Origin of the sequence: Photobacterium pectinilyticum (genome assembly GCF_024357955.1) — a bacterium.
In the GTDB taxonomy this organism is placed as follows: Bacteria; Pseudomonadota; Gammaproteobacteria; order Enterobacterales; family Vibrionaceae; genus Photobacterium; species Photobacterium pectinilyticum.
In genome coordinates this window covers 1-86,561 of sequence record NZ_JANEYT010000016.1, presented here as the reverse complement: position 1 = coordinate 86,561, position 86,561 = coordinate 1, and the positions used below count along the sequence as shown (strand labels likewise).

Sequence of the window (86,561 nt, the reverse complement as noted above, 5' to 3'; positions counted from 1 at the left end):
GTGGTAACTGATCAGATCGCACAATTTGGACTGAGTTCCCTTCCCTGAGAGATCTACTATTAGGAACAGCTATTTAGCGTAATAACCGAATCTAAAGTAGACCGTAAAACTAAATGAATCCGAGATATCCGACCCATATGGAAGCAATGTCATATATTTTTTATTGGAGTTTGAAGTTCTCAGGGTTATCGAGCTGCCCATTTTTAATCATCGACCACAGCTCCACGCCAGCAAGTGTAGTCTTTGCTCTTTGTCCCGAAGTAAGAACTAAAATCAGATAACACCTTCCCATATACAGACGCCCTATAAGGTAACACCGATCAGCTAAGCCATTGATCAGTTTTATGATGGCTTTAGGGATATCCAAGATGAGTTAATGTGGTGTGTAATCGCATCGCACGGCTCAACACCCAAGAAGTTAAGGGCAATGCGAGAACGAGCGAAACGTTATACCAATCTGGATAAGTCGTTGATCAAGTATTTGCACTGGAAAAATCGTTGTTATCAAGGCAGATATTGCAGTAACTAGTGGCTCTAATTACAAAATATCTAACGCAGAGAACAGTGATTTTAACCTGCAAGACTGATCAAATATGTATGTAGGTTGGTATTATATATTGCCTGAACGAAAAAACGGCCCAAATCAAGGACCGTTCGTATCAGTAAAACCCGCTATGTGGTTCACTCCAAACATCTTAATTGATAGGAGTTAGCCTTTCGGCGGTTTTTTATTTAGGCTTTCTGAGCGAAATTAAATGTCTTTAACATCAAACTCTGCAATAGGGCTTACGTCAGCACTGTAATCAACCGTTTCGATGCCAAAACCAAATAGCTTCAAGAACTCATCTTTGTATTGCTGGTAGTCAGCAACATCAAATAGGTTCTCATTGGTTACGGTAGGCCATAGGTCACGACAGTGCTTTTGAATATCTTCACGTAGTTCCCAGTCATCTAGGCGTAAACGGTTTTCACTGTCAACTTCGGCAGCGCTACCGTCAGCCTTGAATAAGCGCTGGGTGAACATACGGTGGATCTGCTCCATACAACCTTCATGAACACCTTCTTCACGCATCTTTTTAAAGACCATAGCGATGTATAGAGGCATGACCGGGATTGCAGAGCTCGCCTGAGTCACGACGCTCTTAAGCACGGCAACATTAGCAGCCCCCCCCTTCGCTGATAGCTTATCGTTAAGCTCAGAAGCCGCACGGTCAAGGTCCATTTTCGCCTTGCCCAGAGCACCGTGCCAGTAAATAGGCCAAGTGATCTCTGTACCGATGTAGCTATAGGCCACCGTTTTGCAGCCATCAGCCAAGACACCAGCGTCAGACAGTGCATTGATCCATAGCTCCCAGTCCTGGCCGCCCATCACAGTAACAGTATCTTCAATCTCCTGCTCTGTCGCAGGCTCAATGCTTGCTTCAATCAATACGTCTTTATTTGTATCAACAGCTGTCGCCGTATAGGTTTCACCCATCGGCTTCAGGGTAGAGCGAACCACTTCACCTGAATCAGGCATTTTACGCACAGGAGAAGCCAGTGAATAAACAACCATATCAATCTGACCCAGATCTTCTTTAATCAGATCAATCACTTTCTGTTTTGCTTCGTGAGAGAAAGCATCACCATTCAAGCTCTTGGAGTACAGACCTTCTTCTTTAGCAAACTTATCGAATGCGGCAGAGTTGTACCAGCCTGCTGTACCCGGTTTCTTTTCAGTTCCCGGTTTTTCGAAGAACACACCAATTGTTGCAGCACCGCCACCGAATGCAGCCGCAATACGTGAAGACAAACCGTAGCCGCTTGATGAACCTACAACTAGCACACGCTTAGGGGCATCGGCAATTGGGCCCTGCGCCTTAGTGTATGCAATCTGCTCTTTGACGTTTTCCTCACAACCCACTGGGTGAGTCGTTGTACAAATAAATCCACGAATTCTAGGTTTGATGATCATTTTCAACTTCCCTTACACAATTGACAGTAGGATAAAAGGTAAATGACAAAATCGCATTAAATTTATGAGCGAAAACGCTAAATTCGACAGTGGTTGGAGGTGTTACGCGCGGAAAGTCACAAAAAATAATAAAAAAAGTGCCACGCGATTGCGTGGCACATGGGAGACACCAGGTTTATTGTTCACAAGGCCTGAGCCTTAGGCTGCTTTCCCCGGTTGTAAGCCGCCTTTTTTAAAGTGTGCGGCAGAGAAGTGATCCACCTGAATCGCTTTCTGTCTTAGCTGATCGGCATTTTGCATTTTTTCTACTTCTGCTTCTGTGACGATCCCCGCATCGAGGGCAATTTGTAACTTCTCTGTTAATGAAACCTTGCGTGGGATCTCACCGGCTTTAACCGCCTTAGCAATTTTACGCTCAAGATCTTTCACCCCGTACATGGCAATAAATGCCCGCTCCATCAGTCCAACCGGATCATCTTCGTGTTTACCGACATAACAAAGGTGAGTCAGACGGTCACGCTGCTTACCTGGACGCATCAACAGCTCGGCGATCTTCACTGCAAGCTCATCCTTCGGAGCGGCATAATGAATACCTAGCGGGAACAGTAAAGTACGCAGTAGGCGGCCAACCCCTTTACGCGGGAAATTCGCCAACACCTCATCAAAGGCCACGCCACATTGGTGCAGACAATGCTGCAAGCCATAGTGTACAAAAGGTAAATCCTGCTGCTGACGACCTTCATCTTCATAACGCTTAAGCACTGCAGAGGCCAGATACAAGTGGCTCAATATATCCCCCAAACGTGCAGATACCATTTCGCGTCGCTTCAACTCACCGCCCAAGCTCAGCATGGCAAAGTCAGCCGCGACTGCCAATGCCCGGCTCATTCTAGATAGCTGTTTATAGTACTTAGCGGTTTCACCACTGACCGGCGAGTTGTTGAAACGTGAACCACTAAAGGCATTAAGCAGTGATTTACTCACATTACCAACAGCAAAACCAATGTGGCTGGACAACAGTTTATCGAAATCCTTGGCCCCTTCCCTGCTGTCAGGGTTAGCCGCCGCTTCCATTTCACTAAGTACATATGGATGACATCGGGTCGCCCCCTGACCAAAGATCATCAGGTTGCGGGTCAAGATGTTGGCCCCTTCGACAGTGATAGCAACCGGCATACCAAAATAGTGGTGGCCAATATAGTTCATTGGCCCAAGTTGAATTGCGCGGCCAGCGTGCACATCCATCGAATCATTAAGGATGGTACGGGCCATCTCCGTCATATGGTACTTCGCTATCGCAGTGACGATTCCCGGCGTTTCCCCCATATCCAGCGACGTCGTTGTCAGGGTTCTGGACGCCTCTAACATATAGGTAAAGCCACCAATGCGCCCCATCGCCTGCGCGACACCTTCAAAGTTACCAATCGACATGCCGAACTGCTTACGGACATAAGCGTAGGCACCTGTCGTTCTCGCCGTCAGGTGTCCGACCGCGGTACCAAGTGCTGGCAATGATATTCCTCGGCCAGCCGACAGGCATTCCACCAGCATACGCCAACCTCGGCCGACATAATCCTGACCACCAATAACCCAATCCATAGGAATAAAGACATCACTGCCTCGGGTTGGGCCATTCATAAAGGCAAGGTTTAGTGGATCATGGCGCTCACCGATTTCGACACCCGGGTGATCAGACGGGATCAGGGCACAGGTAATACCTAGCTCTTTCTTCTCGCCAATAAGTCCGTCAGGATCTTGTAATTTAAAGGCTAAGCCAAGTACGGTGGCAACAGGTGCAAGCGTAATATAGCGCTTATTCCAACTAACACGGATACCCAAGACTTGCTCGCCTTGGTACTCGTCGTAACACACCACCCCCTGATCGGGAATACCACCAGCATCAGAGCCCGCTTCCGGTCCGGTAAGTGCGAAACACGGCACATCTTCGCCGTGCGCCAAGCGTGGCAGCCAGTAATCTTTCTGCTCTTGGGTACCATAGTGGGTCAGCAGCTCACCTGGGCCCAATGAGTTAGGAACCATCACCGAAACGGCCGCACTCAAGCTCTTGGTTGCAATGCGGGTTACAATGGTCGAGTTAGCATGAGCTGAAAAATCCAAGCCACCGTATTCCTTACCAATAATCAGCGAGAAGAATTTTTCTTTGCGCAGATACTCCCACACTTCAGGTGGCAGATCTTTATCTTCCTGGACAATCTGATAGTCGTTCAACATATCCAACAATGGCTCTAGCTTATTGTCGATGAACGCCTGCTCCTCAGCACTCAATATCGGCTGCGGGTAAGTCAGCAAGGTATTCCAGTTTGGATTCCCGCCAAACAACTCACCATCCCACCAAACGCTGCCAGCCTCCATGGCCTCTCGTTCAGTATCGGAAAGTGGTGGCAACACTTTTTTAAACATCTTGAATGCGGGATCACTGAGATAGCGTTTTCTTAGCTTGGTTAACGTACTCATGTTTCAGGTCCTTTTGTCACTTTTATCGTTATTGGTATTACATACTGTTATCGTGTTCCTGTTTGCTGTTCGCCAATCAGCGAAAGCGATTGTTCTATAGGAGCTGCAACGCCTGCCGCCAAGTAAGGCACCAAACGCTCAATCAAATCTTCAGGTTTAACCTTACGGGAAAAGTCATTCTCGGCGATCTCGCACAACGCCGTTGACGATGCCATGGTGAAAACGGATGCCCCGAGAGTAAAATGCAGACGCCAGAATAAGGTTTCGGGATCCAAAGAAGGGTTAGCTCTGCACACTGCGGTAGTAAATAAAGTTAGAATTTGCTCGTACCGGGTCATGATGAACCAACGCAAATGGCCTTGAACATCAGTATATCCCCTGCCGATCAATGACATAAACACAGTGGCCCCGTTGGTGCGGTGATCATTGAGAACTAACAACGGTTCTTTGATACAACGGAAAACATCTTCCATTGAGAAATCATCGCGAGTCAGCAGCGCTTCCAGTTCTGACTGCAAGCGAGGCATGAAGGCATCGAGGTAACGGCCCAGTACCGCCCTGACCAAGGTTTTCTTATCGCCATAGTGATAATTGACAGACGCCAGATTAACCCCAGCTTTGCTGGTGATAGTTCGCAGTGACGTGTCTTTGAAGCCATGTTCGGCAAAGAGTAGCTCGGCGGCATCTAAGATACGTGCCTTGGTTTCTCCCTTTCCTGCCATATTCATTCACCTGTATTAAACACTCGTTTAAACTTTACATCTAAGAAACATTTTTAACAAGTCGCAAATATACACCATGTTGTAACACGTTGATATTTTCGATGTTTAATGTGCAAGTCGTGAAGGTGATCAATCTTTTGCGTTATAGCGCACCAGCAAGGTACTGGGCTAATAGTGTCTTACCTGTGTCTCATGCAAAAGGGTTGAGATCTAAGCAAATAAAAAAAATCTGAGAAAGTGGAAAATTTTTGGAACAAAGTGCACATTCACGGGTCCTAATTAATGCCACTGCTTTTTCTTAGAAGACATTCTTCGAAACCCATCCCCCCCCATGGAGATGGGTTTTCTTTATTTGGTCATATTCTTTTTGTTTTTGCTTATCCCTCTCGATTTAAAATCAAACAGTTATAAAAAAATGACTCCTTTTTTCTGTTTTTTATGAACCAAAATGAAAACCGCCAGTCCTATATAGTGACATTTAGATTAAAGACTTATCAACATTGCTGGCCGCAAATTGCATTTACTCTTTAATCTACTAATGCCACTGCTGCTAAACTCCTAATTGTATATAGAGCTTTTGCCCACTGACTTTCAGTGGGCTTTTTTTTATCGACAGCTTACCCGCGTTACCCGGGCGCTCATGCTCATACCGCGCCAATAACATATCACCACAGCCCACAGCCCACAGCCCACAGCCCACAGCCCACAGCCCACAGCCCACAGCCCACAGCCCATTTTTTCACCATTGCAAAAATTTTTAAATTTTTTGAACCAATTGAATTTCGGCTAGTCATATATAGTGTCATTCATATTAAAAGCGCGTTTCTTAGTTAACCATTAACTCTTTAATTACGCGGTTTTAATTTAAAATGCCACTGCTGCTAAACTCCTAATTGTGTATATGGATTTTCGCCCACTGACTTTCAGTGGGCTTTTTTTTACCTAAATATGCAGACAATTCATCATTAGTCCCTGCCCGTAGACAATTTGCTGATTTTATCGTCATTACCAATTTTTTTTTAACTTGTGGGAACCAATTGAATTTAGTTCAGTCATATATAGTGACATTCATATTAAAGGCGCTTTTCTCAGTTAATCATAAGAATTTGCGGTTTTAATTTAAGATGCCACTGCTGCTAAACTCCTAATTGTATATAGAGCTTTCGCCCACTGAACTTCAGTGGGCATTTTTTTATCTGAAGAAAATTTAATTTTTTTTGAACTATTCGATTTTCAACCAGTCTTACTTTACATGATTCAGATTAAAGATGCGGTTCATACAGGTTTATCCTTCCCTTCTTTAATTATGATGCCACTGCTGCTTAACTCCTAATTGTGTATAGGTTTTTGCCCACTGACTTTCAGTGGTTTTTTTTTGTGCAAAGCAACAATCCACCCAACTCATACAACCTGTAAATCGATCAAACAACATCAGGTGTTGGTTTTTTGCCTTGCTGATCGCTAAATTTCCTGTGAACAAATAATACCAACCTGGATAAGTAGTTGATCAAGTATTTGCACTGAAAAAATATTTATGTAGGTTGGTATAAGAAGCCTCATAGCTCAGGAGGGGCTGAAAGTAGACTGTCATGGGCAAGTTCAATAGATAGCCATTGACACGTTTTCTCCGCATTAATCACTTTACTATTGCGGTCAAGAGAGGCTGTAAACACCGGCAAAGGCAAACCCGCTAACTGCGCCATTTTGCTGTAGTACTCTTCTCGGGTCGGATGTTGTGATGAGGCAAGATGCAGCACCTGATGTGGCGACCATTGATGAACCAATTGGGATATCGCCGCAATACAATCATCCAGGTGGATGAGGTTTACCCGGTCCTGTCCATTTTCTATACCTTGACGCCCCGATAAAAAACGAACAGGGTGCCTATTTGGCCCGATAAGCCCAGCCAAACGTAACACCACCACTTCACGCCCCCACTCCGCCAACAAATACTGCTCTATCTCAAGGTGGGCTTTCCCTGACAGCGTATTAGGGCATGGCTCAGTCACCTCCTCAACCACTCCCTCGCAAGCACCGTAAACCGCAGTTGTACTAATGAACAACACCTTCTGGCAACCAAGCGCTCTGGCTGTCTCCGAAAGTTGCTTAATTTTAGCTATCAGATCATCAGCTGCTCCCTCGTTACGACCGGGCGGAACATTTATGACTAACAAATCGGTATTAAAGAACTGCTTTATTTGCGGCGAAAGAATGGCAGGCTCATTCAGCGATTGGGGGAGAGATAGAGCTACACCTCGAATACCACTTTCGGCCAAGGTTTTTGCCTTCTCAGGATCTTGCTTGCTACCCCATGTTTCTACCCCTGACGACACAAAGTGCTTCGCCAATGGCAAACCCAGCCAACCACAACCACAAATGCTTATCTTGTTTATTTTTCTGTGTTTCATAGACCTCACCGATCACATAACTCTGAAAGCCGGTTTCATTTTACTGCTTATTCTTTCACCTTGATTTATTTCATCCTGTAAATTAATTCCTGAAGATTGAAAATTAGCTACATAAAAAGCAGATATCAGCCCTAAAAGTCGTAATTTTGGCTAAAAAAAATTTCAGTTTTGAAAGAAAAAATTCGATCCCTGTCAAACTATAATAAAAAGAGAAAGCGATATTCATGGATTTACTAGGAGCAGATCCATGAAAAGTAGTATAGTTTCATCAAAATGGCTTTAAGCACTTTATGCGATAAGAAAGCCAATAACGAAATTCAGTAACGAGCGGTAACCGCCATGAATACTCTAGAGAAAATTCAAAAGAATCTTGATAACTTCAGTAAATCAGAGCGTAAAGTCGCTGAAGTAATCCTTGCATCGCCACAGACAGCCATTCACTCAAGCATCGCAACACTGGCTAAAATGGCGGACGTCAGTGAGCCTACAGTAAACCGCTTCTGTCGTCGCTTAGATACTAAGGGCTTTCCAGATTTTAAACTGCACCTTGCCCAGAGCCTAGCCAACGGTACGCCTTATGTGAACCGCAACGTCGAAGAAGATGACGGGCCGGATGCGTACACGTCGAAAATCTTCGAATCGACCATGGCATGCCTTGATGTAGCGAAAAATAGTCTTGACCCAATGCAGGTCAATCGTTCTGTTGATCTGTTGACCCAAGCAAAAAAAATCTCCTTCTTTGGCCTTGGTGCATCGGCATCTGTCGCTCACGATGCTCAAAATAAGTTCTTCCGCTTCAATATTCCGGTTGTATGCTTTGATGACATTGTGATGCAGCGCATGAGCGTGATTAATTGTAGCGACGGTGATGTGGTGGTGATGATTTCCCACACAGGACGTACCAAAAGCTTAGTCGACGTTGCTCGTATGGCACGCGAGAACGGCGCCACGGTGATCGGCATTACAGCAAAAGATTCACCATTGGATCGCGAGTGTTCCATCTCTATCTGCTTAGACGTACCAGAAGATACTGATGTCTACATGCCAATGGCGAGCCGTGTGGTGCAGATGACCGTAATCGACGTGCTTGCAACTGGCTTTACCTTACGCCGAGGTGCAGGTTTTCGCGAAAATCTAAAGCGGGTTAAAGAGTCACTAAAGGACTCTCGCTTCACCAAAGAAGGGACTATCTAACCTGCTTGTGATTTTAAGCCATTTACAGGCGGCATAATAAAATCACTTAAGCGTACAGGCGCGGCTTTGGCTGCGCCTTTTTAGTATTTGCCCTTTCGAATAGCCGCTCTCAGCCGACTTCCGTCAACTACACTTAATCCAACCGGCCCACCGCTACTATAAGCGGCGTTGCACATTAAAACCCTGCAATATTTCTACACCATGATGAAGAAATACGCAAAACTTGTCCTACAATATGTTTTTTCCTTACAGTTTGTTGATAAAGAGCAGCGTCTTTCTCCCTCTATGTGTAGTAATATTTCACACAATTCAGTGAAGCAGATTTCTACAAGCAATCGTTTCATTGGCAAACAATGATACAGATGGAGTTTCCGATGTCTGAAAGGCTAAGACGTACTAAAATCGTTACTACTTTGGGTCCTGCAACCGATCGCGACAACAATCTAGAAAAGATTATTGCTGCTGGTGCAAATGTTGTACGAATGAATTTCTCTCACGGCAGCCCAGAGGATCACATCCAGCGCACCAAGGCTGTACGTGAAATCGCCGCTAAACTAGGCAAGCATGTTGCAATCCTAGGTGACCTCCAAGGCCCGAAAATCCGTGTATCGACTTTCAAAGATGGCAAGATTCAACTAGCGATCGGCGACAAATTCACCCTAGACAGCGATCTAGCAAAAGGTGAAGGTGATCAACATGCTGTCGGTCTTGACTACAAAGAACTACCAAAAGACGTTGAGACTGGTGATGTCCTACTGCTGGACGATGGTCGTGTTCAACTCAAAGTCACGGCTGTTAATGGCAACAAGGTTCACACCGAAGTCACTGTTGCTGGCCCACTGTCAAACAACAAAGGTATCAACAAGAAAGGCGGTGGCCTTTCTGCTGAAGCACTAACAGACAAAGACAAAGCCGACATCATTACCGCTGCTCAAATGGGCGTGGATTACCTTGCTGTTTCTTTCCCACGTAACGGCGAAGACATGAAATATGCTCGTCGTCTGGCAATGGATGCAGGGTTAGAGGCTAAGCTAGTCTCTAAAGTCGAGCGAGCTGAGGCGGTAGCAACGACAGAAGCCATGGACGATATCATTATGGCTTCAGATGCCGTTATGGTTGCCCGTGGTGACCTAGGTGTTGAAATCGGTGATCCAGAGCTAGTCGGCGTTCAGAAAAAGCTTATCCGTCGTGCTCGTAGCCTAAACCGTACCGTGATCACGGCAACCCAGATGATGGAAACCATGATCACCAGCCCTATGCCGACACGTGCAGAAGTCATGGACGTGGCAAATGCTGTGCTTGATGGTACTGACGCTGTAATGCTTTCTGCTGAAACAGCTGCAGGTAGCTTCCCAGTAGAAACGGTTACTGCGATGGCTAATGTTTGTCTGGGTGCAGAAAAAGAGCCGAGCATCAACGTGTCTAACCACCGCTTGGCGCGTACTTTCGAGTCACCTGAAGAAACCATTGCAATGTCTACCATGTATGCAGCAAACCACATGGAAGGCGTAAAAGCGATGATCGCGATGACCGAGTCTGGCCGTACGCCACTGATGATGTCTCGTATTTCGTCTGGCAAACCTATCTTTGCCATGTCACGCAACGAGAGCACCCTAAATCGTGCTGCGTTATTTCGCGGAGTTACGCCAGTTTACTTCAACCGCGATAGCGATGCTGGCCTGGACGCCGCGAAGCACGCTATTGAAACCCTGAAAGAAAAGGGTTTTCTTTCTACTGGTGACTTGGTCATCGTCACTCAGGGTGATGTCATGGACACGGTAGGCAGCACCAACAACATGCGAATCCTAAGCGTAGAGTAATCTACAGCCTGAATACATAAAGCGTGACGGTGTTCGCCATCACGCTTTTTTCTATACCTTTATCAATGATATCCACACTTACGGATAGGTTTTATCAACCCTCACCCCGTTAGCGAAGTAGAGGATCCTCACTTTATCCTTTGGCTGGAATAGCATAGTGCTATCGACATCTTGAATAACATCAATCAAGGTTCCGTCATCTGCTTTAATCAGTAACTCAACGAACCGGTACTGGACTACCTGCTGAGTTGTCTGGCGCTGATGAGCAATACCCGCCCCCGCCACAACACCAACCGCAGTCGCAACTTCTCGCCCCGTCCCGTCTCCAAACTGATTGCCGATCAAGCCGCCAATAACCCCTCCCAGCAGGGTTTCCCAACCATTACGCTGAGATTCAATCACATCTTGGTGAGTTATATAGCGAACGCTGTCGACATCACCAAAGACCACTTTGTTAACCGTTCTCGCCTGATTTCTGTTGTACGGCGCCGCAGAAAGTGCCAAAGGTAAAATTAACAATAACACTAACCATTTTCTCATCATATAATCCTCTTTCCCGGCAACCATCAGCTCTATCCCCAAGTAACGATAAAGTACTTAGAGATATATCAGCTACATTTAGTGTAATTATGGCAATTTATCTTCCGGAGCTTGATCCGGTCAATACTGATTTTCCCGCCCCAGAAACGGCACTGGCAGACCCCAATGGTCTGCTTGCCTTTGGCGGTGATCTGCGTCCTGAACGCCTTGTCAGCGCTTACCGCCAAGGGATTTTCCCATGGTTTTCCGAAGGTGAGCCCTTACTATGGTGGAGTCCGGCTCCTAGGGCCGTATTCCTGCCAGATCAATTCCAGCCGAGTAAGAGCTTACGGAAATACTACCGAAAATCTGGCTACCAAGTCACATTGAACCACGCCTGTCACGATATTATCGAACTCTGTGCCAGCACCCGCAAAGCAGAGGAAACTTGGATCACCGCCGAAATGATCCAAGCTTATCAGCATCTGCACGATCTTGGGTATTGTCACTCCGTAGAAGTGTGGCAGCAAGGTCAACTTGTTGGTGGGCTATATGGTATCAGTATCGGCGGCATGTTCTGCGGCGAATCCATGTTTTCCCTGGCCGACAATGCGTCCAAAATCGCGCTATGGCTGTTTTGCGAACACTTCAATGCCCATGGTGGCCAACTGATTGATTGCCAAATAATGAATGACCACCTTGCCTCGCTGGGAGCCGCCGAAATGGAGCGAAACCTGTTCACCCATTTTCTCCACCAGCAAAGAGATGCCATACTCAATGAAACCTGTTACCAACGTCAGGAGTTAATCTACTCACCGTCATGACCAGTATTAACAAGCTCCCTCTACGCATTGGTTTGACGCCGGAATCGCAGTGCAGCTACCTTCCCGGCCAAGATGAGCAACTAGGCGTGGTGATGGATCAACACTGGCTGTCACCGCCAGGCTATGCCCTTTTGCTGGCCTCAGGCTACCGCCGCAGCGGCAGTGCTGTCTATAAGCCAATGTGCCAACTGTGTAGCGCCTGCGTACCGCTGCGAGTAGATTGTGCCGCTTTTCGCCCATCGAAAAGCCAAAAACGTCAACTCAACCAAATGACTAAACTACAATGGGAATTCAAGACTGAGCTGGATCCAGGCTGGTACCCGCTGTACGAACGCTATATTACCGAGCGTCATGCCGATGGCAGTATGTACCCACCCAATAAAGCGCAATTTTTTGAATTTTGTACTGCCCCCTGGATGGATACCTTATTCCTCCATGTTTATGAGGAAGAAAAGCTGATAGCCATTGCGGTCACCGATGTGTTCGACGATGCCATGAGCGCTGTGTACAGCTTTTTTGACCCTGATAGCACGTGGTCGCTTGGCACGCTTTGTGTCCTGTATCAAATCCAGTATTGCCAACGCTCTGGTCGTCGCTGGCTTTACCCCGGGTACCAGATCGATCAGTGCAAAGCCATGAACTATAAAACTCGTTTCAAGCCATACGAAAAGCTGACTGCTGAGGGATGGCAACATTTTGATGAAAACTAAGCTGCATTTTTCACCGCTACCTGAGCTAAATACGATAAAATACGTATTAATGCGTTAGAGTAGCTGACAAAGTACACCCGCAGATGTAAAATTGCGGCCTAAACTTTACACTCAAACAGTTTCAAGGCATTATCCAGCCCGATCAGATGAATGGCTGGTAGCCTAAGAGGATTCAATGGCAAAAGAAGACGTAATTGAAATGCAAGGTACTGTACTTGATACACTACCTAACACCATGTTCCGCGTAGAGCTTGAGAACGGTCACGTTGTTACCGCTCACATTTCTGGCAAAATGCGTAAAAACTACATCCGTATTCTTACTGGTGACAAGGTAACTGTGGAATTGACTCCATACGACCTAACCAAAGGCCGCATCGTCTTCCGCGCCCGTTAATCTTAAAATAAGATTACAGAATACAAATAAAACCCGGCCTATTGCCGGGTTTTATTTTTCTAGGCTCTCGCAAACCAGCTTCCGTCCACTCGCTAGCAGTAAATTTGAAAACAAGGTTTATACCAACCTACATAAATATTTGATCAACGACTTATCCAGATTGGTATTACCATACAGATTCGATAAATAATCCTCATCGATGCCGCAAAATTATTTTATTTGCCTCGTTCCGCATTCAGTTGTCTAATCCCCCTGCACCCAAAGGCCATAAGCGAACGAGGTGTATGCGAGGGAACCGCCCTCACCTTACTCTGTCATACCGTGAAATCTGTCAGCAGCACGGCCGTTTAGGAATGACAATGAAACCTATCGCAATGCATGATGCACTGGTGCAACTAAGCCTAGTGGACGTTTGTGACATCGCAGCCACCATTCACCCCAAAGACCGACCGCTTAACACACCGCCACACCTTGGCCGTCGTAAAAAGCGTATGTCACAAAGGCGAACGCAAAAGACGCTATCTAGCTGCGTTTAGACCAACTTAGTTCACCGATGATGTTGCTGAGGCCCATAGCATTTCCTGCACTTCGCACATCTGCCTGATGAGTTTTAACTAACCTGGTGCATACAGTCCTGAGGCTGGGCCTTGCCACAGCTATCAAAAAACTGTCTGTGCCCAATCACTGTTCGAGGACAAATTAATGAGTGATTGGCCTATCCAAAATGCGCGTGACGTTTACAACATCCCTTACTGGGGACAAGGCTACTTTGACATCAACCCTCAGGGTGAGGTGGTTGTCAGACCCGATAGCCAAAACCCATTCAATACGATAGCCCTTTCCCTGTTGGCTGATCAGTTAATTGCCAAGGGCGCGTCTTTGCCGGTGCTGGTGCGATTTCCCGATATTCTCCACCACCGGGTCGATACCCTTTGTACGGTATTCAACCAGGCGATCGACCACTACCAATACCAAGGCGAGTATTTGGCGGTCTACCCAATCAAGGTTAACCAGCAAGAAGCCGTTGTCAGTGAGATCCTGGCTAGCCAATATGCCAAGCAGCAGCGTCAGCTAGGTTTGGAAGCCGGTAGTAAGCCAGAGCTAATGGCAGTACTTGCCATGGCCCAACAAGCCAGCTCAGTGATTGTTTGCAACGGTTACAAAGACAGAGAGTATATCCGCTTAGCGCTTATCGGCGAAAAACTCGGCCATGACGTTTATATCGTGCTGGAAAAGCTGTCCGAGCTTAAAACCGTGATGCAAGAAGCGATTGAGCTTGGTGTCAGGCCACGCCTCGGTCTGCGTGCTCGCCTTGCTTCTCAGGGCAAAGGTAAGTGGCAAGCCAGTGGCGGTGAGAAATCCAAGTTCGGGCTGTCAGCCTCACAAGTACTATCGGTAGTCAATCAGTTACGTGATAACGATATGCTCGATTGTTTGCAGCTGTTGCACTTCCACCTCGGCTCACAAATCGCCAACATTCGTGATGTGCGAAGTGCTGTAGGTGAAGCGGGACGCGTCTATGCCGAGCTGAAAAAACTCGGTGCAGGGATCACCACTGTCGATGTGGGCGGTGGTCTGGCTATCGACTATGAAGGTACCCGCAGCCAGAGCAGCTGTTCGATGAACTACAGCCTACGCGAGTATGCTAACAATATTGTCTACACCCTGGGCGATATCTGTAAAGAGTACAGTATCCCTATGCCGAGAATTATCTCGGAGTCCGGCCGTAATCTAACCGCTCACCATGCGGTACTGATCACTGACGTCATCGGGGTAGAAAGGTATAAACAAGAGCAGGTCAATCCGCCAGAGGCTGCAGCACCGCAGATCCTACACAATATGTGGCACTCTTGGCGGGAGCTAATGACTCTTACCGATGCCCGCTCTCTGATTGAGATTTACCATGACAACCAGAGCGATTTGGCGGAAGTACATACTCAGTTTGCCCTAGGCATACTCAGCTTTACCGAGCGAGCTTGGGCGGAGCAAATTAGCCTGCGGCTATGCTACGAGCTGGAAAAAATGCTGTCAGCAAAAAACCGGGCCCACCGCCCGCTGCTGGATGAACTGCATGAGCGCCTTGCTGACAAATTTTTTGTCAACTTTTCGCTGTTCCAGTCATTGCCTGATGCATGGGGGATTGACCAAATTTTCCCTATCCTGCCGCTGAGCAATCTCGACAAGGAGCCTGAACGCCGCGCGGTGATCTTGGACATCACCTGCGACTCCGACGGTGCTATTGAGCAATACGTCGAAGGACAGGGGATCGAAAAAACGTTGGCGGTGCCAGCTTGGAGCGATGAATCGCCATATCGTATGGGGTTCTTCCTCGTCGGCGCTTATCAGGAGATTTTGGGAGATTTGCATAACCTGTTTGGTGATACCGATACGGCGATAGTCCGCGCCCAACAAGAAGGCGGTTATGAGATTGAGCGAATTGATCATGGCGACAGCGTTAAAGATGTCCTACGCAGTGTCCATCTCGACTCTGCCAACTTCTTGGCACAATACGAGCAGATGGTCAAACAACATCTGCCTGAAAGCGAGCATCGCACTATTTTGGCCGAACTTGAAGAAGGGCTAAACGGCTACACCTACCTGGAAGATGTCCAAAGCCAGCGTTAATACGTTAACCAGCAGATTATAAACATAACTGGCCACCAGCCCACGGGTGGCCGTTTACCGACTCTAGGAGCCAACTATGGCCACGCTTGCCACTCATCCTGATTATTCGCTAACGGCGAATGCTTTCGGCTTTCTGCGCCAGCCGCTAGAATTCAACCCACTCGCGACCGATGCCGATGTCATCATTACTGGTGTCCCGTTCGATATGGCGACCACAGGGCGCTCAGGCAGTCGCATGGGACCTAGTGCCATTCGCCAAGTATCCACTCATCTTGCCTGGGAAGGAAAACGCTGGCCATGGACATTCGAGCTAAAAAACAAACTCAGTATTGCTGATTGTGGCGATTTGGTGTTTGACTGCGGAGATGCAGCCCAGATGTGCGAGCGCCTTGAGCACCATGCGACGTCACTGCTTGAAGCAGGCAAAACGCTACTGACATTCGGCGGCGATCATTTTGTCACCTTGCCGCTATTGCGCGCCCACGGCAAGAAATTCGGCAAGATGGCCCTGATCCATTTTGATGCCCATACCGATACCTATGATATGGGCAGCCAATTTGACCATGGTACCATGTTCTACCATGCACCAAACGAAGGCTTGATTGACCCAGAGCACTCTGTTCAGATTGGGATCCGTACCGATTACAACAACAAACTTGGTTTCAGTGTATTGGATGCCGGCACGGCCAACGACTGGTCGGTCGAGCAGATTGTCGAAAAAATCAAACTGACCGTGGGTGACATGCCGGTTTACCTCACCTTCGATATCGACTGCTTAGATCCTGCCTTTGCCCCAGGCACGGGTACCCCAGTCTGTGGCGGGCTGACATCAGATAAGGCACTGAAAATCATCCGCAGTTTGCAGGGTATAAATCTGGTCGGTATGGACGTCGTTGAAGTTGCACCTGCCTACGATCATGCTGATATGACGGCATTGGCCGCAGCGACCATTGCAACGGATTTGTTGCATTTGTACGCGAGTGGAAAATAGTACCTAAGACCAACTCTTCCTGAGGTCAAATAAAAAAATAACCGCCAGCAGGCGGTTATTTTATATCAGAGCAAAATATGCTGTGATTTAGTGGGCAGGTTCGAGATCGCTACTGAACTGGAAGTCCAATTCATCGTTAACGATATTGACGCGCACCGAACCACCATTGACCAAGCTACCAAATAACAACTCGTTTGCCATTGGCTTCTTCAGGTTATCCTGAATCACGCGGGCCATTGGGCGCGCGCCCATTGCCTTGTCATACCCTTTATTGGCCAACCACTCACGGGCTTTCGAGGACACTTCCATCGATACACCGCGGGCATCCAACTGGGCCTGCAGTTCGACAATGAATTTATCGACCACCAGAGAAATCACATCTTTCTCAAGGTGGTTAAACCAAATAATGCCATCTAGGCGGTTACGGAATTCAGGTGTGAAGACGCGTTTGATTTCGCCCATAGCATCAAGGCTGTGATCCTGCTGGATCAAACCAATTGACTTGCGGACCGTCTCGGTAACACCGGCATTGGTAGTCATCACCAAAATCACATTGCGGAAATCCGCCTTGCGACCGTTATTATCCGTTAGCGTACCGTTATCCATCACCTGGAGTAGCAAGTTAAAGACATCCGGGTGGGCTTTCTCGATCTCATCCAGAAGTACAACCGAATGTGGATTTTTGATCACGGCATCAGTTAACAAACCGCCCTGATCGTAGCCCACATAGCCCGGAGGCGCACCAATCAAACGGCTCACCGTATGACGCTCCATGTACTCGGACATATCAAAGCGAAGCAGTTCAATACCCAGCGTACGAGCTAGCTGTACCGTCACCTCTGTCTTACCTACGCCCGTTGGACCGGCAAACAGGAATGAACCCACAGGTTTATTCTCGGCACCCAGCCCTGCACGGCTTAGCTTAATGGCCTCGGTAAGGACATCGATCGCCGGATCCTGACCGAACACCAGCATCTTGAGCTTGTTATCCAACTTCTGCAGCACATCACGATCACTGGAAGAAACCGACTTTTCAGGGATACGTGCCATCTTGGCAATCATCGCCTCGATATCGCTGACATTAACGGTTTTCTTACGACGGCTGGCCGGTGCCAAACGGCAGCGGGCACCCGCTTCATCGATCACGTCAATAGCTTTATCTGGCAGGTGACGCTCATTGATATACTTAGCCGACAACTCGACAGCCGCACGGATAGCTTTGTTGGTGAAACGCACTTCATGGTGTGCTTCATACTTCGGCTTCAAGCCCATCAAGATCTTGGTAGTATCGTCGAGCGATGGCTCGATAATATCAATTTTCTGGAAGCGACGTGACAAGGCACGCTCTTTCTCGAAAATGTTACTGTATTCCTGATACGTCGTTGAACCCATGCAACGCAACTTACCGTTGCTCAACAAAGGCTTAATCAAGTTAGCCGCATCGACCTGGCCACCGGATGCCGCACCCGCACCAATAATGGTGTGGATCTCATCAATGAACAGAATAGCCTGATCTTCCTTCTCAAGCTGCTTCAGGATTGCTTTGAAACGCTTCTCGAAATCACCACGGTACTTGGTACCGGCCAATAGTGAACCGATATCCAGAGAATAAATCACACAATCTTTGATGACATCAGGTACTTGGCCTTCAACAATACGCCATGCCAGACCTTCAGCAATCGCGGTCTTACCTACACCGGCTTCACCGACCAATAATGGATTATTCTTACGGCGGCGGCACAACACCTGTACCGTTCGCTCAAGCTCAGTATCACGGCCAATTAGTGGGTCAACCCCACCAGCACGGGCAAGTTGGTTAAGGTTAGTGGCAAAATTCTCGAGTTTATCTTCAGAGCCCTGCTCTGCGCGAGTTTCTTCACCCCCGACTTCTGGACCATTGATATCGTCGTTGTCACTGTCTTTAACAGTGCCATGTGAAATAAAATTAACGACATCCAGACGGCTAATATCACTCTTCTTGAGCAAGTAAGCCGCATGTGATTCCTGCTCGCTGAAAATAGCGACCAGTACGTTTGCACCAGTCACTTCGCTGCGACCAGAAGATTGAACGTGAAATACTGCGCGCTGTAATACACGCTGGAAGCTGAGTGTAGGCTGAGTTTCCCTGCTTTCATCATCCACTGGGATCAATGGCGTCGTTTGTTCAATAAACGAATCAAGCTCTTTGCGCAGCGTATCCAAATTAGCTCGGCAGGCCAGCAAGGCCTCTTGGGCTGCTGGATTTTCCAATAATGCCAACAGCAGATGTTCAACCGTCATAAACTCATGACGTTTCTCTCTAGCTCGCGCAAAAGCAGCATTCAAGCTCGCTTCAAGTTCTTTGTTTAGCATAAGGCACCTCCCCTAAATACCACTCGATGATGGCGTGCCGGAAAAAGACTAAGCCTTTTCCTTCGTACACAGTAGCGGATGTTCATGCTCCCTCGCATACATCATCACCTGGGCCACCTTCGTTTCGGCAACCTCGGCGGTGAAGGTTCCACACACCGCTTTCCCCTCGTAATGTACAGTTAGCATCAACTGTGTTGATTTCTCCAGATCCATGGAGAAGAACTTCTGTAACACTTCTATCACAAAATCCATCGGTGTGTAATCATCATTATTTAAAATTACTTTATACATCGATGGTGGTTTGGCCTGGACTTCCTCTTCCTCCAATACATCAGAGTCAGGAATTATCCACTCGTATAACTTACTCATAAACTTAACTTACCAATACAGTAGGAATAGTCTACCAAGAAACAATGAGTTACTACTCAATAGTGTTTTCATGGTTTACTCGACTAACTTTTCCCTACCTCTATATTCAGACTAATGCACACATTGTATTCCAGCAAATCAGAGATGACTATGACTAAGCCGACAATCCGAGCTAATAGCCGTCGTTTTGAGTCAAACTGGGAGATACAGCCACAAAGCTACAAGTTGCATAAGATCCGCACCAGAAAAGCAAGAAAATACAGTAAAACGCCAAAAACTTAATGTAGCATCATATTTTAACAAAATGTTATGCAACTAGCTTGACTGCCCACTTTCTTTTACTAAAGTGTAACTTGTAGTAGATATCAACTGCATCAAATTAGCATTAGTATGCAAGTCGTGATAAAAAGGAGTTAGCAGACTAATGCAAAATGGAACTTGAATGCACAGAAGGAAGTAAGCATGGCAACAGGTACAGTTAAATGGTTTAATAACGCTAAGGGATTTGGTTTTATCTGCCCTGAGACAGGCGAAGGCGATATTTTCGCCCATTATTCAACTATTCAGATGGATGGTTACCGTACACTAAAAGCAGGCCAGCAGGTCAACTATACAGTTGAAACTGGTCCAAAAGGGTTCCATGCCAAGGAAATCGTTCCTTTTGAAGGTGAAGCTGTTAAATAGTCACTTTCATCTTTACGATTCTTTCTGAAGGCGAGCAGCTGCTCGTCTTTTATTACCTTCTGCCTTTTCACTGTAAAACGCGATATTAGCCTTGCAAATATCCCTCTTCCCCCTCAAATCAAACTGCATAATTTATGCATAATCCACCATTAAAAACCAACAGGCCATTTTAACATAACCACTACAAAGTGTTCTTGTCGTCTCACTTTCTAGCATTAAACAGGCACAAAAAAGCCCAGCACTTGGCTGAGCTTTTTCTTACTTTATCGCATTAATGACACAGAATTACATCTGCTCAATCATATCATCAGCAAACTCGGAACACTTACGCAGTGTTGCACCTTCCATTTGGCGCTCAAAATCATAAGTCACAGTCTTGTTGCTGATTGCCGCTTCCATCGAGCTGATGATCAAATCTGCCGCTTCAGTCCAGCCTAAGTGGCGAAGCATCATCTCAGCCGATAGGATCAATGAGCCAGGGTTCACTTTGTCTTGGCCTGCATACTTAGGTGCCGTACCGTGTGTTGCTTCAAACAGCGCCACACCATCACCGATGTTTGCACCTGGTGCAATACCAATACCACCAACCTGTGCAGCTAGTGCATCAGACACATAGTCACCGTTCAGGTTCATTGTCGCAATCACATCATACTCTGCAGGGCGTAGCAGGATTTGCTGTAGGAATGCATCAGCAATGCTGTCTTTAATGATGATTTCTTTACCCGTATTCGGGTTTTTCAGTGTCATCCATGGGCCACCGTCTAGCAGCTCAGCACCGTATTCCTTCGCTGCCACTTCGTAACCCCAATCTTTGAAGGCACCTTCGGTGAACTTCATGATGTTACCTTTGTGGACCAACGTTAGCGAGTCACGGTCGTTGTCGATAGTGTACTGGATGGCAGCACGAACAAGTCGCTTAGTACCTTCTTCAGATACAGGCTTAATACCGACACCACATTGCTGTGGGAAACGGATTTTCGTGGCGCCCATTTCATCTTGCAAGAACTTGATGACTTTATCAGCTTCTGCAGTACCCGCCTGGAACTCAACACCTGCGTAGATATCTTCTGAGTTTTCACGGTAAATAACCATGTCTGTCAGTTCAGGCTGCTTGAGTGGGCTTGGTACACCCTCGAAATAGCGCACTGGACGAGCACAGATGTACAGGTCTAGCTCTTGACGAAGCGCAACGTTAAGTGAACGGATACCGCCACCAACAGGGGTTGTCAACGGGCCTTTGATTGCAACTTTGTAGTCGCGGATATAATCAAGGGTTTCTTGCGGTAACCAAGCATCTTCACCGTATACTTGCGTTGATTTTTCACCGGTGTAGATTTCCATCCAGGCAATCTTGCGGTCACCGCCGTACGCTTTATCGATAGCGGCATCAACGACTTTAATCATAGCAGGGCTTACATCAACCCCAATACCGTCACCTTCAATGTAAGGAATGACAGGGTTGTTAGGAACGACCAGTTTACCTTCAGAATCCAGAGTGATTTTCTGACCTTCAGCTGGTACAACTACTTTACTATCCATTTAAATCTCCTAGCGTCCATTTGTTATCTTTTTGTAAGATGCGCGCAAATCATACTCGAATTTTTATCAATACGCCACTCATGGAATTTTTCGAGTATAATAGGCATGTCAATTTTCTTTTCCCTTGTACAACTCGCTATTTATGAAGCCAAATACCTCTTCACGTCAACCCAAGCGTACCAATAATGAGCGCAGAGCATCAAGAATGCGCAATAAACCAAGACGTCCACGCGGTCCCACAAAGATCATTTTATTTAACAAACCTTTTAACGTTCTCACCCAGTTTACCGGTGAGCCTGGAGATAAAACTCTGTCGGATTTTGTTCCGGTCAAAGACGTCTATCCCGCAGGTAGACTGGATAAAGACAGTGAAGGGTTGTTAGTGCTGACTAACGACGGCGTGTTGCAAGCGCAGTTGACCCAACCTAAATCCAAGCAACCAAAAACCTACTGGGTTCAGGTTGAAGGAGCCCCTAGCGAGGAAGAACTCGAACAGCTGCGCCGGGGTGTTACCTTAAAAGATGGCCCGACTCTACCGGCTGGCGTCGAAGTCATCGACAGTCCCGAGGTTTGGGAGCGTGTTCCGCCAATCCGCGAACGCAAAAACATACCGACCACTTGGTTAGCGATTACCCTCAAAGAAGGTCGTAATCGGCAAGTACGTAGAATGACCGCCCATCTGGGCTATCCGACCCTGCGCCTTATTCGTTATCAGATGGCAGATTGGACAGTCAACGACCTCGCCCCGGGCGAGTGGAAAGAAGTCCAAATAAGCACCTCTTGATCCGGTTTACTGGCAGTATCTCGCTGCTGGTAAACACTTCACATTTTGACGCTGCATTTTTACGAATTTAACATTAAAAACACTACACTTTTGTCTCGCCCTCATCTATCATTGCCACCACAAGCAAACGTTTGCGCAAATAAAGAAATGAAGTCGATAAAATTATTAAAGTGTGATTCCGCTCTCGGTCTGTTTCGGCCTGTAGCTTTCTGTTAGAATCGCGACCTTAACTTTTATTAACGACTGAAGAGTAAAATGTCAGATAACAGCCAGAAAAAAGTCATTGTCGGCATGTCCGGCGGTGTAGATTCCTCGGTATCCGCGTACCTTCTTCTTCAACAGGGTTACCAAGTTGAAGGCCTGTTTATGAAAAACTGGGAAGAAGACGACAACGATGAGTACTGCTCTGCAGCCGAAGATCTCGCTGACGCACAAGCTGTATGTGACAAACTGGGTATCCACCTGCACACCATCAACTTTGCGGCCGAGTACTGGGACAATGTCTTCGAGTACTTCCTAGCAGAGTACAAAGCAGGCCGTACACCAAACCCAGACATTCTTTGTAACAAAGAAATTAAATTCAAAGCATTTTTGGACTTCGCTGACGAAGTGCTGGAAGCCGATTACATTGCTATGGGTCACTATACTCGTCGCAGCTTCCCAACCGCTGAAGGTGAACTGCCAAAAATGCTACGCGGTGTCGACAATAACAAAGATCAGAGCTACTTCCTGTACACCTTGAGCCACGAGCAAATTAGCCGCAGCCTATTCCCTGTCGGTGAACTGGAAAAACCAGAAGTTCGCCGCATTGCAGAAGAGCAGGATCTGATCACCGCAAAGAAAAAAGATTCAACAGGTATCTGTTTTATTGGTGAACGTAAGTTCACGGACTTTTTGAGCAAATACCTACCTGCACAGCCAGGTAATATTGAAACAGCCGACGAAGGCAAAGTGATTGGCGAACACCAGGGTCTGATGTACCACACCCTAGGCCAGCGTAAAGGTCTATTGATCGGCGGCCAAAAAGGTGGCGGTGGTAATGAAGAGCCATGGTTCGTTGTCGACAAAGATGTAGAACGTAACGTTCTGATTGTTGGGCAAGGTAAAGATCACCCTCGCTTGAAGTCAGACGGCTTGGTTGCCGCTCAGCTACATTGGGTTGACCGCCAGCCTATTCGCGAACCGTTCAAGTGCACGGTTAAAACACGCTACCGTCAGCAAGATATCCCTTGTACTGTCATCCCCGTTGATGATGAAACTATCAAGGTCATCTTCGACGAGCCGCAAATTGCGGTAACGCCAGGACAGTCTGCCGTATTCTATAGCGGTGAAATCTGTCTAGGCGGCGGTATTATTGAGAAGCGTATCTAAGGGAGTTGAGGCACGTGGCACACACTGTATATGACCGTACCATTGCTTTTGCCGGTATTTGCCAGGCAGTAAAACTGGTTCAAAAAATTGCCCGAGACGGCCATTGTGACCATGACGTACTGGAAGCCAGCCTAAGAAGTATCATGGCAACCAACCCGTCGAACACCATTGAGATCTTTGGCAACGAAGCCAATTTGAAAGTCGGTCTAGAAGCGTTGGCAGCCGAGATTGATAACACGCCTTCGGGTAATGAAATGACTCGCTACTTAGTCAGTGTTATGGCGCTGGAGCGTAAGCTGGACAGCCGCCGAGACAGCATGGCGCAACTGGGTGATCGTATCAGTACGGCTCAACGCCAGACGGATCATTTCGAATTGCTGGAAGACCAAATGATCAGTAATTTGGCAAGCATTTACTTGGATATCATTAGCCCGCTAGGCCCTCGAATCCAAGTAACAGGCACACCCGCCCAGCTTCAGCAACAGAGTGTGCAGCACAAGGTGCGTGCCCTACTCCTCGCCGCGATTCGCTCCGCGGTACTATGGCGCCAAGTAGGCGGCAAACGCCGCCATTTGATCTTCGGACGCAAACAGATGGTCGAGCAGGCAAAAATCCTACTCGCCCGCTGCTAATAAATATTTAGTGCCAGCGTTGCTGGCACTTTTTCATCCCCTTGCTATGTCTTAGCAAGGGCGGAAGTTACACTTGTTTAAATCTTAATTGATTCAGGAGAGAGCAACATGGAACTGTCAGCATTGACTGCTGTTTCCCCAGTAGATGGCCGTTACGGAAGTAAAACGATTTCACTTCGCAGCATTTTCAGTGAATATGGTCTGCTAAAGTACCGCACAATCGTTGAGATCCGCTGGTTACAGAAACTTGCCGCTACTGATGCTATCGTGGAAGTACCTGCGTTTAGTGCTGAAGCCAATGCGTTCCTAGATCGCGTTGCTGCTGAGTTCAGCGAAGAAGACGCTATGCGTATCAAGACCATTGAGCGCACAACTAACCACGATGTAAAAGCTGTTGAATACTTCCTGAAAGAAAAAGTCGCTGAAGTACCAGAGCTACACGCAGTGAATGAATTCATTCACTTTGCATGTACCTCTGAAGATATCAACAACACGTCTCACGCCCTTATGCTACACGAAGCGCGCGAGCAAGTTATCCTGCCTGAAATTCGCAACGTTATCGATGCGATCAAAGGCCTTGCCAACGAATACCGTGAAGTACCACTTCTTTCTCGTACCCACGGCCAGCCAGCTTCTCCATCAACAATGGGTAAAGAAATGGCTAACGTTGCATACCGTATGGAACGCCAATACAAGCAGATTGCTAACGTTGAAATTCTAGCGAAAATCAACGGTGCTGTAGGTAACTACAACGCCCACATCTCTGCTTACCCTGAAGTTGACTGGCACCAGTTCAGCGAAGAGTTCATCACTGAATCTCTTGGCGTAACGTGGAACCCGTACACAACTCAGATTGAGCCGCACGATTACATCGCAGAACTATTCGATGCTATCGCTCGCTTCAACACTATCCTACTGGACTTCGATCGTGACGTTTGGGGCTACATCGCACTAGGCCACTTCAAGCAGAAGACTATTGCGGGCGAGATCGGCTCTTCTACAATGCCGCATAAAGTTAACCCAATCGACTTCGAAAACTCAGAAGGTAACCTTGGCCTAGCGAACGCTATCTTCAGCCACCTAGCACAGAAACTACCTGTTTCTCGCTGGCAGCGTGACCTGACTGACTCGACTGTTCTACGTAACTTGGGTGTAGGTTGTGGTTATGCAATCATTGCATACACATCAACGCTAAAAGGTATCAGCAAACTAGAAGTTAACCAAGCTGCACTAGAAGCTGAACTAGACCGAAACTGGGAAGTACTGGCTGAGCCTGTACAAACAGTAATGCGTCGCTACGGTATCGAAAAACCTTACGAGAAGCTAAAAGAGCTAACTCGCGGCAAGCGTGTTGACGGCGAAGGCATGCGCAGCTTCATCGACGGTCTGGAACTACCAGAGCACGAGAAAGCACGCCTGAAAGAAATGACGCCAGCGAACTACATCGGTGACGCAGTTAAACTAACTGACCAGCTTTAATCGCAACGTTATTTACCGCTTAATACAAGGCCAGCATTTGCTGGCCTTTTTGTTATACCAATCTGGATAAGTAGTTGATCAAGTATTTATGTAGGCTGGTATTAGTTATCTATTCAAGCTTTTTTCACGAACTTCGCCGTTACCATCATTTCGCCAGCACCGTCGACCTTGCAATCCAGTTGGTGATCCTTGCCTTCGACGATCCGACGAATAACGGCCTTAGTACCAATCTTCATCACCATCGAGCTGCCTTTGACTTTGAGATCTTTGGCTAGCGTGACTTTATCCCCTTCTTCCAGCAACGTGCCGTTGGCATCTTTTACGGTCAATGTGTCCTCTTCACTAGAAGCTTCCGACGGGTTCCATTCGTGTGAACACTCGGGACAAATAAGGTGATTTTGATCGGGGTAGACGTATTCAGAATTGCACATAGGGCAAGGAGGAAGAGACATAAATTACTACTATTATCAATGAGTCCGCCGTACATGGTAATGACTCTCTCCGTTTTACGCGAGCACATTTTTTCTGTTTTTGGGTGAGATCGCGAGAGCAGCTTTAAGACGGTCCATTCAGTAACAAGGGTCACCGGTATCAGTTCCGGCTCGCAAATAAGCCGAAGCCAAGACATAATTATGAGTATAATCCCAACACAATAGTCAGCCTATAAAAGCAACCATATGTATCAACTCACCTTCTCTTTCGAAGAGTTTCTTGCAGAGTTCTGGCAAAAGAAACCAACCATCATCAAAGGTGGCTTCAAAGATTTTATCGACCCTATCAGCCCAGATGAGCTGGCAGGCCTTGCTATGGAAGAAGAAGTAGACTCCCGCTATGTCGCCAAGCATGGCGACAAGTGGGATGTAAAACACGGCCCTCTTTCCTTCGATAACGTACCGGAAGATAACTGGTCATTCATCGTCCAAGCGGCTAACCATTGGCACGAAGGTGCCGCTCGTCTAATCACACCATTTCGTCAAATGCCCAATTGGCTGTTCGATGACTTGATGATCAGTTACTCAACTTCAGGTGGCGGTGTTGGCGCTCACATCGACCAATATGATGTCTTTATCGTTCAAGGATCGGGGAAACGCCACTGGCGGGTCGGCCCGAAAAAAGACGATTATGAAGAGGAATTTGGTCATCCGGCACTTCGCCAGATCAAAAGCTTCGATCCTATCATTGACGATATCCTTGAGCCGGGTGATATTCTTTACATTCCACCCGGGTTCCCGCATGACGGCTACGCTATCGATACCTCGATGAGCTTCTCTATTGGCTTCCGCTCGCCGAAGAAACAGGAATTGCTCAGCAGCTTTGCTGACTTTGTGATTGCTAACGAGGTGGGTGATGTCCACTACCACAACCCAGAACTACCAGCTCGCAAGACACCCGGGGCTATTTTGTCCAGCGAGTTTGCCGATATGGAAGCCATGATGCGTAGCCTGCTGGATCACCCAGACATGATGAAAAAGTGGATGGGTGAACACTTGAGCCAAAGCCGACACGAATTAGATGTGATTGCCGCCGAGCCACCATGGCAACAGGCCGAGATCTACCAGTTCCTCGAAAATGGTGAAACCCTCAAGCGGCTGGGAGGTCTTCGTGCCTTCTACTATCCAGAAAAGCCCCACCAGCTGTATATCAACGGTGAAACCTACGAACTACCAGAAGAATGTGGCACTGCCGCTAGCTATCTGTGTGATGCTGAAGATATCAGCCAAGACGTGCTGGGCAAGCTCATTGATCACCCCGCTTTTGTCGCCTTGCTGACACAGCTGGTTAATCATGGTTACTGGTACCCAAATGAGTAAGATCTAACCTTTTGAAATAAAAACACCGGGTGATTATCCGGTGTTTTTATTTGTCTAAGCGCGCACGGCTGACATCAAGTGCTTAATTATACCAATCTGGCTAAGTCGTTGAGCAAGTATTTATGTAGGTTGGTATTAGACCTTAAACTGACTAGCTAGAGCTTGTTGGTGCTGGGACAGCTCAGCCAACCGTTCGCCTATCCCTGCCGACTTTTCAGCCTCATCAAGAATACTTTCACTTAAGCCGCGTATATTCGAGACGTTGCGATTAACCTCGGCAGAAACCGACTGTTGTTCTTGAGCAGCGTGCATGATCTGTTCGTTCATCGACTGGATAGAGATCACCGCCTCGGTGATCTGCCCCAGACTCACAACGGCTTGCCCCACTTGAGAGGATGTCTCCCCAGCCAGTTGATTACCTTCTTCAATCGCTGCAACCACATCGCGCGTTCCCTGCTGCAGTATTTCAATAACAGTGCGGATCTGTCCGACCGAATCATGGGTACGACTGGCTAACTGTCGCACTTCATCGGCGACAACCGCAAAACCACGACCTTGTTCTCCGGCACGGGCAGCTTCAATCGCCGCGTTCAATGCCAGTAAATTGGTCTGTTCAGATATCCCCTCTATAACCTGGAGGATCTGGTTAATGTCTTCGCTGTTAGTTTCCAGTTCCTTGGCTACAGGGACGGCATTTTCCATTCTAACCACCAAGTTATCCATCGAGGTGGCAGATTGCTTGATCACCTGATGGCCATCGCGTACTGCGCTTTCAGCCTGCCCAGCCGCAACCACTGCCGTTTCGGTATACCCCACCACCTGTTCAGCGGTCTGGGCCATTTCCTCTGAGGCTGTTGCCACCATATCCACTTCACGGAACTGAGCTTGGCTACCATCTCGAGTGTGGTTAGCCACCTGTGCCGCTTCTTTTGACGTGGTACCAACATCATTAACGGCAACAACAACATCGCCGATTGTCGCCTGAAGTTTATCCAGGAAGCGGTTGAACCACAGTGCAAGCTGGCCAACCTCGTCATTCTGTTCGACATGTAGACGCTGAGTCAGATCCCCTTCCCCAGTCGCTATATCTTCAAGTCGCTCAGCGACATGGCGAATGGGCGCGACCAAACGAGAAGCCCCAAATACCACTAACAGTAAACCAGCAATAGCAACCACCAAACTAGTCACCAGCTGTACCCATGTCGACTGCTCACGCTGCTGTGAAATATCCGAGTCCAATAGGATAGCTTCGGCCAGCACCCGTTCAACAGGTAACTGGATAACTATCCCCCAGCTAATCTGCCCCAACCTTACCGGCGTGTAGGCATACAGCCACTGCTGATCGGCAGTCCAAAGTATTTGCTCTTTACTGCTCTGCAACCACTGTGTCAATTCACCAGGCAACCCGTCGGATTGATTAACCTTGAAACCTATTCGACTTTGGCCCTGATCCCAAGCGACAATAGTATTGTCCTGGCTGATCAGGCTGACATGACCGATACCGTCAAACAAAGCTTGATCAACGGCTTGCACCAAGGGTTGTAACGGTGCTAGTCGGATATCAATCCCCATCACACCAACAACTTCACCATTCACATCTAATGGAACAGTTATCGTACTCACCACTGGCGCTTGCTGGCCAAATATTGCCAACTGGGGGTTGGATACACACAGTCCAGTGGAGCTCTCGAGGCATTGCGACCAAACAGCTTGGCTAGAAAACAATTGCTGTTCAGAGAATATAAATTGCTCGGCTTCGCCTAATGGTGACTTAGCCCAGTACGGTGAAAAACGTCCCTGCTCATTGGCACCAACGTATTCGGCATTCACATAGTTGCGGTCTTCATCGTCGAGTGCATCGGGATTGAACACCACAAATGCGCCATGAATATTATCGAACTCATTGACGGTTCGACGAAGAAGTTCACTTATTGAACCACGCAACTCAGAGCTGTTAGTGTAGTTTTCTTCAGCATTGAGTTTTAGAAACAGTACACTTTGCGCCAGCATCTCGGCGCGGTATGCGGCTTCATCAAGATACTGCTGAACCGTGGTGCTTTGCTTTTCAGCTTGAGCCTGCACCACAAGTTGTGATTTTGTCCTGAGGGTAGAAAACACCTGCTGGCTGACGAGCTGCTGGTTCTGGGAGGCAAAATAAAAAGAGAGGCCTGTTAATACCGTTACTGTTGCCAGTAACCCTAGCCCGGCCATCAGGGCTATTTTCCATTTAACGGATAATGACCGCATACAACAATCCTTGTTCTACTGCTATTTCACTATCCCCAAGCAACTTTATTACCATCAATGGAAAAAATGATTGGAGATAACTCATTATTACATTTTACTTATAATAACATCAATGATTTAACAGTTTGTTTTAATTTGATTTCTTAGAGTTATCACGCAAGATTAGACATAAAAAAGGCGCGGCTTTTACACCGCGCCCAAAGCCTGTCACAGGCTTGAATTATTGAACGTTTAGACAAGAAACCGCGTGAACTTCATCGCCAGTCAATGTTGGCTTCTTATTGGCACACTCCACAGTTGCAACAGGGCAACGAGTTCGGAATACGCAGCCTGATGGCGGGTTCATCGGCGAAGGTAAATCCCCTTCCAGCAACTCAATGTGCTTGGCCCGCTCCAAATCCGGATCAGGAATAGGCACTGCTGACATCAGCGCTTTGGTATAAGGATGCTTTGGCTCACTAAATAATGCATCGGATTCACCCATCTCAACCGCATTGCCGAGATACATCACCAACACTCGATCAGAAATGTGCTTAACCACCGACAAATCGTGAGCGATAAAAATTAGGCTCAGGCCCATTTCTTGCTGCAATGATTTCAGCAAATTCACCACCTGCGCCTGAATTGATACATCTAGCGCTGAAACAGGCTCATCACAAATGATCATTTTAGGTTTGAGGATCAAAGCACGGGCAATACCGATGCGCTGACACTGGCCCCCTGAAAATTCATGTGGGTAACGATTAATCACGTTCGGCAGAAGACCCACTTTGGACATCATCGCTTTAACTTGAGCTTTAATATCTTCAGCAGAAAGCTCTGGGAAATAAGCTTTCAAAGGCTCGGCAATGATCTCACCTACCGTCATACGTGGGTTCAATGATGCCAGCGGATCCTGGAAAATCATCTGGATATCTTTACGCTTTTCACGCATCGCTTTGTGATCAAGCTTAGTCAGATCCTGACCGAGCCAAACCACCTTTCCATCTGTCGCTTCTACCAAACCGATCACAGCACGGGCAAAAGTCGATTTACCGCAACCTGACTCACCAACGACCCCCAGTGTTTCACCTTCATATAGGCGGATATCAACACCATCAACCGCTTTTAGGCTCAATGGCTTTGTCCATGGCCACGCTGATTTCTGAGCAATGCTGAAGTGAACCTTCAGATCATGAATATCGAGTAATACTTTCTTTTGAGCTTCCATTACCACGTCCCCACATCAGAAAAACACGCGCGTAAGCGACCTTCAGTAAATGCCTTCAATTGAGGCGCTTCTTGCGAACAGCGGCTAGATACACGGTGGCATCGTTCCTGATAAGGACAGCCGACAGGCAGGCGCAGTAAGTTAGGCGGGTTACCCGGAATCGTTGGAAGCTCTTCACCGTCGGTATCTAAACGTGGGATCGCTCTGAGCAGCCCCTCGGTATACGGATGCGATGGCTTGTAGAATATCTCATTGATTTTGCCGTATTCCATAGTACGGCCAGCGTACATCACCAGTACCTTGTCACAACTACCGGCTACCACACCAAGATCGTGAGTGATCATGATGATCGCCGTGTTGAAATCAGTTTTCAGCTCGTTTAACAACTCCATGATCTGTGCCTGTACAGTCACATCCAGTGCTGTCGTCGGCTCATCGGCAATCAGCAACTTAGGGCTGCACAGCAACGCCATTGCAATCATCACACGCTGACGCATACCGCCAGAGAACTCGTGTGGGTACATAGTAATACGCTTACGTGCTTCCGGGATTTTTACCGCATCCAACATGCGAACACTTTCTTCGAACGCTTCGGATTTCCCCATGCCTTTGTGCAGCATCAGTACTTCCATCAGCTGATCACTTACTTTCATGTAGGGGTTCAGAGAGGTCATCGGATCCTGGAAAATCATCGCGATTTGTTCGGCACGGATCCGGTTCAGTTCTTTTTCCGGCAGGTTAAGAATTTCTCGGCCTTCAAACTTGGCGCTACCGCCAATAATGCCGTTTTTGGCCAACAGGCCCATGATGGCGAAAACCGTCTGGCTCTTACCTGAGCCGGATTCACCAACAATGCCCAGGGTCTCACCCTGGTTGAGCGAAAAGTTTAGATCGTTAACCGCGGTGACAATACCGTCTTGAGTTTTGAATTCTACGCGTAGATCTTTGACATCTAATAAGCTCATAGTACTTCCTTATAATCTATCTACCTTTGGCCTGCCCACCGTTCCAGCTATTGCAGACCAAAGGTCTTCTTGTTATCTGTCTTTTGGATCCAGTGCGTCACGCAAACCGTCACCCACATAGTTAAAGCAGAACAGCGTCACTACCATAAAGGCCGCTGGGAACATCAATTGCCAGATAGCCACTTCCATGGTCTGGGAGCCTTCTTGCAGCAGAGCACCCCAACTGGTCATCGGCTCCTGAACACCCAAGCCTAGGAAACTAAGGAACGACTCGGTCAGGATCATAGACGGCACTAGCAAGGTTGAGTAAACCGCTACAATACCCAGTACATTCGGTACGATATGGCGGGTAATGATACGCCACTGACTAACGCCAGATACGCGCGCGGCTTCAATGAACTCTTTACTGCGCAATGACAGAGTTTGGCCACGAACGATACGTGCCATATCGAGCCATGAAATTGCACCAATCGCCACAAAGATCAGCATGATGTTACGACCAAAGAAAGTCACCAGTACGATCACGAAGAACATGAACGGGATCGAGTAGAGAATTTCCAGAATACGCATCATCACCCGGTCGGTACGGCCACCAATAAAACCCGAGGTTGCCCCGTAAAGAGTACCGATCAGGACCGCAACCAATGCGCCCATGATCCCCACCATCAGTGAGATCCGCCCCCCGACCAACGTACGGGTAAACAGATCACGACCTAAACTGTCAGTGCCAAAGAAGTGGCCTTCGGCACCGAAGCTTGGCGCGGAATGCAGTGCGTACCAGTCGGTATCATCAAATGCATAGTTACTAAACATCGGGCCAAAAATAACCGCCAAGGTGATCAAAGACAGAATCGTCAAGCTCACCATCGCCGCTTTATTTCGCATAAAACGGATACGGGCATCTTGCCACAAACTACGGCCTTCAATTTCCAATTGCTCGGAAAAGTTTTCAACCGCTTCTACATTTTCTTTTTTTGTCAGCATCATCGGTTGAGCCCCTTAGTAACGGATTTTTGGATCAATGTACGCCAGAACAATGTCGACAATGGCGTTGAAGATAATGGTCAAAGAACCAATCAGAATAGTGATACCCAATACTAGAGAGTAGTCACGGTTGAAAGCGGCGTTGACAAACAACTTACCTATCCCCGGCAGGCCGAAGATGGTTTCGATAACAACCGAGCCGGTGATGATACCGACGAAAGCTGGCCCCATATAAGAAACCACCGGCAGCAAAGCTGGCTTCAGAGCATGCTTGATGATGATGTAGCCGTAACCCAAACCTTTCGCTCGTGCGGTACGAATAAAGTTACTGTTAAGGGTTTCAATCATGCTGCCACGGGTAATACGGGCAAAAGTAGCCACGTACAACAAAGACATGCCCATCATTGGCAACAGCATGTATTTCATGCCACCGTCGTTCCAGCCACCAGCAGGTAGCCAGCCTAAATTGATAGAGAAGATATAGATCAGTACCGGGGCGAGAATAAACGACGGCATTACCACCCCGGCCATGGCCGTCGACATTATGCAGTAATCTATCCAACTGTTTTGCTTCAACGCGGCAATGGTGCCGACGGTGACCCCCATCACCAATGCAAAGATAAACGCAAAGAAGCCGATTTTTGCCGAAACAGGCAAGGCTTTGGAAACCAGCTCATTCACGGTGAAATCTTTATATTTAAAGGATGGGCCAAAATCACCTTGCACGATGTTGCCAAGGTACGTGGTGTATTGCTCAAATACAGGTTTATCTAGGCCATACTTGGCCTCGATGTTAGCCATCACTTCTGGAGGAAGTGGACGCTCGCTGGAAAATGGATTGCCTGGTGCAAAGCGCATCAGGAAAAAGGATATTGTAATTAGTACCAACAGGGTTGGTATTGCTTCAAAAATCCGTTTTGCGATGAATTTAATCATAAACTCCACCGTTCTTTTTAGTCTGTGACAGTAAAAATCTACTGGCTTGAAATGCCAGAAAGGGCACTGCTCTCATCCAGAGAGCAGCGCTTATTATCATGCTTCTTGCTGGTTATTATTCAGCAATGATGTACATATCTTTGGAAAACAGCTTGTCTTCTGCGTTGTTTGCAGGGTAGCCACCCACTTGTGGGTTAACCAGACGCGCTTTCACATATTGGTAGATAGGTGCAATTGGCATATCTTCGGCTAGCAGCTGCTCAGCCTGGATGTATAGCTGCTCACGCTCGGCATCTGAAGTAGAGTCCAGCGCTTTCGCCATGATCGCATCGTATGCCTTGCTGTTGTAACGAGGGTCATTTGAGCTGTTGTTGCTCTGCATTAAAGACAGGAAGCTTGATGCTTCATTGTAATCACCACACCAGCCAGCACGCGTTACGTCAAAGTCACCCTGACGACGAGTATCTAGGTAAGTCTTCCACTCCTGGTTTTCCAAGTTAGCGGTAACATCTAGATTCTTTTTCCACATAGAAGCAATCGCAACTGCAATCTTCTTGTGGTTTTCCGATGTGTTATAAAGCAGATTGAAATTCAGAGGGTTACCTGGACCGAAACCGGCTTCTTCTAGCAGCTCTTTCGCTTTCGCGTTACGCTCTTTCTGAGTCATTTGACCGTACTCAGGCGTCACTGGGTTGAAGTTAGCTGTAATTTCAGGTGTTAGGAAATAGCCCGACTTCTGGCCTTGGCCAAGCAGCGCTTTGGTCACGATGTCACGGTCAATAGCGTAAGACAGGGCTTTACGGACACGTACGTCGTCAAAAGGCGCTTTTTGGTTATTAAAGCCGTAGTAGTAAGAACACAGGTTACCGGAGATAGACACTGAATCAGCGTGCTGCTTCTCAAGGCGACGGAAGTGCTCGTTCGGTAGTTCGTTGGTGATATCAATCTCGCCTGCTAGGAAGCGGTTCATTTCAGCAACTTGGTTTTCGATTGGTAGGAACGTAACCTTGTTGATAACGGTTTTGTCGTTATCCCAGTAGTTTTCGTTGCGAGTTAATACGATACGCTCGTTGACAACCCAATTGTCTAGCGTGTAAGCACCGTTACCCACGAAGTTTTCTGGTTTGGTCCAGTTATCGCCAAATTTTTCAACAACCTTGCGGTTTACTGGCTTAACGGTGGTGTGACCCATCATCTTAACGAAGTACGGTACAGCCTGCTCAAGTTCGATAACCAGAGTGTTGTCATCTGTCGCCGAAACACCTAGCGTGTTCTTGTCTGCTTTACCCGCGATAATTTCATCTGCATTCTTCATGGTGGTCATTTCTAGATACCATGAGTATGGAGACGCTGTCGCTGGATCAACAGCACGCTTGAAGCTGTACACGAAGTCGTGTGCAGTCACAGGGTCGCCGTTTGACCATTTAGCATCTTTGCGTAGGTGAAATGTGAAAGTGCGGTTGTCTGTTGTTTCCCAAGATTCTGCAACACCTGGAACCGTGTTACCGTTTTCATCTTGGTTAACCAAACCTTCAAGCAGGTCGCGGATGACGTGTGACTCAGGCACACCTTCAGTTTTATGTGGGTCAAGGGAAGCAACTTCAGTGCCATTACCACGAACCAATTCTTGCTTGGCAGCAAGCTTTACCCCTTCAGGTACATCAGCAGCAAGTGTGGAAAAAGAAGTGGCTGCTACAGCCATACCAGCACCCAGAAGAATCGCCTGGGTAATTTTATTCTTATACATGCATTAGCTCCAATACATCGTTAAATACGTCCTTGCGTTCTCCAGTCGGTGCCATCTCACAATATTTGCATCATTAATCCTAAACAATACAAAGCAAACCGAAGAATTGGTCAAAACATTATCAGGCATTGAAGTAATTTGCCACATTTTGATTACAAAAACAGACATAATTCTTAATGGGGGCCGAATAACCAGTACAAGCAACTAGTTGACAGTTTTGTTGCAGCCGGATGTGTCACAAAACCCAATATATAGAGAAAAATCCGCCAAATACGCCAAAAAAAAGTAATAATTGAATAATTAATTGTAGGGATGAATAAATATATAGCAGAAACGTCTTAAAGGATTTACACCAACGCAATAAGTCAACAACATTTACGCAAAATCATGACATCTAGCTATAAAAAAAGCGCCTTTCGGCGCTTACTATTTATTCTCGCTATCCATGTTGATATTTGGGGGGACTTCATTTATTGATTGTTCTTTACCCTCAACCGTGGAATTGCGATCGTTGCTTATAGCTTCATCGAACAAACCATCGTGGTTGATATCTTCCATCATTTGCTTGATTCGACGATTAGACATTCTTTTGTGCTTCATGGAACCCTCCGCTGTTAACCACAGCAATTTTGACCCATAAATAATGTAATTTATGCCTTTGAAATACGCTGCCGCTGTTAGGTTATGTACTTCTGGCACAGCATAACTATGGCACAGGATCCGCATTTTTTCCTTCCTCTCTCCACAACAGCACCGCCGATATAATAACCAAACCGTATATAAAAAAACCTCAATAGATTAAGTTGTCACATACCTGAACTTTTCAACTTTGACACATTTATCTCACCACTGATTAACGCTACTATCGTTTTGTAGGGTAAATCTTTGGTTTAACCTACATTCCGTTCCCGTTCCGTTATCATTGAGAGTCAGAAAGTATGAGACCAGCTGGTTGTTTTTCGCGTCCAAGTCCTTCCCGCGTTCGCCACGGCTATGTGCCACCATCGCGCAAGCCAAAAGCAGAATAGCGTATCAACTAAACCTTGATAGACAAGTCTTCAAGCCCCTTAATGAGGGGCTTTTTTCGTTAACGCGGTATAACCGGAAACGGTTGATTTTGATCTGGTGTGGCAAGCGTCTCGGTTTCAGCCTGCAGGAGCTATTCCAGCTTTATAAGTCTGACGCACAGAAACCCTCTCAGGTACTACATATGTTCAAAACCATAATCACGCCAACAGAAGCTTAAACAGCAACAAGCCGATATCAACCGCTTGATGATGGAATTCAATGCAGCAAAAAGAAAATGCGACCCAACACCTGAAACAATTTGAGTAATTTTCCTCCTGATACCAATCTGGATAAGTCGTTGATCAAATATTTATGTAGGTTGGTATTCTACAGACTTGGCACTTCCCCTTCTTTCCATCTCCCAAAGACAAAAAGGCCCGGCACATGGCCGGGCAAAAAATAAATAAGACAATGAACGTTGAGAGGATTACCAGTAGACGCGGGCACCGATTGCGTAGAAGCTTTCGCTATCAACAGATTGTGCTTCAATCTGATTGTCGCTGTTTTTGTTGTTGTAGCCCAAAGTAGTACCATCACCATAGCCGTACTCGAAGTAGATTCGTGACCAGCTATTGAAGTGGTAGTCGGTACCGATGTAGAACAGCTTGCCGTCACCATCAACATTCAATGCTTTTGATTCTTGTTCTACATACTCGAAACCAGCGTATGCAGTTGCATTTTCAGCCCAGCTATAAGTGCCTGCAAGGCTGTAGCCATCTTCATCTATAGTGTCACCATTTGCTTTGTTCTTCAGCTCAGCGTTGTAGTAGGTGAAACCGACAAGTGCAGCACCGAATGTGTATTCAACTGTACCTTCAAAATAAGTATTTTCTAAATCAGCTGTAATAGCCTTAGAAACTTCGTAATCAGGTGTAATCTCAATAGTTTGAGTACCTACTTTGAATGCTTTATCACGATTCACACCACCACCAACGTGGAAGTTGAAACCACCATAACTAGAGGCAACGTAAAGCTCAGCTAGCTCTTGATTAGAGTCATCTTCCGATAGACCGTAGTTAGCTGCAACAATGAAATTTTCACCTTCATAGTTATATTTGATCAGCGAGTCATGGAGAGCGCCTGAAAGGGTTGAGTAACGTAGAGCAGTACCACCGAAGAAATATGAATAATCCGCGCCATAGATGTCATCCGAAACTAGCCATTGGCGACCAAAAGCGATCTTACCATAATCAGTGTCTACACCGACGAAATGTAAACGGTTGTTCAGTTCACCACCATTCCCTTGAAGACCGAACTCAACCTGACCGAAAATATCTACCGAATCTGTAACTGCATACTGTGCCTGTACACCTGCACGTGAAGAGCCAGCATTCAAAGTAACATCATCATCCTCTGATTTTTCAAGCTGGGTACGAAGTTGGCCGTAAAAATCGACAAGAGCTTCATCGGTTTTTAGGATTTCCACGGCGGATGCCGAGTGAGCGAAAAGTACTGCTGGGATTGCTACTGCTAGAAGTGTTTTTTTCATTATTACTTACCTGTAATGATTTTATATTTTTGCTTAGGCTCATCCAGAGCCGAAATGAAACATATCAACAACAAAAAAAATCATCAACAGAGCAAAAAACTGACATAAAAAAATATCACAGCACTTTGCATCACACAAAAAACATAAAACAAAAACATAAATAACCACAAAAAACCTAAATAACCTCATTAATATTCACTTTTCACCATGAGCCGTTCAGGATTTATTCAGCAACCAGGAGTCTAAATTACCATAATTATCAATAACTAAACCGAATAAGAACGTTACAAAAAAACCGAAAACGGTATAAGAAAAACAACCAACAGGTTACTTTTTGAACGCAACAAGAAACAAAACCGCAACAAGTGATACATTTTCCACGAGCCACAGCAAAAAAATACAATAAGAAACTTAGCTCACAGAAAAGGGAAATGATCTCTATCATTTCCCTTTTTAAGGTGGACGTAATTGAAAGGTAGTTTAAGCGGCTAGTGCAACGGAAGGCTAATTATCCAAATTTGGTGCTGTTCTTGGTGATATGCACCTTGCTCAATAATTTTATTTAAATACGCCATACGATGGTGCCCTTCCAGTAAATTGTATGGGGCTTTAAGCGACTTACCGTTTGTCATCGGTATATCTCGATCATAGCGAAGCACAATGGGAGCTTGTGGCCAAGTACCGGTTTCCTGCATCTGCTGCACCAACCAACTGCGCTGAAATATTGGGTTGGTCATGCGGCGCGATAATTTATCAACAACGTCTTGGTGAGGCGTATGAATTTGTGACTGAATTTGCTCACTGGTCCAAGACTCAAGTTCAAATCGCATTGACTGAAAATCCAACCAACCCCAGTTACAAAGTACCCCTTTCCAATGCCTAAAAAGCCACTGTTTTAGCACATCTTCAGGAAAATTAGGCAGGGCCTGACTGGCTTTTGGCAGCCACTCCTCCCAAGACTCACAGTGGCGGCCGCCAAAACCATCGGGTTCTAGTTCATAGAGTAGTCGATCGCTCCTGATCATAAGCATACTCCTCTGTTGCTTGATATTGCCTTAGACCGATTCCAATCGGCCACCATAACCATTCACTTTTAATGGTTATTTATACCCTTAAGTTCAAAGTAGCACAGAGCTTGGTGAAAAAATAGATGAATAATAAAGAAAGATTATGCGGGCTTGAGGCTTGAGGCTTGAGGCTTGAGGCTTGAGGCTTGAGGCTTGAGGCTTGAGGCTTGAGGCTTGAGGCTTGAGGCTTGAGGCTTGAGGCTTGAGGCTTGAGGCTTGAGCATATTGGCACCTGCATGATACAGGTGCCAGTATTACATAACTATTTTTGTTGCCAGCGATCGGCTGCGCTGGTATCAGTCTCGCGGGCATCTACCCAACGAGAATCGTCAGGTGTTTGCTCTTTCTTCCAGAACGGTGCGCGGGTTTTGAGGAAATCCATAATAAACTCGCAGGCTTCGAATGCCGCACCACGGTGGGCACTGGTCACGCCAACAAACACTATCTGATCGCCCAATGCTAGATCACCAACACGGTGGATCACGCGCGTCTTCAGCAACGGCCAACGTTCGCCAGCTTGCTCTACGATGGCAGCCAAGGACTTTTCAGTCATTCCTGGATAATGCTCCAGTGATAGACCGGTGACAGCATCACCTTGATTGAAATCACGCACTTTACCGACAAACGTGACTACCGCGCCGGCATCTGTCCCTTGGGATAATTGCTCATATTCATCAGCTACGGAGAAATCGTCAAACTGAACAGAAATCATGACTAGCCCCCGGTCACTGGTGGGAAAAAGGCCACTTCATCGCCATCTTTAATTTCGCTATTCAGAGAACTGATTGTCTGGTTAATCGCTACCAACAGCTTGCCCTGCTCCAACGCTAACGGCCACTTGTCACCTTTTGCGACCAGATGCTGACGCAACGCTTCAGCGGTAGCAAATTCAGCGGAGACTTCCAGACGATCAACACCAACAAGCTCTTTAACTTGTGCGAAAAATAATACGTTAATCATGATTCCACCTTGAAATGTCCAGATTTGCCGCCCGTTTTTTCCAGCAGACGTACTTGCCCTATCACCATATCTTTTTGGACAGCCTTACACATGTCATAAATGGTCAATGCCGCAACAGAGGCTGCGGTCAGCGCTTCCATTTCTACACCCGTTTTACCCGCCAGTTTACAACAAGACTCAATACGAACCATGTTTTCTGCTTCAATTGCTTCAAGCTGAACTTCAACTTTCGACAGCAGCAGTGGATGACACAGCGGGATCAAATCCCATGTCTTTTTAGCAGCCTGAATACCGGCAATACGAGCGGTGGCAAATACATCACCTTTGTGGTGCTGGCCAGAGACGATCAGCTCAAGAGTTTCCGGTGCCATATGCACAAATGCTTCGGCACGCGCTTCTCGGACCGAATCACTTTTTGCTGACACGTCAACCATGTTTGCTTCACCTGAAGCATTAATATGCGTAAATTGGTTCATCCGTCTGTCCCAAAAAAGAAAATTTGAAAAGGTGGCGATCAGCCACCAATAGAAGCAAGGTTTGGTGTCATGCCAGTATTGCCATCATCAAGAAAGTGACTGACCGCTTTTTCTGCCAAACCACCTTGGATACGGGCGATCAGCTCATCACGTTGTTCATCACGCTGAAGCAGATCGCGCAACTCCACACCATGATCACCAAACAGGCACAGGTGCAGTTTACCCAATGCAGAAACACGCAGGCGATTACAGCTCTTACAGAAATCTTTCTCGTAAGGCATGATCAGACCAATTTCACCCTTGTAATCAGGATGACAGAATACTTGTGCCGGACCGTCATTATTACTTTTCAGCTTAAGCACCCAGCCATTGGCAATCAGGTAATTGCGAATACTGACACCGGAGACATGATGATTATTGAACAAGTCGTCCATTTCACCAGTTTGCATCAGTTCGATGAAGCGCAGCTGGATTGGCCGAGTCTTGATCCAATCAAGGAACTGCGGCAGCTGCTGGGAATTAAGATCTTTTAACAATACGGTGTTGACCTTGACTTGTTCAAAGCCAGCATCAAACGCCGCATCAATGCCTTCCATGACCTGATTAAACATGTTCTCACCGGTGATCTGGTAGAACATTTTAGGATCAAGGCTATCAACACTCACGTTGATATGGGTCAGACCGGCTTCACGCCACTCATGAACATGTTTGGCCATACGGTAGCCATTGGTCGTCGTAGCGACTTTACGTATACCTGGTTGTTGGGCAACCGTGCGGATGATATCGGTAAAGTCACGGCGCAAGCTTGGCTCACCGCCAGTAATGCGTACTTTTGACGTGCCACACTCAGCAAACGCGCCTGTCACACGCTGAATCTCATCCAGCGTCAGGAAGGATGGCCTTCTCTTCTGTTGAGGGTGATAGCCATCAGGCAGGCAATAGGTACATTTAAAGTTACAGACGTCTGTAACCGACAAACGCAAGTAATAGAACTTGCGATGGTGATTATCTTCAAATTGTTTCGCCACGGAACACCTTTCCAAGTACGGGAGGCCGATTCATTTCTTTATCGACCCTGGTGACAACTAGTCACTGGCTTGAGTCACATATCCCCCACAATGAGGCACTTAGTGAAAAAAGCTCGGAGCATGGCAATTGTACCGCACAGGATAAAACCAAAATGCGCACAACAGCGTATAAGTTATAAAAATATCAGAGGAATAGCCATACAGGCAAACTCTCGTTTTTTTTCGTGCTGCATTCTACCTTTCAGCCGATTTCACGACAATACTACTAAAGGTAATACCCGTAAATTTTCTGACTATAAAGTGAGGACATTATGTCCAATATTATTGAATCAGCGACAATCGATGATATTGCCCTCTACTTACAACGTGAAGAAGGGCTCGATTCGACCCATGCCCATGAGCAAGCCAAGCTTGTGATCAGTGGCTTTATTGACATGCAGGAGAAAGGATTAATCAAAGGCTGGTACTTTGATGAGCAGAGCCACTTAGAGTTACTACCAAGCGATAACGCGATGAAAATAATTGCGAATCAAAAATAATTCGCAAAATGCAAATGCCTTATTGGTATTTTTTTGCATTTTAAAAAGATAAATAGAGTCAAACGCGCTGAAAACCTATTTTAAGCGGTATGTAATTTTGGTATCCCATTTGCAATGTCTATTTCATCAGACAATCAGCAACCGGATTAGACTATGAAAACTTACATACCGCTACTATTCCAAAAACGCCACGTCTTACCCGGTGGACGCATCCCTCTTCGTATTGCTCCCGGGCCACAAATGGCAGCATTCAAAGCCGCAATGCATGAAGGTAATAGCTTTGGTGTTTGTATGTTTGACCAAGATGAGCATGGCCACCATTTCTTTCAAATTGGTACCCGTGTCACTGTTGAAGACTTTGATATTTCACCCAATAACGGTTGTTTAATCGTTACTGTGGCAGGACACGAAAATTTCACGATAGATCATATGGAAGAAAATGACGAAGGCTTTTTCTGTGGTGATTGCCAGTTCATTCCGCCTTGGCCTGAAACCGAAGTTCGTCAAGATCAGCAAATCCTTGCTGAAAAGCTCAAACAAATGTTCAATAAACACCCGGAACTTGGTGACCTTCACCACAACAAGCAGTTTAATAATCTGAGCTGGCTGTGTCAGCGCTGGCTAGAACTGCTTCCTGTTCCAGCCAGTGAAAAGCAAATGCTGCTCAGTGCGCCTAGTTGTTCAGACACTTATGATTACCTGATCAGCATAATGAAACAACCACATTAACCGTTTTTACCGCTTCAACTGCCTACTAACCTATTGGCCCTCAACATGCTTGAGGGCGTTTCTTCACCCTCTCTACGCCCACATTCCGTGACATATATACCATCATAGGCACATAGTTTGTATTCATTACAACTAACGCGATACACTTCGAAGTATCTATTTAGCTCACATTTTTCAGCCGATGATACATCCCAGTACAGTGAAAAATATTACAGACGCCAAAATTGTCGCCATTGGTGGCGGCCACGGCCTTGGCCGTATACTCTCTGCCCTCTCCGAATTTGGCGAGAATGTAACCGGAATTGTAACGACAACCGACAACGGTGGCTCAACCGGTCGGATCCGTGCTTGCCAAGGCGGTATAGCTTGGGGAGACACCCGGAACTGTGTCAATCAGCTCATTACTGAACCATCTGTCGGGTCGATGATTTTCGAATACCGCTTTCGTGGCAATGGCGAGTTGAACGGCCATAACTTGGGTAACCTAATGCTTAAAGCACTGGACAACCTCTCAGTTCGTCCACTTGAAGCCATCAACTTGATCCGTGATATGCTCCAGGTCAAAACCCATATCGTACCGATGACCGAGCACCCAGCCGATTTGTCTGCAATGACAACAAACGGAGAGATCATCTGTGGGGAAACCAGTGTTGACGAATTGGCTAATGTGCCGCAGCGGCTTTATATCGAACCGGCAGTACCAGCGACCAAGGAAGCCGTTATCGCCATACAGCAAGCTGATATTATTTTTCTTGGCCCCGGCAGCTTTCTAACCAGTGTTATGCCGCCACTGCTGCTCAAGGAAATTGAGCAAGCCCTAAAAAAGAGTCAAGCACGAATTGTGTTCGTGACCAACTTGGATAAAGAAAAAGGTCCTGCAGGGATGATGAGTCTAACGCAGATGCTCACTTGGTGTGAGCGCTCCATGGGAGGGCGACAGATTGATACCGTGCTTGCTGACACACAATGCGAAGAGCTGGATGAAAAATACAACCAGCATATTACCTCACTTGCATCAAACAACCACCAATGGCGACATGACAGGGAAAAATTAAAACAAGCAATTCACAGGATTGTCATGGCTGGCTAGGCGCTTATACTCAATCGCCATACCTTCTACCATCTGCCTAAATTCAGGCAGGTGGTCTAGAATCCATTGATCTTGTCCTTGTCGGACACGGGATTCACATTCCTGTGCCATATCAGCGAGATCATCAGCGCCAAAGCTGGCAGCGCTACTCTTGATCGCATGGCTGATCTCTCGTACCTGTTTTATTGACGGTTGCTCTGAAAGCTGACGCTGGTACTGTTCCAATTCATCGCTAAATACATTGAGGAGTAATGTCAGAGTTTCCTGCCCGACCTCATCTTCCATACGCTTGATGGTCTCAGCATTAATTGTCGTTGTCATGTATTTCTCTCCCTACAACTAACCTTGTGCTTCCTGCCAGGTCTGTAATTTACGGTAAATTGTTGACGGGCTAACTTCCAACAAACCCGCAGCACGTGGAATATTGCCATCACAAGCATCAATAGCAGCCTGAATTGCGCGCTTTTCAACAATCCATAGTGGCTCAACCTGCGACTTATCTGTTATTGGTGTTACGCTGGACTCTTGTGAAGGAAACTCTCCCACCGGATTTCCAGCAACAACAGGTTGATGTGATGCAATTTTAACGCCACCTTGGTTAATTGGTGGAGGTACCATCTCCAATGAGACTTCTTGACCAGAATTTAGCACAACAATATTTCGAATAACGTTTTGCAGCTCACGAACGTTACCTTGCCAATGGTATTGCTCGAACAGGGCTTTCACTTCCGGTGAAAAGCGAGTGAAATCTTTACCCTCTTCAACAGACATCAATGCCAATAAGGCATGGGCTATCTCTAACACATCACCACCTCGCTCACGCAATGGCGGCAAAGTCACTGGAATGACATGCAGACGATAATAGAGGTCTTCACGGAAACGCCCTTCCTGGACTTCCAACCATGGATTACGGTTGGTCGCACACACAAATCGGACATCGACCGTACTGGTTTTGGAAGAGCCGACCTTTTGATACGTCCCGGTTTGGATAAACCTGAGCAGTTTGCTTTGCAAATCCAAATCCATTTCGCAAAGCTCATCGAGAAATAGCGTGCCTTTATTAGCAAGCTCAACCGCCCCCTGCCGCTCGGTCGATGCGCCAGTAAAGGCTCCCTTCACGTGGCCGAACAATTCACTTTCGATCAGCTCTTTCGGAATAGCTGCACAGTTAAGTGCAACAAAGGGTTTATTATTTCTCGGACTGGCGGCATGAACCGCCTCAGCACACACTTCCTTACCGGTACCGCTCTCGCCAGTAATAAACACCGTCGCTTTACTTGATGCTGCCGATTCAATAACACGGTAAACCGCCTGCATAGGTAAACTATTACCAATAAAGCCTTGGTACTGGGCACCAGACTGTTTTGAGTCAGACTGAGTCGTTTCGCCTTTTGCTTTTCTATCTTCGTCTTTCAAAGCATTATTGACGGTAACCCTAAGACGATCAGCCTCACAAGGCTTGATGAGAAAGTCTTTTGCCCCATAGCGCATGGCCTCGACCGCGACATCAATCGAGCCGTGTGCCGTCATAATCACCACGGGGATACTCGGATTATCCTGTTTAACGACCTCAAGTACTTCCATGCCTGCCATATCGGGCAAGCGCAAGTCGAGTAGGATAAGATCTGGCGTGACCTCTTTGACGAACTCTAGTGCCTCAGTCCCCGTACCAACGATAGTCACGGAGACACCCAAAGGATTGAGATATGACTTATATAACGCTGCAACTGATGCTGTATCTTCAACCATCAGAATACAGCGTTGATGTGATCTGCTTTCCATTGCCCCTCCAAGTCCTATCAATCTTTACTAATTGTAAACAAAAGAAAAAAAACGATGAGACTTTTTCTTTTGTTATTACTCAAATATAGCTAACACAAAGATTTTAGCATTATGAATCGCATATTGCTTTGCAAAATGCGAATTACATCCACAAATAATTACTATATACGGCTAATTTTGCTGTTAAGCCCTTAAAAAAGTGCAATCAAAGAGGACTATAAAAAGTTGGCACGCATACTGCTTTAATAAATATGACTCTTCCTGAGAGTCAACCTAGCCAACTGACGTTGTTTGTGGAATTATTTCACTAAAACAATGACGCCAACCGAACTCATTATCGGTTGGCTTTTTTTTGCCTATTTTTTACTGCCCCTGTTCTCTCGAAAGCTAGCTATTGGCAATAAATTGCTCTCTATAGGTGTGAATTTTATCCCTCAGCTCAGCTGCTTTTTCAAACTCCAGGTTCTGGGCTGCATCGTACATCTCTTTTTCCAGCTTAAGAATTTCCGTTTCCAACTCCTGAGGCGACATAGTGGAATACGTCCCCTTCTTCTCGGCAACCTTGTGAAGTTGGGCGGCGCGATTGGCTCTGTTACCCTTACCTGGCGCCCCCAGTTCCATAATGTCAGACACTTTCGTCTCGAGTGCCTTAGGGACAATGCCATTTTTGTCGTTATGGGCTCTCTGCTTATCACGGCGACGATTTGTTTCGCCAATCGCCCGCTCCATCGAACCGGTAATCCGGTCGGCGTACAAAATAGCCCTGCCCTCTATGTGACGGGCGGCGCGACCAATGGTCTGGATCAATGAACGCTCCGATCGCAAGAAGCCTTCCTTATCAGCATCTAGGATCGCTACCAGCGACACTTCCGGCATGTCCAAGCCCTCACGCAACAAGTTGATCCCCACCAGAACATCGAATTCGCCCAACCGTAGGTCGCGAATAATTTCCACCCGTTCAACCGTATCGACATCTGAGTGCAAATAGCGCACCCTGACACCGTGCTCGCTTAGGTATTCGGTCAGATCTTCCGCCATTCTTTTGGTCAAGGTTGTCACCAGCACCCGCTCTTGCTTAGCTTCACGGATCCTAATCTCTGACAAAAGATCATCGACTTGGGTTGCTACCGGACGTACCTCGATCTCCGGATCCAGCAAGCCTGTTGGCCTCACAACCTGCTCTGCAATATCTTCTCCGGACTTTTCGATTTCGTACTTACCCGGGGTCGCTGAAATATACAACGTCTGGGGTGCCAAAGATTCAAACTCTTCGAATTTCAATGGCCGATTATCCAATGCTGAAGGAAGACGGAATCCATATTCCACCAAGTTTTCCTTCCGCGAGCGATCTCCACGGTACATCGCACCAATTTGCGAAACCGTGACATGGGATTCGTCGATGATCAATAAGCCATCAGATGGCAAGTAATCAAATAGGGTCGGTGGCGGCTCACCCTCAGCTCGGCCACTGAGATAACGGGAATAGTTTTCGATCCCTGAGCAAAAACCCAGCTCCATCATCATTTCAATATCAAACTGGGTTCGTTGGCTAATACGTTGCTCTTCAACCAATTTATTATTTTCTAGTAGCTGCTTTTTACGACTCTCCAGCTCAACTTTGATCCCTTCAATGGCTTCAAGTACCTTTTCTCGAGGGGTCACATAATGGGTTTTCGGATATATAGTACAGCGCGGTAAATCACGATTTAACAGCGTCCCCGTAAGGGGATCGAAAACACTAATGCACTCGACTTCATCATCAAACAGCTCAAGGCGAATGGCATCTTTTTCAGATTCCGCAGGGAAGATATCAATCACCTCCCCTCGCACCCTAAATGTTCCTCGTTCAAACGCCATATCATTGCGCTTATATTGCAACTCAGCAAGCCGGCGCAATATGTCTCGCTGATCGAGCATATCGCCACGGCGAACGTGCAACATCATTTTCAGGTAGGAGTCAGGATCACCCAGGCCATAGATAGCCGATACTGACGCAATGATGATGACATCGCGTCTTTCCATCATCGCCTTCGTCGCAGAGAGCCTCATTTGCTCGATATGTGCATTCACCGACGCATCTTTTTCAATAAAGGTATCCGTCGTTGGTACGTATGCTTCAGGTTGATAGTAATCATAATAAGAAACAAAATACTCGACCGCGTTTTCCGGGAAAAACTCCTTCATCTCACCATACAATTGCGCAGCCAAGGTCTTGTTCGGCGCCAAGATCATTGTAGGACGACCAGTCTCAGCAATAACATTGGCTACGGTGAAAGTTTTACCTGTACCCGTGGCCCCCAACAGGGTCTGATGGGCCAACCCGGCATCCAATCCTTCAAGTAACTGATTAATAGCCGTAGGCTGATCACCAGAAGGAGAGTAGCGGGAGGTGAGTGTAAAGGTTTTTGAGCTAGACTTATCCATCATGATTCCATACTGGCTATATGATCAGTGAACATAACATTGTGCAGCAGCTAACGAACATGTCAATAACTAGTAACTGCACCCTTTATGCCACTCATTGATACCGATAATGTTGACGCCGATGTCTTAAAACCTTCTTTGAAAGTAAAGAAATCATCCACGCCTCTGATTATGGACCTTAAGGTAAAGTGGTACATCAAAACTCACTGTTTGATAAGGGCGGCCAACTGGCCCCATAACACACTAATTCCCCCCAGTGGGCATTACCACCTGAGTTATTCTATCTGTCCAAATAAGCAATGCTTTCTCTTGACGGTAGTCGTTTAACCTCGTATTATCACCGCCCACGCGACAATCCTCGTCTGTTAACCCTTCAGTCAGTTTGAATTTCTTTTCTGTCTTCAAAACTGTATTTGTGAAAATTTCCCACAACTTATCCAAGATTTGATTTATATCAATTCACAACAAAATTGCATCGACATTTAAACTAAAGCAATCACTCTAACTTTTTATACCAGCACATTATTCCCCTCTATCCCTCCCCCTATAACAGTGGTTTATTGCATATTCGATCTTGCTCGCATTTTAACCGCAACGGCATCAAGATGAACTCAACCCCAAGTTCCCAAGGATCAATTAACACACTTATCCACAGTTTCCGTGGATAACTAAGCTAACCCCTTGTGCTGACTGGGCTGGTGGAAATCAAGCCCTTTTTAGACAACAAAATGACTAATGCATGAAATTTCTGCGAACAAAACATTAAGTGCACAAAAATCAACCAGCAATGAACTCAAGGCCATTTCATACCCATTCTGGCCAACCATTCAAGCACCCAAAAATGAACGTGCATCACCTTCAGCGACTTCAAGCCGCGAGGTTATAAAATCATCCACCAAAATGTTAATAACACATAATCTTGCATTAACTTTGCAGCAATGAATGGTGAAAAGGTCGTCGAAGTGGAAAAACCCTGCTTCTGGGGAGTTGTTATAGGTGCGACAAAGGAAGATAATATAAAGATCTTTTGCAAATAGTATTATGCGGTATGACTGAATACCTACTCCTTCTCGTAGGTACAGTGTTGGTCAACAACTTTGTACTGGTTAAATTTTTAGGACTTTGTCCCTTCATGGGGGTTTCCAAAAAACTGGAAACAGCCATTGGGATGGGCCTGGCCACGACTTTTGTACTCACACTCGCTTCAGTGTGTGCTTACTTAGTCGAAACCTATATTCTTGTACCTCTGGGGATCCAATACCTCAGAACGCTGAGCTTTATCCTTGTGATTGCGGTCGTCGTACAGTTCACAGAAATGGTGGTTCACAAAACAAGTCCAACCCTTTACCGCCTCCTTGGCATCTTCCTACCACTGATTACATCAAACTGTGCCGTTTTGGGTGTTGCTCTGCTCAACATCAACGAACGACACAACTTTATTGAATCAGTTGTGTATGGTTTTGGTGCTGCAGCTGGTTTCTCTCTGGTACTGATTCTGTTCGCTTCAATGCGTGAGCGAATTGCTGCCGCAGATGTACCCGCTCCATTTAAAGGAGCTTCAATTGCCATGATCACTGCAGGCTTGATGTCACTTGCCTTTATGGGCTTTACTGGATTGGTGAAACTGTAACATGAGTGGATTAATCATTGCTGTGATTGCCATTGCAGCCCTGGCAGCTATTTTCGGCCTTGTTTTAGGCTTTGCCTCGATCCGGTTCAAAGTCGAAGCCGATCCTATCGTCGAGCAAATTGATGCGATTTTACCGCAGACACAATGCGGCCAGTGTGGCTATCCAGGCTGTCGCCCTTATGCAGAAGCCATCGCCAACGGTGATGCCATTAATAAATGCCCGCCAGGTGGCCAGCAAGCCATCGAGAAGCTAGCAGACTTGATGGGGGTTGAAGTTCAAGAATCAGCCCATGATGCTGAGAGAAGTATCAAGAAAGTGGCCTTCATTCACGAAGACATGTGTATTGGCTGTACCAAATGCATTCAGGCTTGCCCGGTCGATGCTATTGTCGGTGGCACCAAAGCACTTCATACCGTCATTAAAGATGAATGTACCGGCTGTGACCTTTGTGTTGCGCCTTGCCCAACTGACTGTATTGAAATGGTGCCGCTAGAAACAACGACAGAAAACTGGAAGTGGGATTTAAACCAGATCCCAGTTATAAACATTCCAGTAGATAACACTGAAAGTACGGTGAAGTAGCATGCTGTCTATTATTGAACAAATTAAGCAGGGTCAGCTGTGGGACTTCCCAGGCGGTATTCACCCATCCGAAAATAAAACACTATCGAACCGTACTGCAATTACACCAGCTGGCATCCCAGACGAGCTGGTGTTACCGCTCAAGCAGCACATCGGGACCAAAGGCGAGATCCTCGTCAGTGTCGGCGACAAAGTACTAAAAGGCCAGCCACTGACCAAAAGTGACATGAGTATGTGTGTACCTATTCATGCCCCGACATCTGGTACCGTGACGGCGATTGAACAAAGAACCACAGCTCACCCTTCTGGCCTTAGCGATTTAAGTGTTGTCATCAAGAGCGATGGCGAAGATCTGTGGGGATCACAACATAAGATTGCCGATTACGAATCACTTGAACCTGCAGAGCTGATCGATGCGATCCGCCTAAGCGGGATAGCTGGTCTTGGTGGTGCAGGTTTCCCTACCGGACGTAAACTGCAGGGTAGTTTAGGGCTGGCCGATATTCTGATCATTAATGCAGCCGAGTGTGAACCGTACATTACTGCCGATGACCGCTTGATGCAGGACTATGCCGCTGAAGTGGTCGAAGGGATACGGATCCTACGCCATATCGTGAAGCCAAAGCTCACCTTGATCGGTATTGAAGATAACAAACCGGATGCGATCAAAGCGCTTGAAAAGTGTGTCACTCCAGAAGACAACATTATTATCCGAGTGATCCCGACCAAATACCCTTCTGGTAGCTCCAAGCAACTGGTTAAAATACTTACCGGCCGCGAAGTACCGAGTCAATCGCGTTCATCTGCTGTCGGTGTTGTGGTGCAAAACGTCGGGACGGCCTTTGCCGTCAAGCGTGCTATCATTGACGGCGAGCCATTGATCGAGCGTGTCGTTACCCTAACCGGTGAAGCATTCAAACAGCGTGGCAATGTATTCGCACGGCTCGGTACACCTATCGCCTTCCTGCTCGACAGCTATGGTTACAAGCCTGATAGAAAATACCCCCGTGTAATTATCGGTGGCTCTTTGATGGGTTTCACCCTACCCCATGCCCATGTGCCGATCACCAAGATCACTAACTGTATCTTGACACCTAAACGTCGCGAACTGCCACTTCATACTCACGAAATGGCCTGTATCCGCTGTAGCGCCTGTGCTGATGCTTGTCCGACATCACTGTTGCCACAACAGTTGCAATGGTATGCCAAAGATAAAGACTACGACAAATGTGAAGAGTACAACCTGTTCGACTGTATCGAATGCGGTGCCTGTGCCTATGTTTGTCCGAGCGAAATCCCACTGGTTAACTACTACCGTAAGGCTAAAGCTGAGATTTGGGCTAACCAGCAAGAAGCGGCAAATGCCGAACGTGCTAAACAGCGCTTTGAAGCCAAACAAGCCCGATTCGAACGCGATAAAGCCGCCCGCGAAAACCGCTTCAAGAAAGCAGCTGAAGACAGACGCAAAGATATGGCCGCAAAAGGCGGTGATGATGCCGTTGCAGCCGCTATCGCCCGGGTTAAGGCCAAACAAGCTGCAGCCACACCTGACAATGCAACTCAAAAGCCTGCCGTTGCTGCTGCTATTGCCCGCGCTAAAGCCAAGCAAGCAGAGGCTGCCAATTCAGATAAAGTAGCACCTAAGATTAACAGTGCCGTACCTGACAACAGTGACATGGCGAAGTTACGAGAAGAGCGTAAACGCCAAGCCCGCGAACGCAAGGCGGCTAAACAAGCAACATCAGAAGATACACCTGAAAACGTGTCAGATACTGCTTCCAACCAATCTGCCGACAGCAAAAAAGATGCGGTTGCTGCAGCAATTGCCCGCGCCAAAGCCCGTAAAGCGGCCCAAGCCACGGAAAGTGAGCCGGAACAAGCTGATACTCCAGCCACTGATGCCGATCCGAAGAAAGCCGCTGTAGCCGCCGCAATAGCCCGTGCCAAAGCCCGTAAGGCTGCCCCACAGGCGCAAGCCGAATCGGCTGAAGAAGCGAAACCTGAGAACGCTGAACCAGCACAAGCCGAGGTCGATACGAAGAAAGCCGCTGTCGCTGCTGCCGTTGCCCGTGCCAAAGCGCGCAAGGCTGCCCAACAGGCACAAGCTGAATCGGCTGAAGAAGCGAAACCTGAGGACGCTGAACCAGCACAAGCCGAGGTCGATCCGAAGAAAGCCGCTGTCGCTGCTGCCGTTGCCCGTGCCAAAGCGCGTAAGGCTGCCCAACAGGCGCAAGCTGAATCGGCTGAAGAAGCGAAAGCTGAGAACGCTGAATCAGCACAAGCCGAGGTCGATCCGAAGAAAGCCGCTGTCGCTGCTGCCGTTGCCCGTGCCAAAGCGCGTAAGGCTGCCGAACAGGCGAAACCTGAGGACGCTGAACCAGCACAAGCCGAGGTCGATCCGAAGAAAGCTGCTGTCGCTGCTGCCGTTGCCCGTGCCAAAGCACGTAAGGCTGCCCAACAGGCGCAAGCCGAATCTGTCGAGGACGCGAAAACGGCCGAACCAGCAGAAGCCGAAATCGATCCCAAGAAAGCCGCTGTCGCTGCTGCCGTTGCACGTGCAAAAGCGCGCAAAGCCGCAAAAGAAGCACAAGAAAAAAATGAGGAAAACTAACTGTGGCTTTTAATATTGCAAGCTCTCCCCATGCCCACAGTCGCCGAAGCACCAGTAGCTTGATGCGCACTGTTATCCTTTGTACAACATTGGGCGTTGCAGCCCAATGGTACTTTTTTGGCTGGGGCGTACTGCTCCAAGTCGTATTAGCTGCGACGCTGTGTGTCACAACCGAAGCGGTCATTTTAAAATTACGCCAACGCCCGTTAATGCCTTATCTACGAGATAATAGCGCACTATTGACTGGCGTCTTAATTGGCCTTTCCATTCCGCCTTTAGCCCCTTGGTGGATAAGCGTGATCGGCTGCTTGTTTGCGATTGTTATCGCCAAACACCTTTATGGCGGGTTAGGGCAAAACCTGTTCAACCCGGCGATGGTTGCCTATGTTGTTCTGCTTATTTCGTTCCCATTGCAAATGACCACCTGGCTGCCGCCACAGTCATTAGCTGCCGAGCCGGTCACTTTAGTTGATAGTGCAAACGCGATCCTAACAGGCTTCACTCCAGATGGATTCAGTGTCCACCAGCTTCGCATGTCAGTAGACGGCGTAACGATGGCGACACCGCTCGATACCCTGAAAACGTCGCTGACCACAGGTCACACTGCAACAGAGATCCTGTCCGGTCCCGTCTTTGGCCTGATTGGTGGTATCGGTTGGGAGTGGGTAAACCTTGGCTTCTTGCTCGGTGGCCTAATCATGCTGAAAATGCGCGTGATCCAATGGCATATCCCGGTAGGGATGCTGGGTGCCCTATTTATTATCAGCACCTTGGCATTTATGATCAGCCCAGATAATACGGCTTCACCGCTATTTCACTTATTTTCTGGGGCAACCATGCTCGGTGCCTTCTTCATCGCAACCGATCCGGTTTCTGCTTCGACCACAGTCAAAGGCCGTTTGATCTTTGGGGCCTTGATTGGTGTGCTGATCTTTTTGATCCGAACCTTCGGTGGCTTCCCTGACGGGGTAGCATTCAGTGTCCTGCTTGCCAATATGTGCGTACCACTGATTGACTACTACACCCGCCCACGTACGTTTGGCCACTAAGGAAGCAACCATGATCAATGCAATGAAGAAAAATGGTGGCACCCTGGCTATTTTCGCCATTTTGGCCACCAGCTTAGTCTCGATAACCAATATGCTCACTGCTGGGAAAATCGAGCAACAACAGCAACAAGAGCTACTCAAAGTACTCAACCAGGTTATCCCGGCAGAAAGCCATGATAATGAGCTATACAAAAGCTGTACCCTGATCACCAGCGAACAGTACTTGGGTACCGACAGCCCAATGCCTGCGTATATTGCAGAGAAAGACGGTAAGAAAGTTGGTATGGCTATCGAGGCAATTGCACCTGATGGCTACAGTGGTGCCATTAGGCTTATCGTCGGGCTCAATCTTGAGAGTACCGTGACCGGCGTTCGGATCCTAAGCCATAATGAAACCCCGGGGCTTGGTGATAAAATCGAAACCCGTATCAGCGACTGGATTTACAGCTTTACTGGCAAGCGTCTAAACGGTGAGAAAGATACACGCTGGGCCGTACGTAAAGATGGGGGTGAGTTTGATCAATTTACCGGGGCGACCATAACCCCGCGTGCCGTCGTGGGCGCAGTGAAAAACGTCTCGCTGTATTACCAGACCAACCAGCAACGCCTTTTCGAACAGTCACTGAACTGCCAGGGTGAGTGAAAATGATGAATAAAGAACTGATGAAAAATGGCTTGTGGAACAATAACCCGGCAATTGTCCAGTTATTAGGCCTCTGCCCACTTCTTGCCGTTTCAGCCACGGTCACCAATGCCCTCGGACTTGGGTTGGCAACGACTGCAGTGCTGGTAGGTTCAAACTTGATAGTCTCTTTGGTTAGACAATGGGTACCGTCGGAAATCCGTATTCCAGTTTTTGTGATGATTATTGCCTCACTGGTAACCTGCGTACAGTTGCTAATGAACGCCTTTACCTATGGCTTGTATCAATCTCTGGGGATCTTCATCCCACTGATCGTGACCAACTGTATTATCATCGGCCGTGCTGAAGCCTTCGCATCAAAAAATGATCCTATTCCAGCCCTACTGGACGGATTATGGATGGGCTTCGGTATGACAGCTGCCTTGGTCGTATTGGGCGCGATGCGAGAAATTCTGGGTAACGGCACACTGTTTGACGGTGCAGACCGCCTACTCGGCGATTGGGCCGCCTCATTGCGTATCGAAGTATTCAGCTTTGACAGTAGCTTCTTGCTTGCCATCCTACCGCCTGGTGCTTTCATCGGTGTAGGCTTTATGATTGCTCTGAAAAATGTTATTGATAACAAGCGTGAACAGAAAGCCGCCAAAGCGCAGAACAAACCTGTTATTGAGCGCGCCCGTGTCACGACGACGAATTAAAATAATCTTTAACTGCTGGTGAAGGATCACCAGTAGAACAATGTTGGCTTTATCGCTGGAAGTAAGTATGAACAATCAAAAGCGCGTCGAAATTCTGGAACGATTACGTGCGGAGAATCCCCACCCAGAAACCGAACTTAACTGGAGCTCCCCTTTCGAATTGCTGATTGCAGTATTGCTTTCTGCCCAAGCAACCGATGTCAGTGTCAATAAAGCCACTGACAAGCTCTACCCTGTCGCCAATACCCCACAAGCCATATTTGATCTTGGTGTTAACGGTGTCAAAGAGTACATCAAAACCATCGGTTTATTTAATTCCAAAGCAGAGAATGTCATTAAGACCTGTAGGATCTTGCTTGATAAACACGGTGGCGAAATACCCGAAAATCGTGAAGCGCTGGAAGCTTTGCCGGGGGTTGGCCGTAAAACAGCGAATGTGGTACTCAATACCGCCTTTGGCTGGCCAACCATCGCTGTCGATACTCATATCTTCCGCGTATCAAACCGTACCAAATTTGCGATGGGGAAAAATGTCGATCAGGTAGAAGAGAAACTACTGAAAGTCGTTCCGAAAGAGTTCAAAGTAGATGTCCACCACTGGCTGATCCTGCATGGACGTTACACCTGCGTGGCACGAAAACCTCGCTGCGGTAGCTGCATTATTGAAGATCTTTGTGAATACGGTAGCAAAACAGAAATTTAACGGCTAAATATGCCAGTATTATCACGCCCGCTTAAGCGGGCGTGAGTTTTTCAAGCCAATCTAGTTTGTCTCTTGAGCTAGCACCACAGCACATTAGGCGTTATCGGTGTTATACCAACCTACATAAATATTTGATCAACGACTTATCCAGATTGGTATTACTCAACTTTGCCGAAATATTCAGTGACCGTTGCGACGAAAGACTCATCATTACTGGTTGGATCGTTAAATTCAATGGAGTAATAAGGCATGATGCTATCTTTTAGCTTCTCAGCAATTTGCATCTCTAGATTATCTACGCTGACTGTACTGACAACCTCATAGCTCTCGGCACGGTTAAGCTCCATCTCTTCAGCCTGTTCTTTGGTTATGCGCTGTGATTTTATTTCAGCCGATAACTCTTTATTAATTTGGTCAGCACTGCTGTCTACTACCACGTCATTCTGAGCAAACGCACAGCCAGCACCGAACAGCATAATCCATAGAATGTTTTTCATAGCCACCACCTTACTTAGTTATTATTCCCCAATAAATCTAGCTTGTTGGGAGTAAGTTGATGTATACAAATTTAAGACTGCACATTTTTGCCAGCAATTCAGCGCATTAAAAGTGGCGCTAAATAATAGTACGGCCAAGGGAAATGACAACCCGGCGGTTTTTATTACGGCCAATTGGCGTGCTGTTGTCTGCAACAGGGCGTCGCTCACCGTAGGCTTCCACCTGAATTCGGTCTTCCGGAAGGCCCATCGCCATAAAATAGTCCTCTAAACGCTCAGCACGGCGCTCAGACAAGGATTGATTTGCCGTTTTTCCACCTTGGCCATCGGTATAGGCCGCAACCAAAACCAAATCAACATCATCACTATAGCGTACAAAATCTGAAATCTGGGCTAGGCGCTGCTGCGACGCTTTGTTGAGTTGATCGCTACCCTGATCATAGTGAAGTACCGTAAACGCGATATCTTCAAAGCTGTACGGCAACAAATTATTCAGGCACTGGCTGAACTGATTGTACGCAGGACGGAAGGTTACCGCTGACAAAGCCACATCAATACGTTTGTTCCGCTGCTGCCAGTCCTGATAACTGAATGTAGGGTAACGCCCCGCTTCTAACTCAGATAATATGACCCAAGCTGTTTGCCCCCCCACATAGCCGTCAAACTGTTTGAAGAAGGTTAGGTTAGTGATCGGCTCTGCCGCAACTCCCGGCATCCAGCGCGGTGGCATCGAGACAAGATTAACATTGCGAGTCTCCCCCATAGGCCGGCGCATCTTCAATTCGAAATCGAGGTTGATTTTTTTACTGGCTTTGGACGTAAATAGGGCCTCGCCATAATTGGGAATCGTATGAAGCATCCGACATTCCAACGGTGTATCTACCGCTACTTTCCACGTGGATTGTGACGGTTGAGCAACATAAACAGGTGTTGCGTTCGCTGCACTGGCCATCACCATGGCGAATAGTGGTGCCACAGTGCAATATTGAATTTTCGAGATAGCCATTTTTCCACCCATTGCTGCTGTCCTGCCCTTCACGCTGCCTGTTCGTGCGTGATATTTTACGGCTCTTTATTTTATATCGGAAAATACCGAAAAAACTTTATACCCAGTCACTCACCTTTCCGTTGCATGATGTTGCATTAGAGCAGGGAAAGGTTTAGCTCATCCATCGAATCTGACATAATGGCCGACTATTTTACATTGATTTGCCGGTTTATGAGCCAAGATAACGAACTAAATACTTTGAAAAGTCGCTTTCGCGGCTACTTCCCAGTCGTCATTGACGTAGAAACTGCAGGCTTCAATGCCAAAACGGATGCACTGCTTGAGATCTGTGCCGTCACACTTCAGATGGATGAAGATGGTTGGCTGAAACCCGCGACGACTCTGCACTTTCACATCGCCCCGTTCGAAGGCGCAGTGATCCATAAAGAAGCCTTGGATTTCAATGGTATTCGCGACCCATTCAGCCCACTACGTGGCGCGGTTTCGGAAGAAGCGGCCCTGAAGGAAATTTACAAACAGATCCGCAAAGAACAAAAAGCACAAGGCTGCTCTCGTGCCATCATGGTGGCCCATAATGCCAACTTCGACCACAGCTTTGTCATGGCAGCTTCAGAACGCGCGAAGTTGAAGCGCAACCCATTCCACCCATTTGCAACATTCGACACCGCAGCATTGAGCGGTTTGGCGTTCGGACAAACCGTATTGGCCAAAGCTTGTGCCACAGCCGGAATCGATTTTGATAACAAAGAAGCCCATTCCGCACTGTACGATACCGAAAGAACCGCTGAGTTATTTTGTGAGATTGTTAACAAATGGAAAAAATTGGGCGGGTGGCCACTGCTAGAAAGTCAAACAGACGATAGCGCCGACACCGAATAATTCAAACAACCCATACTCATAAGACCTCTGACCAAGCCCTTTAAAGTTGGGCTTGGTCACACTTCGATTCAAACAAGCCCATCGTTTTATGCCATTGTTTTAAACAAAAGCTAATCAAACATCGCTCAATTAGACATGTTTTTCAAAAACAATGCGTTACACTAGGTTAACAATTCTAAATTCCCGTTTTATACTGCCCAAACTGTTTCATATTGTTTCAAGTGGTATCACCACATAAACGATAACCTCTGGCTATTTATCGTTTATGCGTCCCTGCGTGTGAACAAATATGCTGTTCCCCTGTCGCTAAGGACTCCCTCCGAAACCCCGTGGTTCAGTAACACCTTTTTGCGTTTTTCATTCATGGATCGAAGAACAAGAAGCAACCAACTCTAAAAGGCACGTATAATAATGACGAAAAAAATTACTCTAACGGCCCTTGCCGTATCCGCTGCGTTCCTCAGTATCAACGCTCATTCCGCCGGATTTCAAGTTAACGAACATTCTGCTGCCGGCCTTGGACGCGCTTTCTCCGGGGAAGCAGCTATTGCAGACAATGCCTCGGTCATAGCTAGAAACCCTGCCGCTATGACAATGTTCGACCGGATGCAGTTTTCCGGTGCTATCTCTTACATCGACCCACAAGTAGATATCACAGCGCAATCAAGCGGTGAAAAGGCCACAGATGTTGCACCAACAGCCGTCGTTCCAGCAGGCTACTTCATCCAGCCAATTAACAACAAGTTTGCTTGGGGTCTGGCAATGTTTTCCAACTACGGTTTTGCCACTGAGTACCCATCTGATTTCACTTATGGCACCGATGCAGGTACAACCGACCTTCTGACCCTGAACCTTAATCCTAATATTGCTTACCGTATCAACGAAAATTTCAGTATTGGTGCAGGTGTTAACTTGGTGTATGCCGATGCTGAGCTAATTCGCCACTACGGCGGCCTTCAGCCATCAAACCCAAGTGCAGATTTCCTAAAGCTAGAAGGAGATACTTGGGAGTGGGGTTGGAACATCGGTTTCCTTTATGAAGTAAACAAAGATAACCGATTCGGCCTTAGCTACCGCTCGGAAGTTGAACTGAAGTTTGATGGTGACTTCACCGATTATACAGATGGTAAGTTCATTGAAGGCGGTAACCCTGGAGACACAGTCCCAGGTAAATTAAACGTGATCACCCCGGCTATCGCTGAGTTTGGCGGCTTCCATCAGCTAAACAACCAATGGGCAGTTCACTACGGCGTACAGTGGGTACAGTGGAGCAAGTTCAAAGAGCTACGTGCCACCAGCGATCAGTGTGTCGACAATTTGTGCCTACTTAAAGAAGAAGACTTTGACGATAACTTCCGCTATTCCATTGGTGCAACCTACAACCTAAACCCAGACTGGATCCTTCGTGCCGGCTTTGCATTCGATGAGCAAGCAGGCCAATCAACTCTAAGTATCCCTGATACCGATCGCTACTGGTACTCCGCTGGCTTTACTTACAACTACAGTAACCAGATGACGTTCGACTTTGGCTTTACCTACCTCTACGGCAAGAGCAATAGCTTCGAAGAGAGCGGCGAGACATTCCACGCCAGCAATGATGCGTACCTAACCTCTGCGCAGATCAATTACATCTTCTAAACCGCTAGGTAGACATAAATTCAGTTAAGGGAACACCACAATGAAAAAAAGTATTTTAGCACTGAGCATTGCAGCCTCATTGGCACTGGCAGGCTGTGGCAATGACGCCAAAGTCGAGAATAAAGTCAGCTACGAAGATCACATCGTCAAAAGCCTACAAGCCGATACCAAAATCAAATTTGATATATTGACCGCCCCTATCCTGCCAACGTTCTTGGCCATGGACAGCACTGACGGGACACTCTCAACCGAAGGTAGTGTGGGTGATGACAACTACAACACGGATCTGTCCGATCCGTTAACCGCATTGGGTAAAACAGACGGCTGGAGTGTCTCGCAGCCAATCGTTGTGCCGTTCGATGGCGATTTAAATATGGTGAGCGCACAAGGCGCTTTCCACCTGATTGAGACCACCAGCCCGCTTTCTGGCGACCTGCAGGTGAAAGATCTCTTGGTCAATGGTGAAGATTTCACAGTTGTGACCCAGAGTGGCAATCTAACCGTTATTCCGACCAATCCATTGAATCCAAAATCAGAATACATGTTCGCAATTACCGATGCCTTGGTTGATGGCGAAGGCGAACCGGTAGGTATGTCTGAGTCATATGCTGTGTTGAAAACAACAGTTAAACCACCAAGCAGTGACCTTATTGATGCACAAAAAGTCACCCATGCAATAGAAGCTACTATCGCAAAGGCTAAGGATATCGATTCCGAATCAATCATATACTCAAGCTGGTTCACAACAGCTTCTGTCGGCGATGTGCTTGATACCACCAAAGCCATCATTGCCCAGACAATTGCTACGGTACAAGCGGGCGGTAAAGCAGAAGATATTCTGAAAGATGAAGCCAACCCAAATAATGTGGATTTGTCCACCTTGTACCAAATGAATATCAGCGAAGTGACTGATATAAATAGCTTCTTTAATAGCAATACAACATTAAAAGCACTCATCGGAAATGACCAAGACACTATTGACGCGCTAGTTGCAGGTTACACTGGAAATGCTATTAAGATTTATACAGGTACAGTCAGTTTACCCAACTTCCTCAACAGCAACACTGAAGACGAAGCATGGAAGAAAAACCCTTGGCAGAGTGCGGTGCCAAGCCTTGCCAAAATCAGCAACGTCATGACCAACGGATCTGATGCCGATAAGGCTGCAGTTCAGGCTTCGTTAAACGGTATTGATATTGCTAAGCTACTTGCTGGCGACAGTGCCGAGTTCATCAAGCTGATTGGCCTTAAAGTCACTCTAGCTGATGGCTCGCAACTTGACGAAGAGCGTCTAGTGACCCAATACAGTCCACTACCGCAAATACAATCGGTCGACCAAGTACCGGTACTGATGATCCTCCCACCTAACGCAACACCAGGTGCTGTTGTTTACCAGCATGGTATTACTTCAGTTAAAGAAACCGCTTACCTATTTGGTGCTCAACATATCGGTGCTGCAGCGGCTAACTTTCTTGCTCCGAAAGCCATTGTTGCTATCGACCACCCACTTCATGGTGAACGTGCCCTTGCCGATGGAACAGTAACAACCGGAGCAACCGCTGACGTTTATATGAATCTGGAATACTTAAACGTTGCCCGTGACAATATTCGCCAGAGTATCATTGATGATCTCGGTGTTCGTACATCACTAACCGTCATGGCAATGAGTGGACTACCTACCTTCCCAAGCTTGAACGTCATGGATGTCAGCTTCTTCGGTCATTCACTGGGCGCGATTACTGGTATTGGTACTTACCGCTTGGGTAATGACAACATGGGCATACCTGCTGCGGATGCGATGTTTAACTTCACCTCAGGGGCATTTGCCAACCCAGGCGGCGGTATCCCATCTCTATTGCTAGAGTCTGCAACCTTCGGCCCAACGATTAAACACTCACTATTAGTGGGTGCGGATGAAGCGGCGTATATTGCAGCCTGCGGGAGTGTCGAAGACGGCGGCGCATGCTTTACAACTTTCTATAACAGCCTAGATGATACAACCAAAGCCAAGATTGACAGTACATTCACTTCCTTTGCCTATGCGGCTCAAACGGTATTGGATACCGTTGATCCATATAACCTAGCAAGCAGTGTAAACGGTCCGGTGTATGTGATGCAGGCAGAGGGCGATACTGTAGTACCAAATAAGACTGGGATGTTTGGTATTGGCGGTACAGAGCCACTCGTGAAGCAGCTAGATCTGACCGCGTTAACAGGGAGTATTACTGGGGAAGTTAAACACATCGCCCGCTTCAATGCTGATGTTTCAAAAGCCCAACACAGTACAGTTATTGGTCCACAACTTGTAGACGGTGAAGGCAATCCTATATCACCTTCAGAGGCTCAAGCTGCAACTAATGAAGCTCAACTACAAGTCGTCACCTTCTCAGCGAGCGCTGGACAAGGCGTTATGGTCGGTGATGACACGCTGATAAAATAACGCCATTGGCATAAGTGACAACCAAAAGGCTAGCCTCTCGGCTAGCCTTCTTTTTATCTACACTCTCGATCTTACAGGTCGTCAGTATGCTCAGACAGGTACGCAGCCACACCCTGTGGTGACGCGTCCATGCCCTCTTTACCTTTCTCCCACTGTGCAGGGCATACTTCACCATGCTCTTCATGGAACTGAAGGGCATCAACCATACGCAGCATCTCATCGATATTACGACCCAGTGGTAGGTCATTAACGACCTGATGGCGAACTAGGCCTTCTTTATCGATCAAGAATGAGCCACGGAACGCCACACCCGCTTGTGGGTGTTCAACATCGTAAGCCTGACAGATTTCATGCTTGGTATCGGCAATTAGCGGATACTGGACAGGACCAATACCACCGTCTTCAACGGCTGTATTACGCCATGCATTGTGAGAGAACTGAGAGTCAATGGATACCCCAATCACTTCCACGCCTTTAGCTTGGAAATCAGCTAAACGTTTGTCAAAGGCGATCAGCTCCGATGGGCAGACAAAGGTGAAATCAAGTGGATAGAAGAACAGCACCGCAGGCTTGCCTGCAATATGACTGTGTAGGTTAAAGGCATCAACAATTTCACCGTTACCAAGCACTGCTGCTGCAGTAAAATCAGGGGCCGGGCGGCCAACTAGAACACTCATAACAAACTCCATGTTGTTGACTTAGGTTATCTTCTGGTTTGATAACCAAAACCAAAGTAAGGCGAAACAGCAATACTTATGTACTGCTGCCGAATATTCATACAAAAATAGCGAAACCAGTATAAACAGGGTAAGGTGACAAGGCTTAGACATGCTGCACATTAAAAGAAAATTCCCTCACAACATGAATTTTTATTCTACATGTTGTAAATTAATTTCCTTTGAGCAGAACAGCCAGAAATAAATAACAAATATTGCACATAACGTGCAAACCTCAAGCAATTCACGACATAACACAATGGACGGATCTTAAGTTTATGAACCCAGTAGTAATATCGGTATGCGTCATGCTTTTACTCGCATTATTGCGAGTAAACGTTGTTGTAGCGCTTACCTTCAGTGCCATTATTGGTGGCCTGATTGGCGGGATGCCTCTTTCGGAAACCATTTCAGCTTTCGAAGGCGGTTTGGGTGGCGGTGCCACTACGGCATTAAGCTATGCCATGCTAGGTACTTTTGCTGTTGCGATTTCTCGCTCTGGCATTACCGATGTCCTAGCGCAAAAAGTGATCAAGCGTATCAGTGGCCATGACAATGCAGCTGCTGCAACGGGCGTTAAGTATTCTGTTTTAATCATTCTTGTGCTTCTAGCCATTTCTTCTCAGAATGCGATCCCAGTTCACATTGCGTTTATCCCAATTGTGATCCCCCCCCTACTTCACGTTTTCGCCAAGCTAAAAATTGACCGCCGGCTGATTGCCTGTGTGCTGACATTTGGTTTGGTGACACCTTATATGGTTCTGCCTGTTGGCTTCGGGGGTATTTTCCTCAACAACATCCTGTTGAAAAACTTGCACGATAATGGCTTAGACGTGACCGCAGGCCAAGTACCGGTTGCCATGTTATTGCCTGCATTAGGGATGGTTTTCGGCTTGCTGTTGGCGACTTTCTTCACCTACCGTAAACCACGCGAGTACTCTGAAGAGAAAATCCTAGCATCAGAGCCGGAACACAAAACAATCAACATGCAGCATGTTTACATTGCTGTAGGTGCAATTGTAGCGGCTCTCGGTGCCCAACTTTACAGCGGCTCGATGATCGTCGGTGGCCTTGTCGGCTTTATGGTGTTCACCTTTGGCGGTGTGATCAAGTGGAAAGAAACCCACGATGTATTCACCAAGGGTGTGCATATGATGGCGATGATCGGCTTTATCATGATTGCCGCTGCAGGCTTTGCCTCTGTCATGAAAGCCACGGGCGGGGTTGAAACACTGGTTAACTCGCTGGCTGATATCATTGGTGACAACAAGCCGTTGGCGTCACTGTTGATGCTAGTTGTTGGCCTTCTGGTAACTATGGGTATAGGTTCTTCGTTCTCGACTATCCCTATTCTGGCAACCATCTACGTGCCACTGTGTTTGACCTTCGGCTTTTCACCGCTGGCAACCGTTGCACTGGTAGGTACAGCCGCAGCATTGGGTGATGCAGGCTCACCAGCTTCTGACTCCACACTAGGTCCAACAGCGGGCCTTAACGCAGACGGACAGCACGAGCACGTATGGGATTCGGTTGTCCCAACATTCCTGCACTACAACCTACCGCTTATTGCATTTGGTTGGCTTGCTTCTATGGTGCTATAGCACAATTAAATTAGGTCATACACCTAACAATCACATAGGCCAGCCGGTTTTCCGGCTGGCTTTTTTGTGCCCAATGTCCGAAATCCTCGTCGAACAAAAAATCATACACAGGCATTGGAACAAGTTTACCGGCTAATCAAATTTAATCACTGTAATGTCCGCTTGCTCAAACTCAAAACCACCCTCTGTACTCTCACCGAGCAATTAATACCAATCTGGATAAGTAGTTGATCAAGTATTTGCACAGGAAAAATAGTTGCTATCAAGGCAGATATTGCATATCGAGAGACGTTCATACAAAAACACCCCAAAGGTCAAAAACCACCGGGGTGTTTCAAAAAAGCGGTAAATAGAACAAGGCCACAGCCTTCTTCTATAAGCCAATTTTATCTTTAACGATTACTCTGCAGATGCTTCGCCGTCGCGACGCTCAGCCGCTTCTTTTACCAATGGCTGAAGTTCACCTTTCTGGAACATCTCGATAATGATGTCACAGCCGCCAACGAGCTCACCTTCAATCCATAGTTGAGGGAAAGTTGGCCATTGTGCGTAGGCTGGAAGCTCAGCGCGGATATCTGGATTTTGCAGGATATCGACGTAAGCAAATTTTTCACCACATCCCATCAGCGCCTGTGCCGCCTGAGAAGAAAAACCACAGCTTGGTAGTTTTGGTGAGCCTTTCATGTACAACAGAATAGCGTTTTCAGAAATCTGTTGTTTAATTTTGTCGATGGTTTCCATAGCTTCCTCTTACGACTTTGCTTTTAAGTTGACTATCACAGACATCATTCTACTTGGTCACGCGCCGGAAAAAAACGCCTAAAGAAAATAAGGATATTATTTTTCACTTCTTTTTAACCTTCAGATCTTTTAATAAAGAAAAAACTTGCTAAAATGATTTCACTGTCACAATTTAGACCAATACCTAGCGGTATAGTAATTCAGTGACAATAGTCAGTTTCAAATAATAAGTTGGCCTTAGCCGACTGGAAGTAATGTCAAGGGAAACGCCCCTTAACCAAAATGGAGAATCGAGCAATGGCATTCGAACTACCAGCTCTACCTTATGAAAAAAATGCTCTTGAGCCACACATCTCTCAGGAAACTTTGGAATTTCACCACGGCAAGCACCACAATACATACGTGGTCAAGCTAAACGGTCTTATCGAAGGTACTGAGCTTGAAGAAAAATCCCTAGAAGAAATCGTTAAGACTTCAACTGGTGGTGTATTCAACAATGCAGCTCAAATTTGGAACCACACTTTCTACTGGCACTGCCTAGCACCAAAAGCTGGCGGTGAACCAACAGGTGAGGTGGCTGACGCTATCAATACCGCTTTCGGTTCTTTCGAAGCATTCAAAGCAAAGTTCACTGACTCAGCAATCAACAACTTCGGCTCATCTTGGACTTGGCTTGTTAAGAAAGCTGACGGCTCTCTAGACATCGTTAACACGTCTAACGCTGCTACACCACTAACAGAAGAAGGTGTAACTCCTCTTCTAACTGTTGACCTGTGGGAACACGCGTACTACATCGATTACCGCAACCTACGTCCAGACTACATGAACGGTTTCTGGGCACTGGTTAACTGGGACTTCGTTGCGAAGAACCTAGCAGCTTAATCGCGCTAACATCCACCTAATTCAGCTCAACAAGTTGTTTTAAGCGTTATGAAAACGCCTGCTCTTCTGTTAACCAGATAGAGCAGGCGTTTTTTTTAGCACTATGGCACGGCTGACAAGAAACTTAGTGCTTTTCAGCCAAGATGATACGCAAAGTACGACGTAGCGGCTCAGCAGCACCCCACAGCAACTGGTCACCGACAGTGAACGCATTAAGGTAATCATCGCCCATTGCCAGTTTACGCAGACGGCCAACAGGAACAGATAGGGTTCCGGTTACTTTAGTTGGACTCAGCTCTTGGGCTGTCACATCACGATCATTCGGGATCACTTTTACCCAATCGTTATGTGAAGCGATGATTTCCTCCACCTCGTCCATTGGCACAGCTTTCTTCAGCTTCAACGTCAGTGCCTGGCTATGACAGCGCATTGCACCGATACGTACACATGTACCGTCGATTGGAATAGGCTTGCTATCAAGGCCGAGGATCTTGTTGGTTTCTACCGACGCTTTCCATTCTTCCTTGCTTTGGCCATTATCGCGCTTCACATCAATCCAAGGGATCAACGAACCCGCTAGCGGTACACCAAACTCTTGAGCCGGGAAGCTCTCAGAGCGCATGGTTTCAGCCACCTTGCGGTCGATATCCAAAATAGACGTAGATGGATCAGCCAATTCACTAGAAACCGCATCGTTGATCACGCCCATCTGGCTGATCAGCTCGCGCATGTTTTTCGCACCAGCACCTGATGCCGCTTGGTAGGTTTGAGAGGTCATCCACTCAACCAAACCCGCTTGATACAAACCACCCACAGCCATCAGCATCAGGCTCACGGTACAGTTACCACCAGCGAAAGTATTCACACCCTTGTGCAGGCCTTGTTTCATCTGTTCATAGTTCACAGGATCAAGGGCAATAATGGAGTCTTGTTTCATGCGCAAAGTTGATGCCGCATCAATCCAAAAGCCTTTCCAGCCTGCTTGACGTAATGCTGGGTATACTTTCTCGGTATAACTACCACCCTGACAGGTGATAATCGCATCCAACTGTTTCAGGCGTTCAATATCAAACGCATCCTGAAGGACGCCAGCTTCCTTACCAAAATTCGGGGCTGGGATCCCAATTTGGGACGTAGAGAAAAAAACTGGCTCGATGACATTGAAATCACCTTCTTCAACCATACGTTGCATCAGGACAGAGCCCACCATGCCTCGCCAACCCACTAATCCTACTTTCATCATCTGCACTACTCTCCCTGATCATTGTTCTATCGGTATAACTATTGGCATTCTGGTTAGACCATTTCAAGAGCAGTCCCCAATAGTTATAACGACAGGCAGGCCTCCATCTATAGTAATTTCAGCCCCGAAACTCAAGCATAACTTGCAAAAAACCTGTAAAAAAAATCACCACACTGTGAACAAATCCAGCAAATAATATTACACCCTACGGTGATGAATGATAAACCCCCACATGGACTTTGGTGAAATTTCGGGCTAGAAGGCAAAAAACATAGCTCAAAACGCACTTCAAGCGTGAAATAACCAATAAAAATATGACTAAAAAATGAAATCTTTACCGAATATCCACAAGCAGTTCGCATTACTTGTTTTGATCATTTCACCACATATTGATAACCTACCATGACTCGATTTAGCAAATCTTAATTCTAGAATACCACCTAAATTGTGATTACATCATCTATCTATTAATGAAATATCACAAATAGAAACAACATGAAAAGCAGACAAAAAACATACAGAAAACAAATTAAGCACGCTAATTCAACAACAATTCAAAATGCAAACGTACTATTTTAAAGGGTACTGACTGCATTTTGTATCAGATCACATCTAGAGACATTTTCTATCGTGAGCATGAAATCTATCCGCTAGAGTAGCGGCAAATCAATGCCAACACTCTTTAACTGGCCATTTTGGTCATCAAAATCATTAAAAATTAATTCCTTGGGGCAAAAATACACAGTTCAAAGGAATAATCATTATTTACAGGCTCGAACTTACAAGGTTAGAAGTATGAACAAACAGACTGTAAAACTACCGTCGCTGACTCAGGTCTTTATCGCTCTCGGTATTTTTCTTGCGCTGGCTTTCTCTTTTACTGCGAAACTCGATTTACCTATCCAGTTAGCGCTTTACATCGGCTGGTTCGTGATCATGGCACTGGGCATTAGGCTTGATCATGATTATAAATCGCTAGAAACAGCAGCAACCAAAGGCATCGCTAACGGCTTGGGTGCCGTGCTCATTTTGCTCGCAGTGGGTGCGCTTGTCGGTACTTGGATTGCTGGTGGTATTGTTCCAACTATCATTTATTACGGACTTAAAGCCATTCACCCATCCATCTTCTTACTTGCCACTATGCTGATCTGTTCTATGACGGCGCTGGCAACCGGTACCTCTTGGGGTGCTGCAGGTACCGCTGGTATTGCAATGATGGGGATTGGCCAGGGTCTGGGGATCCCGGCTCCAATGACAGCGGGTGCGGTGCTATCCGGCTGTTACTTCGGTGACAAAATGTCACCGCTATCGGACTCGGTAATTCTAGCTTCATCAATGTCGAATGTAGAGATTGTCGAACACATAAAAGGTATGCTGCCAATTGCTCTTATCAGCTACATTATTACCGGTATCCTCTTTACCGGGGTTGGCATTCATTATGCGGGCAATGTCGACATGTCTCAGGTTGAGTCTGTTATCGTTACAATGGATCAGCAGTTCGTGATCTCGCCATTCTCATTCGTACCAGTGATCATAGTTCTTGCCCTACTGGCTTTACGGCTTCCTTCTTTCCCGGTTATTTCTCTGGGTTCGCTACTGGGTATTATCTGGGCAGTAATGGTTCAAGATATGGACCCACTGGTTGCATTCAACACCGCTTGGGCCCCGTTCTCTATTGATTCAGGTGTCGACTTCATCGATGCCATCCTTAACCGTGGCGGCATGTCATCAATGCTAGGCTCGGTGGCTGTTATCATCTTTGGTCTTGGCTTCGGTGGGCTTCTGGATAAAGTTGGAGTCCTACAAACCATCGCAAAAATATTCGAAAAACGTGTCAACTCTGCTGGTAGCCTATCGGTGTCAACAATTGCTACAGCTTTCCTAGGCAATGTCTTCGGCTCGGCGATGTATGTATCACTGATCCTAACGCCAAAAATTTGTGCCAAGAACTACGACCGCCTCGGTTACCAGCGTAAGAACCTCTCTCGAAATGCAGAGTTCGGCGGTACCCTGACATCAGGCATGGTCCCTTGGAGTGATAACGGTATCTACATGGCCAGTATTCTAGGTGTCGCAACCTTCTCCTATGCGCCGTTTATGTGGCTGAGCTTTGTGTGCATTATCGTCACTATTGTCACGTCGTACATGGGTTGGTTCGTTGATCGCTGTCCTCCAACTGTCGTCACAGACGAAGCTGGAGAAGAGAGTCAGTCACAAGCGACTCAGAGTCCACAACAAACAGCTTAAGTTTCTTCGGTGGCAAATTGTAAGGGCGCCTCAAGGGCGCCTTTTATTTCCAGTCAAGAATATAGTTGTAAACAAACATTAATCAAGATTAGACTAACCAGCCGGCAACAACACGCAGAATTATCATTCCTACCCAGCCTCAAAAACACCGTTCAAACACTAAAAACACACCACTGAAATGATTAATTAATAATAAAAAAACAATTAATCATGCTTAAAAACATCAGTTAGAAATATTATCTTTTGTTAATAGGATATTAATGTAGATCACGATCACAAATACCAGCCATTAGAACCATTGGATTAATATTGAGTAGCACATATTGACCCCCGTCAATTATTTCCTCATGAGATCGGGGACAATGACCTCGTTTCTTTTTTGAGGACTCTGTAACAGCCGCTTTCTTTGTGAAGAAATGTTACAGATTCCTTATTTTGGCCAATCGGCCTTTTTGATTCCTAAGAGGTTACATATGAGCAATCCAGCAGAGAAAAACCAAAAGGTAACGATAGGTGCATACATTGCCCTAGCGTTCGCTTTTGTGTTCTTTTCCGGTTTACTGCAAACCAACGAGTGGTACGGTGTATTTGATTTCAACACACTGAACGGTTCATTCGGTACAATGGCAAACACTGTCACTACAGCTGCTGACGGTGCAGTAGAAGTAACACAAACCACTATGCGCGGTACTGGCGGTAGCGGTGCACGTGACGGTTTCCTATTTGCCCTAACATTGGTTCCTACCGTAATGTTCGCATTGGGTATGATTAATGTTCTTGAGCACTACGGCGCCCTAAACGCAGCACGTAAGCTTCTAACTCCATTACTTCGCCCGCTAGTCGGTCTTCCTGGCGATACTGGACTTGCACTGATCGCTTCTCTTCAGAACACTGACTCTGGCGCATCAATGACCCGCCAGCTGCAAGAAAGCGGCCACATCAACCAGCGTGAAACCGATGTGTTTGCGATGTTCCAGTTCTCTGCCGGTGCCACCATTGTTAACTTCTTCTCTTCTGGCGCGGTATTGTTCACTCTAACCTACGCTGACGGCAGCAACGCAGTAACCTCTTCAATTGGTCTGGCTGTTGTGATCATGTTCGTGATGAAATTTGTAGGCGCGAACATCTTCCGTCTATACCTAGCTGCCACTGATAAGAAAAACAACGTTTCTACTGAGAAGGAGACCGCATAATGTCTCAAGCAACTAAAAAACCAATGGTTACTGATATCTTCGTAGAAGGCGCGAAGAAAGGCTGGGCTATCTCGACGAGCTCTACGATCCCGAACGTACTGATGGCATTCGTGATCATCAAAGTGCTTTCTCTTACTGGTGCACTTGACGCTATGGGCGTTTTGTTCTCACCTATCATGGGTATCTTCGGCCTACCAGGTGAAGCCGCCGCGGTATTGATCGGTGCGTGGATGTCGATGGGTGGTGCGGTTGGTGTGGTAATCACCCTGTTTGACAGCGGTATCCTTGACGGTAACCACATTGCTATCCTGGCTCCAGCTATCTACCTAATGGGTTCTCAGGTTCAGTACCTTGGCCGTATCCTAGGTGTTATCGGTACAGAAGGCCGCCACATCCCAGTAATGGTTGCAATTTCTGTCCTAAATGCATTCGTTGCTATGTTCGTAATGAACATCCTAGTGTAAATACCTTTAAGGGGGCATTGCCCCCTTTTTCCTGTCGCTATTCCTACCCGTACAGGGTTCTCTCAGGAGCTAATATGAGTTTCTCACTGCAAGATTACTTGGAAGAACTACGCCCGCTAATCGATGTCGACTGCGGTACGCTAACCAAAGAAGGCATTGAAGTTATTGCCAACCAGATGGAACAAAAATACGTTGATCTGGGCTGGAACGTGAAGCGTGTTGATTGTGGCATCGCCGGAACAGGCCTTGAAGTGCGCAATAAGCCAGATGCTGAACACATTGACGTAATGCTTATTGGCCACATGGACACCGTTTTCCCTGTTGGCACCGTAGCTGCTCGCCCAATGACGTTTGATGAAAAGCGTGCCTACGGCCCTGGTGTCTCTGACATGAAATCTGGCCTGCTAAACGTTGTTTACACCCTGCGTGACATGGATCAGGAAACACTAGATAAACTGTCTATCTGTGTATGCATGAACCCAGACGAAGAAATTGGTTCGCTGCACTCGGAAGAATGGCTAAAGAGCGTTGCCGTTAATGCTAAAAATGTACTGGTTGCTGAAGCAGCCCGTGCTGATGGCTCTTTGGTTAAAGCCCGTAAGGGTATGGCTCGCTACCGCCTGACATTTGCTGGTAAAGCCGCACACGCTGGTAACGAACCACAAAATGGCCGCAGTGCAATCACTGAGATGGCAAACTGGATCTTGGCTATCAACAATCTAACCAATTTCGAAAGCGGCACAACGCTTAACGTGGGCGTGGTTAAAGGTGGTGCCGGTGCCAATATCGTTCCTGATCACGCAGAAGCTGTGGTGGATGTGCGTTTCTGGGACAACGACGAATACGCAGATGCCGACGCTAAGATCCGTGCAATGGCTGAAACGCCATTTGTTGACGGTGTCGCAATTACCATTGACCGCGAAGCACACAAACCATCTATGGTTCCTTCAGAGAAAACAGAGTCTTTGATGGCGTTGGTAGAAGAAGCAGGCCAAGAAGTGGGCATCAACATCACATGGCAAGAAGTCGGTGGTGGTTCCGATGCAAACCTAACGGCGGTAATGGGTATCCCTACACTGGATGGCCTTGGCCCTGCCGGTGCTGGTTTCCACAGCGCTGATGAATACCTTGAGCTTGAAACAATCGAGCCGCGTATCCAGCTACTGAAAAAAGTACTGACCAAAATCGCAGGCTAATCTAACGATAGATTACCCAGCATAAAGAAGGGCGCGCAGATGCGCCCTTTTTAATCCCCATTTATCACCTATCCTCTATCCCGATCCTTTTCATTCACCCGGTACGCTGCTAAGTATTTTTTCCGCACTTTTGCAAGGTGACGCTGAGCCAAATGTGTCTGTGCCTTCAGGGATACACTCATATCATTTCCATATAAATTCGCTGCCTATTAATAGGCTAACTAAATTTAAAACAGCGTACAATAATACTAAGCCAATCCATACAATCCGATACAAATAGCAGAACCACCCCACATAAGTAGTATTTTATATGAATGTTATTGGCGAAAATGATCTCGATCAATGACGCTGCTTCGCTTTCCTCGTATTCTCGCACCATAAGTTGCAATATAAATACACCTTTAAGGAATGCAATAATGTCGAACTTAGCAATGTTTTGTCATCAGTGCTCGATGGCCCAAACTGGCGGCTGCGGTAGCACGGGAAAAACCCAAGGCACCTGTGGTAAAGACGAAAACCTTTCTCGCCTTCAAGATATTATGATTTTCGGTCTGAAAGGCCTTTCTGCTTACCGTACCCACGCCGATGATCTGGGTGCAGATACTAAATCGGTTGATGACGTAATTGCCGAAACCCTATATTTCACACTAACTAACGTTAACTTCAGCTTTGAGCAGCACATTGCCCAATTGATGAAAATCGGTGGTGCCGGTAGCGAGATGATGTCTCGCCTGGGCGAAGCCCACCATGGCCGCCTAGGGATCCCTACCCCTGTATGCGTGCCACAAAACAAAGCTGAAGGTAAAGGCATTCTGGTTACCGGCCACGACCTTGAACTGCTTGAGCGACTGCTTATTGCAACCGAAGGTAAAGGTATCAACATCTATACCCACTCAGAGATGCTACCTGCACACGGCTATCCTGAGCTGCGCAAATACAGTCACCTAAAAGGTAACGTTGGTAAAGCTTGGTTCGACCAAAAGCAGCTATTCCAAAAGTGGAACGGTACCATTATCGTGACCACTAACTGTATTGTTCCGCCAACAGGCCGCGCAGATTATGCCGACCGTCTATACAGCTACGGTATTGTCGGCATCGATAACTGCCGCCAGCTTGAAGACGACTTCGCTCCACTGATCGAGCAGACACTGAGCCTGCCGGATATCGAAGGCTTCGACAGTGAAGACACCCTGATGACCGGCCACAACTACAAGACGATTCTTGGTTTGGCACCGCAGATCCTAGAAGCGGTCAACGAAGGCAAGATCAAGCAGTTCTTCGTCGTGGCAGGTTGTGATAAGCCAGGAAAACCAAATGATTACTTCCGTGAGTTGGCTCTGTCTATCCCTGACGATTGCATTATCCTGACCTCTTCATGCGGTAAGTTCCGTTTCAACGACCATGATTTTGGTACGGTTCCGGGTACAGAGATCCCACGCTATCTAGACCTTGGTCAGTGTAACGACAGCTATGGTGCCGTGATGATCGCGCTGGCACTGAGCGATGCGATGGGTGTTGCCGTTAACGATCTGCCGGTGAATATCGTTCTATCTTGGATGGAGCAAAAAGCGGTACTGATCCTATTGGCACTGTTCAACCTGGGTATCCAGAATATTTATCTTGGTCCTAACCCACCGGAGTTTGTTAACGAAGATATCTTTGCCTTCCTCCAGCAGCAATTTAACCTGCAGCTAACCGGTAATGCCAAAGATGACTTGGCCCGCATGCTAAACCCTCAACCGCAGCTAGACGTGGTTGAAGTGTAAATCGCACTAATGCCCTCGGGCCGGCCCTCTGCTACCCACTAGGGGTCGGCCCACCCTATTAAAAAAACCTATAAACGCAGCAACCTGTTTGCCTGTGTCGATTACCTGTACCTGTTAGCCCGATGGAGCTAGTCATGTCTACTCATCAAAAAAGCCAATCGCAGTTTGTTACCATGGACGGCAATGAAGCCGCCGCGTCTATTGCTTACCGCTGCAATGAAGTGATCGGTATCTATCCTATCACTCCATCTTCTCCGATGTCGGAAGCCTGCGAGACATGGGAATCCCAGCAAAAAGAAAATATCTGGGGCCAAGTTCCCCGAGTGATCGAAATGCAATCCGAAGGGGGAGCTGCCGGTGCCGTTCACGGTGCCTTGATGGCTGGCGCCATGTCGACCACTTTCACATCGTCTCAGGGCTTGTTGCTTAAAATCCCTAACATGTACAAAATTGCCGGGGAGCTTACCCCCTTTGTCATGCATGTTGCCGCCCGTACCCTTGCCACTCATGCATTGTCGATCTTCGGTGATCATTCGGATGTTATGGCTGTACGCCAAACAGGTTTTGCCATGTTGGCAGCAGGTAGCGTCCAGCAAGCCCATGACTTTGCACTCATTAGCCAAGCAGCAACATTAGAAAGCCGAGTGCCTTTCGTGCATTTCTTCGATGGTTTCCGCACCTCGCATGAAATCAATAAAATCAAACTGATTGATGATACGACGCTGCACACCATGGTGGACAACGAGCAGGTCAATGCCTTCCGCGAACGCGGGCTAACCCCTGATGCGCCGAGCATCCGAGGCACCGCGCAAAACCCAGACACCTTCTTCCAAGCCCGTGAAGCATCGAACCTGTTTTATCAAGCGTGTCCTGATATTGTCGCGAGCAAAATGGCCCAGTTTGCCGAACTAACCGGCCGCGAATACCGCCCGTTTGACTATTACGGCCATCCGCAAGCCAAAAGCGTTATCGTGGTGATGGGATCAGCCTCTTCAACGGTAAAACAAGCCGTTGACCACCAGCTGGCGCTTGGCCAAAAAGTCGGCGTGATCACCGTACACCTATACCGTCCATTCTCCTTAGCGCATTTGATAGAAGTGCTACCGACCTCTGTCACAAATATTGCCGTACTTGATCGCACCAAAGAGCCTGGCGCTGTGGGTGAACCGCTGTACTTAGATGTCATGGCCGCCTTGCAGCAGGCCGTTGCCAACCAACAATTCCCACATATGCCAGCCATTGTGGGTGGCCGCTATGGGCTTTCTTCCAAAGAATTCACCCCATCCCATGCCGCGGGTATTTTCAATGCCATGCGTGAACAGCAACTCAAGCATTCATTTACCGTGGGGATCGTCGACGATATCACCCATTTATCACTGCCGCTGCCAATCTCTATCGATGTAGAGCCCGCAAGCCGTTTGCGTGCATTGTTCTATGGTATTGGTGCCGACGGTACGGTCAGCGCTAATAAAAACACCATCAAGATCCTCGGTGAAAATACCCCTCTTCACACCCAGGGGTACTTTGTCTATGATTCAAAGAAATCAGGTGGCATCACTACCTCGCACCTGCGCATCGATCCCCAGCCAGTTGAAGCCCCCTACCTGATTGAACAAGCAGACTTTATTGCCTGCCATCAGTTCCAGTTCATCAACAAATTGGAAATGTTCGAAAAGGCCGCGCCTAAAGCCACCCTGCTTCTCAACAGCCCGCACGATGCCGATACCATATGGCAGCACCTGCCGCGTGAAGTCCAGCAGGTCATCATAGGCCGTCAGCTAAAACTGTATGTCATCGATGCAGTCAAACTCGCCCGCGACCTTGGCCTGAAAAACCGCATCAACACCATCATGCAAGCGGGATTTTTTGCCCTTAGCAACTTAATGCCACTTGAAGAGGCACTCGGGCAATTAAAGGCAGCCATTGAGAAAAGTTACAGCAAACGTGGGCCAGCCATTGTTGAGGCTAACCATGCTGCAGTTGATGCCGCCGTCGAACATATTCAGGTTGTCGCTATTCCAGATGACGTCACCAGTCTCTTCCGTCGTCCGCCAGTAGTGAGCGAAAACGCGCCAGAATTAGTCAAACGTGTCAGCGCGATGATGATGGCTGATAAAGGTGATCAACTGCCTGTCAGCGCCTTCCCAGTAGACGGCTGCTGGCCGACGGCCACAACCCAATGGGAAAAACGCAACATTGCGCAGGAAGTACCTGTCTGGGAAGAAGATCTGTGTACCCAATGTAATATCTGTACCTTAGTGTGCCCGCATGCCGCCATCAGAGCTAAGACAGTCGCCCCCGGTGAACTTAGCGATGCGCCTGACGGTTTCAAGCATACCGACTACAAGCAGCGCGACTTCAAAGGCCAGGCCTATACCTTGCAGGTGTCGCCAATGGATTGTACCGGTTGTAACCTGTGCACCACGGCGTGTCCGGCCAGTGACAAGGACAACCCGGCCCGCAAGGCCATCAATATGGTACCCAAGCAACAAGTCATTGAGCAGCAAAACACAAACTATGAGTACTTCCTGCAACTGCCTGAAGTGGAGCGCATTGATATCAAACGTATCGATGCCCGTACCAGTCAGCTTCTACAGCCATTGTTCGAATACTCTGGTGCCTGCTCGGGTTGCGGCGAGACATCCTATGTCAAATTGCTTACCCAGCTATTCGGTGACCGCTTACTGATCGCCAATGCAACCGGCTGTTCATCGATTTATGGCGGTAACCTGCCGACCACACCTTATGCGATTAACAGTGATGGTCGAGGCCCTGCTTGGGCTAACTCGCTGTTCGAAGACAATGCCGAGTTCGGCTTGGGTATGCGCTTGGCATTAGACAGCAAACGCCACCATGCCCTGTCATTGCTTGATACTGCGCGCGATATTATTCCGGCAGAGTTAATTGAACAAATCCGCGAGGATGCCTTCGATAACAGCGAAACAGCTGTCGTGCGCCAACGTGGCAACCTTACCCGTCTGCGTGCCGCACTGCCTTACTCTATGCGCCAGCTAGATATTTGTGCCGACGACTTGGTGGCGAAAAGCAATTGGATTGTCGGGGGTGACGGTTGGGCTTATGACATTGGCTATGGCGGCCTGGATCATGTGCTTGCTGGGGGTGATAACGTCAACGTTCTGGTAATGGATACCCAAGGTTACTCCAACACCGGTGGCCAGCAATCCAAAGCCACACCGACCGGCGCCGTCGCCAAGTTTGCAACCCAAGGCAAAACCAGCCAGGGCAAAGATTTGGCGCTCAATATGATGATGCACGGCAACATCTATATCGCCAAGATCGCGCTGGGTGCCAATATGAACCAAACCATCAAAGCCCTTCAGGAAGCAGAAGCCTATCCGGGGCCATCCTTGGTGATCGCCTACTCACCTTGCATTACCCATGGTTTTGACATGGCTGAAGGTGTTGAGCATCAACAACTGTTAGTCGACTCCGGTCTATGGCCATTGTTCCGCTTTGATCCGCGCCGGATTGCCAAAGGACGCGCAGCATTGCAGATGGACTCGAAGCCAGCGAAAAAAGACATCGAGGAGCTGATCGGCCGTGAAGCGCGCTTCACCCAGATCAAACGCAGGGATCCGGCACGCTATGAGCAGAACCTCAACCGCCTTCGCCAACAGGTCAGCCACAAGCAACAGCTACTTGAACAGCTCGCCCAGTGGAAACCAGAGCAAGACGCGAACAAGTAACCAATACAGAATTATTAGTAAACCCAAAGCTCACAAAGCGGCTGGCCAGACAATTTTACCGTTTGAAGCCAGCCTGCACCAAACGCTAGGAGACATAAAAAATGGCTAACATCGGTATTTTTTTCGGTAGCGATACCGGCAACACTGAAAAAGTCGCAGAGAGAATCGCAGCGAAACTGGCATTAGACCCTCAGGATATCGCAGGTAACAGTAGTGACATTTTTGATGATTATGATCTACTTATTCTTGGCACACCAACGGCTAACTACGGTGAAATGCAGCCTGACTGGGACTATTTTGTACCGGAAATGGAAGATGCCGATCTAAACGGTAAAAAAGTGGCGCTATTTGGCCTTGGCGATCAGGTGGATTACCCTGATAGTTTCCTTGATGCCATGGGCGAGCTAGCAGAAATGGTTGAAGAAGCCGGTGGTGAGCTAATCGGCGAATGGCCTACTGATGGCTATGAGTTTAATGATTCACGAGCCGTAAAAGACGGGAAGTTTATCGGTCTGGCACTGGATGAAGACCGCCAGCCTGAGCTTACCGATGATCGAATCGCAACATGGCTTACAACCCTAGGCCTGTAGAACTGCGTTCGAAATGAAGCTGAAATAGTAAGGGCTGCCAATGCAGCCCTTTGTTTAATCCTATCTTTCAGCGTCTTAGTCAATAATGAGCAAAAGAGGTTATTTAACGTAAGCTACTGCTGTAAAGAAGATGAAGACGTATCAACCTGCTCGCCACGACGCAAACAGTCAAACTTGAATTTTAGTGTTTGAAATGGACGCCGCCATACCAATTTAGGCAGAGCCCAACGCGACACATGGTTAAAATGTAAGCGTTTTGCCGGTTGATAGCAGTTGCTCTTACACTGGCTACAGTTAGGCTTTTCATTGCCAAGACGACATTTTTGTACGCGGTGTTCGACATATTCAATTAACCCTTCGCATTCAGGGCACATGATGGCACCACGGTGCAGCGTTTTACAATAAAGGCGAATCATCGCCTTTGCGGTATCCAACTCACGCTGCTGTCGAGCTGGACCAGAAGTTTGAACGATCATAGTGTCGCTATTATCCACTGCCGTGACTGCATTTATATGATCTCGATCAATTCAGGCTGGCGAACCAAACAATCACCAGTCTAAAACGAACTTAACTAGCACAATAACCTGTTCTTCGGCATTTCGCTCGAGTTCTAAGCACCGATCGCCGTTTTAGCAAGATAAGCCTCAGCTTTGGCAATCGTCAGGTCCAATACCCGCTCTATTTCTCGGCACTCTTCGACGGATACTGGCTCATTGTGTTTGAATTTCGTCTCTGCCGCACCGCAGCAACTTTGCAGCGGTTGCGCGCTCAAATTTGCCGCCACGCCCTTCAATGCATGGACAATATTCAGTGCATGAGCTTGCTGTCCCGGCTCTGACACTGCCGCAACCAACACCTGCCCCTTACCTACATTATCCTCAATGAAGATCTCCAGCAACATACACACCGTCTCTTCGTCACCGTCCATTGCTTCACGCAGTGCGTTGACATCTAACCAACTGTCTGACTCTGCCCCCTTATCAGGGCCCTTTTCCTGAACCGGCTCCGAGACTATATTTGGCTGACCTTGCAGGGGGATTTCTTGGCTGGAAGCATCTGTAGCTGATATTTCTTGGATACATGTATCTTGAACAGATACCTCTTGGGTAAGTGTATTTGTATTCTTTGGCTGTAACGCTTTGATTTTGGCACCTTCATCAAGAAAGGCTTGGATTTCCAATGCGGCAGGCGTAAAGACCAACTTTAGTAACTCACACAAATTTTCCAGCTTTTCATTATCAACCTGCGTTTTGGCTCCACGCTCAACCTGCTCGGCCAATGCATGGATCTGCTCGACGCCCAAACTGGCAGCAACCCCTTTCAGGCTATGGGATAACATCTGTACTTGATCTATATCGCCAGCTTGGAGTGCCTTTACGATTTTATGTCCATCATCAAAATGCTCATCGACAAACACCTCTAAGAGCATGATAACCATATCACGGTCGCCATCCATGGTATCAAGCAGGTAGTCACTATCGAAAATGGCCAAGGACTCAACATCGGTGGAAAGGCTCAATGTCTCAGGAGTGCTGCTGGGATGGCTCTCAAACTTGGGTTCAGCTTCGGCTTTCGGAGCAAAGCTGTCTTCATCTTTGGGCTCAAGCATAAAACTGTAACCAATACCTAACGCGGCTACCAGCGCCATAATTGAAAACACAATCAATGCGTTTCCCAGCACACCAGACTGAGCGGTCCCCATATATAAACTCGGTAGTGCCGCGACAATTAACACGATACCAATCAAGCTCTTCGTTGAACTGCGGGTCTGACTGGGAAAAGACAATCTTTTGCCTAACGTTTTTTTCATGGTCACTCCTGTCCATTACAGCCCATGACAATAAGCCACACCCGAGCCAAGGCATAAAACAAATACAAAAGTATGGAAAACTATACAAAAACTGTAGGCAAAAAAATTAGAGAGGTACAAACAAAATCAAAAATTGGCTAAAACATTAATAAAAAATGCAGCAAAAGTACGAGCAGCGAGGAAGCTGCCCGCACGATCAAGGTATTTAGCTATCGCTATTTAGCCGACGCAGCAACTGATCTTTCAGGTTTGGCGGGGTCCCCTTTAAGGTCAGTGTATCGGTATCGGCATCATAGAAAATACGCTCACCCAGTAGCATACCATCAAAGTTGATGGTTACGCCGCCACCGGAACCGACGAATTTGGTCAATTTACGCATCGCCGTTCTATCAGCTGGGAAGCTTTCCTCCAGCTCATAGCCTTGCTGTGACGTGAATTGGTAGAAATCGGTGCCGTCATCAGATTCAGGTAATTCAGCAGCCAGTTCTTTGACCGTCACTTCATCGCCAGACTGCAACTGACCGTTACAGTAGTCATAAACCTGCTTGCGGTACTCCTGCTTTTCTTCTTTATCCATGCGTGAATCGGCACAGAAGTCTTCCACCGCCTGCATCAATACCTGATTTTGCTCTTTAACATCCAGGCCGACTTCAGCCTGTAGGAAGTCGAGGAAGAAGTCCGCAATCTTACGGCCAACACGCCCTTTAATGTAAGTCAGGTAACGGTTCGAGTCCGCGTCAGTTTCCCACGACGACAAATCAATGCGGGCTACGATATCCATTTTCGACACATCAAGATAATCAGTCGCACTGATATCCAACTGCTCAGTCACCTTCATGCTGTGGCAGGTAGGTAGCAGGCCGATAAAGAGGTAATCGGTAGCTAAAGATTGGTATTCCGCAATGACTAAGGTACCAGACTCTGCAAACGGATATTTCACCAATTCAGCCTGAAGTCGCTGGGCTGATTGGTTAGAAAATGTAAGAAAGTCTAACTCGCCACGACGAGACTGTTTCAACCAATGACCAAATTCGCTATCTTCAGAGAAGTGACCAAACCCTTTTGCTCCCTTACTGCTGTATACTCGATGTAGCTCGGATACCAGTTCCTCAGTCGCGGTGTTATTATCAAGGGATTGTTTTCTAAGATGAATTTCCAATTCATCGTTTTCATTCTTGACTAATTGATGAAGAATGACGTTGGAAAGTGTGAGGCTCATAATGGAAAAATTTCAGTTAATCTAAAGTGTAGGTTATTATAAGTCGCTTTCCTTAACATTAAACAAGATTAAACAAGACTTCCTATGCCAATTACTTCAAAATACACCAATAAAAAAGTTGAACAAATCATTGATGATATGTTCGATGTATTAGAGAAGCATGATGCTTCTGCAGAACTCGCTCTGATGATCGTGGGCAACATTGCGACTAACATCATCAATGCCGATGTTCCTGCATCGCAAAGGAAAGCAATTGCAGAAAAATTTGCACACGCTCTACAGTCTTCAATCAAAGAAGACTAATCTTGTTTGCTGTGCCACAGCTATATAGGACTGGGAAACACTGACATCTATGGTCTCCAGCGGTAACAATTACAAAGACAAAGTCTCTCAGCTTATCAGCTGGGGACACTGGTTCAGTTTTTTCAATATTATCGCTGCCATGCTGTTGGGATCGCGGTATATTGCCCATTCCGAGTGGCCAGCGTCTCTGGTTGGCCAATTTTACCTGCTGCTTAGCTGGGTTGGCCATTTTGGCTTTTTAGTATTTGGCTTTTACATCCTGATACTCTTCCCTGCCAGTTTCCTAATCCCATCGCAACGCTTGATGCGGCTTTTTGCCGTGTTGGTGGCCACCACTGGCCTGACTGCATTGCTGCTCGACACCCATGCTTACGAAACGCTAGAGCTTCACTTGAGTCCTCTGGTCTGGGATCTGCTGCTAAGCGGAGAACGAACCGAGCTCAATGCCCGCTGGCAATATCTGTTTATTACCGTACCGGTGATATTCCTGCTCCAACTCGTGCTTTCTGAGTGGCTGTGGCGCAAACTCAGAAAACTTACCCGCAAACATGTTGGGGTACCTATCGCAACGGTCTTTGGGATCTGCTTTATCAGCAGTCATTTGCTGTACATCTGGGCGGATGCCAATTTGTACCGTCCCATTACCGCGCAGCGATCTAATTTCCCGCTGTCCTACCCAATGACAGCGAAAACCTTCATGGAAAAGCATGGCCTGCTTGACCGTGAAGAATATGCCGAACGCCTCAATGCCCAAGGGGTGGAAACCAGTGAACAGCTGCGCTATCCCCTGCAAAAAATGGCATTCAACGACCCAGGCACAGGCAAAAACCTGCTAGTCATAGTGATTGATGGGCTGCGAAGCGATATGGTCGAAGCAGAAACTATGCCTTACCTGTCGGCTTTTGCCACCCAAAATATCGATTTCGAGAACCACTACAGCAGTAGCAACGAAAATACGGCAGGTATTTTTGGCCTGTTTTACGGTTTGCCAAGCAGTTATATCAACAGTGCCCGCTCGAGCAATACCAAACCACTGCTCATCAGCACACTTGAAAAACGCGGATACCAATTCGGCTTATTCGGCGGCGATAACCTCAGTCAAGATCCAATTTATACCGAAGCGATCTTCAACGGCCTTGCGCTGGAGGAAATAACCGGCACCAGTCAAGATGCAGAAGCGGTGGATAACTGGGCTTCATGGCTTGAGTCTGAAAAGACCAATTCGCCATGGTTTAGCTATATAGAGCTAACCTCAGTACAAAACTTTGAGGAAGGCGGTGATTACTCACCAAAATTTGAACCGTCTTTGGGCTCAAATAATGTCTCGGGCCAAAACACGAATTTGATATTGAAAAACAGCTACCGTAACGCAGCCCACTTTATTGATGAGCAGCTGATCCGTATTTTTGACCAGTTGGTCAGCCAGCAACTAATGGATGACACCATTGTCATCATTACGGCCAATCACGGAACGGAATTCAACGAAACCGGTAGCAATAGCTGGGGTGCCAACAGTAACTACAGCCAATACCAATTAAAAGTGCCACTCGTGATCCATTGGCCAGGCAGTGTCTCATCAGTAAGCGATAGGCTAACCAGCCACCTCGATATCGCGCCAACGCTGATGGAGTCGCTTCTAAATACCACCACGCCTGCGACTGCCTACAGCAGTGGGAACAGCTTGTTTAGCAATTCGACCAAGCGTCGCTGGATTTTGGCAGGTAATGAGAAAGATATCGTGATGATCCAGCCTGAGTCCACCACCGTGATCGATAAATACGGTAACTACCTGGTGTATAATCAAGACTATAAGCGGTTGGATTCAGCTAAGCCTAAACTCTCCACACTGATGCAAGCAATGCACGAGATGAAACGCTTTTACAAAACTGACTAATCACAGATCAACAAATGAAGAGGGCAGCCATTGGCTGCCCTTTTTGGTATTCGCGGTTGTTAGCAATTCATACCGATCTGGATAATACCAATCTGGATAAGTAGTTGATCAAGTATTTATGTAGGTTGGTATCATTATAAGTAATCGTTATTGTCGGCATAGCATTGCTCGTAGCCATCCTGCCAGCCATAAGCATATTTAACCTCGACCTCCATTCTTTCGGGATCTTGGCGAAACCCCTCCAAATGCTTCGCCGGTTCATTCGTGCGGCTATAACACCCATCTTGGTAGCCATCAAGATATGGCCGGGTAAAGCCCAATTCGGATAACCTTTCATGCCGGGTATCTGCACAACCGACAAGTATCGAGACAATGAAAGCGATACCCACATACTTTGGTGAATAAGTCATAAACATCCGTATATGAATATAAACACCTAAAATGTAGCGGAGCATACCTTTCTGGCCTGTCTTAGATCCGATACTTCCGCTATCTTATATCTCAAAGCAGTGTATTAAGGACAATAACATGAGTAAGACCGTCTTAATAACCGGGGCAAACCGTGGTGTGGGATTGGCACTCACCGTGGCCTACCTAGAGGCTGGCTGGCAGGTGTATGCCTGCTGCCGTGATATTGCCAGCGCAAGTGAGCTGACCCGCCGGCAAAACATATTTCCTCACCTAACCATCGTAGAGCTGGATGTCACCGACCATGAAGCGATTTTGCACCTAGCGCAATCACTGGAAGCCACTAACCTGGATCTCCTTATTAATAACGCCGGGTATTACGGCCCCAAAGGATACGGCTTTGGGAACACCGATGCCGATGAATGGCGGAGAGTGTTTGAAATCAATACGATTTCACCATTAAAAATTACCGAGGCTTTTTATCCCCAACTCAAACAAGGCTCGCCCGGTGTCATTGCTTGTCTCTCCTCAAAAGTTGGCAGCATGGCCGAAAATACCAGTGGCGGTGGCTATATCTACCGCTCCTCCAAGGCTGCACTCAACTCTGTGGTCAAGAGCCTGTCCAACGATCTGTTACCTGAAGGTATTATTGCGGTTGCCCTTCATCCAGGCTGGGTACAAACCGAAATGGGCGGACCCAATGCCAAAATATCTGCACCCATAGCTGCAAAAGGGATCAAGCAGGTTATAGACAACCTAACTGTAGCCGACTCTGGATTATTTATGGACTACCAAGGTAACTATTTACCATGGTAAGACTTAGGGTCGCTTAGCCCCACATCTACTCTCCGATAAGGCTTAAACCTCCCTCTGGCACTCTCCATAAAGGCACGGCGTTTGACATCAGGGTTGGCTGGGGGCGCGACCGCATGCTGCTGATTAAACTTCTGATTGAAGAAGGTTTTGATGCGTTCGGCTTCGCCAACGGCTTTATTCATGCTGACTACAACCGAGGTCACTTTACCAGCTGGTCATACTCGTAATCCCACCCTCTCTGTGCTTGTATAAGAGTACAGGGAGGTGATTATGAAAAAATTTTTATTATCAATAGGCTTAGTAGTATTAATGACAGGCTGCGTCGGTAAAGCAGACTCCTATTACAGCTGGATTAACTTTGGGTTTATAGAAAGTTATGAATTGCCCGACAGTGTGGCAGCGGTTGAAGGGTACGATATAAAAGCGTCCATTAGAGTTCTCTATGATTTGACTGGCTTAGACAGTGCCAAGCAAGAAGACAGACTTTGGATATTAAAAAAGAAATACCATAATGAATGCGCTGATATTGAAATCGTCAATGAGATCTTTGTGCCTCCAAGAACGCAAGCTCTGGATGAAAACGGTATATATAAAATGGACGTAAAATGTCTTTAAAAAATGGGGGCGTGATAGCCCCCTTATTGGAGATGCAAACTACGCTGCAATGCCAAGACGATTTTTCGTCTTGATGTATTTTTTGACGAACTCATCACGGACGATATCGTCCTCGGTAAACTCAATAATGCCGACATCAAACTCTTCGGCCATCATCTGTAGTTTCAAGTAAAGGCAAATCATTTCCTAGCGAGTCAAAGCAGTCCAGTGTATCTATAAGGCTTGTTCAGATAGCTATAAACTCAACTACAACACCCCCTCCGGCTTTTTTCTGCTCCTAGGGCTTCCATTCTTTGTAAGCGGGTAATTCTACCCACCTAGCTATTGAAGGGCCCTTTGCTATAGGGCAGCAGATCGCTGATATCACAGCCC

At 47.1% G+C, this 86,561-nt stretch carries 76 protein-coding genes and 1 riboswitch; of the genes, 40 read left to right on the top strand and 36 right to left on the bottom strand.

What is annotated here, in order from left to right; genetic code table 11:
• Positions 1-751: 751 nt before the first annotated feature.
• From fabV to NHN17_RS09350, 4 genes are all read right to left on the bottom strand, one after another.
• On the bottom strand, positions 752-1,954 hold the full coding sequence (fabV, locus tag NHN17_RS09365; RefSeq protein WP_255042094.1) for an enoyl-ACP reductase FabV: 1,203 nt from the start codon (positions 1,952-1,954) through the stop codon (positions 752-754).
• 198 nt (positions 1,955-2,152) lie between these two features.
• Positions 2,153-4,429 carry an acyl-CoA dehydrogenase gene (locus NHN17_RS09360; protein WP_255042092.1) on the bottom strand — a complete coding sequence of 759 codons (2,277 nt, stop codon included), beginning with the start codon at positions 4,427-4,429 and terminating at the stop codon, positions 2,153-2,155.
• A gap of 47 nt (positions 4,430-4,476) precedes the next feature.
• Positions 4,477-5,151 carry a TetR family transcriptional repressor PsrA gene (gene psrA / locus NHN17_RS09355; protein WP_255042090.1) on the bottom strand — a complete coding sequence of 225 codons (675 nt, stop codon included), beginning with the start codon at positions 5,149-5,151 and terminating at the stop codon, positions 4,477-4,479.
• Positions 5,152-6,707: 1,556 nt separating this feature from the next.
• Positions 6,708-7,559, bottom strand: coding sequence for an SDR family oxidoreductase (locus tag NHN17_RS09350; protein ID WP_255042089.1), 852 nt, complete (start codon positions 7,557-7,559; stop codon positions 6,708-6,710).
• A gap of 339 nt (positions 7,560-7,898) precedes the next feature.
• Here NHN17_RS09350 and NHN17_RS09345 point away from each other — a divergent pair, with 339 nt between their 5' ends.
• Both NHN17_RS09345 and pyk read left to right on the top strand, forming a co-directional pair.
• Positions 7,899-8,753, top strand: a complete 855-nt coding sequence (locus NHN17_RS09345; RefSeq protein ID WP_255042087.1) for a MurR/RpiR family transcriptional regulator — start codon at positions 7,899-7,901, stop codon at positions 8,751-8,753.
• 374 nt (positions 8,754-9,127) lie between these two features.
• Complete coding sequence (pyk, locus tag NHN17_RS09340; RefSeq protein ID WP_255042086.1) at positions 9,128-10,573, top strand: pyruvate kinase; 1,446 nt, start codon at positions 9,128-9,130, stop codon at positions 10,571-10,573.
• Positions 10,574-10,651: 78 nt separating this feature from the next.
• Here the strand turns inward: pyk and NHN17_RS09335 are convergent, their stop codons facing one another.
• Complete coding sequence (locus NHN17_RS09335) at positions 10,652-11,113, bottom strand: outer membrane lipoprotein (protein ID WP_255042105.1); 462 nt, start codon at positions 11,111-11,113, stop codon at positions 10,652-10,654.
• Positions 11,114-11,202: 89 nt separating this feature from the next.
• On the opposite strand from NHN17_RS09335, the gene aat reads away from it, so the two are divergent.
• The 6 genes from aat to speB all read left to right on the top strand — a co-directional run bounded on the left by aat (position 11,203) and on the right by speB (position 16,636).
• Complete coding sequence (gene aat / locus NHN17_RS09330) at positions 11,203-11,916, top strand: leucyl/phenylalanyl-tRNA--protein transferase (RefSeq protein WP_255042085.1); 714 nt, start codon at positions 11,203-11,205, stop codon at positions 11,914-11,916.
• Positions 11,917-11,921: 5 nt separating this feature from the next.
• On the top strand, positions 11,922-12,626 hold the full coding sequence (locus NHN17_RS09325) for an arginyltransferase (protein ID WP_255042103.1): 705 nt from the start codon (positions 11,922-11,924) through the stop codon (positions 12,624-12,626).
• A 175-nt stretch (positions 12,627-12,801) separates the two neighbouring features.
• Positions 12,802-13,020: a translation initiation factor IF-1 gene (gene infA / locus NHN17_RS09320; RefSeq protein ID WP_005298441.1), complete on the top strand. Its 219-nt coding sequence runs from the start codon at positions 12,802-12,804 to the stop codon at positions 13,018-13,020.
• A 284-nt stretch (positions 13,021-13,304) separates the two neighbouring features.
• Entirely contained in the window at positions 13,305-13,556 is a 252-nt protein-coding gene (locus NHN17_RS09315) for a hypothetical protein (protein WP_255042076.1), read from the top strand.
• A 166-nt stretch (positions 13,557-13,722) separates the two neighbouring features.
• Positions 13,723-15,645, top strand: a complete 1,923-nt coding sequence (speA, locus tag NHN17_RS09310) for a biosynthetic arginine decarboxylase (RefSeq protein ID WP_255042074.1) — start codon at positions 13,723-13,725, stop codon at positions 15,643-15,645.
• Positions 15,646-15,721: 76 nt separating this feature from the next.
• A complete protein-coding gene (gene speB / locus NHN17_RS09305) occupies positions 15,722-16,636 on the top strand; it encodes an agmatinase (protein WP_255042073.1) in 915 nt (304 codons plus the stop codon).
• 87 nt (positions 16,637-16,723) lie between these two features.
• Here speB and clpA read toward each other — a convergent pair whose 3' ends face one another.
• The gene (gene clpA, locus NHN17_RS09300) at positions 16,724-18,988 is read right to left on the bottom strand and encodes an ATP-dependent Clp protease ATP-binding subunit ClpA (protein ID WP_255042072.1); all 2,265 of its coding nucleotides are present in this window, start codon (positions 18,986-18,988) and stop codon (positions 16,724-16,726) included.
• Positions 18,989-19,036: 48 nt separating this feature from the next.
• Positions 19,037-19,357 (bottom strand): ATP-dependent Clp protease adapter ClpS, encoded by a 321-nt coding sequence (gene clpS, locus NHN17_RS09295; protein WP_255042071.1) that lies wholly within the window; start codon positions 19,355-19,357, stop codon positions 19,037-19,039.
• 462 nt (positions 19,358-19,819) lie between these two features.
• On the opposite strand from clpS, the gene cspD reads away from it, so the two are divergent.
• The gene (gene cspD, locus NHN17_RS09290) at positions 19,820-20,041 is read left to right on the top strand and encodes a cold shock domain-containing protein CspD (RefSeq protein ID WP_255042070.1); all 222 of its coding nucleotides are present in this window, start codon (positions 19,820-19,822) and stop codon (positions 20,039-20,041) included.
• Positions 20,042-20,326: 285 nt separating this feature from the next.
• On the opposite strand, the gene icd is transcribed toward cspD, so the two are convergent.
• The gene (gene icd / locus NHN17_RS09285) at positions 20,327-21,580 is read right to left on the bottom strand and encodes an NADP-dependent isocitrate dehydrogenase (RefSeq protein WP_255042069.1); all 1,254 of its coding nucleotides are present in this window, start codon (positions 21,578-21,580) and stop codon (positions 20,327-20,329) included.
• A gap of 142 nt (positions 21,581-21,722) precedes the next feature.
• Between icd and NHN17_RS09280 the strand changes: the two genes are divergently transcribed.
• From NHN17_RS09280 to purB, 4 genes are all read left to right on the top strand, one after another.
• Positions 21,723-22,364 (top strand): pseudouridine synthase, encoded by a 642-nt coding sequence (locus tag NHN17_RS09280; protein WP_255042068.1) that lies wholly within the window; start codon positions 21,723-21,725, stop codon positions 22,362-22,364.
• A gap of 255 nt (positions 22,365-22,619) precedes the next feature.
• Positions 22,620-23,735, top strand: a complete 1,116-nt coding sequence (gene mnmA, locus NHN17_RS09275) for a tRNA 2-thiouridine(34) synthase MnmA (protein WP_255042067.1) — start codon at positions 22,620-22,622, stop codon at positions 23,733-23,735.
• A 14-nt stretch (positions 23,736-23,749) separates the two neighbouring features.
• Positions 23,750-24,367, top strand: a complete 618-nt coding sequence (hflD, locus tag NHN17_RS09270) for a high frequency lysogenization protein HflD (RefSeq protein WP_255042066.1) — start codon at positions 23,750-23,752, stop codon at positions 24,365-24,367.
• A gap of 108 nt (positions 24,368-24,475) precedes the next feature.
• Positions 24,476-25,846, top strand: coding sequence for an adenylosuccinate lyase (gene purB / locus NHN17_RS09265; RefSeq protein WP_255042065.1), 1,371 nt, complete (start codon positions 24,476-24,478; stop codon positions 25,844-25,846).
• A 113-nt stretch (positions 25,847-25,959) separates the two neighbouring features.
• Here purB and NHN17_RS09260 read toward each other — a convergent pair whose 3' ends face one another.
• A complete protein-coding gene (locus tag NHN17_RS09260; protein ID WP_255042064.1) occupies positions 25,960-26,298 on the bottom strand; it encodes a zinc ribbon domain-containing protein YjdM in 339 nt (112 codons plus the stop codon).
• A gap of 225 nt (positions 26,299-26,523) precedes the next feature.
• Here NHN17_RS09260 and NHN17_RS09255 point away from each other — a divergent pair, with 225 nt between their 5' ends.
• Positions 26,524-27,657 (top strand): ribosomal protein uL16 3-hydroxylase, encoded by a 1,134-nt coding sequence (locus NHN17_RS09255; RefSeq protein WP_255042063.1) that lies wholly within the window; start codon positions 26,524-26,526, stop codon positions 27,655-27,657.
• Positions 27,658-27,792: 135 nt separating this feature from the next.
• On the opposite strand, the gene NHN17_RS09250 is transcribed toward NHN17_RS09255, so the two are convergent.
• The 14 genes from NHN17_RS09250 to moaA all read right to left on the bottom strand — a co-directional run bounded on the left by NHN17_RS09250 (position 27,793) and on the right by moaA (position 41,834).
• The gene (locus NHN17_RS09250) at positions 27,793-29,904 is read right to left on the bottom strand and encodes a methyl-accepting chemotaxis protein (protein ID WP_255042062.1); all 2,112 of its coding nucleotides are present in this window, start codon (positions 29,902-29,904) and stop codon (positions 27,793-27,795) included.
• Between the two features lie 220 nt (positions 29,905-30,124).
• A complete protein-coding gene (oppF, locus tag NHN17_RS09245) occupies positions 30,125-31,114 on the bottom strand; it encodes a murein tripeptide/oligopeptide ABC transporter ATP binding protein OppF (protein ID WP_255042061.1) in 990 nt (329 codons plus the stop codon).
• The gene (locus NHN17_RS09240; protein ID WP_255042060.1) at positions 31,114-32,079 is read right to left on the bottom strand and encodes an ABC transporter ATP-binding protein; all 966 of its coding nucleotides are present in this window, start codon (positions 32,077-32,079) and stop codon (positions 31,114-31,116) included. Before NHN17_RS09240 ends, oppF begins: the two co-directional genes overlap by 1 nt.
• Positions 32,080-32,151: 72 nt before the next feature.
• Positions 32,152-33,063 carry an oligopeptide ABC transporter permease OppC gene (gene oppC, locus NHN17_RS09235; protein ID WP_255042102.1) on the bottom strand — a complete coding sequence of 304 codons (912 nt, stop codon included), beginning with the start codon at positions 33,061-33,063 and terminating at the stop codon, positions 32,152-32,154.
• Positions 33,064-33,078: 15 nt separating this feature from the next.
• Positions 33,079-33,999 (bottom strand): oligopeptide ABC transporter permease OppB, encoded by a 921-nt coding sequence (oppB, locus tag NHN17_RS09230; protein ID WP_255042059.1) that lies wholly within the window; start codon positions 33,997-33,999, stop codon positions 33,079-33,081.
• A 115-nt stretch (positions 34,000-34,114) separates the two neighbouring features.
• Positions 34,115-35,746, bottom strand: coding sequence for an ABC transporter substrate-binding protein (locus tag NHN17_RS09225; protein WP_255042058.1), 1,632 nt, complete (start codon positions 35,744-35,746; stop codon positions 34,115-34,117).
• 426 nt (positions 35,747-36,172) lie between these two features.
• Positions 36,173-36,346, bottom strand: a complete 174-nt coding sequence (locus tag NHN17_RS09220) for a hypothetical protein (RefSeq protein WP_255042057.1) — start codon at positions 36,344-36,346, stop codon at positions 36,173-36,175.
• Between the two features lie 895 nt (positions 36,347-37,241).
• Positions 37,242-38,303 (bottom strand): porin, encoded by a 1,062-nt coding sequence (locus tag NHN17_RS09215; RefSeq protein ID WP_255042056.1) that lies wholly within the window; start codon positions 38,301-38,303, stop codon positions 37,242-37,244.
• Positions 38,304-38,791: 488 nt separating this feature from the next.
• Positions 38,792-39,328, bottom strand: coding sequence for a hypothetical protein (locus NHN17_RS09210; RefSeq protein WP_255042055.1), 537 nt, complete (start codon positions 39,326-39,328; stop codon positions 38,792-38,794).
• Between the two features lie 143 nt (positions 39,329-39,471).
• Positions 39,472-39,594, bottom strand: coding sequence for a hypothetical protein (locus NHN17_RS09205; RefSeq protein WP_255042054.1), 123 nt, complete (start codon positions 39,592-39,594; stop codon positions 39,472-39,474).
• A gap of 38 nt (positions 39,595-39,632) precedes the next feature.
• Positions 39,633-40,082 carry a molybdopterin synthase catalytic subunit MoaE gene (gene moaE / locus NHN17_RS09200; RefSeq protein WP_255042053.1) on the bottom strand — a complete coding sequence of 150 codons (450 nt, stop codon included), beginning with the start codon at positions 40,080-40,082 and terminating at the stop codon, positions 39,633-39,635.
• A gap of 2 nt (positions 40,083-40,084) precedes the next feature.
• Positions 40,085-40,330 (bottom strand): molybdopterin synthase sulfur carrier subunit, encoded by a 246-nt coding sequence (gene moaD / locus NHN17_RS09195; protein WP_255042052.1) that lies wholly within the window; start codon positions 40,328-40,330, stop codon positions 40,085-40,087.
• Positions 40,327-40,806 carry a cyclic pyranopterin monophosphate synthase MoaC gene (moaC, locus tag NHN17_RS09190; RefSeq protein ID WP_255042051.1) on the bottom strand — a complete coding sequence of 160 codons (480 nt, stop codon included), beginning with the start codon at positions 40,804-40,806 and terminating at the stop codon, positions 40,327-40,329. The genes moaD and moaC overlap by 4 nt, the downstream gene beginning before the upstream one ends.
• Positions 40,807-40,844: 38 nt before the next feature.
• Positions 40,845-41,834, bottom strand: a complete 990-nt coding sequence (gene moaA, locus NHN17_RS09185) for a GTP 3',8-cyclase MoaA (RefSeq protein ID WP_255042050.1) — start codon at positions 41,832-41,834, stop codon at positions 40,845-40,847.
• Positions 41,823-41,965: riboswitch (molybdenum cofactor riboswitch) on the bottom strand. (Overlaps the previous gene by 12 nt.)
• A 180-nt stretch (positions 41,966-42,145) precedes the next feature.
• On the opposite strand from moaA, the gene NHN17_RS09180 reads away from it, so the two are divergent.
• The 3 genes from NHN17_RS09180 (at position 42,146) to yvcK (ending at position 44,192) form a co-directional block, all read left to right on the top strand.
• The gene (locus NHN17_RS09180; RefSeq protein ID WP_255042049.1) at positions 42,146-42,373 is read left to right on the top strand and encodes a hypothetical protein; all 228 of its coding nucleotides are present in this window, start codon (positions 42,146-42,148) and stop codon (positions 42,371-42,373) included.
• 153 nt (positions 42,374-42,526) lie between these two features.
• A complete protein-coding gene (locus tag NHN17_RS09175; protein WP_255042047.1) occupies positions 42,527-43,102 on the top strand; it encodes an LON peptidase substrate-binding domain-containing protein in 576 nt (191 codons plus the stop codon).
• A 199-nt stretch (positions 43,103-43,301) separates the two neighbouring features.
• Positions 43,302-44,192 carry a uridine diphosphate-N-acetylglucosamine-binding protein YvcK gene (gene yvcK, locus NHN17_RS09170; RefSeq protein WP_373689556.1) on the top strand — a complete coding sequence of 297 codons (891 nt, stop codon included), beginning with the start codon at positions 43,302-43,304 and terminating at the stop codon, positions 44,190-44,192.
• Here yvcK and NHN17_RS09165 read toward each other — a convergent pair.
• From NHN17_RS09165 to uvrB, 3 genes are all read right to left on the bottom strand, one after another.
• Positions 44,154-44,513 (bottom strand): Hpt domain-containing protein, encoded by a 360-nt coding sequence (locus NHN17_RS09165; RefSeq protein WP_255042045.1) that lies wholly within the window; start codon positions 44,511-44,513, stop codon positions 44,154-44,156. The genes yvcK and NHN17_RS09165 overlap by 39 nt on opposite strands.
• 18 nt (positions 44,514-44,531) lie before the next feature.
• On the bottom strand, positions 44,532-45,974 hold the full coding sequence (luxO, locus tag NHN17_RS09160) for a quorum-sensing sigma-54 dependent transcriptional regulator LuxO (RefSeq protein WP_255042044.1): 1,443 nt from the start codon (positions 45,972-45,974) through the stop codon (positions 44,532-44,534).
• A gap of 387 nt (positions 45,975-46,361) precedes the next feature.
• Positions 46,362-48,398: an excinuclease ABC subunit UvrB gene (gene uvrB / locus NHN17_RS09155; RefSeq protein ID WP_373689555.1), complete on the bottom strand. Its 2,037-nt coding sequence runs from the start codon at positions 48,396-48,398 to the stop codon at positions 46,362-46,364.
• A 1,048-nt stretch (positions 48,399-49,446) separates the two neighbouring features.
• Between uvrB and rsxA the strand changes: the two genes are divergently transcribed.
• The 7 genes from rsxA to nth all read left to right on the top strand — a co-directional run bounded on the left by rsxA (position 49,447) and on the right by nth (position 56,315).
• Positions 49,447-50,028, top strand: coding sequence for an electron transport complex subunit RsxA (gene rsxA / locus NHN17_RS09150; RefSeq protein WP_039456871.1), 582 nt, complete (start codon positions 49,447-49,449; stop codon positions 50,026-50,028).
• 1 nt (position 50,029) lies between these two features.
• A complete protein-coding gene (gene rsxB, locus NHN17_RS09145; protein WP_255042040.1) occupies positions 50,030-50,611 on the top strand; it encodes an electron transport complex subunit RsxB in 582 nt (193 codons plus the stop codon).
• Between the two features lies 1 nt (position 50,612).
• Complete coding sequence (gene rsxC / locus NHN17_RS09140; protein ID WP_255042039.1) at positions 50,613-53,222, top strand: electron transport complex subunit RsxC; 2,610 nt, start codon at positions 50,613-50,615, stop codon at positions 53,220-53,222.
• 2 nt (positions 53,223-53,224) lie between these two features.
• On the top strand, positions 53,225-54,271 hold the full coding sequence (rsxD, locus tag NHN17_RS09135) for an electron transport complex subunit RsxD (RefSeq protein ID WP_255042038.1): 1,047 nt from the start codon (positions 53,225-53,227) through the stop codon (positions 54,269-54,271).
• A 10-nt stretch (positions 54,272-54,281) separates the two neighbouring features.
• The gene (gene rsxG, locus NHN17_RS09130) at positions 54,282-54,914 is read left to right on the top strand and encodes an electron transport complex subunit RsxG (RefSeq protein WP_255042036.1); all 633 of its coding nucleotides are present in this window, start codon (positions 54,282-54,284) and stop codon (positions 54,912-54,914) included.
• 2 nt (positions 54,915-54,916) lie between these two features.
• Positions 54,917-55,612, top strand: a complete 696-nt coding sequence (locus NHN17_RS09125; RefSeq protein WP_274127516.1) for an electron transport complex subunit E — start codon at positions 54,917-54,919, stop codon at positions 55,610-55,612.
• Between the two features lie 67 nt (positions 55,613-55,679).
• Positions 55,680-56,315 (top strand): endonuclease III, encoded by a 636-nt coding sequence (nth, locus tag NHN17_RS09120; protein ID WP_255042034.1) that lies wholly within the window; start codon positions 55,680-55,682, stop codon positions 56,313-56,315.
• A gap of 158 nt (positions 56,316-56,473) precedes the next feature.
• Here nth and NHN17_RS09115 read toward each other — a convergent pair whose 3' ends face one another.
• Together NHN17_RS09115 and motY are read right to left on the bottom strand one after the other, a co-directional pair.
• Positions 56,474-56,812: a hypothetical protein gene (locus tag NHN17_RS09115; protein WP_255042033.1), complete on the bottom strand. Its 339-nt coding sequence runs from the start codon at positions 56,810-56,812 to the stop codon at positions 56,474-56,476.
• Positions 56,813-56,930: 118 nt separating this feature from the next.
• Entirely contained in the window at positions 56,931-57,770 is an 840-nt protein-coding gene (motY, locus tag NHN17_RS09110) for a flagellar protein MotY (protein ID WP_255042097.1), read from the bottom strand.
• A gap of 261 nt (positions 57,771-58,031) precedes the next feature.
• Between motY and rnt the strand changes: the two genes are divergently transcribed.
• From rnt to NHN17_RS09095, 3 genes are all read left to right on the top strand, one after another.
• Positions 58,032-58,700: a ribonuclease T gene (gene rnt, locus NHN17_RS09105; protein ID WP_255042032.1), complete on the top strand. Its 669-nt coding sequence runs from the start codon at positions 58,032-58,034 to the stop codon at positions 58,698-58,700.
• Positions 58,701-59,111: 411 nt separating this feature from the next.
• Entirely contained in the window at positions 59,112-60,338 is a 1,227-nt protein-coding gene (locus NHN17_RS09100) for an outer membrane protein transport protein (RefSeq protein ID WP_255042030.1), read from the top strand.
• Between the two features lie 40 nt (positions 60,339-60,378).
• Complete coding sequence (locus NHN17_RS09095) at positions 60,379-62,778, top strand: VolA/Pla-1 family phospholipase (RefSeq protein WP_255042028.1); 2,400 nt, start codon at positions 60,379-60,381, stop codon at positions 62,776-62,778.
• Between the two features lie 71 nt (positions 62,779-62,849).
• Here NHN17_RS09095 and NHN17_RS09090 read toward each other — a convergent pair whose 3' ends face one another.
• Complete coding sequence (locus NHN17_RS09090) at positions 62,850-63,455, bottom strand: peroxiredoxin C (RefSeq protein WP_255042026.1); 606 nt, start codon at positions 63,453-63,455, stop codon at positions 62,850-62,852.
• 317 nt (positions 63,456-63,772) lie between these two features.
• Between NHN17_RS09090 and NHN17_RS09085 the strand changes: the two genes are divergently transcribed.
• The gene (locus tag NHN17_RS09085) at positions 63,773-65,095 is read left to right on the top strand and encodes a Na+/H+ antiporter family protein (RefSeq protein ID WP_255042025.1); all 1,323 of its coding nucleotides are present in this window, start codon (positions 63,773-63,775) and stop codon (positions 65,093-65,095) included.
• Positions 65,096-65,494: 399 nt separating this feature from the next.
• Here the strand turns inward: NHN17_RS09085 and NHN17_RS09080 are convergent, their stop codons facing one another.
• Entirely contained in the window at positions 65,495-65,836 is a 342-nt protein-coding gene (locus tag NHN17_RS09080) for a Grx4 family monothiol glutaredoxin (protein WP_255042023.1), read from the bottom strand.
• A 297-nt stretch (positions 65,837-66,133) separates the two neighbouring features.
• Between NHN17_RS09080 and sodB the strand changes: the two genes are divergently transcribed.
• The gene (gene sodB, locus NHN17_RS09075; protein ID WP_255042022.1) at positions 66,134-66,718 is read left to right on the top strand and encodes a superoxide dismutase [Fe]; all 585 of its coding nucleotides are present in this window, start codon (positions 66,134-66,136) and stop codon (positions 66,716-66,718) included.
• Between the two features lie 124 nt (positions 66,719-66,842).
• On the opposite strand, the gene asd is transcribed toward sodB, so the two are convergent.
• Positions 66,843-67,958: an aspartate-semialdehyde dehydrogenase gene (asd, locus tag NHN17_RS09070; protein WP_255042095.1), complete on the bottom strand. Its 1,116-nt coding sequence runs from the start codon at positions 67,956-67,958 to the stop codon at positions 66,843-66,845.
• Positions 67,959-68,756: 798 nt separating this feature from the next.
• Between asd and nhaC the strand changes: the two genes are divergently transcribed.
• The 7 genes from nhaC (at position 68,757) to fldA (ending at position 79,124) form a co-directional block, all read left to right on the top strand.
• Positions 68,757-70,208, top strand: coding sequence for a Na+/H+ antiporter NhaC (gene nhaC, locus NHN17_RS09065; protein WP_255042020.1), 1,452 nt, complete (start codon positions 68,757-68,759; stop codon positions 70,206-70,208).
• A 473-nt stretch (positions 70,209-70,681) separates the two neighbouring features.
• Complete coding sequence (locus NHN17_RS09060; RefSeq protein ID WP_255042018.1) at positions 70,682-71,401, top strand: nucleoside recognition domain-containing protein; 720 nt, start codon at positions 70,682-70,684, stop codon at positions 71,399-71,401.
• The gene (locus NHN17_RS09055) at positions 71,401-71,865 is read left to right on the top strand and encodes a YjiG family protein (protein ID WP_039469360.1); all 465 of its coding nucleotides are present in this window, start codon (positions 71,401-71,403) and stop codon (positions 71,863-71,865) included. The genes NHN17_RS09060 and NHN17_RS09055 overlap by 1 nt, the downstream gene beginning before the upstream one ends.
• A gap of 74 nt (positions 71,866-71,939) precedes the next feature.
• Positions 71,940-73,061, top strand: coding sequence for a M20 family metallopeptidase (locus NHN17_RS09050; protein WP_255042015.1), 1,122 nt, complete (start codon positions 71,940-71,942; stop codon positions 73,059-73,061).
• Between the two features lie 416 nt (positions 73,062-73,477).
• Complete coding sequence (hcp, locus tag NHN17_RS09045) at positions 73,478-74,827, top strand: hydroxylamine reductase (RefSeq protein WP_255042014.1); 1,350 nt, start codon at positions 73,478-73,480, stop codon at positions 74,825-74,827.
• Positions 74,828-74,961: 134 nt separating this feature from the next.
• Complete coding sequence (gene nifJ / locus NHN17_RS09040) at positions 74,962-78,534, top strand: pyruvate:ferredoxin (flavodoxin) oxidoreductase (RefSeq protein WP_255042012.1); 3,573 nt, start codon at positions 74,962-74,964, stop codon at positions 78,532-78,534.
• 101 nt (positions 78,535-78,635) lie between these two features.
• Complete coding sequence (fldA, locus tag NHN17_RS09035; RefSeq protein ID WP_255042011.1) at positions 78,636-79,124, top strand: flavodoxin FldA; 489 nt, start codon at positions 78,636-78,638, stop codon at positions 79,122-79,124.
• A gap of 113 nt (positions 79,125-79,237) precedes the next feature.
• Here the strand turns inward: fldA and NHN17_RS09030 are convergent, their stop codons facing one another.
• The 3 genes from NHN17_RS09030 to yejK all read right to left on the bottom strand — a co-directional run bounded on the left by NHN17_RS09030 (position 79,238) and on the right by yejK (position 82,153).
• Positions 79,238-79,600, bottom strand: coding sequence for a nitrous oxide-stimulated promoter family protein (locus NHN17_RS09030; protein WP_255042010.1), 363 nt, complete (start codon positions 79,598-79,600; stop codon positions 79,238-79,240).
• A gap of 134 nt (positions 79,601-79,734) precedes the next feature.
• The gene (locus NHN17_RS09025) at positions 79,735-80,934 is read right to left on the bottom strand and encodes an Hpt domain-containing protein (RefSeq protein ID WP_255042009.1); all 1,200 of its coding nucleotides are present in this window, start codon (positions 80,932-80,934) and stop codon (positions 79,735-79,737) included.
• A 205-nt stretch (positions 80,935-81,139) separates the two neighbouring features.
• Positions 81,140-82,153, bottom strand: coding sequence for a nucleoid-associated protein YejK (yejK, locus tag NHN17_RS09020; RefSeq protein WP_255042008.1), 1,014 nt, complete (start codon positions 82,151-82,153; stop codon positions 81,140-81,142).
• A gap of 84 nt (positions 82,154-82,237) precedes the next feature.
• On the opposite strand from yejK, the gene NHN17_RS09015 reads away from it, so the two are divergent.
• Positions 82,238-82,456, top strand: coding sequence for a YejL family protein (locus NHN17_RS09015; protein WP_107350142.1), 219 nt, complete (start codon positions 82,238-82,240; stop codon positions 82,454-82,456).
• A gap of 49 nt (positions 82,457-82,505) precedes the next feature.
• On the top strand, positions 82,506-84,350 hold the full coding sequence (locus NHN17_RS09010) for a DUF3413 domain-containing protein (RefSeq protein ID WP_255042006.1): 1,845 nt from the start codon (positions 82,506-82,508) through the stop codon (positions 84,348-84,350).
• Between the two features lie 134 nt (positions 84,351-84,484).
• Here NHN17_RS09010 and NHN17_RS09005 read toward each other — a convergent pair whose 3' ends face one another.
• The gene (locus tag NHN17_RS09005) at positions 84,485-84,760 is read right to left on the bottom strand and encodes a hypothetical protein (RefSeq protein ID WP_255042004.1); all 276 of its coding nucleotides are present in this window, start codon (positions 84,758-84,760) and stop codon (positions 84,485-84,487) included.
• A 118-nt stretch (positions 84,761-84,878) separates the two neighbouring features.
• On the opposite strand from NHN17_RS09005, the gene NHN17_RS09000 reads away from it, so the two are divergent.
• Both NHN17_RS09000 and NHN17_RS08995 read left to right on the top strand, forming a co-directional pair.
• Positions 84,879-85,574, top strand: a complete 696-nt coding sequence (locus tag NHN17_RS09000; RefSeq protein ID WP_255042003.1) for an SDR family oxidoreductase — start codon at positions 84,879-84,881, stop codon at positions 85,572-85,574.
• Positions 85,575-85,844: 270 nt separating this feature from the next.
• Complete coding sequence (locus NHN17_RS08995) at positions 85,845-86,189, top strand: hypothetical protein (RefSeq protein ID WP_255042002.1); 345 nt, start codon at positions 85,845-85,847, stop codon at positions 86,187-86,189.
• Between the two features lie 39 nt (positions 86,190-86,228).
• Here NHN17_RS08995 and NHN17_RS08990 read toward each other — a convergent pair whose 3' ends face one another.
• Positions 86,229-86,357 (bottom strand): hypothetical protein, encoded by a 129-nt coding sequence (locus NHN17_RS08990; RefSeq protein ID WP_255042001.1) that lies wholly within the window; start codon positions 86,355-86,357, stop codon positions 86,229-86,231.
• Between the last annotated feature and the right edge of the window lie 204 nt (positions 86,358-86,561).

Bases quoted from the DNA above. Each gene is read 5' to 3' on its own strand.
- fabV (WP_255042094.1), bottom strand. From the start codon at position 1,954: ATGATCATCAAACCTAGAATTCGTGGATTTATTTGTACAACGACTCAC.
- NHN17_RS09360 (WP_255042092.1), bottom strand. From the start codon at position 4,429: ATGAGTACGTTAACCAAGCTAAGAAAACGCTATCTCAGTGATCCCGCA.
- psrA (WP_255042090.1), bottom strand. From the start codon at position 5,151: ATGGCAGGAAAGGGAGAAACCAAGGCACGTATCTTAGATGCCGCCGAG.
- NHN17_RS09350 (WP_255042089.1), bottom strand. From the start codon at position 7,559: ATGAAACACAGAAAAATAAACAAGATAAGCATTTGTGGTTGTGGTTGG.
- NHN17_RS09345 (WP_255042087.1), top strand. From the start codon at position 7,899: ATGAATACTCTAGAGAAAATTCAAAAGAATCTTGATAACTTCAGTAAA.
- pyk (WP_255042086.1), top strand. From the start codon at position 9,128: ATGTCTGAAAGGCTAAGACGTACTAAAATCGTTACTACTTTGGGTCCT.
- NHN17_RS09335 (WP_255042105.1), bottom strand. From the start codon at position 11,113: ATGAGAAAATGGTTAGTGTTATTGTTAATTTTACCTTTGGCACTTTCT.
- aat (WP_255042085.1), top strand. From the start codon at position 11,203: ATGGCAATTTATCTTCCGGAGCTTGATCCGGTCAATACTGATTTTCCC.
- infA (WP_005298441.1), top strand. From the start codon at position 12,802: ATGGCAAAAGAAGACGTAATTGAAATGCAAGGTACTGTACTTGATACA.
- NHN17_RS09315 (WP_255042076.1), top strand. From the start codon at position 13,305: ATGCGAGGGAACCGCCCTCACCTTACTCTGTCATACCGTGAAATCTGT.
- speA (WP_255042074.1), top strand. From the start codon at position 13,723: ATGAGTGATTGGCCTATCCAAAATGCGCGTGACGTTTACAACATCCCT.
- speB (WP_255042073.1), top strand. From the start codon at position 15,722: ATGGCCACGCTTGCCACTCATCCTGATTATTCGCTAACGGCGAATGCT.
- clpA (WP_255042072.1), bottom strand. From the start codon at position 18,988: ATGCTAAACAAAGAACTTGAAGCGAGCTTGAATGCTGCTTTTGCGCGA.
- clpS (WP_255042071.1), bottom strand. From the start codon at position 19,357: ATGAGTAAGTTATACGAGTGGATAATTCCTGACTCTGATGTATTGGAG.
- cspD (WP_255042070.1), top strand. From the start codon at position 19,820: ATGGCAACAGGTACAGTTAAATGGTTTAATAACGCTAAGGGATTTGGT.
- icd (WP_255042069.1), bottom strand. From the start codon at position 21,580: ATGGATAGTAAAGTAGTTGTACCAGCTGAAGGTCAGAAAATCACTCTG.
- NHN17_RS09280 (WP_255042068.1), top strand. From the start codon at position 21,723: ATGAAGCCAAATACCTCTTCACGTCAACCCAAGCGTACCAATAATGAG.
- mnmA (WP_255042067.1), top strand. From the start codon at position 22,620: ATGTCAGATAACAGCCAGAAAAAAGTCATTGTCGGCATGTCCGGCGGT.
- purB (WP_255042065.1), top strand. From the start codon at position 24,476: ATGGAACTGTCAGCATTGACTGCTGTTTCCCCAGTAGATGGCCGTTAC.
- NHN17_RS09260 (WP_255042064.1), bottom strand. From the start codon at position 26,298: ATGTCTCTTCCTCCTTGCCCTATGTGCAATTCTGAATACGTCTACCCC.
- NHN17_RS09255 (WP_255042063.1), top strand. From the start codon at position 26,524: ATGTATCAACTCACCTTCTCTTTCGAAGAGTTTCTTGCAGAGTTCTGG.
- NHN17_RS09250 (WP_255042062.1), bottom strand. From the start codon at position 29,904: ATGCGGTCATTATCCGTTAAATGGAAAATAGCCCTGATGGCCGGGCTA.
- oppF (WP_255042061.1), bottom strand. From the start codon at position 31,114: ATGGAAGCTCAAAAGAAAGTATTACTCGATATTCATGATCTGAAGGTT.
- NHN17_RS09240 (WP_255042060.1), bottom strand. From the start codon at position 32,079: ATGAGCTTATTAGATGTCAAAGATCTACGCGTAGAATTCAAAACTCAA.
- oppC (WP_255042102.1), bottom strand. From the start codon at position 33,063: ATGCTGACAAAAAAAGAAAATGTAGAAGCGGTTGAAAACTTTTCCGAG.
- oppB (WP_255042059.1), bottom strand. From the start codon at position 33,999: ATGATTAAATTCATCGCAAAACGGATTTTTGAAGCAATACCAACCCTG.
- NHN17_RS09225 (WP_255042058.1), bottom strand. From the start codon at position 35,746: ATGTATAAGAATAAAATTACCCAGGCGATTCTTCTGGGTGCTGGTATG.
- NHN17_RS09220 (WP_255042057.1), bottom strand. From the start codon at position 36,346: ATGAAGCACAAAAGAATGTCTAATCGTCGAATCAAGCAAATGATGGAA.
- NHN17_RS09215 (WP_255042056.1), bottom strand. From the start codon at position 38,303: ATGAAAAAAACACTTCTAGCAGTAGCAATCCCAGCAGTACTTTTCGCT.
- NHN17_RS09210 (WP_255042055.1), bottom strand. From the start codon at position 39,328: ATGATCAGGAGCGATCGACTACTCTATGAACTAGAACCCGATGGTTTT.
- NHN17_RS09205 (WP_255042054.1), bottom strand. From the start codon at position 39,594: ATGCTCAAGCCTCAAGCCTCAAGCCTCAAGCCTCAAGCCTCAAGCCTC.
- moaE (WP_255042053.1), bottom strand. From the start codon at position 40,082: ATGATTTCTGTTCAGTTTGACGATTTCTCCGTAGCTGATGAATATGAG.
- moaD (WP_255042052.1), bottom strand. From the start codon at position 40,330: ATGATTAACGTATTATTTTTCGCACAAGTTAAAGAGCTTGTTGGTGTT.
- moaC (WP_255042051.1), bottom strand. From the start codon at position 40,806: ATGAACCAATTTACGCATATTAATGCTTCAGGTGAAGCAAACATGGTT.
- NHN17_RS09180 (WP_255042049.1), top strand. From the start codon at position 42,146: ATGTCCAATATTATTGAATCAGCGACAATCGATGATATTGCCCTCTAC.
- NHN17_RS09175 (WP_255042047.1), top strand. From the start codon at position 42,527: ATGAAAACTTACATACCGCTACTATTCCAAAAACGCCACGTCTTACCC.
- NHN17_RS09165 (WP_255042045.1), bottom strand. From the start codon at position 44,513: ATGACAACGACAATTAATGCTGAGACCATCAAGCGTATGGAAGATGAG.
- luxO (WP_255042044.1), bottom strand. From the start codon at position 45,974: ATGGAAAGCAGATCACATCAACGCTGTATTCTGATGGTTGAAGATACA.
- uvrB (WP_373689555.1), bottom strand. From the start codon at position 48,398: ATGGATAAGTCTAGCTCAAAAACCTTTACACTCACCTCCCGCTACTCT.
- rsxA (WP_039456871.1), top strand. From the start codon at position 49,447: ATGACTGAATACCTACTCCTTCTCGTAGGTACAGTGTTGGTCAACAAC.
- rsxB (WP_255042040.1), top strand. From the start codon at position 50,030: ATGAGTGGATTAATCATTGCTGTGATTGCCATTGCAGCCCTGGCAGCT.
- rsxC (WP_255042039.1), top strand. From the start codon at position 50,613: ATGCTGTCTATTATTGAACAAATTAAGCAGGGTCAGCTGTGGGACTTC.
- rsxG (WP_255042036.1), top strand. From the start codon at position 54,282: ATGATCAATGCAATGAAGAAAAATGGTGGCACCCTGGCTATTTTCGCC.
- NHN17_RS09125 (WP_274127516.1), top strand. From the start codon at position 54,917: ATGATGAATAAAGAACTGATGAAAAATGGCTTGTGGAACAATAACCCG.
- nth (WP_255042034.1), top strand. From the start codon at position 55,680: ATGAACAATCAAAAGCGCGTCGAAATTCTGGAACGATTACGTGCGGAG.
- NHN17_RS09115 (WP_255042033.1), bottom strand. From the start codon at position 56,812: ATGAAAAACATTCTATGGATTATGCTGTTCGGTGCTGGCTGTGCGTTT.
- motY (WP_255042097.1), bottom strand. From the start codon at position 57,770: ATGGTGATGGCCAGTGCAGCGAACGCAACACCTGTTTATGTTGCTCAA.
- rnt (WP_255042032.1), top strand. From the start codon at position 58,032: ATGAGCCAAGATAACGAACTAAATACTTTGAAAAGTCGCTTTCGCGGC.
- NHN17_RS09100 (WP_255042030.1), top strand. From the start codon at position 59,112: ATGACGAAAAAAATTACTCTAACGGCCCTTGCCGTATCCGCTGCGTTC.
- NHN17_RS09095 (WP_255042028.1), top strand. From the start codon at position 60,379: ATGAAAAAAAGTATTTTAGCACTGAGCATTGCAGCCTCATTGGCACTG.
- NHN17_RS09090 (WP_255042026.1), bottom strand. From the start codon at position 63,455: ATGAGTGTTCTAGTTGGCCGCCCGGCCCCTGATTTTACTGCAGCAGCA.
- NHN17_RS09085 (WP_255042025.1), top strand. From the start codon at position 63,773: ATGAACCCAGTAGTAATATCGGTATGCGTCATGCTTTTACTCGCATTA.
- NHN17_RS09080 (WP_255042023.1), bottom strand. From the start codon at position 65,836: ATGGAAACCATCGACAAAATTAAACAACAGATTTCTGAAAACGCTATT.
- sodB (WP_255042022.1), top strand. From the start codon at position 66,134: ATGGCATTCGAACTACCAGCTCTACCTTATGAAAAAAATGCTCTTGAG.
- asd (WP_255042095.1), bottom strand. From the start codon at position 67,958: ATGAAAGTAGGATTAGTGGGTTGGCGAGGCATGGTGGGCTCTGTCCTG.
- nhaC (WP_255042020.1), top strand. From the start codon at position 68,757: ATGAACAAACAGACTGTAAAACTACCGTCGCTGACTCAGGTCTTTATC.
- NHN17_RS09060 (WP_255042018.1), top strand. From the start codon at position 70,682: ATGAGCAATCCAGCAGAGAAAAACCAAAAGGTAACGATAGGTGCATAC.
- NHN17_RS09055 (WP_039469360.1), top strand. From the start codon at position 71,401: ATGTCTCAAGCAACTAAAAAACCAATGGTTACTGATATCTTCGTAGAA.
- NHN17_RS09050 (WP_255042015.1), top strand. From the start codon at position 71,940: ATGAGTTTCTCACTGCAAGATTACTTGGAAGAACTACGCCCGCTAATC.
- hcp (WP_255042014.1), top strand. From the start codon at position 73,478: ATGTCGAACTTAGCAATGTTTTGTCATCAGTGCTCGATGGCCCAAACT.
- nifJ (WP_255042012.1), top strand. From the start codon at position 74,962: ATGTCTACTCATCAAAAAAGCCAATCGCAGTTTGTTACCATGGACGGC.
- fldA (WP_255042011.1), top strand. From the start codon at position 78,636: ATGGCTAACATCGGTATTTTTTTCGGTAGCGATACCGGCAACACTGAA.
- NHN17_RS09030 (WP_255042010.1), bottom strand. From the start codon at position 79,600: ATGATCGTTCAAACTTCTGGTCCAGCTCGACAGCAGCGTGAGTTGGAT.
- NHN17_RS09025 (WP_255042009.1), bottom strand. From the start codon at position 80,934: ATGAAAAAAACGTTAGGCAAAAGATTGTCTTTTCCCAGTCAGACCCGC.
- yejK (WP_255042008.1), bottom strand. From the start codon at position 82,153: ATGAGCCTCACACTTTCCAACGTCATTCTTCATCAATTAGTCAAGAAT.
- NHN17_RS09015 (WP_107350142.1), top strand. From the start codon at position 82,238: ATGCCAATTACTTCAAAATACACCAATAAAAAAGTTGAACAAATCATT.
- NHN17_RS09010 (WP_255042006.1), top strand. From the start codon at position 82,506: ATGGTCTCCAGCGGTAACAATTACAAAGACAAAGTCTCTCAGCTTATC.
- NHN17_RS09005 (WP_255042004.1), bottom strand. From the start codon at position 84,760: ATGACTTATTCACCAAAGTATGTGGGTATCGCTTTCATTGTCTCGATA.
- NHN17_RS09000 (WP_255042003.1), top strand. From the start codon at position 84,879: ATGAGTAAGACCGTCTTAATAACCGGGGCAAACCGTGGTGTGGGATTG.
- NHN17_RS08995 (WP_255042002.1), top strand. From the start codon at position 85,845: ATGAAAAAATTTTTATTATCAATAGGCTTAGTAGTATTAATGACAGGC.